The organism is Phormidesmis sp. 146-20 (assembly GCF_052939475.1).
On sequence record NZ_JBJPHT010000003.1, the window covers coordinates 154,126 to 269,194 of the forward strand.

Here is a 115,069-nt window from a genome sequence, read left to right on the forward strand (position 1 = left end):
AAACTTACGCCAAAGACCTCTCCTTGATGCCCTTTCAGCGTGGCGATCAACTTTCCGTCTCGTTGCCAAAGCCGGATTGTGCGATCGTCGCCAGCAGAGGCAACCTGGGTTCCATCGGGACTGAAGCTAATCGCTCTCACTTTCCCTGCGTGTCCTTTCAGGGTGGCAATCTGGGTTCCATCTAATTTCCAGAGTTTGACGGTGTGATCGAGACTGGCAGAGGCAAGAATTTCTCCATCGGGGCTAAAACTCAGGTCAAAAACGCCGTCGGTATGTCCTTTTAGGGTTTGCAGCAAGCGACCGTCCGTTTGCCAAAGTTTAATAGTGTTGTCCCCACTGGCAGAGGCAATCACCGTGCCATCGGGACTAAATCGGACGCGCCGCACCCAGCGAGTATGCCCTTCTAAACGATTACGCTCTTTGATGTGGTAGACAGCCTTTCCCAGCATAGACATGACATCCAGTTGGGTATCGAGATCGATCCAGTTGGCTTGTTTCAGCAGTCTCGCCGCTCTCAGACCATCAATCAACGCCTGAAACTCTTGGTGAATGGTGAACTGAGCATTGGAGGAAGCACTCAGCGCTCTAATCTCACCTGTGACGGCCAGTTTGCGGTTTTTCTCGGCGGTGCGATATTGCTGAAAGGCAAACAATCCTAACGCAGAAATGCCGACCAGTGCGACTGAAACTCCAGTCAGCAAGCTACGCTGACGATTTTTTTCAGCCAGCCGACTTGCCGCTACATATTCCAATTGCAGTTGCGAAGGTCGAGGCGTTTTGTCGGCACCCTGTACCAGCCACTGTTCAATAGCTTCGAGGCTTTTGCCAGACAGCAACAGGCTGCGATCGCAATGGTGTTGCTGCCAGTCATTGGCGCGAATCAGCAGGCGAGTGTGTGCCTGAATGTAGTCTAAGTCAGCGTCGAGCGCTTGCAGCAGCGTTTTCAGGGAGCGATCGAAGTCATCTTGTTCTCGAAAAAAAATCCAGTTGAGCGCAGCAAGCGCAGGATGCACCTGATCATCTTTGACGGTTTGACAAACGATCGGCATCAGGCGTTTGTGCTGCTGAATCGCGTATTCAAGCTCTTTCTGACATTCGACTGAGGCGATCGCGTCCGGGCTAAGAATAAACAAAAACGTGTGAGCGTTGACAATGCCCGTGCGAATTTCCCGTCGCCAGTCTGCATTCGGTGGAATATCTTGCCAATCGACCCACAGCGATCGCTGGTGTTGTTTGAGCGCATCACACAGGCGAGAAACAAATTCTAGATTGCGACGCGAATAGGAGACGAAAACATCTAGATTCGCTGCGTGATCAGAATCAGGAACGATCGCGGTAATGGTAGTCATGCAACCCTGGGGATTCTACTAAAATTCAAGACTTGCGCTTAGGCAGAGGCGGAGGCGGAGGTACAGGATTGCTCCGAATTAAATCGGCATCAGATCCTCCTCTTGGCTCGTTTTCAAAAAACTCATCACCGCCCCTCGGATCAGGACTGTCGATTATGACATCCGCCCAATTCACATACCAGATCAGATGCTCACCAAACGGGTTAGGTTGACTGAGACGATCGCGATCTAGCGTCAGTTGAAGCCACTCTCCTTCAAACTCATAGCTCGATAAAGCAAAGCTTTCACCTGCCAAAACGTGATGTTTTTGATTATCAGGCAGATCTGTACTTTGTGATTGAGTAAGTGTGAGCCAGGTATCTTGAACGATCGTTAATGTAGCAGTCATGAATAGGCACCCGTTTTTCAAAAAATATGTGTGAACACTCTAGTGGTTGGTCAGTCTGCCAGAATAGAAGCCAACCTTTCTAACCAGGTTCGGGGCTAGATACCTCTCAGCGATCGTTGATTACTGAAAATTCTACGATGATTTCTCAAATGACTGATCACTTTTTAGCTGCAACCTGTGACACGGTACATCTCGGTGGCTTTTCTGCAACGCTCAAGCCTGCGCTGGTCGTCAAATCGGGCGATCGCATTCAGGTCGAAACGTTTTCTGGCTTTAATGTGGCTGACAAAGCGCCGCCTGAGTTTGTACCGCCTGCCTTTCGAGAAATTTGTGAGAACTTGGGGAGCGATCGCAAAGTCGGTGTTGGCCCACATCTATTAACTGGCCCGATTTATGTCGAGGAGGCTGAACCGGGAGACGTGCTAGAGGTGAAGTTGGAGGCGATCGCGCCCAGTTTGCCTGTGGGGTTTAATGCGATTCGTCCGGGTTGGGGTGCTTTGCCAAAGCGGTTTACAGAAGCGGCCTTACGGTTTATTCCATTGGATTTAGAGAAGGGTGTGACGGAGTTTCCTGCAAATAGTGGGGTGACGATTCCGCTCCGGCCGTTTTTTGGAATTCTCGGTGTGGCGACAGATGAAGAGCAGCGATCGTCGATTCCGCCCGGTGTCTATGGTGGCAATCTGGATAATCGGCAGTTGCAAGCAGGTTCTCGCGTCTTTTTGCCTGTGTTTCTCAAAGGGGCGTTGTTTTCGATCGGCGATGGTCACTCAGTCCAGGGAGATGGCGAAGTCAATGTAACGGCGATCGAAACCTCAATGAATGGCACCATCCAACTCACGGTTCGCAAAGATTTGACGCTGACGGTGCCGATCGCCCAAACGCCAACGGATTGGATCACAATGGGCTTTGGCTCCACGCTAGATAGTGCCTTCGAGATGGCGCTGCACCAGATGATTGACTTTATCGAACGCTTTGTCGGCATCAGTGCAGAAGAGGCTTATGTGTTGTGTAGTTTGGCGGTCAATTTTCAGATTACTCAGGTGGTTAACAGTCCTCAAAAAGGCGTGCATGGAATGTTGCCCAAGGCCATCTTAGCGAATGCGATCGGACTGGATAAGTTGATATAGATTTGACAAAATCTTTCACTACGTTGTCTGGTGCTTCTGCCCCCCAACCCCAATTCTGGGTGACTTCTGGACAAGATCAAAATCTTTAGTTCAGAGTTCTCCATTTACAGGGAATTCAAGAGCGACAACCCATGCAAGATCATTGAATGTTATGTATGCAATTAAGCGATGAAGGCAACTTCATCCACTCGTAAACTTTTCTAGTCCACCTAACATGACTAACCAGACTACAACAATTAACCAATGCAAAATGACTGGAATCCAGAGTGAGCCGCTGCGAAGATAAGAAGAGGTGCAAATCATGCCCAACAGCCCTGCCCCAAGTAGAAAAATTGGACTGCTGAAGAACGGTCGCCCCCCTGGATTGAGCGGATGATAAATCACAAATGCCAGCCAGCTTAAAATTGTCCAAACCCAACGCATGTAGGGCAACACAGGTTCAGACCGATGGGGAATCAGCAACACTCGAAACACAGATTCCTCGGTCAAGCCAGGAGAGATAAAAGCGCCGATCGTCACCCCCAACAGAGCATCCCACCTCGGCTCAATCTTGAGAAATCCACTGGCAAAACCGATTGGTAAGTAGACCAGACCATACAATCCCAACAACAACAGCGCATAGAGCCAGTCGCTTTGATGAAGCCGGGTGTAGACTGCGAATCGGAAGCGATCGCTGATCTTTCTTACAAATCTTAAAATCACTGAAAAAATTGCGGAGTTCTCTATACTAAGCTGAGAGTATCGCAATCCTTTACTTCTGGCTATGACTTCCCAAGTTGCTTCGGCTTCTCTCGCTGACCTCGCACAACAGACCCGCACCGCCGCCCGTGATCTGGGAACGCGATCGACGGAGGTCAAAAATCGAGCGATCGCCGCCATTGCAGATGCCCTAGAAGCGAACCAGACTGAAATTTTGGCTGCCAACGCGGCCGACTGTGAAGCGGCCAAAACTGCGGGAATTGCTCCAGCTTTGTATGCGCGATTGAAGTTAGATGAGGCGAAACTGCGGGGAGCGATCGCGGGCGTTCGAGATGTGGGCAAGTTGCCTGATCCGGTTGGTGAGGTGCAGATTCACCGTGAGCTAGATGAGGGGCTAATTCTCAAGCGGGTCACCTGTCCGTTGGGGGTGTTGGGCGTGATTTTTGAGGCGCGGCCGGATGCAGTGATGCAAATTTCGAGTCTGGCGATCAAGTCTGGAAATGGTGTGATTCTCAAGGGCGGCAAAGAAGCAGTCCGATCGTGCGAAGCATTGGTCAAAGCGATTCATCAGGGATTGGCGCAGACAGAGATTGATCCATCCGTTGTTCAACTTCTCACTACACGAGAAGAAACGCTGGCGTTACTCAAACTCGATCAGTTTGTAGACTTGATTATTCCTAGAGGATCGAATGCGTTTGTGCAGTTTGTGCAAGATAATACAAGAATTCCCGTTTTGGGACACGCTGACGGAATCTGTCATTTATACGTCGATCGCTCTGCCAATATCGAGAACGCGATCAAGATTATGATTGATTCTAAAACACACTATCCCGCAGCCTGCAACGCCATTGAGACTCTATTAATTCATCAGACGATCGCTTCAGAATTTCTGTTGACAGCAGTTTCGACACTGCAAGCAAAAAACGTCGAACTACGAGGAGACGAACGAACTCGCGAAATTCTCAACATCGCCCCGACAACAGAAGCCGATTGGATAACGGAATACAGTGATTTAGCTTTAGCCATCAAAATTGTAGACTCATTGGAACAAGCGATCGATCACATCAATACCTACGGCTCACGGCATACCGAAGCGATCGCTACCGAAGATCCCATATCTGCCCAAACCTTTTTGGCTCAGGTAGATGCGGCGGGGGTTTATCACAACTGTTCGACGCGCTTTGCGGATGGGTTTCGCTATGGATTTGGGGCAGAAGTGGGCATCAGTACCCAAAAAATGCCGCCTCGTGGCCCCGTCGGGCTAGAAGGACTCGTCACCTACAAATATCAACTTGTGGGCAATGGTCAAATCGCCGCCACCTATACGGGAGCCAACGCCAAACCTTTCACCCACCGGGATTTATAGAACAAAGTTTCTACTTTTAGCTCCCGATCGCCCAATTAAGTCCTCCAAGCATCCTCCCTAAGACGCTTATAAAATTGCGGTTGAAATGCTCGATCGCGCTCCAATTCGCTCTAATTGAAGTTATACCAAATTGATCTTTGAGTGCTACAGATCTGGGAGAGCAACCTAAATCTCCCACTGGTGAAGGACTTCAAGCCAAAGAAGTCTCGGATTCTCAAAGTCCCCCAGACTGGGGGATTTAGGGGGCGAAGGGTCAATAACATTAACAAATTGATTTGGTATTAGAAATCCTTAAAACACAAGACGATCAGATTTTTTTCAAATTCGTTTGATCTCCGTAACTTCTAGGGACTATATTTAAGTGCCTAACTGCCGGAAAATTGTAGGCATCGTTACTCAGAGGAATCAGGTCATGACGTTTGTGATTGCAACTGCAAATATGAAAGGTGGAGTGGGCAAAACAACGCTCACCGTCAATCTGGCAACTTGCCTTGCAAAAAATCACGGCAAACGAGTTTTGATCGTCGATCTCGATACGCAAATCAGCGCGACTTTGAGCTTGATGACACCCGCCGATTTTGCAAAGATTCGCAACGAAAAACGGACATTGAGACAACTGATTAAGCGATCGATTCTCTCTGATCCTCAGCTAACGACCACGGTTTCTGAAGCCGTTCGCTCTTATGTCTGCAATGTCAAAGGGTTGGACTTGTTGCCGGGAGATATTGATCTCTATGATGAATATTTGGTGTCAGAAATGCTTCACCGCAAAGCAATGCACCAGGGACAAGTCAACTTTGAAACGACCTGGAATACTTTTGAGAAGACGTTAATTCAGAGTATTTTGCAGCCGATCGCCAAAAACTACGATCTGATTATTTTAGACTGTGCGCCTGGATATAATTTGATGACTCGTAGCGCCTTGTTAGCCAGTAATTTTTATCTAATTCCTGCAAAACCAGAGCCATTGTCGCTGATTGGCATTCAACTTCTAGAAAGACGCATCGCCAAACTCAAGGAAACTCATAAAGAAGACACACCCGGCGGCCCAAATCTGTTAGGAATTGCCTTTTCACTCTCTGGAAACGTGTTTTCGAGTCGCTATTATGGACAAGTTATGAAGCGACTAAACGAGGACTTTAGCGAAGCAAAATTGTTCAAAACGCGCATTCCACCTGATGTCAATGTGTCAAAAGCGGTAGATACATTTACGCCTGTCGTCCTATCCAATCCTGGCACAGCAGGTTCTAAAGCCTTTGTCTCACTCGCCCAAGAGTTTATGCAAAAGTTAGCCACCTCTGCCCGCATCGACCAGCCGCCTTCCAAATTTGCGCTGACTTCGCTGGATGATTAAATGGATTCCTTAATCTCTATCCAAAGTTGATACAAAGGACAGATCAGCGTGAATGAATTTCAAATCCTCAAGCACTATCAAGCCGGAATGTTAGCCTACGATTTGTGTCATCCTCCAACCTTACAATCTCAAGGTCAAGCACTGAAAGCAGAGTTAAGTGAGCTAGTTGCAAAACCTAGTTTAGAAGAAGCTTGGGATGTCCTACATGCTTTGGGTCGGCTGACCTGGAAACTAACTGGAATTCCCCTACAACTGTTGGCTTATCCTACTGTACGCAAGCATGGACAGCGCTACGCAAAAACAGGTTGTATTCGCAGCCAAAACAACTGTCAGAGAAGTTGCTGCCTGCAATAGAAGGATGGCTTAAGCAAGGAAAGTAGATGAGAGCGATCTCTTCGAGTTACCCGCAAGGGGTCGCCCACTTATTCTCAAAGCAATCCCCCAAACAACAAATCCGGGACAGACTGTAATCCATCCCGGATAAAGATTTCCCAGTGAGTAGGCATTCTCTCTGGATATAAGACCAAGCTAAACAAGGGTTTCAAGATTACTTATTCAAGAACCCCTATGTTCATAGGCAAGTTTATATGCAGATAATGAAGTCGTACTCACTAACCCTGAGAAATTCTATTCTCTATTTACCAAAGGCATCCTTGATATTGTCAACGGCACCTTTGACAGCATTCATCGACTTATCAACGGCTGTCTCAGTGCGCTCTGCATCTTCACTCGCTCTTTTTTCGATTCGAGACTTGTCGCGCTTTGCTTTCGTTTCGGCAGCACCCCCATCTTCATCCGCGCGATCGACTTTAGCAGCGTTCTTGTTAGCAGTTTTCTTAACTTTACCTTCGGTGTCTCTGATCAGATCCTTAGAGCCGGCCCGAACGTCATCGGCTGCCCCTTTGATCTGGTCGCCTAGATCTGCTGCAATCAAGCTCGTGGTTGGACTGGCGATCGCTGGAACACTCAAAGAAAAGCCACCCAGCCATACAAAAGCGACAGTAGCCACACAAAACAGACTCGTCGCCAGCCAGCGTCCCGCAGTAAGAACTTGGTTCCCAAAATAATTCAGTTTCACTAGATACAATCTCCGTAAGATTTAACTCTCTATCTCTACTGCATTTTCTTGCCTAGTTGAATCTTGCTCCAGGTAGACGTTGGACTATCTTAAGTAGTAGAAAAGGTACACCTCAAAGCGTGATCCTCAGCAGAACTTGAAACCAAAGCACTGAAGGACTTTTACTCCCTAGGCAAGGGTCAGTTTTGTTAAATCCACAATCCGCAGACACCCTATCCTGTAGAAAGGCTTCAAGCCGTAATCAGTTTACGAATTTGATCAGCCATCCCTCGTCCAGCACTGTCAGCCGTGATAATCTCAATCTGTTCGGCGCGGGTGGCTCCCAATCCTAACTCGACCGCTCGGCGAATCTGTTCGAGTTGCCAAATCGAGCCACGAGAAACGGCTTCAGTCGTGCCCAACGATCGTAAGATTGCAATGCCAACCACATCCACCGCAACGCGATCGGTTCCCGCTAAGATCACATTTGATTTCACTTGCTTTCCAGCTTCTGGCCCGCCATTCACCAAAGCTTCAACGCCATCTAACAACACGAGTGCAGGCTGATAGACTTTATTGATTTCAGCAATCATCAACCGTTGGTGTGGCGAAGCATGTAGCTCACTCATGTAGTTGTACGAGTTTCCTGGAACGTATTTGGCCACCATGCCGACACTGTTTTTGAGCGACAGGGTAAAGTGTCCGCCAAAACGATGGGTTTTTAGACAGCAGGTATTGATGATTGCGCCTGCATTGAGAATCGGACGGGCAACAGCAAATCCTCGACTCCAATGGGTGTCTTGAGCCGGAAAAGATTGCCAATCCGCAGCGCCCAATTCATCCAACACGATCGCTTTCACCCCATAGCGGTCAGCCAACCGAAACACGCCTTTGCTGGTCATTGCTTGCCGAGTGTCAGCCATCCCACTGCGGTCTCCGATCGTAATTTGCCCCACTTTGGCGGCCTGCAATTCTTGAATTAACGCTTCGAGCAGGCGAGTATCTGTGGCAGCAGGTGCCGGATCAGCGGTGTTGTAGTTCGGTTTGAGAAAGACTGTTTTGCCCGCGATGTGATCCGGCTGTAGAAGGTCGATCGCTTTGCGAATTCCAGCGACGCGATCGGTCGTTTTGATCAAGACAACTCGGCTAGTTTGACCTGTACTAGAAGGAATAGGATTTGCTGCCTGAGCGTCTGCCACAAGATCATCAGACTGAGAATTTGCGGTGAGCGATCGACAAGCAGTCGGAAAAGTCGCAGCCCCCGCCGCTAACCCCGCTAAATGAAGAATTTTGCGTCGGCTCAAATGGGGTGCGGACTCATCTGGAAGTACCATTGCTGCATCCTTGAATGATCTCTACAGCTTTGGTGTAGCAAAATTTGACAGACTTTGGCAGAGAGAAAACGATTCGGATGGGTTCTTGGCGATTAAGGCTAACGTTAGTTCGATAACGTTTTTTTGCTTTGATGTTCTGCGCTTCTGCCCCCCAAGCTGCCAATTCTGAGGGACTTTTAAGACCAGATTTGTGGTTTAAAGCTGGTTGACTGACAAAACTTTTTGCCTGGCGGTTCAAACCGCAGCTAAGAGAACAAAATCCGCCTTCGCGGATTAACAAAGCCTGAATACGTCTAGTCTGCGAAGGCAGACTTTGTTCTTTTAGGCGCGAATTCTATTCGCCAGCCTGGACTTTTGTCAGTCAATCAGGGTTCAAACTCCTTCGCGTGATTGGTTGCTTTCGAGAGTTGCTCTGGCATTTCGGCGCATCATGGCAGGCTTAATTCTGCGTAGGGCAGAGGCGGGAAAGCGTCGATCGTACTCCTCGTCCGACAAATTTGCGATCTCATTCAGCGTCGGGGCAATGTTCCACGGATAAGGTTGAAAGTCAGGAACGTCGGTTTCTTGGGCAAAGCGCTGATTCCAGGGGCAGACATCCTGACAAATATCACAGCCTGCGACCCATCCTTGAAGCTGATCAGCAACGGGAGCCGGAATCTCAGAACGATTCTCGATCGTATGGTAAGCAATACACCGATTAGCATCCACAACAAATGGCTGAGTGATTGCCTGCGTGGGACAAGCTTGAATACAACGGGTACAAGTTCCACAATGCTGGGTGTGAGGTCGATCGCTCACTAATTCTGCATTCGTCAACACCTCACCGAGAAACACCCAGGAACCATAGTCTCGCGTGATCACGTTGCCATTTTTGGCGATCCAGCCAAGTCCTGCCTGTTGCGCCCAGACTTTATCTTGAACCGGGCCCGTGTCTGCATAAAATCGGGACTGAATTCCGTCTCCTTGAGCTTCGAGCCACAGAGAAAGCGCCTTCAATTTTTTATGGAGAACTTTGTGATAGTCGCGTCCCCAACCATAGCGAGAAATTTTGGCATATTCCTCACCATTGGGTCGATCGTGCCCCGTGTAATAATTGAGCGCCACACAGACCAACGATCGCACTTCCGGCATCACGAGTTGAATATTTTGCCGTTTGGGATTAGCCATCCACGCCATTTCTGCCTGATAGCCCTGCTCTAACCAGGATTGCAGCGATTCTACAGACTGCTGATTTGTGACTTCATCAATACGCACAATTCCAACTTTGTGAAATCCCAATTCCAAGGCTTTTTGCTTAATTTTTTGAGTTAATTCTTGGCTCATTTTTCTTCCCAAAATATCTCTTGAGAGTCAGGACAACGCTTACTTTTTTGCATAAGGTGAAGCGAATTGATACTTTTGCCATGAATGTCACTGACTCGACAACGCTCAAGATAGAAGGCATTGCCAACCCTACGATCGTGGCCTATTTTGAGACGTTAAACTCAGGTGACTTTGAGCAAACGAGTGGTTTGTTTGCGATCAATGGAGCCATGAAACCGCCATTTGAGTCGCCCATTGAGGGGCGGGAAGCGATCGCTCAATATCTGCAAACCGAGGCTAAAGGAATGGTTCTTCAACCCCAGCAAGGGACTACGCTGAGTTTAGAAGATGGCTGTACAGAGGTTCAAGTCAGGGGCAAGGTGCAAACGCCGTTATTTGGGGTAAATGTGGGCTGGCAATTTGTATTGAATGCTGATCAAGAAATTCTTCTTGCCAAGATCAAGCTATTAGCTTCGCCCCAAGAATTATTGAAGCTGCGCCGTTAGAAATCGAACAGAACATTGCACTTTTCAATCAATTTTCACACTAAATTTCCAACCTTTGAAGATGTCCGGCAGTCCCTCAGAATCGGCAGGGCAAAAGCGCTCAAAAACGAAGCAAAACACGTTGATCAAATCCGCGCTGGAATTAGGGCGATCGCTAATTATTGTAAATTTTGTTACAAAAAATCAGCCTTATCGGGATTGTTTGCTCACTAATTGAAGAGTCTAATGGACGGAATTTCAAAATTTACAACGGTGTCATCCTCCCTGAGTAAGATTTTGTGAACAACCGTTAAATCTTTTTAATAGACTTCGAGCGATTAAAGAAGCAAGGCATGATCAACAGAGCGTTTCAGAAAGCGTTAATGCTGAGTCGAATCAAATCCGATCGTAGACGACGAGCCGTTCAATGGCTATCCACTTTCTTGGGCAGTGTGTCGATCGCAACGGGGTCTACCCTTTTGTTAAGTTCGCTGCTTCCTGCCAACATCCTGATTCTCCCAGCGCCGCCGCTCAAAACCACCGAAGAACCTGCTCCCGCTCCCCCCATTGCTCGACCGATTTCTGTCGTTCAGCGCAAGATTGCTGGCGTTCCGCTTTATATTACGATCGTAGATCTGACTGATCCCAAAACCTTTATCAGCGTGGGTTTAGCCAATCGTGCCAAACAAGCCAACAGTGCGCGATCGACCCAGGGTGATGAACCGTTTATCGGACTGGTGCGTCGTCAGCAAGCCGCAATCACCGCCAGCGGCACCTTTTTTAGCACCGACGCTCAAAAGCGAGTCATGGGCAATTTAGTATCTGGCGGCAAGTTTCTCAAGTACAGCCCCTGGGAAAATTATGGAACGACCCTCGGACTGCGATCGGGCAATCGACCTGAAATGATCACCGCCAGAGTCGAAGGCAAACCAACCTGGGGTCAGCACTGGTTTTCGCTAACAGCAGGGCCGAGACTGCTCAAAAAAGGCAAAATCTCGGTCAACCCCAAACGAGAAGGATTTACCGACCCAAATGTGATGGGAGTCGCTGTACGATCGGCGATCGGCTTCCCAGAACGAGGCAAACGGCTTTTTTTAGTCACCTTCCTGACTCCAGTTTCGCTCAAAAAAGAAGCGGCAATTATGCAAGCGATCGGCTGTCACGAAGCGATGAATCTAGACGGTGGCTCCTCGGTAGGGTTAGCCCACGGCGGTCGAATTTTGCGTCCCGCAGGTCGTGAACTCACCAATGTAATCGCGATTTACGATACAAGACACCCGGCTCCCGATGATCTGACAAGCTCTTGGACAGAGTTTCAGCAGAGAGAGCGGGGGAAGGGATGAGGGAGGAGGGAGGAGGGAGGAGGGAGGAGGGAGGAGGGATGAGACGGAAGAAGTTTTAATCTGTGCTTCAAAGCATCCGCAGATTGGGGGGTAGAAGTGCTGAACCCGAAGCAAAAGAACTTCAGAATTCCCTCCTCACTCCTCACTCCTCACTCACAGCGGCGTTTGCGTCGGAATGCCCGTAGCACGAGGGAACATGGCGGAAGTAGGGGCGACTTTTCGGAGATAGAGACAGTGACGGACACTCTGAGTCAACGGCGTGAGCAGCTTTTCGGAAGGCTCGATCGCTCCTCCTAACTGTTCCACGGCGACCTGCAAATTTTCAGCCTCTTCTTCTGTCCACTGACCGCGATAGAGAACGGCTAGTCCTCCCATTTTTAGCAGCGGCAACGTATATTCTGCACACACCGAAGCGGAAGCCACCGCCCGAATCAAGGCTAAGTCGTAGTGTTCTCGATGTTGGCGAAGTTGTCCGACCTGTTCAGCTCGATCGACCCACACATTTACATTCTCCAATCCCAAGGTTTTGACACTCTCCTGGACAAACGTCATTTTTTTGCGCGTCGAGTCAAGCAGCGTCAGATGCCAATCAGGACGAACGATCGCGATCGGCACCCCCGGAAACCCGGCCCCCGTGCCAACATCGATCACGTCAAACCCTGTAGAAGTCCCACCCAGAAACTGAGCAACACCCACCAGCGAGTCCCACAAATGTTTTTCCCAAAATTCTGAAGGCGCTGTAATCCGTGTCAAATTAAACTGCTGATTCGCCGTCAAAATCAACTCATAAAAGCGCTGAAACTGCTCTTGTTGGCTTACATCAGGCTGCCACCCCAACGTTTCACGCCACAAATCAGACATCTCCGGCAACTTAGATGTCTCCACGTCATCCCTCATCCCTCATCCCTCATCCCTCATCCCTCATCCCTCATCCCTGCTAAGAAATCAACTGCGGCTCATTTGCCTTTAACTTTTCGGGGTCGATTTCATTTAACTCGCCCTGTTGAAGTGTCCAGCAGCGATCGGCGATCGCCAACATATCTCCTGCATCATGAGACACCACAAGGAGGCTCCACTGTTGTTTGAGTTTGGACAGCAGATTGACCAACTGTTGTCGCATTGACCAATCAAGCCCGGCGGTCGGTTCGTCAAGCAGCAAGAGGTTGGGCTGACGGATCAATTGTACGGCGAGGGCGAGTCGTCTTTGTTGTCCACCACTGAGAGAATGAGGCGCTGTTTTTAGGGGCAAGTGGTCGAGCGAAACGGATGCTAACGCTTCATGAATCCGTTCTGAGCCAAGTTCGGGATGACCAAGCCGCAGTTCTTCTAGCAGGGTGCCGCCGCAAAAATGACGTTCTGGAAACTGAAAGACGAGGCCGCTTAACTGTTGAAGGTGGAGAAAGTTGAGTTCTTGTTCTCGCCAAAAAATGCTGCCGCTGGTGGGTTCTGCCAGTCCTGACAAAATCTCTAGGAGGGTGCTTTTTCCTGATCCGCTGGGCCCGATAATTAGCCCTAACTGCTGAGGAGCGATTTCAAGGTTGATCGATTTGAGAATCGCCGTTTGACTGGCAGGCGGATGATAGGAGAGGTCACGAAGATAGAGCATTCAGGACGGTACTCAAGAGGGTGAAAAGTCTGGTCGGACTAAAGAATTTGTACTCAGCATTCTGGCATATCGATCGCTAGTTTACCCAAATCCCTCACATCTGACATGATCACAAGGGATGAACCCGCTTTTGAGAGACATTGGACGAAAGACAAGAGACATTGGACGAAAGACAAGAGACAGTAGACGGCATATTCAAAAGACAGCAGATTCAAAGTCCAGAGTCCAAAGTCCAGAGTCCAAACTCTAGAGTCCGGAGTGCAAACTTCAAAGTGGAACTTGAAATTAGGAAGTTCGTCAAGCAACTATTACATTTTCTGGATGGCAAAATTAAATTGTCGTCGCAAACTGACTTCCTCACCGTCCTTTAGAGAACAGAACTTATGATTGATTTTCCCTGTGGGCCGATTTATTCCTGGGTTAATCCCAAACGACTGGGGCGGGTAATGGGCGCGACGGCGATCGCCATGAGCCTTTGGATTACGCCATCTTTTGCCAAAGATCCGTTTAGAACGACGAACCCCCGTCCGATCGGAGACAAGACCGAAGCTGCCTTTAAAGCCGTTTTTGAGCAGGGCAACTATAAAGCAGCCGAAACCTTTCTCAGACAAGCTGAACCCGATGAACCGTTAGCCTATGCGCTACAGGCAGCGATGGCCTACAACAATTTTCAGGGTGAAACCGATCCGCAGAAAAAACAAGCGGCGATCGATCTACTCAAAACCAGTGCTGGTAAAACGCGGGAAGCCGCCGATCGTTTGCTCAAAACCGATCCGCTTCGGGGCAATCTCTACCTCGCCGTTAGCAACTTCATCGAACTGGGCTACGTGATCGGCACTCAGGGCTTAGTGCGCGGCACCCCCCAGGCGTTAGGAAGAATTCAGCAGGCATTCAAAAATCTGGACGATGCTGAAAAAATTGCTCCCCAAGACCCAGAACTCAACCTCATCAAAGGCTATATCGAGTTGCTGCTGGCTGTAAATGTGAGTTTGCCGCTGTCTAATCCGGGTCAGGCGATCGAGCGACTAGAAAGATACGCCAGTCCCCGATATTTAGCCGATCGCGGATTGGCAATAGGCTATCGAGATATGAACCAACTAGATAAGGCTTTGGTTGCCATCAATCGAGCGATCGCTGCCGCCCCAACTAATCCCGAACTCAGCTATCTCAAAGCTCAAATTCTCGTGCGTCAAGGCAACAACAAAGACAGCGTGGCGTTCTTTCAAAAGGCACTCAATCAAAAAGAACAGCTTCCTCAAGGAGTTGTCAAACAGATTCAACGCGAATTCGATCGCACCCAGCAGCGTTTACAAAACAAAGGGCGGTGAGAAAAGCGCTGAGGTTAGGGTTTGTGCAGAATGGATAATGAAGAACTGAAGTTCATGTTTTACATTGCCCCTTACCGACAGCAATCCGAAGTCATGCAAATACAATTTCGAGAATTTGATCCCTTTAACGTTTGGATTTGGGTTGAGTTCAGTACGGTGCCCTCTGAGATGGAGAAGCAGTACGTTGAAGAACTTTTTACATCCTGGTTCTTTTTAGGAAAGCTGGGCGGCTTTAATGCCGAAAGTCTGCAAGTTCAAGATGTGGGGCTAGAAATCAGCTACATGACCTACGACGAAGATGCTTCTACAAATACGCTGGTCGCCTTGATGCACAACATGGGCGAGTTTGAGTATGAAGGCTATTGGGGGCGCTGCTGGTTTGACTTGGGGACGAGTGATGCGATCGCGCTCGACATTCTCATCAACTCAATTCGACAGCTTAGTCAGGATTATGTGACGATCGAGCAACTGATTATTGGCGGTGAAAACGAGGACTGGCGGGCACCAGGCAGCAACCAGCCCGACTTTGTAATGGACAATCAGCAAAACTAGTCAGGCAAAGTCTTGAAACTGGACAATTTTGATCAGGAAAGACATCCTCAAGCATTGAAGATGTCTTTATCGGTAGGAACAACGACAACCCAAACGTAAGCCTACAGAACAAATTTAAGAGACATCTCCTCCTGCGGGGTGGGCCAAGTGTCCGCCCCTTTTTTTGTGAGGAAAGTACTAATGCACTGTTATAAAGAAATTTCTGTTACTTCCGCTACAGACCTGTCTCAAGACATAAGATGGGGCTGAAGAGTTCAGTCTCTTGGTAGCGGTTTCGCCTGTTTTCTCGACCGACGATCGATCAACCCAAACCACTAATTTCTACAAGAGTAAAGTAATGCAGTCTTCCACCTGTCCTTCAGATCTCCCTAACCCCAATCCAGCGTCTCAAACCGGACAAGTCGGCCCCTCGACAACCTTGTTGGGAATGCTGGCTCTAGTTTTGCCGCTCGGTTTTGCCTTGGGATTTTCCTGGTATCGAAAACGTCGCGCTTACCAACGTACTGTTCTTTTGCTGCAACAAATTGCTATGTTGGAGTCTCAGTGGCGCAGCCATTCTTGACGAGATTTTTAACAGTATTTATTTGAATTACAGCTTATTTGTTTTAGCGATCGTGCCCAGAGAAGGGTCAATCAGGCAGGTTTTTAGAAGATGAATTTGATCTGCTGGGGGTGCAGTTTGTGAGTGTGGCAGCGATCGCCTGATTTCTCTCATCCCTTCCAAATCTTCTCAAATCCGGTCGTCAAGGCCGGTTTTTTATTGGGAAGAGTGATGCAACTGACCTCAAAGCGGTTGATAATGTGCGTGAGTCGATCGCAGTGGGTAGCGTTATGCAATTTCGAGCTTTGGTTGTTGTCGTTCTTTCGGCCTTTCTGTGGATTTTGGGAGGGTCGCCGGATGCGTTTGCCCTGACTCAAATCAAACTATTTGACCTGTCTTATCACGAGTGCCCAACTGAGGTCGGAGCCGGAACCGTCAGCAGCGGAGGCACTTCACGTGCGGCAAACTGCTTCATCGTCACGGGCAAAGCCGAAAACTCTACCAACAAACCTGTGGTCAATGCAGACATTTTTGGGCGCATCTACGACGCAAACAACGACTCAGTGATGCAAAATCGGACTCGTCTGGGGTCGATCGAAGAAGTGCCTCCCGGAGTCAGCGATTTTGAACTGAGAATCACCGTCGCCGCCAATCAGCCAACCCCGCTCAAGCTCACTCAATTTAAGGCAGCCGGGTTTACGGGCAAAGTTCGGCGTTGATTGACCGTTAGTGCTTCCAAAAATTAGGGAATCCAGGACTTGTGCCATGCTCCCACTTCCTAGCAAACTGCCGTCCACCGATTCCATGTAATGAGTTTAGAAAAACGCCGCTGGTTGCAGCTTGCCTTGCAGCTAAAAGGCTCGATTATTTTGTCTGTTTTGCCCCGGTCTATCTTTTGCGGGCTGTTTGGGCTAGTGATCACCGTATTTCACCACTACAAATATCCTGTTTCACTGCCATTTTTGGCTAGTTTGATCCCTAATATTGTACTGGGGTTGCTGTTAGTATTTCGCACCAATACTGCCTACGATCGCTACTGGGAAGGTCGAAAATGTTGGGGCAAAATCATTAACTGTGTGCGAAACCTGGCACGACGCATCTGGATTGTGGTAGAAGAAAAAGAGACGGGCGATCGTACTGCAAAACTGGCGGCTTTGAATTTAATTGTGGCGTTTGCGGTGGTGACAAAATTGCATTTGCGTCAGGAAGCAATCAATCATGAAGTTGAGCAATTAGTTTCCCCTGAGCAATTTGAGAAACTAAAAAGAATGAATAACCCACCGCTCAAAGTTGCCTTCTGGTTGGGCGACTATTTGCAATTGCAGCATGAGTGCGATCGTCTCAACATTCATCAACTGACCGCGATGCACGAACTGTTAGATAGTTTGGTGGATCAATTGGGCGGTTGTGAACGCATTCTCAAAACCCCCATGCCTTTAGCCTACGCAATTCATCTCAAACAATTACTTTTGCTTTATTGTCTGTCTCTACCCTTTCAAATGGTGGGCAATTTGGTGTGGTGGACTTGCCCCGTTGTGGTGCTGATTAGTTTTACGCTATTTGGGATTGAGGAAATTGGCATCGAAATCGAAAATCCGTTTGGGCGCGATCCCAACGATTTGCCGCTGGATACGATTTGTGAAACGATGCTGCGAAATATTGGCGACTTAACCAGTCTCAGACCCAGTGTTCAGGTAGACAAATGGTAGATACTGGGAGGAGTGTCTAATCTCGCATCATGGGTGCAGTGCCGAAATTCCTCAAAAAACCAGACCCAGACGGGCAGCAGAGAATTCGTCGCGCGACTCTCACTGGGGTGACGACGCTGGCGGTGCGAGGGGTTTCGATGGGGGCTAATTTGCTCTCGATTCCGCTGACTGCTCATTATTTGGGAACAGAGCGATTTGGGTTGTGGCTGACGTTGAGCATGTTGCTCAGTTGGGTCAGTCTGACTGATCTGGGATTAGCTAATAGCTTGACTAACGTTTTGTCAGCCGATCGTCCCGACTCCCCGCAGGCAAAGCAGGCCGTTTCTAGCGCATTTTGGCTAATGGTTGGGATGGCGATCGCTCTGACGCTAATCTTCTTTATGGTTCACCCCTGGGTACAGTGGGATCGGCTGTTTAACGTCACGTCTGCTCAAGCAAAATCTGAAGTGGGTTGGGCGGCGATCGCGTTTTTTATTGGCTTTATTTTGCGGTTGCCCCTCGCGGTCGCTGGACGAATCTACATAGCTTATCAGGAAGGCTATTTTTATCAAGCTTGGGGCGGGTTGGGTAGTCTGGCTTCGGTGATGGCTCTCGTGGTGGCGATTCAGTTTCAAGTCGGGCTACCGCAGCTTGTGATTGTATTCTTTGGAACATCCTTGCTGGGTGATTTGTTAGCGACGGTGCATGTTTTTGGTTGGAGATGGCGATCGCTGCGTCCTCAACTGTCTGCTTTTAGTCAGAAACAAGCTCAATGGTTGCTCAAAACAGGCCTGCAATTTTGGGTGATTCAAATCAGTTCAATTATCTTTTTTCAGACCGATCTGATCATTGTTGCCCAATTGTTTGGAGCAGAAAAAGTTGCGACTTATGGAACCATTCTTAAGCTATTTGGCTTATTAGGAACGATTCAAACAGCTTTCTTATTTCCGTTGTGGCCCGCCTACAGCGAAGCGTTTTCTAGAAGAGACATTTCCTGGATTATTCAAACGTTTAGAAAAACGATCGTTTTATCATTGCTCTGGTCAATTTCGATGGGACTAATGCTTGCCGCATTTACAAACAATATTATTTTTATTTGGCTTAATGAAACAGTGACGATCGATACTTCATTAGTCGCGGCAATGGTCGTCACAAGCGTGCTATTGGCAGTCGGTCACTGCATCGGAACAGTGCTTAATGGAATGGGTATCATAAAGTCTCAAGTCATTTTTGGACTGGCAGGAGGCGTGACTAATATTGTTTTGTCGATCGCGCTCGGACATCTGCTTGGCGTTGCCGGAGTTTGTTGGGCAACAGCGATTTGTTTGCTAGTATTTCCAATCGGAATTATTGGAACTCATACGCTAAAAATTCTTCAAAAGCTGAGATCTGACTTTAAACTAATAGACAATCATTAGGAGACGGTGCATTGGACGCTTATTCGCTTGAGAACGCTCGAAGATTTCAGTGGTCTTCAATCACAGGTGAACTAAACTCAGAAAGAGTTGCTCATCTCGATCGCTATCTTTTGGGCAATCTGTTTCTAGATGCTGGATGTGCAGGTGGTGCTTACTCAAAATATCTAAGAGCCAAGGGATTTGATGTGACGGGAGTGGATAAAATGCTTGAATTTTTAGAAACGATTCCGGTCGATCAACGGCATTTTTATAAGCAGGCAGACATCACAGACTTGCCTTTTGAAGACAATTATTTTGACTCTACTTACTGTTTTGACGTGCTGGAACATGTTGATGATCTGACTGCGCTTAAAGAGTTAGTTCGAGTCACAAAACGACGTTTAATTATTACAGTTCCCCATGAGAATTACTCGCTTTTTCAGAAGTGTAATTTGACTTTACTTACGTATCAAGATTCTACTCATTTGAGGTACTATAACGCAGAGTCTCTGGAGAAGCTTATTAGAACTGTGACCAATTCACCATTCAAAATCTCTGGTGAAATTCGAGTTCCAATTCGGTATTTGTGTTCTGAACTAATCAAAGGAGAAAGGAGGTTTTCTTTTAGCTATGCTGTTAGAAGTCTTGTTGCATTTTTAATCAAGGCTCTCTTATTGACTATGAAGCAATCTGATTTAGAGTTTCATTCTTCTCTGGTTGCGATCGTTGATCTTTAATTATCTTCTTATAAAAGTCGAAGTTTAATATGAAATATCGGGTCGCTTACGACATTTCTGTGTTAGGAATTAGTCATTTTAATCAGCGTTCTCGCACAGGTATTTTTCGAGTAATTGATGAGAACCTCAAATATCTTTTGCAGATTGGCAATCTTGACCTCACCCTAACTTCTTGTAGAGCCTATTGGGAAATGGCAGCCGCCTTACAATTTGTACAACACCTTTACCCAAAGCATACTGAACAATTTAGCCTTCCCTTTCCTCCAAAGTCTTATACTTCTCTAATCTACAAGGCAGAAAAAAAGCTAGTTGATTTTAACTGGAAGCGAACCACGAGCCGAACTTTAATTAACAAAGTTGCAAGAAAGTTTTCAACGTTTCCGATCGAGCGCTTATTCCCCCCCCAACTTCAGTTCACAGACATTGATTTATTCCACTTTCCATTCTTCAAAGTTGGCAATTTAGAATTTACTCAATCAAAGCCCTGCATTTTTACAATGTATGATTTGATTCCGATTAAATTTCCTCAATATTTTAAGTATCGAGAATCTAGACATTTAAGTAATGCAATTGCTCGAATTAGAAAGGATCGGGATTATGTAATCTGTATTTCAGAAGCGACTAAACAAGATTTCTGTGAGATTTCTTCAATGAATCCCGATCGCGTTTTTGTAGTTCCATTAGCTGCATCTGAGGCATTTTACCCAGTTGTGGATGATGCGACGATCGCTCTCACAACCCAAAAATATCAGATTCCCAAAAGTCCCTATATTTTAAGTTTAGCGACCCTTGAACCGCGCAAAAATTTGGATTTCCTGGTGAGAGGATTTCTCAGATATATTCAGGAAACTCACAATCAAGACACTTGTTTGGTTCTAGTCGGAACGCTAGGTTGGAAGTACGATCGCATCTTTGAATCACTGCCTGACGTTGATCCAAAACTGCGATCGCGAATTATTCTTACAGGCTACATTCCTGATGAAGATTTGAGCGCGATTTATAGCGGTGCGTCTGTTTTTGCTTACCCTTCTCTCTACGAGGGATTTGGCTTGCCGCCGCTTGAAGCCATGCAGTGTGGAACGCCTGTGATTACTTCCAATACAAGCTCTTTACCTGAAGTTGTAGGCGAGGCTGGAATCATGATCGATCCCCATCAAGAGGACGAGCTTTGTCAGGCGCTTTCAAAAGTTCTCAACAGCACAGAACTGAGAATCGAAATGTCACAAAAATCTCTACAAAGAGCCAGTCAGTTTAGCTGGAAAAAATGTGCAGAACAAACTGCTGAAGTCTATCAAATTGCGATAAATAATTCCTCAAAATAGATAGAATTATGCGATTGCTTTATACGTTGACTGCCTATCCTCCTTACATCGGAGGGGCCCAACTTCATCAACACAAAGTAGCCCAACAGTTGAGCGATCGCCACACCATTCAAGTGGTCAGCCATTGGGATCAAAATCGCACCGATTGGCTATTAGGAACAACTCTGAATGCACCCCGAAATAGCCGTGATTACGTGATAGATAACATTCCAGTACATCGATTGGGGTTATCGAATTGGGAAAAGCTAAAACTGGCTCCGATCGTACCAATTTATTATCCTTTAATGAGTCTTGCACTACCAAACATTTCTACTTGTTTAGAGCAGCATTTAACTCGATACGCAGATGTCGATCTGATTCACAACGTTCGGATTGGACGAGAAGGATTAAGCTATGCATCATTTCAGACAGCAAAACACAGAAACTTACCGTTTGTCTTGACTCCAGTTCATCATCCTCGCTGGATTGGATGGCGATATAAAGCCTACTTAAAACTCTATAAATTGGCGGATATCGTGATTGCTCTGACTCAGGCAGAAAAACAGATCTTAATGGAATTAGGAGTTCAAGAGAACCGAATTGCAGTAACTGGAATGGGGTCAGTTTTAGCCCCTGATGCCGATGCGATCGCCTTCCAAAAAAAGCATTCCTTAAAAGCACCGATCGTTCTTTTTCTCGGACAGCACTATGCCTACAAAGGTTATCGTCAGGTATTAGAATCTGCAAAGCTCGTTTGGCAAAAAATCCCCGAAGCGCAGTTTGTTTTTGTCGGGCCGGCAGTCAAACAGTCTGAGCAAGTTTTTCGAGAATTCGATGACCCTAGAATCCATCGTTTGGGCAAGGTTGATTTGCAGGAAAAAACCAACGCGATCGCAGCCTGCACGTTACTTTGTGTTCCTTCTACTCAAGAGAGTTTTGGGGGCGTTTATACCGAAGCCTGGAGTTTTGGAAAACCCGTGATTGGGTGTCCGATCCCGGCGGTTTCAGAAGTGATTTCAGATGGTGTGGATGGCTATCTTGTAGATCAGGAAGCTCACCAAATTGCCGATCACATCTGTCACCTTTTATCTAACCCAACTCAAGCTCAAAAAATGGGAGAAGCTGGACAACGTAAAGTCACAGAACGTTATACCTGGCAGCGCATTGCCCAACTGACAGAGCAAGCTTATCAAATGGTTTCATGACCAAAATCTTAGGAACTCGCCTCGACTGTGTAGATTATTCAGAAGCGTGCGATCGCATTCAAAAGTGGGCGATTCAAAGGACTTCCTGCTACGTTGTGGCGGCAAATGTGCATGTAGTTATGACAGCCTATTGGCGCAGATCTTATCAACAAATTGTGAATAAAGCGGCTCTCATTACACCCGATGGAATGCCTTTAGTGTGGGGCTTACGACTCTTACAAAATTCTCAACAAACCAGAGTTTATGGCCCCGACTTAATGTTGAAATGGTGCGATCGCGCCGCTCAAGCTAATCTATCTATCTACCTCTACGGCACTACAGAAACCACTTTAGATAAACTTAAATGCAACTTACAGCAGCAGTTTCCCACCTTACAAATTGCTGGAAGCTATGCGCCTCCCTTTCGCACCCTGACTCCTGCCGAAGAAATGGCAGATCGCGATCGCATTCATGCGTCTGGCGCTTCGGTCGTATTCGTCGCGCTCGGTTGCCCCAAACAAGAAGAATGGATGGCGAGACAACAAGGTCAACTGCAAGCCGTCATGATTGGAGTTGGGGCCGCCTTTAGTTTTCACAGTAGCGAAGTGTCGCAGGCTCCCCGCTGGATGATGCGCCTCGGCTTAGAGTGGCTCTATCGCTTAGTTACAGAACCTCGCCGCCTCTGGAAGCGCTACCTGATCAACAATCCTGCTTTTGTTGTCTTGTTTGGGTTGCAGTTGGTCAGACGATCGCTCAAAGGTCATCATTCAGATTCTTGCTAACCTGTAGAATTTAAGCAGCGGAATTGACAATCTAAAGCTGAACGCCTTTGAGATTTGCACGCGGGTCATAGCTACGACCATCCCGAATTTTCTCGTAATATTCGCGCTCAACAGGACTCAACTCTTTGGGCGGTACGATCGTAATCTTGACCATCTGATCACTACGATCGCCCTTAGGACTTTTCCAGCCTTTCCCTCTCAGCCGCAGCGATTGACCCGATCGAATCCCCGCCGGAACGTTCACCTTCACCAGTCCATCGGGCGTTGGCACTTCAATCTGTGCGCCTAAGACGGCCTCATCAGGAGCGATCGCCACTTCACAGGTCAAGTTGTCGCCGTCAAACTGAAAGAATGGATGGGGCGTGAGTTCGACGGTCAGATACAAGTCGCCGCGCTGACTCGTATAGTGAGGACTAAAGCGACCTTTGCCCCGTACCCGAATTCTCGTCCCCGCTTTGGCACCAGGAGGAATGCGTACCTCGATCGTTTCGTTGCCAATCGCAAATCGTTTCTGAGTGCCGTTGAAAGCTTCTCCCAAAGTCAATTTTACAGAGGCCTCGGTGTCGAGATTTGCCCCCATGTCGGCAGTCGAACCTGCGCCCGAAGGAGCCGTACGATAGCCGCTAAAAGGATCTGCCGTGCGCCCATATCCGGACGTGCCGTTGTTGCCCATCCGCCCCAGCAGATCGTTGATAAATTCGTCAAAACTGCCATAGCGGCCAAACTCAAATTCATCAAATCCAGGCGTTGTGTTGAAGGGCGATCGTCCTCTTCCAGGGCTGGCTCCGGCTCGATCGGCTTGCTGCCAATATTGTCCAAACTGATCATATTTTTTGCGCTTGTCGCCGTCTGACAGCACCTCATAAGCCTCGTTGACTTCTTTAAAGCGAGCCTCTGCCACCTTGTCGCCAGGATTCAAATCAGGGTGGTACTGTCGCGCCAGCTTGCGAAATGCCTTCTTGATGTCATCTGCACTGGCAGTCTTGCTCACGCCCAAAATCGTGTAATAGTCTTTGAAGTCGGTTGCTGCCACCAGTCTCTACCCCTTTAACGATTAATGTACTTCACTATAGTTTTGTCGAGATTTTATCTCCAGTTGCACTACTAACATATCAAAAACGACCTTCTTCCAGGTTCGGTCGAGCTACCGATTTGGGTTGAAATCTCCGTACAAGAAGGGATGAGGGATGAGGGATGAAAGAATTGCTTTGATAGATTCGTGGAGATTGGTTTTTGAAGTTTTTTCTCAAACTCGCTCGGCTCGGCGTTCATCGACTCCTTGTTCTTCGTAGACAAAATCTTGGACGCGCAGACGGTATTCTCGAAGGGTTTCATCGACCCAGCCGCGATCGTGGCTATTGGCATAAATGTGAATCAATGGCTCACCCGCATCGGGGAGAATCAGCACCCAACTATCATGCTGATGATTGAAAATCTTTACGCCGTCGATCAGTTCTAGATTTTCAACGGGATGGCTTTCGACCAAATGCCGCATCAGCGAGCCTTTCACCGTCCACGGGCAGCGCACAGAATAGGTTTTGTGAGAAATGCGGGGACACTCAGCGCGAATCTGAGCCAGAGTTCGCTCTTGGAGAGACAGCATCTCAATCAGTTTGGCAATGCAAAACATCGCGTCAAAGCCAGGATGCAGTTGAGGAAAGATGAATCCCATCTCGCCACTGCCACCCACAACCGTGTTGGAATTGGTGTGGCAGGTCTCCATCAAAGCGGTCGGGTTGGCTTTGGTTCTCAGCACTTTACCATCGTGGCGACGGGCAATCAGTTCCACCGCGCTGGACGCATGAACTGGAACGACCACCGTCCCTCTCGGATGCGCCGTCAACACCATATCGACCATCAAAGCCGTCAGCGTTTCACCCCGAATCGGATTGCCCGTCTCATCAACCAAAACAAGCTGCTCACCATTGGCTGAAACCTGCACTCCAAAAGTCGCTTTTAGCGCTTCGACCACATGCCCTAGCTGATTGAGCAAGCCTTCACGATCGGCTGCTGTCGGGGCGGTTTGTGTCAAACTTGCATTCAATACGACGGCATCACAGCCATATTTCGCTAACAGTTGGGGCAACACTGCACCAGACACCGCATAAGCATAATCGATCACGACTTTAGAACTGCTGTGCTGAATGGCTTGAGTATTCAGATGCTTCTCAAACCCTCGGCTGTAGAGGTCGATCGCTTGATTGACATTCACCACATTGCCAATTTCTTGAATTTGCGCCCGTCGAAAATCTTCTTTGAAGAATGCGCCTTCGATCTTCTTCTCGGCTCCTTTAGAAATATTGATACCTTTGCGATCGAAGAATTCAATCAATAAGTGATCCGAGCGATCGGGATGCACCCGCACATGAATGCCACCCACCACTTCCAGCGTCGGGACAATTGATCGCGCTACAGGAATCGAAGTCGCTTCCAGATTTTGCACACTCACGCCCACCGACATCAACCCGGCAATCAGCGATCGCGACACCATTCTCGAAATCGGACGCTGATCGCGAGAAACGGTCACCTGTAACCCTGGTTTCAAGGTCGAACCATACGCCGCCCCCAATTTCACCGCAAATTCTGGAATAATATCGACGTTTGCCAACCCCGAAACACCTCGCTGACCAAAGAGATTGCGATGAGCCGCATAGCCCCAAATTAAATTACTGTTGAGCGTGGCACCCGGTTCGACATGCTTGCTGGGCCAGATTCTCACATTGGGACTCACTTGAGACTCCTCACCTACACTCGACAGCGGGCCGACGACGGCTCCTTCCAAAACATGGGCGCGACGATCGACCCGTGACCCGCGCGCGATCACACAGGCCCGCAAATGCACTTCTTCGCCAATCATCACGCCATTCCAGATGATCGGACGCTTGAGGTCTGCGTCGGCTCCGATCGTCACATTGTCTCCGATCGCCGTTCCCGCTTCAATCTGAACTCTTTGCCCAATGCGGCAGTTGTTGCCAATAATGGCAGGCGTTTCGATATGGGCAGTTGGATCGATAAACGTGTTTTCTCCCACCCAGAGACCGGGCGATCGTTCTGGATACGGAAAGTTGAGCGTCACTTTTTGCCGCAGCCCGTCATATTGCGCTTCTCGATAAGCATCCAGATGACCCACATCGCACCAATATCCCTCGGCAATGTAGCCATACATAGGCTCATCTTTTTCGAGCATCAGGGGAAACAGATCTTTAGAAAAATCGGCTTCCTCATTGAAGGGCAGATAATCGAGAACTTCAGGTTCCAGAATGTAAATGCCCGTGTTGACCGTATCTGAGAAGATTTCGCTGGTCGAGGGCTTTTCTAAAAACCGCCGAATGCGATCGTTTTCGTCTGTGATTACGACCCCAAAGTCGATCGGATTGTGCACCCGCGTCAAAACCAATGTGGCTTTGGAGTGGTTGCGATGATGAAACTCAATGGCGGCCGTCAGATCAAAGTCTGTAATGCTGTCGCCACTGATCACCAAAAACGTCCCGTCTAGCAATTCTGCGACATTTTTGACACAGCCTGCCGTACCTAGGGGTTGGTCTTCTTCGACGGCGTAGGTCATCTGCACCCCAAACTCACTGCCATCTTGAAAATAGTCGCGCATCACATCCGGCAAATAGTGCAGCGTCGCGATAATTTCTCGAATCCGATGGCGCTTCAGTAAATTGATAATATGTTCTGCGATCGGGCGATTGAGAATCGGCACCATCGGTTTGGGCAGGTCACAGGTAAGGGGGCGGAGTCGCGTTCCTGATCCACCTGCCATCAACACTGCACGCATACGGTCTCCTTGCTGTTTGCTGTGGTTGCTCTCATCTGTGGGGGCACCCGCGACGATGTAATTAGACGAAATCGGGGGCATCAGGAAACGGGGAGCAATTCTCCTGACACTTGCCACACTAGCACTTTCCACGGTTGAGGGTCGGTGTCCTACGGATGCATCGTGTCAATTTTTCTCGATCAGCGTGTGTGAGAATTGTAAGAAGATTTCTTAATTTCCTTAATCTAATTTGAACGTGCGATCGTTTTCTCAGACAGTTCCGCTAACAATTCTTTAATCACGCCCCTGGATTGCTTCAATGAAATTGATTTGACCACCCATCGCCCGATCGATTGCTAGAATCTTGAGTAATCGCATCATTGCGGTGTTGTTTGTACGATCGAGGCTCAGGAAATGAAACTTTTACTGCTGGTTGCGTTGGTAGGCTATGCGTATGGCGCTTGGAAGTTTTGGAAAGGATTTCGGCGGACAAACTTTAACGAAGGTAAGCTATACCTATCGTTGTTGTGGCCGGTGTTGCTGATCAGCAAGTCCTATCGCCAAAACTTCACCAAAGCACTGAAAGGTTAGGCATTTGAAACAAGATCGATTTCAAGATTGGCAAACTCAAATTACGGCGGTTGCCGATCGCTTTAATCAAGACTACCGGGGAGAACCGTTTGATCTGCCAGATGAAGTCAAGGCGATGCCCATCTTTCTCGAACGGACTTCGGGCATTTTGCAGTCAAAAACGACTTCTCCCTTTTGGCAACTGGCAAAGCCGCAAAAAAATCAGCGCTGCCTGGATATTGGCTGTGGGGTGAGTTTTTTGATTTACCCCTGGCGAGACTGGGAGGCGTTTTTTTATGGGCAAGAAATCAGCACGATCGCCCGTGATCTTCTGGTTGCTAGAGGGCCACAGTTAAACTCCAAACTCTTCAAAGGTGTGACGCTGGGAGCCGCCCACGAACTGCACTACGAAGCAAATCAGTTTGATCTGGCGATCGCCACAGGATTTAGTTGTTACTACTCGATCGACTACTGGGAAACCGTCTTAACCGAAGTCAAGCGTGTTCTCAAACCCGGCGGCTCGTTTGTTTTTGACGTGCTAGATCCTGACATGCCCCTGGCTGAGAACTGGGCAATTTTGGAAACCTATCTCGGTACAGAAGTGTTTTTAGAACCGCTCACCGACTGGCGAAAAGCGATCCAATCCGTGGGCGGCAAAATCTCCAGAACGCTACCCGGCGAACTGTTTCAGCTTTACAAAGTGACCTTCTGAGTTTGGGAATGTGGACTTGATTGGAGTGGCGATCGCAGAACGTTCTGATTCCCCCTCAACTAAATTTTTCTCACACTGGGAAATGGCATTGATTCGGTAGTCAGACCTTTGGCAGTACACAATCTATCGAATCGTTATACCTTTAACGCACAACCCTGATTTCTGGATGGGTAGAAATGGTAATGCGACTATGACTAATCGATGTTAATTTGGTGGTTGAGCCAGAGAAAGCAGATACTTTCAAGTGGGCCATCCAATTACAGCATCTTTTGGATTAACTTGCGGTTAGGTCACCGCTAGAAGCAGCTATTTTTGAGCGGTGTAGAGCGGCTTTGAAATGTTTGGAGGGTCTAAAGTCGCTGTCACGGATCAAAAGTTAAAGACGAGATAACGAGAGTAATATGCCTGATTTGAACATTCCAGAAGAATACCTTCGAGGAGCTAAATCCCTGATTGACGTTGAGGATGAAGTCTTTAGGGCGATCCTGAATGCTATCAGTAAAGTTTCCCCCGCATCCAGCGTAGAGGCAGCGGCGATCGCGTTGGCGGCTGAAGTTAAGGAAATCGACCTCGAAAACTTGGAAGAGATTACTCAAATGGTTGTTTCCCTCCAAATGCATTTGAATGGAAGGGGGGGTGCGTTCATAGACAACCTTGTTATGACGCTAGAAACTGATCTTTTCGATTGTGAAGAGACTTCTGACTATTCCGATGATCAAGTAGCTCGGTTCAGAAGACGAATTCATGAACTACTGAGAGCAGGTGGGATCTTTAGAACCATTGCTAAGACATTGGAGTTACGTATTGAGAGTGAGCGAATTCTCGCGGATGCCCGTATCGTGACTGATGCTCGTCCGATTTTTCAGGATGAAGTAGAGCGGGGGATAGTTGCTATGTTTGCGACGCACACACTGAGAATTACGTATCGCGATGCGACAGGACAGAAAGAATTTTATACAGCGCTGGATCAATCCGGCTTAGATGTTCTTCTTGAGCAGATTCTGAGAGCTAAAGAGAAAACACAAGCGATCCGGTCTATGCTGGAAAAAGCAAGTATCCCTTATCTAGAGCCATACACAGACTGAGGATAAAGCTATGGTAACGAACAGAAACGCAAAGTATCCTCAAGTAAAAGGCGCGTCTAGAGGCGATCAATTTTTGTTCTGTGGGAAGGAAGAGGTCTTGCTGGCTGCAAGGAAGATCCCTAAATCTAGCGAGGCTGGCATTAGAGCGCTGTCAAAGCTGACAAACATAGGAGTTAGTCTAATTTCGATAGCTGAGAAAAGTTTGGCACTTCAGCAAGTCCCGCGCTCAAGGCTCAATCTTGCCAGTATTCTTGACAAATATTGGTTAGAAGACCGTAAAACTGTACTGGCATTCTTGAAAGAGCATCAGGATGTAGCTAATTTTTTAATTGAAGCTCATAAAAAGATTAGGGAGTACTTCTCTAGTAATCTTCTCAAATTGCGCGTTTCTCAAGATCCAGAAGATTCTCAGCTTAAACTGCTTGTTCTATCTGTTGTAGCGAAATCAGGTGAGGTCGAGCAGATTTACGAGAAATTTACCGCTTTAGAAGATGCAGTGTTTCTGAATGACTCTTTTGAGGTGAGTACTCACTTATGCATCAAATTGGATTTTGAATGAGCTTCGATTGGACAAGTTACTTAATCGTTGCAGAAGCGTCGTTTAGTGAGGCCGAATTATGTAGGGATGATCCAGCAAAATTGTTGCTTTGTGAAGCACAATATCGTTGCTGCGTTAGCAGATCCTACTACTCGGCTTTTTGCAGTGCAAGGAATTATCTAATCAATATTGAGAAGAATGTTGAACTTACTGAATGTAAGGATTCCAGCGTTCACGCAACAGTGATTCGTGTTTTTCAGGAAAAAGGAAAACGGAATGGAAATTGTCTGACGATTGCGAACATTCTCAAGCGGTTAAGGCTTGATCGCAATAGTGCAGACTACAACGATGAATGGAAGGAACTGAAGCCACTCTCGTCGCAGGCAAAAATCGTTCTCAAGGATGCGTTATGTGTATTGAAATTGTTGCAAAAGTTGTCAGAACTCATTTAGCAGAAGCCTTTTTGTAGCTGTTTTTAAAAAGCCAAAACAGCCATTTCTTTAACGTGAATTCGATGAGGTTTTTTTGCTTCGTTCTTCAGCGCTTCTGCCCCCCAACCCCCCAAAATTGGGGGACTTTTAGACAAGATTTTGGGTTCAAAGTCCCTCACTCGTGGGGGATTTAGGGGGCTGCCTGGATTCACAACCGCAGCGAAAGATTTCATCGAATTCACGTTTCTTTAGGCTTAGATCGCTTGAATCCATTCTTTTACGTCGTATTCTGTCCAGATGCCGTTTTGCCAGTAGGGGTCAGACTCGACTAACTGACGCACTGTTGCTTCATCGTTAGCTTCGTAGAGCGCAAAAACTTTGGTGACATCTTTGGTAGGCCCGATCGTCATCAACACTCCAGTTTCCTTTTGCTTCGCCAAGCCATCTAAATGAGCCTGACGGTAAGGCGATCGCTTTTCGAGAACATCCTCACAGTAGCTTCCCCACATCACATACTTGGGCATGGCTCTAATTCCTAACTTGATTCCTAACTTGATTCCTAACTTCTCAGTTCTACGCGAAATTTTTCGACTAGTGCTTCTCGGACTTTTTGATGCACTGGCTCGATATCTTCATCAGTGAGGGTGCGATCGTCCGATCGATACACCAACCGAAACGCCAAACTACGCTGTCCTTCTGGAACCCGATCGCCCCGATATTCATCAAACAGGGTCACCGATTCGAGCAGTTTGCCGCTGGCTTTGACCATTGATCGCTCCAGGTCAGCCACCAACACATCGGTAGACACGTAGAAAGCCAGATCGCGATCGGACGGCGGATAAGTCGAGTAAGGCTGAAAAATGGGAATTAGCGCTTCGTCTTGATCTAACTGGTCGATCGCCACATTCAAATCTAGCTGAAAGACGTAAACTTCATCGGGCAGATCGCGTTCTTGACGCAGTTGAGGATGGAGTTGTCCAAAGGTTCCCAATCGATTGCCCCGCACCCACAGAGAAGCTGTCCGACCCGGATGCAGGCGGGGATCACGGCGATCTGGCTGATATTCCACCGCCAATCCGACTCGCTTAAAGACCGCATCCAGCAAGCCTTTTGCCTCAAACCACGTCAAAGGCTGCTCGCGTCCACCTCGAACCCATTTGCCCTCCGTTGGGTCGCCCCCCAAAATCCCGGCGATGAATTCGGCTTCGGTCAATCCGTCTTCTTCACAAAAGAACACATGCCCCACTTCAAAACCATTCAGCGCCCCGTTGCCCTGCTCTAAGTTGTACTGAAAAGCGGTGATCAAGCCAGCAATCAAATCAGTCCGTAGAGCAGAATATTCGGTAAACAAGGGATTTGCCAGCACGACTTCTCGATCGGCTCCCGGCTTGCCCAGCGAGTAGTGAATTAGCTCCGTCAACCCTGCTCCTCTCAAAGCTTCGCGAAGTTTGCGGGTGATCACCTGTTCGATCGACAAAAATCCCGGTTCACTTTTGGCAGGCAACGTGTCACAAAAATTGTCGTAGCCATACAGCCGCGCAATCTCCTCGATCAGGTCAATCTCCCGCTCCAAATCTCGACTGCGGTAGGGCGGAACGGTGACATTCCAGACTTCCGGCTTATTTGTGGGAGCCAGTTGACAGCCCAGCGCCGTCAGGGTTTTCTCAATATCTTTGACCTGAAGATCGCCCAGCTCCTCTCCTAAATCCACCATGCCCAATACTTGATTGACGCGCTCTAGCCGCAGGGCGATCGTCCGAGTTTCATCCTGACGCGCATCGGCCTTTTCTTGAGCGACCACCGCTCCACCCGCGAGTTGTGTAATTAGCTGTAAAGCTCGACGACAGGCAGTTTCTAGCTCTGCCACATTGACTCCCCGTTCATACCGCGCCGATGCTTCCGTCCGCATCCCTTGAGAACGCGCCGATCGCCGAACGATCGCCGAATCAAACAAAGCCGCCTCCAGCATCAAATTCTGCGTTCCTTCGCCTACTTCGGTGTCGGCACCTCCCATCACACCCGCGAGGGCCACAGGGTGATTGTTTGCGGTGATTACCAGCGTTTGTTCTTGAAGCGTTCTGGTTTGTCCATCTAGCGTCTTCAGCGATTCACCCGACTGAGCAAACCGGACTCCAATTGCCAGCTTCTCACTTACTGCAACCGACATTAATCGATCGCCATCAAAGGCATGAAGCGGCTGTCCCCATTCCAACAGAATGTAGTTGGTCGCATCGACAACGTTACTGATCGGACGAATGCCTGCCGATTGAAGGCGCTGTTGTAGCCATAGAGGAGAAGGGGCAATTTTTACGCCCTCGATCGCCGTCCCAATATAAGTCGGGCAAGCCTGAGAATCTGAAACCTTGACCGCTAAATTGCCCCCAGATCGAATCGTCGGCTCCGCCGCTTCTGGAAGTCTCAGCGTGGCTCCCGTCAAAGCGGCCACTTCTCGCGCCACCCCAACCATACTCAACGCATCCGCCCGATTAGCAGTCGAAGTCAGATCGAGAATGACATCATCCAAACCTAATAAAGGACGCACATCGCTGCCAACGCTCAGGCTTTCTGCACCAGAGGTGTTCGCGTCCTCAAAAATGTGAATTCCCTCAGATTCCTTAGTCAGCCCCAACTCTGACAGCGAACAGATCATGCCCTCCGAGGCAACGCCCCGCAGCTTGGCTGGCTTGATCTTGAGATCAACTTTGGGTAAATAAGTGCCCAACGTCGCCACCGGGACATAAACGCCAGCCCGCACATTAGCCGCACCACAGACGATCGTAGACGGCGTTCCCGCTCCAATATCAACCTGACACACACTCAAGCGATCGGCATTGGGATGAGGATCTCGCTCCAGCACTTTACCGACGACGACCCCATTTGCCCAGGTGCGTCGGTCTTCAATCTCTTCGACCTCAAACCCCGCCATCGTCAGCCGATCCGCCAACGCCTCCGGAGTCAGAGAAATATCCACGAGTTCGCGCAGCCAGTTCAAAGAAATACGCATGTAGCTTGCTTTTGATGTGCCAATTTGACCGATGTCAATCTGAATCATTCTACCGCTCAAGGAGGGAGCAAAGCGGAATTTTGCAGACTCGTCCCGATCGATCTATTCATCCTCAGTCAGTTCTAAAGTGACGTTACTTTGTGAACTGTCAAGCCTCGATTATTTAAAGCGGAGCAAAATAAAAAGACCTCATTAAATTTGCTGACATCCTTCCAAAATAGACCTCTGCTTTTGAGCCAGCCCTATTGAAAATAAAGTCAACTTTCTCTAACCGTGCGGAAATTCGCTTGAGTGGAAGTATTCATTAATAGATGACGGAAGCAAGTGATCGAATGAGGAGCACGATCGTCGCCCAGACTGCCAGAACGACACAACTTTAACCTGTGTTATCTAGGTGACTTTCTGCTCCTAGCGATTGCCTTTAAGATCTCTAATTACCAAAAACCAGCCAATCACTGGAGGAAAGTTCGCGGTATGGTTGTTTGCAGACCCTAAATTTCTGGGTATTCTCTATGATTAGGAGTCTTCCTAAAGATGGAAATCTGAATATCGTCAAATCCTCACGACCTAAATCACCAGCAAGCAACTTTAGCAATTCTTCAAAGATTTGCGGCACAATTCACACTACTTTATATCGTCCATGCCCAGATAATAAGGGTAGGGTAGCAATATCCCAGTAGTCACCACCAACACGGGTAATGCCGAATGAGCTACTGCCTGAATCCACTCTGTTCCCATCCTGAAAATCTACTCCACGCTGAACTGTGTCAGGCTTGTGGTTCAAAGCTATTGCTCCGCGATCGCTATCGAATTCTACATGCATTGGGTCAGGGCGGCTTTGGGGCTACTTTTTTGGCGCGGGACGAATCTTTGCCCGGACAGCCTAACTGCGTGATCAAGCAATTGCGCCCGACGGCGACGGCTCCCCATGTGTTGGAAATGGCACGAGAACTCTTTCAGCGAGAAGCCGAAACCCTGGGTAGAATTGGCAATCATCCCCAGATCCCTCGCCTGCTTGACTATTTTGATGCCAGCCAAGAATTTTATCTAGTTCAAGAATATATTAGTGGGGCAACCCTTCAGCAAGAGATTAAGCGATCGGGACAGCCTTTTAGTGAAGCTGGGGTCAAGCAGTTTCTCAGCGAACTTTTGCCTGTTCTGCAATATATTCATAGCCATCAAGTCATTCACCGTGACATCAAGCCTGCCAATCTGATTCGGCGATCGCACGATTGTAAACTTGTCCTCATCGACTTTGGAGCCGTCAAAAATCAGGTCAACGCCGCCTCTGCAAGTCTCTCTGAACAGACTGCTTTGACTTCTTACGCGATCGGCACTCCTGGTTTTGCCCCACCGGAGCAGATGGCGATGCGTCCGGTCTATGCCAGTGATATCTACGCGCTTGGTGTTACCTGCATTTATCTACTCACCGGAAAGTCGCCCAAGGATTTGGATTACGACCCCGCAACGGGTGAACTCGTCTGGCAAAAGCAAGTGCAAGTCAGCGATCACTTTGCCAGTGTCTTAAAGAAAATGCTGGAAGTCTCGGTGCGTCACCGCTATCAAAACGCCAATGATATCTTTCGGGCGCTGGATTTGGAGCCGTATCTCGACAGCCTCGCCAACAGCATGAATAGCGTCAATCCCAGACCCGGACACCGGGGGATTGAGCGATCGGAGCCTGACTCCCAGCCTTCTTCCTCGCCGGCCGCTCGTGCTGCGATGGCCATCCGCGCTCGACAAAGCCGCACTGAATCGACTAGTTTGCAGTCGGGTGCTGCTCGCAATCGGGTCATGGCCGCCAAGCCTTCGGGCATGGGCACCAAAAATCGCGACTCTAGCGGGCGGACGGGCACCTCTGGAGAACAGACAAAAGCGCCTCAAAAGCTGGATTCTCAGAGCCTACAAAGCTACTACAGCAAGGGCAAGCGCGATTTTGCCTCCTATGATCTGGCAGCGCTGATTTTGCCACGGGTCAACTTATCAGGAGCGGTCTTTCATCAGGGAAACTTGAGCCGGGTCAACCTGCAAGGGGCAAACCTGTTGGGCACAGACTTTGGGCGGGCAAACCTCGGTCGAGCCAATTTGCGAGATGCCAATATGATTAAGGCTTATCTTAATAATGCTGATTTAGAAGGAGCCGATCTGCGGGGGGCCGATCTCAGTGGTGCCTATCTGCTCAATGCCAACCTGCGGGGAGCCAATCTTTGTGGGGCTAATCTGACTGGGGCAAAGCTCACCCCCGAACAGTTGGCGATGGCTCGAACGAATTGGATGACGGTCAGACCGTCTGGAAAGCGGGGGATTTGGTAGGGATGAGGGCGAACTTTGTTCTGTTGCACGAGGAAGTATCCCTCTTGAATCACTTTGGAGCAGGGTGGTTTCGTACACCAAAAGGAAACCCGGAAGCCTGATTGTTCAGTCTCTGCGAACACTTTGTGGCGCGTAGCGTTCGCAACTTTGAGCGAACCTCAACGAAGGAATCAAAAATCCTCACTATTTTTTCCTTGTATGAAACCACCCTGGGGAGAAGGGTTGGGATGAGGGCGAATTAGTTGCACATCGCAAAGGCATCCTAAAAAAGAAGGTCTGATCTTCTGCAAATTTATGCGGAACGATCGCCCCTTTTCTGGTTGCTATCAACAGTCGTGATCAGTGCAAGCGATCGGGGCACACTGACGACAAAATAACCTTCATCGCAGGGAAATCGCTGTGAGATACGATATCCGCTACAAGCCCGCTTTTGCTGCTGTCTTTGTCACGCTCAACCCTGGAGAAAGCCTGACCGCAGAATCAGGAGCCATGGCCAGTATGGCAGCCCAATTGTCAATGCAAACTGAGTTTTCGGGTGGCTTGATTCCAGCCCTGGTCAGAAAGTTTTTTGGGGGCGAGTCTTTGTTTGTCAACAAGTTTACCAATCCCACTCAAAAGCCTCTGGAATTGGTGCTAACGCAGTCGATGATCGGCGACATGCTGGCTTTAGAACTGAAAGGCCGCGAAATTTGCTTTCAACCCGGTGCCTATATTGCCCATGCCGGAGGCGTAAAAATGAGCGTACATTGGGCAGGGTTTTCAAGTTGGCTGGCGGGTGAGGGATTGTTCAAACTCAAGTTGAGCGGCAACGGACTCGTTTTCTTTGGAGCCTACGGCGGTCTGACCAAACAGCAGGTCAAAGGTGATTTTATTGTCGATTCGGGGCATCTCGTGGCATACAACCCTGGCATTCAAATGAAAGTCGGCTTATCAGGTGGTCTGATTGGCTCCGTCACCTCTGGAGAAGGGCTGGTGAATCGGCTCTCTGGACAAGGAGAAATCTACCTTCAATCTCGCAGTATTGGCGGGCTGGTGCGGTTTTTGCGAACTAAAGTGCGTTAGCAATTCGTGTCTGATCGACCCACACATTTAAGGAAACCCATGCAAGTCGAAGTTTTACATCAACCCGATAGTTCGATCGCCAAAATTGATCTCGACCCTCAAGAAGAACTGGTCGCCGAAGCCGGATCAATGGTTGCCATGAGCGGATTTCTCAACGTCAGCACCACGCTCAGAAAGGGCAAAGGCGGCGGACTGTTGGGCGGACTCAAACGGATGGTGGCCGGCGAGTCGCTATTTTTGAGCGTGTTTCGATCAGGCACCAGCACAGGTGAAGTTTATCTAGCCCCCAAGCTAATTGGCGACATTCTCCCCTACCAACTCACCTCCACCGGATTGATCGTGCAATCAACAGGCTACCTCGCCAGCACACCTGGAGTCGATATAGAACTGGGATTCCAAGGCTTCAAGTCCGTCTTTTCGGGCGAGTCAATTTTCTGGCTCAACGTCACAGGTCAGGGGTTAATTCTCCTCAGCTCGTTTGGCGGCATCTACGAAATCGAAGTCGATGGCGAATACATTGTCGATACCGGTCACATCGTCGCCTTTGAGCAAAGCCTAAACTTCTCCATTACCAGAGTCAACAAAAGCTGGCTAGGCACCCTGATGGGCGGAGAAGGTCTAGTCTGTCGCTTTCAAGGCAAAGGTCGCCTCTTCTGCCAAACCCACAACCCCGGCGCATTTGGACGCACGATCGGCAGTCAGCTACCCGCCCGCTAATCAACCTACGTTCTTCCTCATCCCTCATCCCTCATCCCTCATCCCTCATCCCTCATCCCTCATCCCTCATCCCTCTATGTCCAACCCAATCGCCTACGATATCCAACACGCTCCCGCATATGCCTCTTTGAAACTCAAACTTCGACCTGATCAAACCGTCCTCGTCGAGTCAGGTGCCCTGGCCGCAATGGATAGCTGCATTCAGATGAAGTCCAAAATGCAAGGCGGACTGATGAAAAGCCTGGGTCGCATGATAGGCGGCGAGTCCTTGTTTGTCAGCGAATTTACTGCCAAGCAGCGATCGGGTGATCTCTTGGTTTCCCCTGGCGTACCGGGCGATCTAAAACACTATGCTCTCAACGGCAATGCTCTGATGGTGCAGTCATCTGGATTTGTGGCTTGTAGCCCAACCGTCACGCTCGACACAAAATTTCAGGGGATGAAAGGCTTTTTTAGTGGCGAATCGCTCTTTTTGATTAAAGCCAGCGGCACGGGTGATCTCTGGTTCAGTTCCTATGGGGCAGTTCTCGAAATTCCGGTAGACGGCTCTTATGTCGTGGACACGGGCTATGTTGCCGCCTTTGAAGACACGTTGAGCTATCAGGTTGAAATGATGGGTGGCTTATCCTTTAGGGGACTGAGAACCGGACTCTTTGGCGGGGAGGGGTTAGTCTGTCGCTTTAGTGGCAAAGGTCGCTTGTGGGTTCAGTCGCGTCACCTGCATCAGTTGCTCAACTTTTTGCAGCCTTTTCGACCTGTCAAGAGCAATAACTAACCTGACGTGCTATGCCTCCAATCAAACTTGCCCCTGGTACGGCCGCTTACAGCGATCGCAATCCTCCCCCATCAAGCCCCCAACTGCTCAAACTGGCGGCTTTGATGTTCAGCGTTATTTTGGTTGGCTTTTGGTCAATGTCAGCGCTGGTGAATGCGATCGTTTGGTGGATTCCGCCTAGTGTCGAGCAGAGACTCGGAGCGCTGATTGTCCCAACTTACGAGAAACTATCTCAACCTTCGCCCACTCAAGACACCCTCAACCAACTGCTCGATCGCCTCAAAGCAAAACAGTCCAGCGATCAAAAACGCGATTATCAAGTTTTATACATTCCAGAACCAACGATCAATGCAGCAGCTATCCCTGGCGATCGTGTTCTTATCTATCAGGGGTTACTCAAAGAAGTCAGATCTGAGAATGAGTTGATGATGATTTTGGGACATGAATTGGGACACTTTGCCCATCGTGATCACCTTCGGGGAATTGGACAGGGATTACTGCTACAGTTAGCATTCTCTGTCTTTGTGGGAGATGCCGGATCGTTGCAGTCGATCGCCACTTCTAGCGCAGTTGCACTCAGTCAAGCCAGATTTTCTCAACGCCAAGAAACGCAAGCCGACGAATTAGGTCTGACCCTGCTGCAAGCTACCTATGGACAGGTCGCCGGAGCCACCGACTTTTTTGAGCGAATGGGGCAAAAAGAACGATCGGACTTAACCGCAATTTTGGCCACCCATCCCCCCTCCAAACATCGAGTCGCAGATTTACAGAAACTGATCCGATCGCGAGGCTACACCATAGGAGAACGATCGCCCTTACCTGCCTCCCTTGTCTTCAATGGAAACAATTCAACCCCTAGCCGTTAGGGTAAAAAACGTTGCTGAATCAGGGAATGAATTGCCCCAAAGCGGCGGAAAACCCAAGGTTCAAAGTTCCCCAATTTTGGGGATTTAGGGGGCGAAAAGATGGACACTTCCCACGCATTCATCCCTCCAATCAGCAACGCCGTGTAAAAAATCTCCGGGCTTTCTAAATTTACAACTGCAACCTATCAGGTCGAGGAAACTTTAGACATGGAACTGAAGACGTTGGACATAGGAAGAATGCTCCATAAGTTCCCCCGCTTATGAAAGACATTGAACCAGAAGTCTCCTCTGAAAGTCTCTAGAATTGGGAGGTTGGCGGGTAGAAGTCTTAGACAGCGAAGTGAGGAAACTTTATCCAAGTGAGGTTCCGTTTAGCGTTCAATTTAGCGTCCTCCGTCCAATGTTCAATGTCAAACGTCAAACGTCTTTAGTCCGATGTTCTTTGCCGATTGTATGGCGATTGTTTAGAGAGAATCTGGATGTCGTTTGAGCAGTCCGCATTTGAGCAGTGCTGTGATTTTTCCGGTGAGATAGTGTCGATCGTTTTGTCTTCTCCGACTGAGAAACCATTGAGAATATCTGACTAGACTTTTGACTAGCGTTACCAGACATTCCCACAAATTGCTGTTGGTTTTGGTCTGCATAAACACATAGGTTGCCCCTTCTGAAATCAGCCGCTTTTCTAAAAAGTTTTGGGTTTGTCTACTGAGAGGAACAGGATGGTGAACAATGCAGTTTGGGTTATATACAATGTCGAACCCGTTTTGTTGTAATCGTAAAGCAAACTCAGCATCCTCTCCATAAATTTGAATGCCTCGACTTACATTTGGCCCCAGACTTTCATCAAAACCAGAGAACTTTTCTAGCACCGATCGATAGACCGAGTAATTGACCCCTGCTGGCAAATTTTCGGCTTGATACAGGCTCAACTGATCGCCCTGATCGTAGGCAGGCAGAAGATATTCCCACTTTTTAGGAATGCTCCAGTTAGCGTTTTTTTGCTCATAGGATGGAATAATTTTGCCCCCCAAAACACCAATTTTGAGATGCGTTTGAGAAAAAGTGCGCTGAATGGTTTCTAACCACTGTGAATCGACTTGAGCATCATCATCAGTGAAGGCAATAATTTCGCCGGATGCATTTCTCCAACCAATATTTCGACTTCTAGAAGCGCCCGACCCTTCATCTTTGAGATAGCGTACTTTGCCAGACTGAATGAACTTTGATAGAGCGTTGCAGGTCAAATCATTCTTACTTTGATCGACCACAATGATTTCAAAAGGCTGAACCGTTCCTGCAAAAATTCGTTTGATCGCTTCACCGATCGTTTCTGATCGATCAACTGTAGGAATCACTACTGAAACTTTAGTATAAATACTGAGCTTCTCCTGGCTGAGACCTTGACTCACTCCCGTTTCCTCACCCATCATGACTTTTCAGACGTATACCTTCATTCCACTTTATAAGGAGAAGCCTGAAGACACGGAGGGAAGATAGTGATTTCACGCAAATTATATAAAGATTAAGTTCTTGATTTCAGGGGAACTTCGTAGATGGCGATCGTATCGCGCAATTTTATACCTTCAGGATTACTTAGCATAGATAGTGAATAGCCATCCTGTTTGAGTTGTGAGAATTCGGTCGTTAGGGGTTAGCCGTCAATCAAAGGCTAAGAACCTGCCCTTTGAAGACTTTCACGTTTGAACCTTGGGTTTCCCGCCGCTTTAGGGCAATTCATCCCACGATTTAGCAATGCCGAAGAATTGATATCTTGACGGCAATATCATCTTTGCAGAAAGTTTTCTAAGTCGCCGATCGGCAGTCCTTACCTCAAACTTATGAAGTGTCTAATGGACAGGCAAAATGACCGTCAGGCTATTGGCATTGATGGCGATCGTAGGCACCGTTTCGGCTATCGCCCTAGTGCCATCGTTTCAGCCAACGGTTCCAAGAATTGACTCAGTGGCTCCTTTGCGCCTCGCTGGGGCTAGAGATTATCAAAACTGGCGGCAAGTGAATTAATTCTCAATTCTAAGCGTCCAGTGTGACTTGAATTTTGAGAATGCCAGAACTGCCGTCTTTGCCGTCTTTGTCTTCTAAGGGCTGCTGTTGGCGATCGGAGGTTGCCCGTGCGAGTAGCGTATATTTTCCAGGCTGGTTTGGTTGCCAGAGATAGCGCCACAGCGTCCATTCGTGAGGAGAATCGGGACGGTTTTGATCGGTGGGTTGCCAGGTTTTGCCCTCATCAAGACTGAGTTCGATCGACTGAATGGGCGCAGATTTGTCTAACGCGACTCCGGCGATCAAAACGCCTTTTTGCCAACCTGTTTCACCGTCTCGGCTGAGATTGACCTGATGGTGACGATTCCAGACCCGCGTGTTTTGCACCTGACGCATCAGCGAATGGGTCGGAATTTCTGCGGTATTTGACCAGCCTTGATGCTCCCAAAAGCCTCGCTTTGAGGTCGTCAACGCCTCGATTTCGACCAGCCATTTTGGTTGTTTTTGCCCAAAGTGTCCCGGAATCAAAATGCGAACCGGATAGCCATGTGCAGCGGTCAGAGATTGACCATTCATCTGATGGACGAGTCGCACATCGGGACGGAGCACCTCTGAAGCTGGCAACGTGGTTTCATAAAAATCGGCTCCCTTTAAGGCAAACTCGATCGCTGCCTGATCAATTCCAGCTTTTTGCAAAAAGGGTAAGAGCGGCGTTCCTGTCCATTGGGCGTTGCCGATCAGATTGCCGCCTGCGGGATTGCCAATACATTCCATCGTCAGATAAAACGATTCCTGCGGAGCCTCAAGAATTTCCTGAAAATTGAGGACGATCGGCTGTTTGACGGCTCCGGTCAGTTTGAGTTGCCAGGTTTCAGCGTCTACCCTTGATGCCAGCGCGTAGGACTGCACATAAAATTCACTCAATGGCGTGATGATGTGATCAGGTAGGCGATCGTTAGGATTGAGCAGATTGAGGAGAAACAACGGGTCGATCGCTTTCGACTGACAACCGCCCAAAAAGCTGGCAGCGATCAGTCCTCCCGAAGTTTGTAGAAGCTGTTTGAGAAGTTGGCGGCGTTTCACGGGCAGGCTTGTTTCTTAAGGTCTCTTCATTGATTGTCCAACATTCCTGAGACGACATCGAAGCCGAGTGCAAAAAGCGCCCCTTTCTGCTGACGCTACTCAAAAACCAATGGTAAATTTGGAAAGCGTTATTCTAATTAGACGTGAATTTGATGAAATTCCTCGCTTCGGTACTTAAATTTTCTGCCCCCCAAGCTGCCAATTTTATGGGACTTCAAGACACATTCTAAAGCTGCAACCCCTCGTGCATATCTCGAACAGCAGGAAGTAAACAATTTCATCGAATTCACCTTAAATTAGACCAAATCCTAACTGTCAAAAATCCGCCAGCCGTTTCATCCCTCATCCCTCATCCCTTCTTATGCAGTCACCGCTTCCCACAGGCACTCTGATTCAAAATCGATACCGCGTCGATCGCATCCTGGGACAGGGCGGATTTGGCAGGACTTATCTGGTGCAAGACACTAATCGGTTTAATGAACCCTGCGTTCTCAAAGAGTTTGCGCCTCAAGATCAGGGAGTGGCGGCGCTGCAAAAAGCCAAGGATTTGTTTACGCGAGAGGCAGGGGTGTTGTATCAGCTTCGTCATCCTCAGATTCCCCGTTTTCGAGAATTGTTTGAGGTACACACGGTCGATCGTGACTTGTTGTTTTTGGCTCAAGATTATGTCGAGGGCGAAACCTATGAGACGCTATTGGACGATCGTCAGCGAGGCGGGTTTACCTTTAGCGAGGCCGAAGTGGTCACCCTGTTGCAGCAGATTTTGCCCGTGTTGACCTACATTCACACGATTGGGATTATTCATCGAGACATTGCGCCTGACAATATTATTTTGCGATCGCACGATCAGCAGCCTGTTCTCATTGATTTTGGGGTTGTCAGAGCCATTGCCAACCAGCTTTCTCAACCCGTTGCGTCCCAGACGCTCGTTGGTAAGCCCGGTTACGCCGCCCCCGAACAACTCCAGACAGGTAAAGCCAATCCCAGCAGCGATTTGTATTCTCTGGCGGTGACCTGCATTGTGTTGCTGACGGGACGCGACCCCAAAGACTTGTTTGATCCCGTCACTTTGAATTGGACTTGGCAGCGCTATGTCAGCGTTTCGCCTCAGTTTGCCGACGTGATGAATCGTTTGTTGAATTATAGACCCGGCGATCGCTACCAATCCGCCCAGGAGGTTTTACAGGTCCTTCAGCCACACCTGGCGCGGCCCGTTCAGTCTCAAGTGTCTTCTCTGACACAGCAATCTTCTCTGACGCAGCAAAATACGATCGCATTGGTGGGCCGCAGACGACAAACCACGGTTGTGAATACTCATCCGTCTAGAGATGCTGGAATCAATATTTTTCGATTTCCAATGTGGGTTCTTAGCAGTACCGCTTATGTGACGGGCGCAATCTTCAAAGGAATTTTTGGCGTTTTCAGATTTACTGTTTTTGGCGTTCTCAAAATTGTTTATCGAGTCGTTGTGTTTGGGGCGGTGATTGGGGTTCTCGTGTGGGCGGTGCCGCGATTGTTGAATGCGGTGCCTAAACTAGCGTCTTCGTCCAGTCCGGCTAAAATTCCGTCAGCAGAGCAGCGTCGAGGCGACTATCTAGAAACCCGCTGCCGAGAACTGGGGCTGGATTACAGTGAGTTTGTGCGATCGGTCAACGAAAAGTTTTACGACAAATATCCCGATCGTCGGGGCAAGCTGTTGAGTGACGACCAAAAAGACAAAGCGCTGCGAGACGAATGGTACGCGATCGCTCAAGAACTTCTAGAAAAATCAGCGAAGCCGGGCGGCGGAAATCTACTTAAAAAAGTAGCCGAATCGTCATAGTTTTGAATCACTTAAGGCAACGTGAATTCGATGCAAGTTTTTGGCTTCGATAGGCAGCGCTTCTGCCTCAAACCCCACAATTCTGAGGAACTTTTGAGCAAGATTCTCGGTTCAAAGTCCCCCACTCGTGGGGGATTTAGGGGGCTGCCCGCATTAATCACCGTAGCGAAAAATTTCGTCGAATTTCTATCACAACAGTTTTTCGCCCAAAGCAACCTCTGGGTCAACCTTGTCCTGTCCAAATTACCAGATTCTAGAAGCTATGACATACCGAGATCAGCTTTCGCCGTGGTGCATTATTCAAGAACTGGCCAATTTGCAAAACATTGCCGTTGTCCGGTTGCGTCGTCGTGGAGAAGCCGAAGACTATCTCAAAGCGCTGACTTGACTGAATCCTCAAGGTGATTATGAGATTATTTTTGACCCGATGGATCGATCGCAGCCTACGCTTCCTCCTCCTCATCCGCAGACTGAACGACGACGGGAGCGCGTCCATTCAAATGAGTCAGCTTTTTGAGCTTGTAACTCACTTCAGAATTGAGCGCCTCGCCTCGATAGCGCCAGCCCCAATTTCCCGTTGCCGTACTTGGGAAATTCATTCGCGCATTGGTGCCCAGACCGAGCAAATCTTGAAGCGGGATGAGTGCTTGATTGGCGATCGATTGCAGTGCCAGACGAATTAAATCCCAATGCACCCCATCTGGACTGATACAGCCGAGATAATCATAAAGCTGCTCTTTTTCCCAATCGGATGCTGAGTCATACCAACCAGCCGTTGTGTCATTGTCGTGCGTTCCGGTATAGACCACACAGTTGCGAACAAAATTGAACGGCAAAAAGGGATTTCCAGGATCAGACCCGAAGGCAAATTGCAGAATCTTCATGCCAGGAAAATCAAAGCGATCGCGCAGTGCATCCACTTCTGGGGTAATCACGCCCAAATCTTCGGCCAAAATCGGCAACCTGCCCAACTTCTGATTGAGCGTCTCAAAAAAGTATTCGCCTGGAGCTTTGATCCACTCGCCATTCATCGCAGTCTCTTCGCCCTGGGGCACCGCCCAATACGCCTCAAAGCCGCGAAAGTGATCAATCCGAATCAGATCCACATAGTCGAGCATGGCTTCAAAGCGCCGAATCCACCAGGAAAAGCCCGTTGCCTGTAGATGCTCCCAGTTGTAAACCGGATTGCCCCACAGTTGCCCCGTCTCACTAAAATAATCGGGAGGAACGCCCGCCATCATCGCCGCTTCGCCCGTCTTTTCATCCAGGCTAAAATTCTCAGGATTGGCCCACACATCAGAACTATCGTGAGCCACATAGATGGGGATGTCACCAATGATTTGAATATTGCGATCGTTCGCACACTTCTTGACCTCAGCCCACTGTTGAAAAAACTCAAACTGAACATACTTGTAGAAGTAAACTTCAGCATTCAGCCGTTCGCGAGCCTCGACCATTTCATCGGGTTGGCGTTTGGCTAATTCAGGCTTCCAGGTGTGCCAGCTTGTACCGCCGTGGTCATCTTTCAACGCCATAAACAGCGCATAGTCTTCTAGCCAATAAGCTCGACTGTGACAAAAATCGGCAAACTTTTGCTGCTGTTCGGCTGTCGCCTGAGTTTTGAACTGATTGCAGGCTTTGTGTAATAGAGGCAGCTTGAAGGCAGTGACGCGATCGAAATCTACCCAGTCGATCGGGAAATCGGGCACGTTCCACAGATCCGATTCTTCGAGCCAGCCTTGATCTTGCAGCACTTCGAGACTAATCAGAAAAGGATTTCCAGCCATCGCCGAGTAAGACGAGTAGGGAGAATTGCCATACCCTGTCGGCCCCAACGGCAACACCTGCCAAAACTGCTGCCCACTATCGACCATAAAGTCTACAAATTTCTGAGCTTCTGAACCCAACTCGCCGATGCCAAACCGTCCAGGAAAACAAGTGGGGTGCAAGAGGATGCCGCTAGATCGAGGGAAAGGCATAAAAGATGAAGGATGACAATAACCTCAGAACTCTAGCATGAGACGTTTCTTTGCGAATCGGTCGGGTGAGAGAGAATTTGGAGGGGATGAGGGATGAGGGAATTGTTTCTGGTGGTTTTGGGAATTGTTAATAGTTCTCGTTGTTCTTGGCAGACTCAGTAGATTGCAAATTGAGGTTATTTTGTCGATCGCTTAATTTCAATTCCCATTTGTGTATTGATTTTCCCTTCTTTTCAGGCCTACCGTGTATACACAAGTCGATTGATCTGTACTTGCCGTAATCCTTCGCCCCCTAAATCCCCCAAATTTGGGGGACTTTGAACGCTGATCAGGGTTCTAAATTCTGGAAGCCTTTTTTGCTTAAAGTCCCCCAGAATGGGGGATTTAGGGGGCTGAAGCCGACTAGAACGAAGTGAGTGTAGACTTGTGTATACACCGTAGCTTTTTAAGGGGGGCTAGGGGGGATCGAATCGCGAGTACTTTACTAGAAGATGTTTATTTGCAATCGACTAAGACGATTAGACCTCTCACCAGAAAATTCCTGATGTGGCGGTAATGAAGTATTTGAAAGCATTCAATATACCTGCCACCTTTTCTAAACTACAAGGCAGACTTCGTTCTAATAGGTGCGGTTTTAACCGCCAGCCTTCGTGCAAAATAGAAGTCATCGCCCTGTCGTTTGCCGCCTTATGCATCCCTTCGTCTTTCAACCTGATCCGCCCTTGTCGCCCAGAGAGACCCTGCCGACGATGTATGATCTGCCCAGTGAAGACCCAGAGGAACCCGGATTGCCCGACGAATTTCATGACCTCCAGCCCCAGCTTTTGAGTCGCACTTTGCGGTTGGTTGATTATGCCAGCGATCGCACTTTTACAGGCACCAACCTCAATCTTTACTACGATGCTCGTCACCTCCAATGGCACAAGCGCCCCGACTGGTTTTTAGTGCTAGACGTGCCGCGTCTGTATGATGGCAATGATATGCGCTCTAGTTATGTCGTATGGCAAGAAGCTGTCCATCCTTTTGTCATCGTTGAGCTACTATCACCCGGCACCGAAAAAGAAGACCTGGGTGAAAATGCTCCCCCTGAACCGTCCGATTCAGTCGTTTTGGAATCTGCCAACGGGCAACCCATCTCAGAAAAGCCACCTCGCAAATGGGATGTGTACGAGAAGATTTTGCGCGTTCCTTATTACATTGTTTTTAGCCGCTACACCAATCAACTGCGCTTCTTTCAACTGACAGGCGGACGTTACCAGGAGCAGCCCGTAGACCCCGATCGTCCTCGCCTCTGGATTCCCGCCCTTAAACTGGGATTAGGACTCTGGCAAGGCAGCTTTGAAGGCATCAATCGCTTGTGGCTGCGCTGGTACGACGAGCAAGACAATTGGGCTTTAACGGACACCGAATACGAACGCCAACAAGCCGAACAGCAACGACAGCAAGCCGAATATGAGCAACAACAAGCTGAACAGGAACGACAACGTGCCGAGCAGGAACGACAACGCGCCATTCAAGCGGAGACACAGCTAAAACAAGTGGTGTTGAACCTGATACAGTCTGGCATGACGATCGCTCAAGTCGCCCAACTGACGGGACTCTCTGAGGGTGCGATCAAGCGATTAACCAGTGAAGAGTTGTAGAAAGGAGCGTCTGGTTTCAGGGATGAAACGATCGGGCGTGGTGTTCGCAGAGCCAGAGGTAATCGCCTTCTGGGGTGAGGACTTTTTTGAGGTTGCCCCATTGTTTGCTGGGATCTTTTTGTTCTAGCAGTTGGCGTAGGGCACGCAGGGCAGACCCGTCTAGAATTTCCAGGGGACGAGGTGAGGCTGTTCCCCTTTCGGGGTAATCGCTTCCTAGTGCGGTGTCGATGTCGTCGAGATCGCCTGTTTTGAGGGTTGGGAGTTTGCCGGATAGTTCTTTTGCCAGGTCAATGTCGCTTTTGAACATGGCTTCGTAGTCTTTGGCTTCCATCACGCCCAGCCAAGGGCCGATGAGTGGGGTGGCAAATTTGAGAACTCCGACCATGCGACGGTAGTAGGGGGCGATCGCTTTGAGCCATTTTTGGGGTTCGTCGATGGGGTAGAGTCCGCAGGGCTTTTGGGGGTCGTCGGGGTCAAGGGTGGGGTGCATACATCCGGGCATCTGGCAGTACAGTTGCAGGTTGATGCGTTGGGTACCAAGTTCTTGTTCCCAGGCTTTTTTGAGGCGAGAGCGATCGTCGGGGCGCAGGACAAACACATTAGGACAGTGGGATTCGATCAGTTTTTGTTGTTGTCGAAACTGCCGCAGGAATTGACTTTGCACCAGTTCTCGTAACTCGGATTGTCCCTCCTGGATTTTGTCTAATCTCGCTAGAACGGCATCCTGAGTTGTCCAGTGCAAGCCAAATAGCAGTCGGTTAACGGAAATGTCTTCTAGACAGGACGGACATTCGATCGCTTCTTTGGGTGGGGTGCGTTCCAGTCGCTTAACCAGGTTGGCGTAGTCAAATTCGTGGGTGCAATGGATGTGAGTGGGGTCGGGGCAGGGAATGAGGCGAGTGATTTGTAAACCGGGGTAGCGGCGCAGGGTGAGTTCGATGCCTTCTTTTAGGAGATCAAAGAAACTGTGGGGCATGGCACCGCGCACGGTGAGTTGTAGATATTCGGCGTTGGTGCGATCGTCCCGTCCAATCTTGGTCAATGCTAGATGCTTTTGATCTGTGTCCCGAAACAAGACTCCGGTACGCCAATGGATGCCGCGTCGTTCGCTCTGGTCGATCGTGAAGCGGTGTTGACGGGCGATAAACCAGGTGGGAATGCCGGGTAAGACTTCACTGAGTTGAAACTTCATCGAGATTTCTTTGCAGTTGGGTTCTTGGTGTTTGGCGTTCCACATCGATTCGTAGTCGGGTGGCTCAAAGGGTAGCCGTTCGACAATCAGGCTGATGTCTTTGTTTTCGAGGGTGCGGTAGGAGAGGTCAAAGCGTTCCATGAGCCGTAGAAAGTGGTCGCGGATCGGAGCGTCCAGATCTTTCCAGAGTTGATTCATGCAGGGGCGGGTGAAGATGCCATTGCGACGAATCACTTCGTCTGATTCCAACACTCGGCTGATGTGTTCTGTGACCCATTGGGGTTTGAAGATGACAAAATCGTTGAGGTCGTCGTTGTCTTGAAAGAAGAGAATATCTCCGAGTTCGTGGAGCCATCGCACTAAGACTTGCTGGCTGAAGGCTTCTACCTGATGGTGGGTCATCAATTTCCACAACTTTTGAGGAGTCGTGTATTTTTGGCTAACGGCGCGAATGGCATTGGCAGTGTTGAGCCAGGTAGAGGGCCAGAGTTCGCCCATTAATGGAAGTTGTGCGGCTGCGGTTGTAATGGTCTGTCGCAACTGGTCAAAGCCTGTGCGATCGCGGTTACTGATTTCACACTGTCCGATAATTTGGGGAAACTGTTGTCGCAGTTCGCTGAGGGGTAAATCGGCATCTCGTCCTTCTTCGACGTGGGTGGCGACAAGCAAAATGGGGGAGTCGGGAGCATTGGCGCGAATGGTTTTGAGCCAGTAGATTAGCCTGCAAGGTTCCCATCCGGCGCGGGCGCTCCAGACTAGCAGAAACAGGGAACGGTTGGTGAGAAAAAACTGATGGGTGGCGTGGTAGATGTCTTGACCGCCAAAATCCCAGGTATTCAACGTCATCGTGACATTGGTTTTGACGGGATGAGCCAACGTGAGCGGACGGATGGCAATGCCGTGGGTGGTGTTGAGTTGAGGATCAAAGGGTTCACCTTGCAGCCCTCTCAACAGTTCTGTTTTACCGATTTGTCCTTGTCCGACGACCAGCAATTTAGAAATCCATTGTTCGGTCAAATCTTCCTGTAGATACGCCAAAATTGCGTCGGTGCCCTGCTCCACAATCTCTGGCGGCGGAAACGTTAGGGGATTGTCATCAAGGTAAAGCCAAGTTAGATTGGACAGCTGCCCCAACTCTTTTGGCACTGCTGTTAGTTGATTGCTGAAGAGATAAAGCTCTGCGAGATTGGACAGTTGCCCCAACTCCTTTGGCACTGCTGTTAGTTGATTTCGGTCAAGGAAAAGCTCTGCGAGATTGGACAGTTGCCCCAACTCCTTTGGCACTGCTGTTAGTTGATTTTGGTCGAGGGAAAGCCAAGTCAGATTGGACAGTTGCCCCAACTCCTTTGGCACTGCTGTTAGTTGATTTTGGTCGAGGGAAAGCCGAGTCAGATTGGACAGTTGCCCCAACTCCTTCGGCACCGCAGTTAGTTGATTTTGAAAGAGGAAAAGCCCAGACAGATTGGACAGTTGCCCCAACTCCTTCGGCACCGCAGTTAGTTGATTCTCGTGGAGGAAAAGCTCTGTCAGATTGAGCAGTTGCCCCAATTCCTTTGGCACTGCTGTCAGTTGATTGCTGTAGAGGTAAAGCACTGTGAGATTGGATAGTTGCCCCAATTCCCTTGGCACTGCTGTCAGTTGATTTTGGGAGAGGAAAAGCACTGTGAGATTGGATAGTTGCCCTAACTCCTTTGGCACAGTAGTCAGTTGATTTTCGCTGAGGTCAAGCTCTGTCAGATGGGTGAGTTGCCAGAGTTCAGCAGGGAGTTCTGTTAAATCGTTGCCAGAGAGATCCAACGATGTCTGTTTGGTTTGGGCAGCATGGTCAATGATTTTGAGTAGTTCCGCCTGATCCATCGGGCACCTGCTCCCAGCAATTAAATTAGTTTGAGTTGTGACTTCCCGCCACTCAATTGTCACCGCTCAACATTAAATTGTCACGGCTCACAACTCTAATGCGTCAACCCTCTTTGGCTTTGTGCTTGCTTACAATGGCATTGTCACCCCACACCCATCAATTGTTTCTGCTGACAAAGCGATCGTGTTCACTCACATTGACAGTGTTTCTGCCCACAACATCATTGCACCCTGCACCATTAACACTGCCACAAAAAACCCGTAGTCACGTTAACAAAATAGTTCTATTGGGCACAATGCATTTATCATTTACTACGGAGATGACCCATGTCACCCCAAAACACCAGTCGCCGTCTAGCCACCCAATCACTCAGTCAAGATGTTGACTCACTCAACGGCTTCAACACCATTCGTGACTACAGCACCAAACGCCCAGAAGCCACCCCCCAGGCCCTACAGCAAACCTATCAAGCAATGCTGGCATCCCAGCAAGCCGAAACCGAACAACTTGCCCTTTATCGCGCCGCCGCCGATGCTGCTCGTCTCGCAGAATGGGAATTTCACAACGCAGTGTTGGCTATGAAAGATGTGGTGCGAGGACAATTTGGTGCAGACAGCAACGAAGCGCAAGCTGTTGGGTTGAAAAAGAAATCAGACCGCAAACGGCCCACCCGCCAAAAAGTAGCCGCTGCCAACTAGCAGATTGGGCTTATCTGATATCAAAGTCAGTTCAACAGATTTTTTCGCTTCGTTGCTGAGGGAGTCGCCCCTAAATCCCCCATTCTGGAGGACTTTGAATCAGCGTAATTTCTTTGAACTCTGAAACTTTTTCTTGGTCAAAGTCCCCCCAATTTTGGGGGATTTAGGGGGCTGAAGCCGATCGAAACGAAGCGAGTTACTCTCATCGAACTGACCTGATATTAAGGTGAATTCGATAAATCCTGGCGAACCGCCCCCCAACCCCCAATTCTGGGGGAGCCGAAGTTCAAAGTTCCCTCGCTCTCACCCATCCAAGCCCCAACGGGAAAGCAATTCTCTTCTAGAAACCCTTCACGATCGCAGCAGTTCTTTAACCACAATCAGACAGTCTGGAAACGCTAGAGGTGCAATAGTCAACGCTTCCGACAAAATCGTTTCGCTTTGATAGCCCGTTGCATTGGGCATCCGAAACACATGCAGCTTGCGATCGTTCACATCCAACACCCAATAGTCCGCAATGCCTGATCGACCATACGCCAGAGCCTTCGTCTCGTAGTCAAACTTCAGGCTCGTATATGCCACCTCAATTAGCAGAAAAACTTCAGCAGGTGTGGGATGGTGATCTTCGTAATACAGCGGATCAGGACGCACCACCGCTACATCGGGTTCTGGTTCAGAATAATCGTCAAGCCGGATCGGATCTTGCAGACAAATCAAAACGCGATCGCCCAAACGCTCCTTCAACAGATGGTTAACTCGGCTAACTGCGGCACGATGAGCGGTTCTTTTCGCTGCCATCTTAATAATTTGACCTTCTAACAACTCAACGCGCTCATCTGGGTGCAAAATTCCAGCTTCTGACATGCGGTGATAATCTTGCACCGAAATTTGCCGAAGGGCGATCGCAGGATTCATAAGCAGTTAGCCTTCAAAATCAACACTGTTTAATCGACACCATTCAATCAACACTACTCAACCGTAACGCTCTTAGCCAGGTTGCGAGGTTGATCGACATCCAAGCCGCGTCGCGCTGCAATGTGATAAGCCAGCAGTTGAAGTGGAATCACCGTCAGAATGGGAGACAGCACCTCATCCACATGGGGCACCGGAATCAACGTATCAAACGTGTCAGCCGCTTCTTGCTCATCCATCGGAGTCACCCCAATCAATCGAGCATCTCGCGCCCTGGCTTCTTGGGCATTAGAGAGAACCTTTTCGTAAACCGTTCCGGGCATCGCGATCGTCACCACGGGCACTTTGGCATCCAATAGAGCGATCGGGCCGTGTTTCATTTCACCCGCTGGATAGCCTTCGGCGTGGATGTAGCTGATTTCTTTGAGCTTGAGGGCCCCTTCGAGGGCGATCGGAAAGTTGATGCCTCGTCCCAAGAAAATAAAGTCTTGAGTCTCTGCAAAGTCGTGGGCTAACTGTTCGATGTAGCGCTCCTGGCTTTCGAGAACGATCTCCATCTGAGCAGGAAGCTGACGCAATCCGACGAGCAGGGTTTCCAGTTCTGCGGGTGATTTGGCTTGACGGCGATAGGTGAGATCCAATGCCAGCGCATAAAATGCCATCACTTGAGCCACGAATGTTTTAGTAGCCGCAACGCCGATCTCGATGCCTGCATGGGTGTCAATGATATTGGGGATCAAGTGACCCAGCGAACTTTCGGGACGGTTGGTGATGCCGAGTAGACGAGCTTCTAGACCCGAATCGGGAGCAAAGGTCGATCGCCGCTTCTTCTCCATTTCTAGCGCGGCTAAGGTGTCAGCAGTTTCGCCAGATTGGGTGACTCCGATCGTCAGGGTGTTGGGCACGATCGGGGCGGGCGCATAGCGACATTCTGAAGCGTAATGAACGGTTGTAGACACGCCAGCCAGTTGTTCGAGCAGATATTTCCCGACCAGTCCTGCGTGCCAGCTTGTGCCACAGGCGACGATTTGAATGTGTCCCAGGTTATCGAGCAAGCGATCGGCTAATCCCAGAGTGACGGGTGGTTTATTAATAGCGGCATCGGCGGCTGTCCAATCTCCATCAAAGTAGGCTTCTAGACAGGCTCTCACGACTCCCGGCTGCTCGTAGATTTCTTTGAGCATGAAGTGTTTGAAGCCCTGTTTCTCGACCATGACCGGGTTCCAGTTGAGCGTACGGGGATTTTTTTTGAGTCTGTGCCCGTCAAAGCTGTAGATCTCAACGCCGAGCGGAGTCATACGGGCGATTTCACCATTCTCAAGCGGCAAAACGGCACGGGTGTAAGGCACCAAAGCAGGCGTATCGGACGCGCAGTAAAATTCTCCTTGCCCAAATCCCAGAACGACGGGAGCCTGTTGACGGGCGACGATTAATTCGTCGGGATGGTCGGCAGAAATGACGGCGATCGCAAACGCCCCGTGCAGTTGATTCACCACTAGGCGGACGGCTTCGAGGAGCGAGGAGTGAGGAGCGAGGAGTGAGGAGTCCTGTTTAGAGAGGGCGAGTTGTTCGGCGATCAGGTGGGGAATGACTTCGGTGTCCGTGTCAGAGCGAAATTGGCAGCCTCGGCTTTTGAGATCTTCGCGCAGGTCTCGATAGTTTTCGATGATGCCGTTTTGGATGACTGCGATGCGCTGATCGGTATCCATGTGGGGGTGAGCGTTATATTCTTCGGGCTTGCCGTGGGTCGCCCATCGAGTGTGAGCGATGCCGATGCGAGCGGGGTTGTCTTCGCCAGCCAGTTTTTCTTCGAGATTAATCAGCTTGCCCTTGGCGCGGACACAGTGAATTTCACCCTCCAAAACGGTCGCAATCCCGGCAGAGTCATAGCCTCGATACTCTAGTTTGCGTAACCCTTCGAGCAAAATGCCGCTGGCTGCCTGGGTTCCGATGTAGCCGACAATTCCGCACATATGAGTTCACTCCTTAAAGAATCGGATCGTGACGTTCTCCGCTAATTTAGCCTGAGTTTGTGCAAGATACCAGACTGAAGGACAGATTATTTGCAATGGAGCTTCTAGCGGGTGGCTGCTTAAAGGAATTAGAAACATCCCACTCACTCTCAGCTTCTTTACACTTTTGTTTCACACATAGCTAACGATTAGTAAGTTTGATCATTTTGATCACTAGTCCAGGTTGAGGTGAGAACACAAAAATCTACTAAGGAATGAGACTTGAATAAAACCGACCCTTGTGTAGGGTGTGTTAGAACAGAGCGATCGCGCATAGCTCCACATCCTTAATGTAAAAATCCTAATGTAAAACTCAAAGTAATCATGAATAGATTTGTCATCTTATGGAGTTTAATTAGTCCTGGATGTGTGAGCCTGATCGCAAGTATGCTTTGGTTTTATCGACTGTCTTGGTATCCGGGATATCCTGATATTTGGATCTCGATCGCTGTCTATCTAGCTTATTGGCTCCCACTGGGACTACTACAAGGAGTCTTGTTATTCTGGAAATTTCGAGATCAGCAATTTGCATATCGATGGTTCTTGACAACCACTACAACTGGGGTTCTCGTGATGCTATCGCATGATCTCTCTCTAGCCTTGATGGGTGTTGATACGAGAGGGCAAGGCGCACTAATTCTAATCCTTAGCCTGCCGTGTTTAGCAGCTTTGGGTGGGCCAATCTTAGGATTAGCTCAGTTTTTGCTGATCCGAAATCGCTATCAAACCTATCTGAGACCAAATCACCTGACCAGCAATTGGTTTGCGAGAAGCTTTTTGTCATGGGCGATCGGTTTTACTGGAATTTTAATTGCAATGAGCACTGACATGCTGCCTGCGTTGCTTCTTTTAGTTGCGTTTGGCAGTGCCTTAAAAGGGTGGTTTATTCAAAAGCATTTAAGAGTGTAAATGCAACCTCGTGATTGACTGACAAAAGTTCTAAACCCCAATTTACTAGAGGTCAAGGCTGGCACGCCTAAAAGAACGAAGTCTGCCTCGTAGCTAGATTTATGCAGAGTTTTATTAATTCGCGAAGGCGGATTTTGTTCTTGTGGCGGCGGCTTGAACTGCCAAGCTGGGAAAACGCCAGTTTTGTAAGGCACTCTAAAGCTTTGAAAATGAGCCAAACTTCCGAAAATTCTTCCTTCTGATGTGAAGCATAACCTGAGTTCTCTACAGCAATTTGCGGGTTTAGGTATGGCATCTACACGTTTATGAAGTCGTTCACAGCAGTTCCAATTCGACAGTCAGTCTATGACTAAAGTTATCTCTTTAATGCACGCAGTTTTAATTATTGTAGGGTTGATAGCTGGAAGTGGAGGTATCTTGCGATCGCTCAGTCAGCAAAAAAGTCATCGTCAAGTTTTTAGAAACGCATTTAACAACCACTGGCAAGATGTGAGTGACTTACAGGTAGATAGTTCTGGAGTCTTTGAATTCAATACCGCTAACACAGTTATTCAATTTCGCAGCAGCAAAGAAATTCGTCTCAACCGCCCCGAACCAATGCAAACGCTCACGCCTGAACTGGCCTTAAAGATTTGGACTCCATCCCCCACTTGCCACAACTTTATTCGTCAGGGCGGCAACTTAAAAATTCTTTTTCGTCCTGTTAGCAGGAGTGATAAACCTAATGGACTGTTGTTTATAAATCGGCCCAATACCAACGAGTACTGCTACCAAAACTGGAACTTTAGTTAACTAAGGAAAATACAATGTCAGAGAGCATAAACAGGTTGCAGTATGAAGACGATGACTTTGACAATGAACCTAGCACAGTACAAATATTTGAGCGTAGCGTGCACCACAACATGAGTTTGCATGACTATGAGGCATGGATTGATTGGGCAGAGCGCAGCCTTAAAGCAGGCAGTTGGGTGAGAACTAAAGTTAAACTTCGGCGGAGAGAACTGCACTCGATCGAACTCGGTCAAAAGCTTCTCAAACGAATAATTCACGACTTGCAGGAGGTGGCAGACATCGAACAGAACATTCAAGAAGAGGGATCTAACCTAACACTTGTCTTAAAGCCCCGTATCTCCCAAAGTCTGCCGCGGGAATGATCTCTCTAAGGATCGTGGATTAAATAACTCCGAGATTTCACCCTCACCCTAGCCCTCTCCTCAAAGAGCTACCGGGTACACACAAGTCCGGAATCGCTTCGTTTCAATCGGCTTCAGCCCCCTAAATCCCCCAGTCTGGGGGACTTTGACAAAGGAAAGATTTCCAAAGTTCAAAGCCATGACGACAGCTCAAAGTCCCCCAATTTTGGGGGATTTAGGGGGCGAAGGGTCTCGGCAATGACGGATCAATCAACTTGTGTGTACACGGTAGCCCCAAAGAGAGGGAACCAGACTTTAGCCTCCTTTTTAGGAAGAAGGGTTGGCGAGGGCTTTGCCCCACTTTGTGAGGAGGGCGACCCGAGACTCTACAATTGTCGAAGTTATTTAATTCTCATTCCTAAGTCGCTTCTGCTCAAATCATTCTCTAATGCTAGAAATAAGGTGGCGGCTAGAAGATTTTAGGAGACTGCAATGCGCCTAGATGCTGGATGTGAGCTAGTTTATACGGCAAGTGCGCCAACCCCTCTGATTTTGATGTTGAGACCTCGCAGCGGGCTGAGTCAGTGGGTGTTTCGAGAAGACTATTTGTTAGAGCCGAGCGTTCTGATTACCGAGTACACCGATAGCTATGGCAACTTGTGTCAACGATTAGTCGCGCCACCCGGACGATTTCACATCCGCACCGTTTCGAGTGTTGAGACGGCAGATACGATCGACGTTGCCCCCGGCGCGCCCTATGTCCCGGCAGAGAATTTGCCCGATGAGGTGATTCGGTTTCTATTACCCAGTCGCTATTGTGAATCAGATAAGTTAGGCAGTTTGGCACTCAAAATTGTTGGAGATCAAACCCCTGGATATGATCAAGTAGAAGCGATTCGGCGGTGGATACAAGAGAATGTTGAATATCGCTATGGCACCAGTGATGCATCCACTTCAGCTAGTGAAACCGCAGAAAAACAAGTGGGGGTCTGTCGAGACTTTACCCATTTAGGAATGAGCCTTTGTCGCAGTTTGAATATTCCCGCTCGTATGGTGGTGGGCTATTTATATCAACTTGACCCAATGGATCTACACGCCTGGTTTGAAGCCTTTGTGGGCGATCGCTGGTACACCTTTGACGCAACCCAAAAAGAAGCACGGGGAAATCGCATTGCGATCGCTTATGGTCGAGATGCCGCAGATGTCGCACTGGCTACCCAGTTTGGAGCGATCGAGCTAAACGAGATGAAAGTTTGGGTGAGTGAATCTACTTCAAGTTAGACCCGTCTATTTAACCTTGGGGAGATGATTGTTTGTAGAGCTTAATGGTAAGAATAATCAGAACGCTATTTTTATTTCCTTAAGTGCCTTCCAGGAGAAGCTGAAAATGCATATTCCAGTCTCAACTTACAGGCTTCAGTTTACAGGTGCTTTTGGGTTTAACTCAGCCAGCCAGATTATTGAATATCTAGTCGAATTAGGGATTTCTGATCTTTATGCTTCGCCAATCTTTGCAGCCAATCAGGGCAGTACTCATGGATATGATGTCATTGACCCCAATCAGATCAATCCTGAACTAGGTACTGTCGAAGAATTTGAGGCGTTAGTTAATAGGGTTCAGTCTCATCAGTTGGGTTGGCTACAGGATATTGTCCCCAATCATATGGCCTATAGCAGTCACAATCGGCTGCTGATGGATGTTTTTGAGCATGGCTCTACTTCGGAATATTTTGAGTATTTTGATATTGCCTGGAATGCTCCTTTTGCAGATGATGGCGATCGCGTTCTCGCCCCACTGTTGGGAGATTTTTATGGAGATTGTTTAGAGCGAGGTGACCTTCAGCTTGAGTATGAACAGGGCAGTCTCAAGGTTGTCTATGGAAGTTTGAAGTTACCAATTCGGTTGGAGTCTTATCGTCATTTTATTCGACCTGATCTTGACAGCTTGACTCAAAAGTTAGGTAAAGAAAATGCATCTCTGATCAAGCTGATAGGAGTGCTTTATATCATTGAAAATGTCTCATCAGTCGCAGAACAACGCCAAGAACAAAGCAGTTTTGCTAAAGGAATTCTTTGGGAGTTATATCAAAGTGATTCAGACATCCAGGAGTTTTTGGATCGAAATCTTGAAGTTCTCAATGGTGAAAAAGGCAATTCTGAAAGCTTTGACGATTTAGACGAGTTACTTCACGAACAGTTTTTTCGACTTGCTTATTGGAAGACGGCCTCTGAGAGCATTAACTATCGAAGGTTTTTTGCGGTTAACGAACTCATTTCAGTTAAAGTAGAAAACCTGCAAACTTTTGAGAAGAGCCATGCTGCTATTAGTAAGTTAGTTCAAGAACAGAAGTTCACAGGTTTGAGAATCGATCACATTGATGGACTCTCTGATCCGGCTCAATATTTGGAGCGACTGAGGGAGAAGATGGGAGATGTCTACATTACGATCGAGAAGATCTTAGAACTCAAAGAAACCCTACCCGATTGGCAGATTCAAGGCACTTCTGGTTACGACTTCTTGAATTATGTAAACGGCATCTTTTGCAAACAAGATAATCAAGACGCGCTGACCAAAATCTATGCTGACATCGTAGGTTTAGAGTTTGATTATTCGCAACTGGTGCGTGAAAAGAAGCGACTCATTTTGGATAAAGATCTGCGGGGCGACTTAGCGAATCTTGCTCATCTGTTGAAGAACATTTCTAATCACTATCGCTTTAGCAACGATTTTACAATCTATGGATTAGAAACCGCGATCGCTGAGATTCTCATTCTCTTTCCCATTTACAGAACCTACGTCAATCAACAGGGAATTGGTGAGGTCGATCGCGCCTACATTCAAGATGTCATTCAAGGAGCGCGAACAAACCTTCCGCTGCTGGTTCATGAATTGAACTTTATTGAAAAACTCTTATTACTGAACTACGACAATTCACTCACGCCAGCCCAAAAAGAGCAGTGGCTTTACTTTGTAATGCGAATACAGCAATACACGGGGCCATTGATGGCAAAAGGCGTTGAGGACACCGTTTTATATGTCTACAACCGTCTGATTTCATTGAACGAAGTGGGTGGAAATCCCAGTCATTTTGGCGTTGCGATCGCTGACTTTCATACCTTCAATCAAGCGCATCAGGCAAGATGGATTCATACCATGAATGCAACTGCGACTCACGACACCAAGCGCGGAGAAGATATGCGAGCCAGAATTAATGTTCTCTCTGAGATTCCGGAGGAATGGGCGCAGCAGGTTAACGTCTGGATGACACTCAATCAGTCTCAAAAAACAAAGCTTGACGGATTAGAGATGCCCGATCGCAATGACGAATATTTCTTTTATCAAACGCTGGTAGGTGCCTTTCCTTTTGATCAAACTGGACAAACTGATTTAGTCGATCGCCTCAAAGAATATATTGTCAAAGCGATTCGAGAGGCAAAGGTTAATACCACCTGGTTAACCAATAATACTGAATACGAAACTGCCTTCACTCGTTTTGTAGAATCGGTTTTAGAGCCTTCTGAACAGAATGAGTTTCTACAAAAGTTCATTCCTTTTCAGCAAAAGGTGGCTGACTATGGAATCTTCAATTCTCTGTCACAAACTTTATTAAAGATTACGGCTCCTGGTGTTCCCGATTTTTATCAGGGTGTTGAACTTTGGGAATTGAGTTTAGTTGACCCAGATAACCGTCGTCCGGTGGATTTTGAGCAGCGACGATCGCTCTTAAAAGATCTCAAATCACGCGCCACAAAAGACCTTCCAGCCTTGCTTTCTGACCTACTCGATACTCGTCAAGATGGCAGAATTAAGTTATTTCTCACCTTCCAAGCACTACAAGCTAGAAAGGATTATTTAGAGCTTTTTCAACAAGGTGATTATTTGCCGTTGGAAGTGACAGGAAGATTCAAAGATCATGTTATTGCATTTGCTAGAAGGTTTGCAGATCGCTATGCAGTGACGATCGTGCCTCGCTTTTTGACGGATGTGACTGAGCCAGGAAAGCCCCCGATCGGGTCTGTTTGGCAAGATACTTATATTCAACTTCCCGCATCAACTAATTGGAAAGATGTTATTTCTGGACAGTCCTTAGAATCTGGAAAAAACATAGAAATTACACAAGTTCTACAACACTTCCCAGTTGCACTTTTGGTAAACGAAGACTGATTCTGGGTTAAAACGCCTTCTTAAGACTTCGCTCTTGTAGGCGCGGTTTGAACCGCCAGCCAAGCTAAAACGATCGCGCTTCAGACTCCAGTTTTGCTGTTTTAACGTGAATTCGATGGAGTTTTTCCGCTTCGTTATTGAGCGCTTCTGCCCCCCCACCCCCCAATTTTGGGGGACTTTCGGACAAGATTTCTCGTTCAAAGTCCCCCAAAATTGGGGGATTTAGGGGGCTGCTCGGATTTGTAACCGCAGCGAGAGATCTCATCGAATTCACGTTGTTTTAAGCGAGAACTTTCCAGGTTCAAACAGGAACGGACACGTCGTGAAGCGAAGCTACCGCACTTTACGCTGCAACGGTGATGTTCTCGATCGCGCTACTCGGAGTTTTCCTAAAAGTTTTGCTGGTTAGGATATAAAAGTACAGAGTAAGGTGTCAATTGTCCTATGTTAGACCCAGCATCTTTTACGGCAGCGGCGATCGCCAAGTTAGCCTTCGACGAATTTATCAAGTCTGGTGCGGGAGAACTTGCCAAAAAATCTTTGAGTGGTGCAATTGATCAAGTTAAACATCTGCGCGATCGCATTCAAGCTAAATTCAAGGGCAACGATCGGGCCATTACCGCTTTGAGTGAGGTTGAGCAACAGGGGACAGCGGCAGCGATCGAGAAAGCTGCGAAATATTTGGATCTTGAGATGACCGAAGATCCGGCATTTGCAACCGAAATTCAGCAACTCGCGCAACAGATCACGAACATTCAGAATCAGTCCAACTCCAGCCGCAAATATAACAACTACGGACGCGATCAAATCAATATCGAAACGATTCAAGGCGATCCTAAAATTGGCGGTTCATAGAATGGGACGACAATACGACAATCGAGGGCGCGATCAAATTAACTTCGAGACTGTTCAGGGGAATGTGATTCTTCCTGGAGATCGACGGGTGGAGCGATCGCGCAGTGAATCCATATTGCTCAGGGCAATGGCGGATGAGGTAACTTCTCGGTTGAGTCAATCGCTGCATAATGCGGTGCTGATCAATCTAGACAAGCAGATCCAACCCCAACAGGTGAGGAATCCGCTCAGTGCCGAAATCAAAATTGGCGCGTTGCCGAGTCAGCCGTTGCCACCGGGGACAGAAATTTTGGAGGTGTTTGAGCGAAGTGACATTTCAGGCAGACTTTTGATCTTGGGCGATCCAGGTGCGGGGAAAACGACGACGCTGCTGGATTTGGCAAAGGGATTGGTGGAGAGAGCGATCGCGGATTCTGCGGCTCCGATTCCGGTGATTTTTGCGCTGTCGGCGTGGAAAGACCCAAAACAGGAGATGAAAGACTGGCTGATTGCCGAACTCAAGTCAAAGTATGGGGTGCGAATCGACATCAGCAAAAAATGGATCGAAGACAAGCAGCTTTTACCGCTATTGGATGGATTGGATGAGGTGAAGCCAGAGCATCAAGCGTCTTGTGTGACTGCGATTAATCGATTGTTGCAGTCAGACGATCGCCCGTCGGATCTAATTGTCTGTAGTCGGCGGGAGGAATATGAAACCCATCAAACTCAACTGCAACTGAATGGCGCAATTTGTCTGCAAGACTTGACCACCGAGCAGATTCAGAATCATTTGAGGAAAGTGAATCAAGCTGAAGTCTGGCAACTGCTGCAAGATGATGCAGCCTTGTTGGAATTAGTCAGAAAACCGCTATTTTTGAGCATCACCATCCTGGCTTATCGAGCGATCTCATTAGAGCAATGGCAAAAGACGACCTCAACGGGGGTGCGTCTGGCGCTTTTGTTGGATGCCTATGTGATCCGAATGCTACACACCGACCTAGAAAGTAGCGCCTATCGAAAACGCAAACCTCCGACGGCTCAACAAACGCAACGATGGTTAACTTGTTTAGCGCGGCAGTTGCAAAAAGATTCAGAAACGGAGTTTTTGATTGAGAAGATGCAGCCTTTTTGGTTGCAGGGCAAGCGTCAGAAATGGGCTTATCGGCTGAGTGTTGGGCTGATTTTTGGGCTGATTTTTGGGCTGAGTGGTGGGCTGAGTGTTGGGCTGATTTTTGGGCTGGAGAATATTAAAACTGTAGAAACTATTGCATGGTCTTGGAAGAAAGTAGCTAGGGAGCTGATTTTCTGGCTGATTTTTGGGCTGATTTTTGGGCTGATTTTTGGGCTGATTTTTGGGCTGAGTGGTGGGGTGAGTATTGGGGTGAATGTTGGGGTGAATGTTGGGCTGATTTTTGGGCTGATTTTTGGGCTGAGTGGTGGGCTGATAGGTGGGCTGTCTCCTGGATTAGAAATCGAGAATAAGCAATTTCCAAATCAAGGAGTTTTCCGATCAGCAATAAACTTTGTGATTTTTGGGCTGATTTTTGGGCTGATTTTTGGACTAGGTGTTGGGCTGATTTTTGGACTAGGTGTTGGGCTGATTTTTGGACTAGGTGTTGGGCTGATTTTTGGACTAAGTGCTAGTGGAAAAGTCTGCATTCAACATCTTGTCCTCCGCCTTGTCCTCTACCGCAACAACCGCATCCCCTGGAACTATGCCCGCTTTCTCAACTACGCCACAGAACGCCTCTTCCTTCAGCGAGTCGGCGGTCGCTATCGGTTTATTCACAAGCTCTTGCAAGAACACTTTGCGGGGATGAGGGATGAGTAGAATGGAGCTATTGACTTTGAAGGATTGATTATGGCTACTGTCGAATTTCAAGCCAGAGTTGAGAATGGGGTGATTGTCGTTCCTGAAGAATACAAGCAAGACTTAAGCGAGGGAAGCACTATCAAAGTCACCGTAACAAAGCAGCCCAAAAAACGCATTTCAGAAGATGGAATCCTTGCAGAACTGATGCGTCATCCCATTTCAGTGCCCGGAGTTCGATCGATCAGCCGTGAAGAAATGCACGATCGAACTTCATGACCCGATCGCCTTGCTTCATTGACTCAAACGTTTGGCTTTACAGCCTCATGACTGACCCAAATTCCACCGATCTAGAGAACGATCGAAACCATTCTCTTGCGACTCAACTAATCTACTCAGTCGATTTAGTGATTAGTACTCAAGTCATTAACGAAGTTTGCTCAGTCTTAATCAGGAAGGCTGCCTTTACAGAAACTCAAATTCAGCAAGTGATTCACGAACTCTATGACAGTTGCACCGTAGTCGAACTGAACGCAGAAATCCTGCTAAACGCATCAAATTTACGGGTTCAGTATGGCTTCTCGTTCTGGGATGTTTTAGCCATCAGACGCATAGCCCTCTGGCAAAATTGTTCTGCCCACACGGGCACCACTCAAATCGATATTCGACGGTGTAGCATTTGTTAAAGCGGCCCATCGCAGATCGGCAGAGTCAAACTTTGCGCCTGTTAAGTTTGCATTCAACAAGAGTGCGCCCCTCAAATCAGCACCCGTCAAATCAGCATGACTCAAGTTTGCATAACAAAGGTCTGCCCCATGTAGATTGGCTCGACGCAAATTAGCTCCCTCTAGACACGATCGACTTAGATTACTGTGTGACAGATCAACCCCAGCAAAGTCCACCCCACTCAGTCTTGCTTTAGAAAAGTCCGATCGACTCAAGTCTCTTTTACCTACTGCACAGTCTTGAATAAGCTCGTTTAAGTTCATATCTACTCACCACACACTAAGATAGTAGCCTGCACGGGTTATAGGATTGCCGTCATTCAACCGTCAGGTCAGCAGTTACGATTGTTTAGACCCAGTTGTTCTTAACTAAACTAACCCCTGTCCTTCCAGAACGCCTCTACCTCAAAAGAGGGATACTACTAGTTCAAAAGATGATATTCGATTAAGTAGCTGTGTAGTTTAAACATCCATTGCTCTTGATATCTCCGTACAATAGACCCGCTAAGACACTGAGGGATAGCGAACTGTCAACACAGTAGAATCCGCTTCAGCCAGCCAGGAATGAGCAACCCCCGGCAACCACAAAACATAAGCCCCCGGCACCGACAGCAAAACCTCTTGATCTGGAAATAGCACCCAAAACTTTCCACAAATCAGGATAGAAATCGTAGTGACTTTAGCAGCAGGTGCCCACTGCGATCGCCCCTCTCCAGCGAGATGCACCCCCCACTTCACCTCTAAAGCAGTCGTCGATCGCGGGTCGGCCGATTCTATAAAGTGACCAACAAACCAACCACGATGCTTTTCGCCCTCTGTATGAGCATTACCAACAATAATTTTGGGCTGCATAGATCACGCCTTCTCAACCCCAAAATCTTAGCGACAAATTCAATCAACACAACAACGACTCATCATTAGCCCATCACTAGCCCATCACTAACCATTGAATTCTCACAACTCAAATAGGATTGCTATATTCGTTTGTGATCGACTGGGATTAGGATCACGGTTCTAATGACCTGAGTTAGATTCAGAAGTGCGATTTGATAAAACTAGATGCTTGCGAAGTTTCGTCACGGCGGCGATCGCTCGTTGATGTTTCTCTGGTTCTCCTTGAGCCGAAAACAGCCACGCAGCTTCCTTAAAGTCTCGAATTGCACCAGTTTTGTCACCCAGTTTGCTCCGGGCAACCCCCCGATGAAAGTGGGCAACCGCATTTTGGGCATCCCGTTGAATTAATGCATTAAACTCCTCAACTGCTTTTAAGTTGTTGCCCAGTTTGAGATTGGCCAAACCGCGTTGCAAGTAAGCGATCGTACAGTTTGCATTTACCTGAATTGCATAGCCAAAATCTTCGATCGCGCCCCCACAATCGCCTGCTTCTAACCGGATCACGCCGCGATTACAGTAGGCAATATCATTGCGAGGATTGCTTAACAACGCCCGATTTAGGTCAGCGATCGCGCCTTCTTTGTGGCCCAACTCATAGCGAGTCAGTGCTCGATTGTTATAAGCCGCCGAATGGTCAGGATCAATGCGAATGACTTCACTGTAGTCGGCGATCGCGCCCTGCTTGTCTCCCAACTCATGACGGGTCAGCGCTCGATTGTAGTAAGCCGCCCCATCGTCCGCATTCAGATCAGGATGGTCAAAGCGATCGATCAGTCCGTTAATCACGTTAGCATTGGTCGTTCGCAGTCCAACCGCCACTTCTGGAAAAGGCTTGCAGGCGGTTGCTACAGGATGAATCCCCAAGATTCCATAGGTTTCACGGGTCGAAACACACACCAAAAAGTTTTCATCTGTGCCCAACACCTTAAAGCGAAACTGGTTAGGATAGCTGCGCTTGAGTTGAGTAAACTGACTGAGAATAGGCTGCAAAAAGTTTTTGTCTACTGACCGAGCCTCCTGAATCAGCCGAGACTGCGACGAGTCGGACAACTGCCCCAAATGTCCCCAACCAAGGTCTAGACTGCCGCCACGATCGAGCAGTTCTCGAAACTTAGCGATCAGAGCCGCGTCAAGCAAAGCACGATCGGGGCAAGGAAACACCACAATCAGCCGCGAGGGTGCAGTCTCTAGGGCAGCTTCCAACAGGGCGCGACTGTCAGAAAGACCCGCGATCGGACGGTGCGATCGAGATGCTTTGAGATTGAAAACTAATTCATGTTCAGGTCGTTCGCGCTGCACTTCACCAGACGCTTTCAACTCCGAAAGGTTGGTTTCTGTCCATTCCAGTCGGGTTGTCAAATATCTGATCTGACTTTGCAAAGCGCTGGAGTCGAGAATTTGAGGCAGACGATTGATCCAGGCACCGAGATCTTTTTGTTGGCGATCGAGTTGAGCAACCTGCTGCACACTTGCAAACTGCTGTTGAAGTTTTCCGAGATGTAGCGTAACGATCGCCTGCATTTCGGTTTGAATTTGGGCGCGATCGAGGGCGTTGGGCAGATGATTGAGGCGGTGTTCGAGGGCGGCGATCGTGCTTCTCATTTCATCAAACACGGCCTGCTCTGGCACTCTCACAATCCTCGACAGTGGCTCCCCGTTTTCTGCTTTAAAGCTCACCCACGAAGCCAGCGTATCTACTTGCTTTCTGAGAATGTTGTTGACTGACTTCATCGGCACGACGGACTGTTCGAGCGTCTGATTTTGCTGACGAATCTTCTCGACTTCGGCCATGAGCCGCGCCAATTCTCGCCGAGAAACCAGGTCACCGACGACTTTGACCAATCCATCTACATCTTGTCTGAGACTGCTGGCATCAAAGGGCTGGGGCAAATTATTGATGCGGCGATTGATCTGATTGATTTGATCCTGGACGGCTCTAGGGACGGCGGTTTGAGCTTTGGGCAGGTGGTTGAGTTGGGTTTGCAGGTGGTCAAGTTGAGTTTTGAGGTGAGCGATCGTCGCTTCTGCACTTTCGACTCGATTGTTGGTTGCGAGACGGTTGAGGCTATTGGATAGGGAAGTGACCGATTCGTTGAGCTGATTGTGGCGACTCCGCAAATCAGAAATTTCTTGCCGCATCTTGCCCAGATCGTGCATTTCGAGGGGGGCGATCCGGTGGGATAAGTTTTGTTGGAGTTGAGCGATCGTGCCGTCGTTGTGTTGAAGTACGGTCTTTCTCAAGCTGGCGAGATCTTGAAAGCTGGGTAAGGTTTGCACCTGTTGGTCGATCGCTTTCAAATCTTCTGCAACGCGCTGATCGAGCTGTTGAATGCTGGCATTGGCATTGTCTTGCACTTCTTGAGTCAGACGGCGACGATTGACCAGATTGAGCAGCAGCAAAAAAGACATTGGGGCGGCTGTAAACGCAATTTGCTGAGACGCGATCGCCGCCAATGAGCCAACGCCCGACCCCGCCCAGAGCAAATATTCTGAAACATCCAGCCATTTTGCATTTTTCATCGCCGCCCCTGATGGTTGAGAGTATGTCGCTGAGTAGTTATTTATACGTAGACTACTGAGATTGCTACTCCCTACTACAGGAGCGATCGACCCAAATCAGGAAAGCCAGCATTTTGAGTGAATCGCAATTCGATAAAATTCTTCACTACGGTTGTTTTCACTACGGTTGTCAAGGAGGACGTTGCTGAATCATGGGATGAATTGCCCCAATGCGAAGGGGAACCAAATGTTCAAAGTCCCCCAGAATGGGGGATTTAGGGGGGCGAAAAGCTTGACGCTTCTCACAGATTCATCCCTCCAATCAGCAATGCCTCAAGGAGATGGTGTCGTATCGACGGGCGATTCATTTGCAGGTTTTGCGCTATCGTCGGCTGTTGTTGTCGAATGTGCCTTATGAGGCGTTTTTGAAGATTAATTGATAAAGAGGTTTTGAATGCTGGTGTTGGTGGTGTATGACATTGCGGACGATCGACGACGACAAAAGCTGGCGACGTTTTTGGAGGGGTATGGGCGGCGGGTGCAGGAGAGTGTGTTTGAGTGTTTTTTGAATTTGGATGAGATGAAGGGGTTGCATGAGAAGGTGAGGGGTCGGGTAAAGCCGGAGGATAATGTGCGGTTTTATTGGGTTCCCAAGGAGGCGGTGTCGAGGGCGTTGACGCTAGGAAGCCCACCACCAGAGCCGCCGCCAGAGGTTTATATTGTCTAGGGCGGCGATTTAGGTTAGGATGTCGCCAGATCACCTCCACAGGTCGCCCGATCTCTGAAACCCGCATTCTTGCGTTACCCTGTGGCGGTTCATTGCCCCGTATAGCTTTCAGCCTCTGATTATGTCTGATTTTGGGCTGTGGGTGAGGTAATGACAGTCTCAAAAGAGACCTCTGGCGGTTTAGCGTCTGGAAGTGGCTCTGGGTAAGGGTTCCTGGAAGGTAGGTTTACCGATTACCTCAAATCGGATTAGTTGGAAACTTGATGATAATAAGAACGGAGTTGTCACTAGCTGGCAAGGTTTACCGATTACCTCAAATCGGATTAGTTGGAAACAAAAATCAAAATTGCGCCTATTATGGCTATTAAAAATGTTTACCGATTACCTCAAATCGGATTAGTTGGAAACTCTCCGAGATCATCCGCTTGGATTTCCTCTATGGGGGGTTTACCGATTACCTCAAATCGGATTAGTTGGAAACCTACTGGAGGACGGAAGAACGAGGACGGAGGGCGGAGGACAAGAAAGTAAGAAAGAGAGTTGTAGAGCGACTTGCTTATCTTTTTCCGTCCTCCCTCTTCCGCCTTCCGTCCTCCTTCTTCCCCCGGTTACCGATTACTTCAAATCGGATTAGTTGGAAACGTGCCTCCACGATTATCCTTGATAACTCAACATCGAAATATCAGTTAGGGACTTGCGATTTGATATTATCCCAGTCCATTCAGTCCAATTTCTTGTAGAGACTCTCACCTCCCTGCCTACGGCATCCCCCCTTATCAAGGTAGGGCCGATTCATTGTGACCAGAGAAAGCTTAGAAGCCTTGAGCCTTCGTTTTACCTCAGAGCAACGTGAATTCGATGGAGTTTTTTCGCTTCGTTATTGAGCGCTTCGCCCCCTAAATCCCCCATTCTGAGGGACTTTGAATCAGCATAATTTCTTTGAACTCTGGAATTTTTTCTTGGTCAAAGTCCCCCAATTTGGGGGATTTAGGGGGCTGAAGCCGATTCAAACGAAGCGAGTCCCTCTCATCGAACTGACCTCAGATCAGGCTTGAACGAACTCATCAAAGTTACAAGTTTTCTCTCACGACCATGAATCGGCCCTACCAAAATTGGGGGTTGGGGGCAGAAGGACAGAAATCGAAGCGAAATGTTTTTACGCTCTAAATCGACTCACTTGTTGCAGCACGAGTTCTAACAATTCTTGGGCCGTAAATGGTTTGGGCAAAAAAGCCTGAACACCCGCACTCGATGCTTTGACTTTCATTTCGGTTGTAGAAAGCCCACTCATCGCTACTATTCGAGCCGTGGGATTGAGCTTTCGTAATGTGTAGACGGTCGAAGCGCCATCTAGAGCAGGCATCATCAGATCAAGCAGGACTAATCGAATCTCATCCTTGTGCTCGGCGTAGAGGGCGATCGCTTCCACTCCATCCTGAGCCGTCAACACGCGATAACGACAATCTTCGAGCGTCACCTTCACGATCTCTCGGATAAAGGCTTCATCGTCCACCACGAGAATTAACTCACCATCACCCGCCGGAAGTTCGGGATCTTCGGTTTGGAGAAATTCTGTCACCTGGACGGCTGGCAAGAAAATTTGAAACTGAGTGCCTTCTCCAAGCTGACTTGAAACGGTGACAAATCCACGATGGCTTTTGACAATTCCGGCGACGCTAGAGAGGCCGAGTCCTGACCCTTTGCCGATCGCTTTGGTCGTAAAAAACGGCTCAAACATTCGATCCAACACTTCAGGGGGAATGCCCGTCCCGGTATCTGAAATGGTCACCACCACATAAGGGCCGCCCTGCGCGTCAAGGTGCTGTTGAGCTTCGTGATCGGCCAACCGTTGGTTACGAGCCGTGATTTTCAGCGTTCCGCCCTCTGGCATTGCGTCGCGGGCATTGACACAGAGATTCATCAACACCTGATGGAGTTGGGTGCCGTCTCCCGAAATCATCCACAAATCTTGAGGCACATCGAGACGAATATTAATCGACTTAGGAAAGCTGGCATACAGCATGGTTTTGAGTTCGGCGATCACATGGCGAATTTGCAGCGTGATAAACTTGCCCTCTGCCCCGCGCGTAAAGGACAGCATTTGATTGATCACACCACTGCCGCGTTTTGCACTCTCAACCAGCATGTCTAAAAACTCCTGGGTACGATCGTCGCAGTCCGTCAATTTAAGCTGCAACAGTTGAGCAGCCGCCAGGATCGGCGTGAGAATATTATTCAAATCGTGGGCAATCCCACTGGCCAGGGTGCCGATACTTTCGAGCCGTTGAGCACGAAGCAGTTGGCCTTCGAGATGTTTTTGCTCGGTGATATCGGTATCGACAATCAGAATGGATTTGGGATGGCCGACTTCGTTTCGCATCAGCGTCCAACGGCTCGCGACGACCACCCTTTTTTCGTCTTTGGTGAGCGTATGCAGTTCGCCTTGCCACTTTCCCGTCTCGATTACGGTTTGCAGGGCTGTTTCAAGCTGAGGGGAGCCATCTGGGTAGAGTAATACGTCGGCATTTTGCCCGATCGCTTCCTCACCTTTCCAGCCATAGAGCCGCTCTGCCCCCTGATTCCAGAATGAAACAAGACTGTCTAACCCGCGCACACAAATCGCATCCGTGGTCACTTCTAGCAGCGCCGCCTGTTCTCTAATTTTGCGATCGGCTTGAGTGCGTTCGATCGCGTAGCGCATTGATCTCAGCAAAAAACTGCCGTTGACTTCCCCTTTGGGCAGATAGTCCTGTGCGCCCTGCTGCATCGCTTGAGTCGCCAACCCCTCATCATCTAGACCCGTCAAGACAATGATCGGCGTGGCAGGCGTTTCTTGATGCAGACGAATAAAGGTTTCTAGCCCTTCGCTATCTTTGAGCGACAGATCCAAAAGAATCACATCGACACTTTGCTGGGCCAGACTGCTCAATGCGTCTCGCAGGGTTTCAACGTGGGTCAGCGTAATTTGACTAAAGGCGTTTGCCTGCCTGAGATGCACTTTGAGAATTTGGACATCACCGGGATTGTCTTCGACCAGCAAGACCTTGATCAGGGGAGGGGTCATAGGCTCCTTTCTGGCGGCAGTTTGACGATCGTAAACCAAAAGTCCTCGATCGATTGCACCGTCTTTACAAACTGATCGAAGTCAACAGGCTTAGTGATAAAACAGTTGGCAAACTTTTGATAAGCGCTGAGAATATCTTCTTCTGCTTGAGACGTGGTTAAGACGACGACAGGAATGCTGCGGAGGGTGCGATCGGCTTTGATTTCGGTCAGGACTTCCCAACCATCTTTGCGCGGCAGATTCAAATCGAGCAAGATCAGATCGACCCGTGGGGTCTCAGTGTAAGGGGGGCGCTGATGCAGAAATTCTAACGCCTCGACTCCATCGCCCACGACATTGAGATTGATCAACAGCTTGCTGCGGGCCACCGCCATCTGAGTCAGCCGCACGTCACCAGGGTTGTCTTCGACTAACAGGACTTGCAGAGGTTGATGATGGGGTCTAAACGTCATGATCGAGCGATTTCCTGATCAGCAATGGTGAAATAAAAACTTGATCCTTGACCGGGCTGTGATTCTACCCAGAGCCGCCCACCGTGACGCTCTACAATTTTTTTGCAGACGGCCAATCCGATGCCTGTTCCGGGGTAGTCGGCTCGATGGTGTAATCGCTGAAAAAGTAGGAAGATACGATCGCGGTATTGTGACTCAATGCCAATTCCATTATCACGCACTTCAAACACCCATTCTCGTTCTTGACGGGTGGCGTGGATTTGAATCTCAAGGGGACGAGTGCGATCGCGAAACTTAATCGCATTGCTGACCAGATTTTGAAACAGTTGGGTGAGTTGAGAGGCATCGCCTTTGACTTCGGGGAGCGGTTCGCCTGTGATCGTGGCTCCACTTTCTTCGATGGCCATTTGTAGATTGGCGATCGCTCGACCCAACAAAACGCTGCAATCAACGGATTCAAAAACTTGCTCTCTGGTGTTGACTCGCGAATAGGATAAGAGATCTTGAATCAGCGATCGCATTCGAGTCGCGCCATCGACCGCAAAATGAATAAACTCATTGGCTTCGGCATCCAGTTTGTCAGCATACAGTTGTTTTAAAAGCTGCAAGTAGCTGGTAACCATGCGTAACGGTTCTTGCAGATCGTGAGAGGCGACGTAGGCAAAGCGTTCTAATTCGGCATTCGATCGGGCGAGTTCTTCGCGTTGGCGAGTTTCTGTTTCCAACAGTTCGGCTTGAGAAAGGGCAATCCCGATCTGGTTGGCGAGTTGCTGCAACAAATCGGTTTCAGAATCGACCCACTGGCGCGGACTAGAGCATTGATGAGCAATCAGCAGCCCCCAAAGATGATCGCGCATCAGCACCGGGACGACGAGATTGGCTTTGACCTCAAACTGCCGCAAAAACTCTAGGTGGCAGAGGTTAATGTTTGCCGTTTCGACGTTGGCGATCGCGTTGACTCGACCTTGCCGATAGCGTTCTCGATAGTCTGGAAAGCACGGATCATAGATATCTCGCCCCAAAACCACCGTGTAGCCTGGAACGACCGATTCTTGCACCACTTTCCCCGATCCATCGGCCCATAGGCGAAAGATTAAGACGCGATCAGCCTTTAAAAGCTGTTGAACTTCGGTCACAGCCGTTTGCAAAATCTCGTCAGATTGCAGCGATCGCCGCAGTTTGAGCGTAATTTCTGCGAAGAGTTGCGATCGTTCTTGCTGCTGTTGTAATTCGGTTTGGGCGCGATTGAGGTCGGTGATCGGGCGCATCCGTTCGACCGCATTGTGAACCGCGAGACAAAGGCTCTGAGGAGTCATTTCACTCTTGAGCAGATAATCTTGTGCGCCCTGTTTCATCACTTGAATGGCAGTCGCAGCGTCTCCCCGGCGAGTCAGCACCACGATCGGCAGCAACACTTGACCCGTTTGAGCCTTCAATCGATCAAGAAACTTTAGCCCCAGACCATCATCAAGCAATACGACATCGGGCGATCGTTGACCACACAGCGCCAATCCGGTTGACCCATCCTCTGCTTCTAAAATCTGGTAGGCGTAGCGATCGTCTTGCAGCAATGCCCGCCGATAGGTTTCCCGATCTTCAGCGCACTCATCGACAATCAAAACGGTCTGCTGGAGTTGAGCATTCATAAACGGCCCAGCTTTACTTTTCTAAAGGGCTTTTAAAAAAGGTAGAAGCATCAAGCCACGAAACCAGCTTGCGACTTCTCCACTCTTTAAAGCTCGGAATAACTACTTATATCATTTCAAGTTTGACACCCTGTCTTTTGACAAAACCCGATCGCCCCTTCATTCTGATAGTCTGCTTTCTTAGCGTTGACGTGAGAAATGATAGACCTGTTTTTGGTCATGATGTTGGGATTTTTGGGCAGCTTTGGGCACTGTGTCGGCATGTGTGGGCCATTGGCGGTTGCCTTCTCGCTGTCTAAAGAACAAACTTCTGACTGGCGATCGTCTCTGCTGTTTCACGGCTTGCTGAACCTGGGGCGAATTTTGAGTTACGTGCTGGTGGGGGCTGGGATTGGGGCGATCGGTTCTGTTTTATTAGCAGGCGGACAGCTTGCAGGTATCGAAAGTGACTTGCGGCAAGGCTTGGCGATTTTTACAGGGCTGCTCTTGATCTGGATGGGTCTGTCTCAAATCAATCCCCAATTTGCCAAACTGCCGATTCCTCACCCCTTTCGACAACACAGCCTGCATCAAACCCTCAACGCTGGCATGATCAAACTGTCGCTGCATTCCCATTGGTGGACACCCTTCATGCTGGGACTGATGTGGGGGCTGATTCCCTGTGGGTTTCTGTATACCGCTCAACTCAAAGCTGCCGAAACCGGAAGCCTCTGGAAAGGAAGCGAAACCATGCTGGCCTTTGGATTGGGGACACTGCCTTCGATGGTGGGGGTGGGACTGTCTGCCGCTTTGCTGAGTGGCGATCGCCGCAGTCAACTATTCCGAATGGGCGGTTGGGTAACGCTGACGATCGGGCTGCTGACGTTGCTGCGATCGAGCGATATGCAAGACTTTACAGGTCACGCAGCGTTGTTGTTTTTAATGTTGGCGCTGGTGGCTCGTCCGATTAGTCGGCTGTGGGCGGCTCCTTTCAAGTATCGGCGTGCTTTGGGCGTGGGCGCGTTTATTTGTGCCGTGGCTCACACCTTGCACATGGTGCAGCATACGTTGAATTGGAACTTGGACGCGATCGCTTTCATGCTTCCAGAACAGCAAGCGGCACTATGGGCAGGCGTTTTGGCGCTCACGTTGATGGTTCCTGCGGCGGTTACGAGTTTCGATCGCATGGTGACGGCTCTCGGCCCGCTTTGGCGACGCATTCATTTACTCAATTTGCCTGCTCTGATGTTGGCCGTGGGCCATACGTTGTGGCTCGGTTCGCATTACTTTGGGGCGTTAGAAGCGTCGGCTCATCGTTGGCTGTGGGTAGGGTTGTTGGTGGGGGCAGCGATCGTCGTTTTCCTGATTCGTCTGCGTTGGGTTTGGTCACTCTTTTCATTACAAAAATATTATGCGTCGGTTCTCAAATCTAAATAAGTCGATCGTGGGTTTCCTGCTTCCCTGGCTGCTGTTGGCTCCCGTTGTGGCACACGAAATCGAAACCTCTAGTGATGTTGCGGCTACGTTTCACATTGAGCCAGGTCACAATCCCAAGGCGGGCGTTCCGTCTAAGGCGTGGTTTGCGCTGACTCGTCGAGGTGGACAAATGATTCCGCTGTCTCAGTGCAATTGTCAGTTAGCGGTCTATCCCATTCCTCACCAAAAAGGAAAAACGCCCCCCCTATTAAAGCCCGCTCTCACTTCGCTCAATGTTGAACGGTATAAGGGAATTCCGAGTGCAGCGATCGTCTTCCCCAGAGCCGGACGATATGAATTAGAGCTAACCGGAAAACCCAAGTCAGGTGCCAACTTTCAGCCCTTCAGCTTGTCTTATACCGTAACGGTAAGTCGATAGGGGAGGGAGGAGGGAGGAGGGAGGAGGGAGGAGGGAGGAGGGAAACCCCAATGTAGAGATTGAGATCTGTATCTGTGCCTACCCTAAACCTTTTGCAGATCTGGAGGAGATTGTCCTGACCGTCTATCCCAAATTCAGCGTCCCCTCCCTCCTCCCTCCTCCCCCCTCACCCTTCAAACCTCACACCTCAACTTCGTCTGCAACAACAAGCCATACTCCAAACTTTCGACGACAGCTAGATAAGAGGCTTCGAGAATGTTGCCGGATACGCCTACGGTCGTCCAGCGTTGATAGCCGTTACTCGACTCGACCAGGACACGAGTTTTGGCAGACGTTCCTGCGGTGCCGTCGAGAATCCGCACTTTGTAGTCAGTCAGATAGCAACGATCGATTTCTGGGTAAAAGTTCACCAACGCTTTTCGCAGAGCAGCATCCAATGCAGAAACGGGCCCATTTCCCTCGGCCGCTTCAAGAATGTCTTGCCCATTCACAGACAGTTTGACGGTTGCCAACGATTTTGTATTGGGCATCTCACCCTGCACCATGTCGTAATGCACCTGAAAACCTTTGATTTGGAAGGGGTGCGATCGCTGCCCCAAGGCTTCTCTCATCAACAATTCAAAACTCGCCTCGGCTGACTCAAACTGATAGCCCTCACTTTCGAGATCTTTGAGGTGTTGGAGAATTTGCCGACAGGTGGGATCTTGGCGATCCAGATCGATGCCCAGACTGCGTGCTTTTGCCAACACATTACTCAATCCCGCCTGGTCAGAAATTACAATTCGCCGCCGATTGCCAATCAGTTCTGGCGGCATGTGTTCGTAGGTGATCGGATTTCGCTCGACGGCGCTGACATGAAGCCCGCCTTTATGAGCAAAGGCCGACAGTCCCACAAAGGGCGCGTGATCATCTGGGGCAAGATTGACGACTTCACTCACATAGCGGCTCATCTGGGTCAATTTCGCCAGGGCTTCGGGTTGAATGCAGTCATAGCCTAACTTCAGTTGCAAATTGGGAATCAGCGAACACAGATTGGCATTACCGCAGCGCTCCCCATAGCCATTGATCGTTCCCTGCACCATCCGCACGCCCGACATCACAGCCACGATCGCATTCGCCGCCGCCATATCCGAGTCATTGTGTGTATGAATGCCAAACTGAGGCAGTTGATTGAAGTTCTCTGCACCCCTCACGCCGCTCTCCTCTCTCCTCACTTCTTTCACCACTTCTTCAACAATCCGGCTAATTTCATGAGGCAATGTGCCGCCGTTGGTGTCGCAAAACGTGATCCATTCGGCTCCGGCTTCGATCGCCGCTCTCACAGTCTTCAACGCATAAGCCGGATTGTGTTTGTAACCATCGAACCAATGCTCTGCATCATAAATAATTCGGCGATCGTGGCTGCGAAGATAGGCGATCGTGTCCTGAATCATCGCTAGATTTTCTTCAAGACTTGTTTGTAGTCCTTCGGTCACATGCAGATCCCAGGATTTGCCAACGATCGTGATCCATTGAGTTCCCGCGCTCAGAATGGGTTGCAGCATCGGGTCAGTCGCAGCCGTTTTGCCCGGACGACGGGTATAGCAGAACGCAACGACCTGCGATCGCTTCAACGGTTCTTCTTTAAGCTGCCAAAAAAACTGCACATCTTTGGGATTGGCACCCGGCCAGCCGCCTTCGATAAAAGGAATTCCTAAGTCGTCCAGTTTGCGCGCAATTTGCAACTTGTCAGCAACCGAGAGCGACAATCCTTCTCTTTGGGCACCATCTCGCAGCGTTGTATCATAAATCCAAATTTGATTTGCAGCATCTAAAGTCATGGAAGCAGCCTGAAACGATGAGAGACCTATTGTAAAAAACTTTCCGGTGCCCTTTGTGAGCAGACTTTGACCATTTTGAAGGAATCTTGCGATCGTCCTCTCGATCACCACAGGAAACGTAACAGTCAAGAAGGTTCCAAAAAGCTAGAACTTTGATGTGCGAAGAGGTAAGGTACGATCGAACCTATTCGTCACTCCAAGCTAGAACCCGATGCCGAGCGTCTTCATCAACCCCAAAACTGATTTCGCCTTCAAGAAGATCTTTGGCTCCAAACACAGCAAAGACATCTTGATCAGTTTTCTTAATGCGCTGGTGTATGACGAGCAAGACATGATTCAAGACTTGATTATTCTTGACCCTTATCAAGCACCTCGCATCAAAGGCATCAAGGATTCTTATCTAGATGTCAAAGCCACCCTTGCCGATGGCAAAACGGTGATCATTGAGATGCAGGTGTTGAATGTGTTGGGATTTGAAAAGCGCGTGCTATACAACGCTGCCAAAGCCTTCTCGATTCAGCTTGGCGTGGGAGAAGACTATACGTTGCTCAATCCAGTGATAGCTTTAACCATTACAGACTTTGAGATGTTTGCGGGCAATGACCGCATTCTCTCGCGCTATCGGCTCAAAGAAAAAGACGACCTGACCGACTACAGCGATGATATTGAACTAATCTTTGTCGAGTTGCCCAAGTTTAAGAAAACACTCGATGAACTCGAAACGCTGGTAGACAAGTGGCTATATTTCCTCAAGTCAGCCAATCAGTTGGAGTCGATTCCCCCCCAGATGGGTAAAGTGTCAGCCATCAATCACGCTTTCACGGTAGCAAAACAAAGTAAGTTGAGCCGCAAAGAGTTAGAAGTGCTGGAGAAACGAGAGATGTTTTTACACGACAACCGCAACGCCATTCTCAAAGCCAGACAAGAGGGCGAAACCAAAGGACGACAGGAAGGACGACAGGAAGGACGACAGGAAGAGCGGCTAGAAATTGCCCGATCGCTCCTCGATCTTCTAGATGCAGAAACGATCGCTCAAAAAACAGGACTGACGATCGCGCAAGTCCAGCAACTCAGATAATTTAGAATAGCCATCAAAATCCTTTCGAGTGGAAAAGACCAGAACTCTGGCTTGTCGATCGCGGGACTGTACGATAACCGAGGGCAAGTCTACCGTCACCTTGGAAACTCAGCAGAAAGACGAAACCCTGCTGAAGCCCAGAAAAACTACAGACTTGCAATTAGCGACTACCAAAAATCAGCCGAACTCTGCAAACTTGAAGGCGGCTCGGTATGTTCGATGATTTTGGATGATGTTGAGTGGGTAAAAAAATCACTTTCAGAGGTCGATTCTCAAAACTAGCGTCATCCACATTACAGAGTTTTAAGTTTTGCAACTGCTCAAATGAGTGCGGCTACCCTGTGAAGTACACTAAGCAATGATTCTAGAGGTTTGACTGTAATCTTTACCGTCAGGCTGACAGACTACAGATATTGCAAAACCATAAAGCACTCATCTGGAGCCTTCAATAACATGTCTCACGCTGTCAAAATTTATGACACCTGCATTGGTTGTACCCAGTGCGTCCGCGCTTGCCCTACTGACGTTCTAGAAATGGTTCCTTGGGACGGCTGCCGCGCAGGTCAGATTGCGTCTTCTCCTCGTACAGAAGACTGTGTGGGATGCAAGCGGTGCGAAACTGCCTGCCCCACCGATTTTCTCAGCATCCGGGTTTACCTGGGCGCAGAAACTACCCGCAGTATGGGCTTGGCTTACTAAAGCAACTCTCATACAGCCATTTTCAATTCATGTGGGTTCAAACAACAGGGGGCGATTTTGCCTCCTTTTTTTGTGAGATAGAGGGATGAGGGATGAGGGCGGAAGCATCCCAATTGTGCAAACTCTCGGATTGCCCTCCTCACGAAGTGGGGCGAGAGCTTTGCCAGCCCGTCTAGTAAGAAGGGAGTCAGATCTCTTGTTCCCTCTCCTGCGGGAGAGAGTGAGGGCAGAAAGACTGTGCTACACAATTGGGATGCTCCCGATGAGGGCAGCAAAATCTGAACCCAAACTCTTGTCTAATACCAAATCTACTAGTTACTGATACAGATCCTCGCCCCCTAAATCCCCCATTTTGGGGGACTTTGAAACGGCTTCCCTGATAGGTTCTTTTCAAATCTGAGAGATAGAAATCGGTTAATTAACTGATTTTTTATGAGTATCATTTGTTGGTTGATTTGGTATAAAGTCCCCCCGAATTGGAAGGTTAGGGGCAGAAGGACTGATCATCGAAGTGAAAAAGCCCAGGGCAAACGCATGAAAATTCTTGATCCTTTCAGATTGAGGATTTCAGCCTCTAAGCATTTTTGCCCATGAGGTCTGGAAGCGTTGCAGGGTAGTCACCCAATTTTTTTATGCGTTTGCCCTGTGAAAAAGCCTCATCAAGTAGACATTCAAATTGATATTCAAGTAGAATCGATTGCTTCAAAAAATTCTCACTAATTCTACAAAACAAACTTTACGATCGAATTTTATAAATAAATTCACAAAGCTTTCAATGCAAATATTCAATTAAAACAATTTAATTCAACTCAACGATAGAAGGTTAAGGAGTTGTCACCTGTTTGAAAAGTTGCAAAACGACCCCTTGATAGTCAGTCGAAGAGGTCGTTCACACGGCAATTTAGCCCATTACAACTTCCTGATCACTTTGCGACAAATGGTGTGAACTTTCCCCCTAACCCTTCCACGATCGATTGAGTATTCGCCATCAACATCTTTTGATAAGTGTCCGCCGGACTGCCCGCCTCGCCTAGCCCATCTGTGTAGAGTTCGCGATCGGAGAGTTTGACATTTGCCTCTTTCGCCACCGCTTCAATTAATTGAGGATTGATCGACAGTTCAGCAAAAATGGTCGGAACTTTAGCACCTTCAATATCCTTTACCAGATCTTTGACCCTGGATGCGGTGGGTTTTTCCTCGGTACTCACTCCTTCTAGCGCCCCTTGCACCGGAATGTCATAGGCCTTAGAGAAATAGCCGAGCGCATCGTGAGTGGTGACTAACTTGCGAGACTCTGTAGGAATGGTGGCAATTTGTGATTTGATCCACGTATCAATTTGTGACAGTTCACCTGTAATTGTCTGGGCATTTTTGGCATATAAAGCAGCATTCGCAGGGGCAACTTTTGCCAAATTGCTTTGAATCACCTCTACCATCCGCACCCCATTTTGAGCATTGTGAAAAGCGTGAGGATCAGGCACCGTTTGCCCATCTTCTTCAAACATGAGAGGAGTGGGAACCGCAACTTCAAAAACTGCAACTTTAGAACCAGAACTAGAAGACGCTTGAATCAACTTCACTAGACTATGTTCAAAGCTATAGCCGCCATATAAAACCAATTTGGCATCTTCTATCGCCTTGCGATCGACGGGAGTTGGTTCATACACATGAGGATCACTTCCAGGTTGAATCAAACAAGTCAGGTCGATCGTTTCAGCCGCGATTTGTTTGGTTAAATCACACAGCACTGTGTTAGCTGCCACAACTTTGACTCCCGTTTTGGTCGCCGCTGGAGTCTCCGGAGTCGCCGCAGGGCTGGTCGTGGGGCTGGTTTGGCTGACGGGCGGAGTCGAGGTACCGCAGGCAAAAAGACTCATCGTTAGCGACAAAACCGCCGCTTTCCAGGTTGGACGCAATGCAGACTGCATAATTTTAAGGCCCTCGTAATACTTTGGATGAGCAAGATTGGCTTATAATGAGAATCATTTTCACTCAGGCTTTTCATGTTAGAGGTTCAACACCTGGCTGTCAATTACCGGGGCGTTTTGGGATTAGATCACGTCAGCTTTGCCATCAAACCAGGGCAACTAGTCGGCATTATTGGCCCCAACGGAGCGGGCAAAAGTACAATGCTCAAAGCCATGCTGGGCTTGATTCCGGCTGATCATGGAGTCGTTCGATATTGCACCTGTCCGCTTCACCAGCAGCTTGAAAAAGTCGCCTATGTGCCGCAGCGATCGCAGATTGATTGGGACTATCCGATTAGCGTCTGGAATGTGGTGATGATGGCCAGAACTCGTCAGCTAGGCTGGTTTCGCAGTCCCGGACGAGCAGCCCAAGAAATCGTAAAAGCGGCCCTCGAACGGGTGGAAATGTATCCCCTCAAACATCGCCGTATCGGAGAATTATCAGGCGGACAACAGCAGCGAGTTTTTTTGGCACGGGCCTTAGCTCAACAAGCCGATTTATTTCTGTTTGACGAACCGTTTACTGGAGTCGATAAAAAAACCGAAGCAGTGATTTTAGAAATTTTTGGAGAGTTGCGATCGCAGGGCAAAATTCTCTTAGTCAGCAGCCACGATTGGGGACAAGCTTTGATGGAACTCGATCGCTTGTTACTGCTCAATCAGCGACTCATTGCTGACGGCACTCCTCAACAAGTCATGACCCCCGAAAACCTGCATCAAGCCTACGGAACGTCTCTACAAACGCCCTTACGTCAGGATTTAGAAACCACCTTTTTTTGCTAAAAACTCGCTGATTTTTCCACACACTAAATTCTCCAGACACCCATGCTAACTTGGCTTCTCGAACCTTTGAGCTACGAATTTATGCGGAATGCGATCGCGATTGGCATTCTCGTGGGCATTCTTTGTCCCGTTGTGGGTAGCTATCTAATCGTGCAGCGGATGGCTTTGTTAGGAGATGTGATTGCTCACTGTGTGTTGCCAGGGATTTCAGTTTCGTTTTTCTTTGGGGTTGATATTTTGCTTGGCGCATTTGGCTCAGGATTGCTTGGAGCGTTTCTAATTGCGTGGATTCGGTCTCAATCTCGTATTAAAGTTGATGCAGCAATGGCGTTGACGTTTTCCAGCTTTTTTGCGTTGGGCGTGACGTTAATTACGGTGTTAAAAAACAAAATTGATCTCGATAGTTTTTTGTTTGGTGACATTCTCGGAGTCACGATCGCCGACATTCATCGGACTTTGATCATTACAGGCTTAATTCTGATCATAATTAAATTATTTTATAAAGAACTTTTGTTTTATACGTTTGATCAGACAGGTGCAAAAGCGATCGGGTTGCCGATCAACGCTATTTACTGTGGCTTTATGGCTACCATTACCCTAACTATCATCGCCAGTATGAAAGCAGTAGGCGTAATCTTAGTCATTTCTATGCTGATTGGCCCTGCTCTGACTGCTTATCTTTTGGTTAAAGAACTAGAGCAAATGATGGGAATAGGTGCAATCATTGGGGTTCTCGCCAGCGTTACCGGAATTTATATTAGCTACTATCACAACGTTCCATCGGGGCCCGCGATCGTATTAGTTTCATCCAGTTTATTTTTATTGGCGCTCCTGCTTAGCCCATCACAGGGCATTTTGACGCGATCGAACTTAGCCCCTACCGCAATTTTGCGCCATTTGGTCGGGAGTCGAGAAGGCCGTCGTTAGTCTCACAGGTGTAGGTTGTCAATCAACATGTTGCAAACCTGTGTTGCAAAACACCAAACTGTGAACCTTTAGAAGCTCATTCCTTTTCAATTGTTAATTTTTCTTGTACTAAGTTAAACCTTAGATGAAGTTGGAGCAATACCCTGGAAATTTCTCCGTAGATTTAACTACCCTTTTATCAAGTTTAAGCGGATTCCTCAATCCGTTTGTTTAAGCTGGTGCGCTCCTGAGTCTTTGGCTTCGATCGTGGATTTTGCTCTAAGTGTTGCGGGAGTCTATCATGAGTCAAAAAGAGTATTACGATACGAATGGTTACGTCATCTTTCCTCAACTGATTTCGGCTGAGTTAATTGATAAATTTCTGGAGCAATATCAAACAAAAATTGTTCCTTCTCGCTATCCTTTTTTTCGACAAGATACTAATCGCTACGAAGCAAATTGTTTAGATGAGTTTGGCTATGTCAAACAAGCATTTCTAGACATTCACGACTATGAAAAGTTTGCAGAATTTAGCACACTCGCCAAAGAGATTTACTGTGGTGATGCAATCCAACAAGCACTGCGGGATGTCACGGGTTCCGAAGCCTGTAATCTGATGCAAACAATGCTGTTTGATGCCAACACTGCAACGACTCCTCACCAGGATTGGTGGTACTTAGACTCCGTGCCCAATGGACATTTGCTGGCTGCCTGGATTGCGCTAGAGGATATCGACGAGAGAGCAGGTCGGTTCTACGTTCTTCCCAAAACCACGATCGTTGATCTGCACAGCGATACGCCTGATCTTCCTCACTCTGAATGGCTAGAGCTGATGAAGGATTATGTGGAAGAACATGGCGACCAAATCCACGCGCCAGCACTCAAAAAAGGAGATGTTTTATTCTGGAATTCTCGAACGATTCATGGGGCATTGCCGACGAGCGATCGTCAATTTTCTAGAAAGTCTCTAACCGCTCATTATTTACCTGCTGACTATGCATTTGGCAACCTATTTGTCCGCAAAGACTTCATCAAATATCAAGAATACAAAGGTGTGAAATTCTATCGAAATCAACCCGATTACTCTCTAGTTAATGAGCTAAAGTTTAGGGTCAAAACAGCGCTGTATGATTCTCCAATTTTGTTGAAGGCCGTACGAAAAATTCAGACAAAGCTTTAGAAAATTGCAAGCGTCTTCTAAAGGAGAAGGGGGACTCCTGATCGTCGGAGAAACTCGGCAGTCTGTTGTTCTCGTTGAAGGTTGAATTTCGCCGAAAATACAAGCTACCGAACTTTCTCCTATGATCTTGAATTAAGCCCTGAAGATCGATCGCCGCCTAAACCTGAATCAGCAGCGTGATGCTATCTTCTAGACCGACGATCGTCACAAACTGTCCAGGAAATACAATGGCGGGTTGACTATTCGCGTCATAGATTCGGGCGGGCCAGGTTGTGCCGCCGTATTCGACACGCAACTCGTGCAGGTCGGCCGTCTCAATCATCCCAAGAACGGGTTGAGAAAGCAGCCGAGTAGTCGGAAGTGTAAAGTTCATGGGATTTTCTCCATTCAAGAATAGCTGTGAATAATCCAAACCGTGGCATCGTCGGATTGAGAACAGTCCCTTGATCAATCTCTCATGCGATCGCGGGCTGCTTATGCGTCTAGAGAAACTAACTTTTCACACTTCTCACAAAAATCTCACATATGATACAGATTGCCAGACTTCTCTCCTAAAGGCATCTGCTTGCTGGGAGATACAAACTCCGTTAAGGAGGTCAACCGAATCGATTTCTCTGAGTGTCTTGCAGCTTGTGAACTTCTCGTTCATCGAAAGCCGTCGATTTTGAATTGGCCTCTTTTAAATTGATCCCGCTTCTCCTGGGTAGATCAAGGGTGCGATCGAACGTCTCGCCTGTTGTCGTATGTTAGTCTGTTAGTCAGCTATAGCCCCTCTTCAGAAAGCCACCATCTCACAATTTCTCGATGCAGATCTTGGATTTTTTCTACTTCGGTTCGGTCAATTTGAAATCGCTGGCTGACGTGTCCTCCTAGCTCTAGTAAGGTTTCATACTTGCCCTTCTTGCTGCGTGTGAGAAATTCACCGTGTTGAGCCGATAGGGTCTGAATTAACCGAACGTTGAATCCGCTAAAGGCATCGGGTAGTTGAATCGCCAAAGGCTGGCTGGGAAGCTTTAGATAAGTCTTGATGCCACCGGGAGTCTGAAGCGGCAGTTCGTGAAATTGAGGTGAGGTGGGGGGCATAGCAGTCTCTCTAGATAACGGTTAAATGAGGGGCTGGCTGGGAGCGTTCCCCCGATCGAGGCTTGGCTCCAGACTCTAGCCATCAGGAAGGTTATATCACTCTCTCACACGTCTGTAGTTTAACTGTAATATACAGGTAATTCAAGCAACTAGCAAGGGGTTCTATAATATTCTTGCTACAGGGTGAACTCTCAATCAAGGATTGTGAATCTCTCCTCTACTATTGTTCTCACTCTCCTATAATTTAAGGTGTACCTGAAGATACAAATTCTCCACTCAATCATTCGGTCAAAGACTATTGCTCCACGCCAAGGCCTCATTACTTTGGAAGTGTAACGAAGTTTATCAAATGACTGTTTTGTGTGCAGAGTGTCAGAATGGGTTGGTGACGCAAGCTATAACGAAGTGTCTCACAACACCTCACACTGACTCTAATTATGTAGTTTGTGTGAAGAACCAAAAGTTCATAAAGCAGGAGTGGGCAGCTATGGTATCACCCTAGATCTCACTTACGGATATGTCGTGTGTAACTGAATTGTGGAATGGAGAGAATTGCCCCGATGCCTCAGGTTCTTGAAAACTTTGTTCGGGAAATCGCGCCGAAGTATGGCATCACCAAAGCTGAGTTAGAAGCCATTCTGCTCGCGCTAAAGGATCACTCAGGTGTGGAGATCGCCCAGAAGCTGAATATCAGTGAGGCGGCGGTGAGAAAACGATTGGGAGAGGGCTACCGCAAGTTTGAGATTGACGGCAAAAGTAACAAAAAGCTGGGTTCTCTCAAGCAAAGAATTTTGCAAGAATTTCAGTCGATCCAGCCTCAAGCCGCAAAATCTGACCCTGATTGGGGAGAAGCGATCGACGTGGAAGATTTTCGAGGTCGAGTCGCCCAAATCGAGGAGCTAGAGGGCTGGATCTTGGGACAGGCTAAATCTTCCGATCGCGCTCGTCTGGTGGCGATTTTGGGTCTGGGGGGCATCGGAAAAACAGCGCTGGCGGCTCGTCTTGCTCGGAGTATTGCGTCACAGTTTGAGTTTGTGATTTGGCGATCGCTGCGAAATGCTCCTCCGTTAGTAGACATTTTGGCTGAACTGCTGCGATTTCTCCCTGGTGAGCAAGAGATCGATCTGCCGGATAACCAGAATACAAAGCTGTTGCGGTTAATCAATGTGCTACAAGAACATCGTTGTCTGGTAATTTTGGACAACGTGGAGTCAATTCTTCGTAGTGGTGAAAACAAGTCCTATCATCAGGCAGGCGACTATAAAGAGAGCTTTGAAGGGTATGGAGATTTGTTCAAAAAAGTGGGGGAAACGCCGCACAAAAGTTGTTTGTTATTAACCAGTCGCGAAAAGCCTAAAGAAGTCGCAGCCCTAGAAGGGAAAAAGCTTGCGGTCAAAGTATTGCAGCTTTCGGGTGTAAATCAAGAAGAAGCTAAAAGTATTCTCGAAGATAAAGGATTAATCTGTGACGATGAACAGCTAAAGAAACTCATTACGCGCTATTCGGGAAACACTTTAGCACTCAAGTTTGTTTCAACAACGATATACGATCTGTTTGGCAACAATGTCAACGAATTTCTCAGCCAAATCGAGCAAGATACTGCGGTTTATGGTGATATTCGCACGCTTTTAGATGGACAATTTCAACGTTTGTCAAAACTAGAACAACAGGTGATGTACTGGTTGGCGATCAATCGTGAGTACGTGCTGTTGTCAGAATTAAAAGAAGATATTATCACAACTGAATCACCAATGCGATTGCTAGAGTCAGTAGAGTCGTTATCACGGCGATCGCTGATTGAGCGAGATTTTTCTTCTGGCAAGATAAGACAGCCTTTTGTCGTGATGGAATATGTGACAGAACAATTAATCGAACAGTTTTGTGATGAAATTGTCAACGGTCAAGCGCTAGAGTTTTTTGATGCATATCCTTTGATCAAAGCTCAATCGCTGGACTATCTGCGTAAAATGCAAGAAGAGCAGATCTTAGAACCTGTCAAAAACAAACTTCTTAACGCTTACGATCGAGACCTAGAATCTCATTTGAGACGAACCCTTGATCGCCTCCGAGACGCTTCCCCACCTAAAAAAGGATACGCTGCTGGAAATCTGATTAACTTAATGCGACAACTTCAAATTGAGCGATCGCAGATTGACTTAAGTGGACGTGATTTTTCTGATTTGACGATTCGGCAGGCGTATTTCAAAGATGTCAAGCTAACGAATACGAAGTTTATCAATACTGATCTCACCGATTCTGTTTTTTCGGAAACGCTGGCGAGTCTGATTTCTGTGCGGTTTAGTCCCGATGGAAAACTCTTTGCGACGGGCGTTGGGGATGGTGAGATTCGGCTCTGGCAGGTGTCTGACAATAAGCAAATTCGCCTTTATAAGGGACACACAGCCTGGGTCTGGACGGTCGTTTTTAGCCCTGATGGACAACTTTTGGCGAGTGGTGGCAGCGATCATACGGTTAAACTTTGGCGAGTCGATACGGGCGAGTGTGTGCATTCTCTGACCGATCACACTCATGCGGTTTACTCGGTTTCGTTTAGCGAAGACGGACGCATTGTAGCCAGTGCCAGCGAAGATCAAACAATCAAACTCTGGGATGTCGAAACGGGCGACTGTTTGCAGACTCTTAAGGGACATGACGGCTGGGTTTGGGCGGTTAATTTTAGCCCGATCGCGCCTCATTTTTTGGCAAGCGGTGGGGCAGACGGAACTGTAAAACTTTGGGATTGCAACACAGGCGATTGTGTAAAAACGCTCAAAGATCACACGGATCAGGTGTATTCAGTGGCGTTTAGTCCCAAAGGCGATAGTCTAGCCAGCAGCGGTGAAGATCAAACGATTAAACTCTGGGATGTACAGACAGGCGAATGCTACAGGACACTGATTGGACATAGTAAAAAGATTCATTCTGTACGCTTTAGTCCCAATGGGCGAATCTTGGCGAGTAGCGGAGAAGATCGCACCGTCAAAATTTGGGATGTCGAGACGGGAAAACGTTTGCATAACCTGAAGGGGCACATGAGTCAGGTGTGGTCGATCGCATTCAGTCCCGATGGACAAACGCTTTTGAGCAGCAGTGACGATCAGACCATTTGTTTGTGGGAAGTCAAAAAAGGTAAGTTGCTCAACGTTCTCAAAGGCAGTACTCGTGGCGTTTATGCCGTTGCTTTTGCGCCCGCTTATCTCGATCACCCAGACTGTCCCATTCTTGCTAGTGGAAACGATGATCACGTCGTGCGGCTGTGGGATTTGCAGACTCGCGATTGTCACGATTTGAGAGGACACACAGGCAGGATTCGATCGGTGTCTTTTAGCCCCTGTGAGCCGATTTTGGCCAGCAGCAGTGCCGACTACACGATCAAGCTCTGGGATGTTCGTCAGCGCACCTGTTTGCAAACGTTGAGTGGACATAGCAACTGGGTCTGGACGGTGCAATTTAGTCCCGATGGGCAGCGATTGGTGAGCAGCAGTGAAGACCGGACGCTGCGACTGTGGGATCGCATGACAGGGGAGTGTCTGCGGGTCTTTAAGGGGCATACGCACTGGGTCTGGAGTGTGGCGTTTAACCCGACGGGAGACACCTTAGCGAGTGGCAGCGCCGATAGTAAAGTCATGCTGTGGGATGTGGAAACGGGCGACTGTCTGCGGGTTTTGGAGGAACATCAGGATCTCGTCTGGTCGGTGGCTTTTAGTCCAGTTCAGCCGATTTTAGCCAGTGGCAGTGAAGATCACACCGTTAAGCTGTGGAATGTCAAAACGGGTCAATGTCTTCGGACTCTAAAGGGGCACCAGCAGCAGGTTTATTGTGTAAGTTTTAGTCCTGATGGTCAAACGTTAGTGAGCGGCAGTGGTGACGAGACGATCAAACTTTGGAGTGTCGAAACGGGCGCGTGTTTGGATACCCTACGACGTGGGCATACGGCTCCGATTCGATCGGTTACTTTCAGCCCTGACGGACAAGCCATCACCAGTGGCAGCGAGGACGAAACGATTCAGATATGGGACGTTCAGAAAGGAATTCGTCGCGAAAGTTTGAAGTCCGATCGCCTCTATGAAGGCATGGAAATCACCGGAATTGTGGGTCTAACCGACGCTCAACGGGCTTCACTCAAGGCACTGGGGGCAATCGACCCCTTGCGGGTAACTCAAAGAGATCGCGTTCACCCAGGAGGTCGATAAGTGCAGCCTAAAATTGTGCCCAAAATTGTGCTAGTGGGTGAAGCTCTCAGATACCGAAGTTTTAACGGTGCCAATAAAGCGCTCCCTGTGTTGGCTTCTAGTTTGCATCAAGCTGGATTTACTCGTGTGGTGCAGTTGGATCTGGAGCGATCGGATCTCACCATTCAAGATGTTTTGCAAGAAGCCGTGAATGCTGATCTGATTGTTTTTGCAGGCTGTATGACTCCTCAATGGCAGGACATCGACCGCGAGACCAAGCAGGTCTTCGATTATCTGCGAGAGAACGATCGTAGCCACGTTCCAATTCTGGTCGGAGGGTACGCGACGAAAGGAATTGCCGACATCGCTCAGGTGACTCCCTGGATCACGGCTTACTGTGATGGTGAGGGTGAAACCATGATTGTAGAGATTGCTGAATCGATTGCCAAAGGTACATTTGAGCAAGACAAATTCCAAATTTCAGGATTAGTTTTTGTAGATGAACGGGGATTGCACCACTCGATCGCCACGCGAGTCAGCCAGTTCGATCACATTGATCAAAACTTTGGGTTAGTCCATATTCCTGACGTTCACGATATGGAGATCTTTCAAAGAAATCATCAAAGACTCAAGACGGCTCAACTCTATACTCAAAAGGGTTGTCCCTGGCGTTGTAGTTTCTGTAATAAAAGTACTGAAATCAGCAATGTTTTTCGATTAAGTGAAGTATCTTTTCGACGACAGCTTCAGCAATTACGTCAAAAGGGTTATCAAGCTGTTTATCTGGATGTCGATACCTTCACAGTGCATGAAAAAGCCTCCAGACGAGAAGCCGAAATCCTCAAGCAGGAAGGCTTTGTGTGGGGTTCTAACACGCGAATTGATCAAATCGGCTATGACCAGATGCAATACCTGGTAGAACACAACTGCGTCTATCTATTTTTTGGTGTGGAGCATACGATGATTGAGGTGGCTTTGGCGATCGGGAAGTTCAACGGATCTTTCAAAAGTCAGCTAAAACAAGCCGTTGATTATCCCAAGAAAGTGCAGCAAGTTTTCCAAGATATGCAGCGAGCCAATTTGCCCAGTAGCTACTTTGTAATTTTGGGTCTGCCTAAAGCAAAACTGAGTGACAATTTGACGGCGATCTCTTCGAGTTACCCGCAAGGGGTCGCTTCGAGTTACCCGCAAGGGGTCAACGGCTATGAGCCAACCACTTTTGACGACGATATGGCAACAATTCGTTTTGGGTTAGACCAGTGCGATCCTGATTTTCTCAATTTCAACACGCTGCGATTCATGCCCGGAAGTGTTGCCGCAGATGTTGCCAATCATCCCGCTTATGTTTGCGTTCGTCCGTCTGGAGCCAGCCCAATCACCGCAGGCTACTTTTTGCCACGAGTCGCAAACCACTTTGGCTACAAGGTTTCTAAAAATCACGGAGTTTACCGCCTGTGCGAATCTGTCGATCAGCATCAACCCACTTCAACCGCAATGAATGCTGTCAGAATCTACGAAACAATTCACGATACGATGAAAATTATCAACACAAAAGTCAACGCTGGCGGTAAAGCAACCACGTTATTTATAGACCGCGAACTACTCACTCAACAACTTGTTAAACGAGATGAAAAAGGACGCTATACGATCGCGCCTCTAAAATCATTTGAGAGACTATAAAATTTCAGATAAATCAACAAAATTCTATTCATCAAAAACAAACTAAACAGAACGCAGGTGATTCAGGTTTGAAGATGCTAACGTTCCGCTTCACCCACCGCAAACAACCTCTCGAACTAAACGAAAAGACTTTAAACGGTCGGGTGCAAGCGGATTGTTATGCGGCGATCTTGATCTCTTTGCACATAGACACCTCTCAAGCTCTGCAATTAGCCAATTTGGAAACGAGAAGACCAGGATAAGTTTCATCTTCATTATTTGAGCCTAAAAGAAGTAGCCCGACACCTATAGAAGGCGTAATGTCATAGTTAATGAAAAAGATGCCAGCAGCCTCTAACAGAGTGATCAATCCTCTGAACAATCTTCTATTATTATTAGGTTCAATAGCTACAAATGGCAGATGACCAGATGGCGCAGATGCATCAAAAGTAGCATTACCTCGGCTAATCCATTCGTTATTAACTCGCCATCCAATTCGGTCGCCAAAACAATTTACCCCGTTAGCCAAAAAGCTTGAGAAGGCTTTGCACTCTAAGTAAATTCCTCGCTGAACACTGAAACCAAACCTTCCACTACTATGTTTAATCCACAACGTATCAATTTCATTAAAAACATCACAGGGGAATTCTCGAAAATACTCAATAAAACTCGTCCTCTCTACGCTTAGTTGTTGTTTCAAAAATGGGTCAAAAATCAGAAAATTAGTTTCCGAATTAGCTGCTTCCCATTTTCTTTCTTTTAGTAACTCCTCCAATTTTGAATATTTAGTAATTTTCTGAGGTAAATCTAGATTTGGAATTGGTTTAGGACTGGTAACTGAGGTAGGTACAGGCATAGCAGTTGCTGTACCTGACCGCTCAGGCAGGCTTCTAAGAAATTGAGCGGCAGTAACCGTTCCAATCACTCCAAAGCTCCCAACTCCAAGAATTTTAAGGAACTGTTGTCGTGTTAAGAGTTGAAGAGTTTCTGGATTCTGTCCCGTTGTAGAAGAACCACAATCTAACGAGGGTGAGTTTTCAGAAACATCAGGAGTAGCTTGACCCGACAAATTACTTGAGGGCACAGATACAGCTATATCAATATTTTTATCCTGCCTTGTATAAAGCGTAGGAATTAAGTGACCAGGAGTACCTGCAAACTGAATCTCCACGCAAGCAAACCTATAAGCATTTTCAAAGGAACGACCTGATCCCAACGCCCTGTAAAAACCAACAGCGAATGCAATCGCAGCCTTGTCGCCAATAGCTTGATTCATTCCAATAACAAAGGAGATATGTTGAGCAATGCTTTTTGCTTGAGCTTCTGAGTAACAGGCATTCAAAACAACACAGTTAACTTGCTCTGATAGCAACTCAAATAAGCTTGCTAGTGCATCAATCTGAACTGGATGTGTCTTCCCGTGAATGTCCTCGAAGCAAAGTTCACCCGTACTTATACCGTGTCCAGAAAAATGAACGATTTGAGGGTCAACATCAAAAATTGCTTGAGTTATGTCTCCTGGACGTACTGATTCGCGTGACTCAAGCGAAAAATTATCCCTCTGCTTCGCAAGTTGTAGCTTTTCACGAATATCTCGTAGCTCCTGCCCTAACCGGAGGCGGGCAGCATCACTTGGATCAGCCGCTAGAAACAGAATTTTAACCTTACTCATTCAAAGCATTTATACAGAGTTTTCTCTCCTCATAATACAAGTCTCACATAACTCCAGTGTGCTTGTAGCGGAGAACTGAGCCGCATAACGATTAAGTTGAGGGCAACACATACAGCAGATTTCAGGCTTATGAAGCACAGTAGCGACGGTGTTGCTATTGGTTTACCGACTTACAGCACATTTCAGGTTTATGGAGTACAGTAACAACAGTCAGCAAACCAGTTGCGTAGATGCTCAGGATTCACCAAATGCAGAGCCGTTGCAATCAAGGTGTCTACCATCTTGGTTGTAGTCGGAGAGAATTGTCGTAAGAACGCTTTGAGTTGTGACCACCACCGTTCAATCGGATTAAACTCCGGGGAATAGGGCGACAAATTCAGGACGCTGGCTCCGGCTGACTCAATCAACGGCTTGATGGACGCGATCTGATGAGCAGGTAAGTTATCCATGACCACGATCGCGCCTGCCCAAAGCTGAGGAACTAAGCAATGTTGGATGAAGACTTCAAACGCCCTGCCGTCCATTGAATCATTTAAGGTCATGACCGCTAACACTCGGTTGAGCGAAATCGCCCCAATCACCGTGACTTTTGCCCCTCGGTAAAACGGCTTGAGGTCATAGACTCTGGTGCCCTCACGGCTGCGCGCATGGGTTCGCGTTAACCCGAGTAAAACCCCCATCTCATCGAGAAACACCAGATGCTCAGGGGCAACTTGACTCACGTGTTCCCAGTACTCGCTCCGTAACTTCTGGACTCGCTCAGTGGCGGCTTGTGTGCTGCGTAAAGTCTTTTTTTTCGCGTCAACGCTGCCTTTTGCAATGCTCGGCACATCGTACTAGCGCTGACCCACTGCTGGTAGGTGTCTCCCCAGTATTCACAGTATTCTACCAGCGTCGCATCGGGGTGTTGCTCGACCATCTCAACTAACTGAGCCTCACGCCCGGCTAGCTCACCCTTCATGCCGCCGCCCTGTTTGCCTGGCTTAAGATGTCCTGCGACTTCCTGTTGCTTTAGCATCTTTTGCACGAAGGCTTTGCTCACATCAAACCGAGCCGCTACCTTCCGAATTGAGGTGTTCCCGGCTTGATAGGCTTGCACGACTTTTTCTCGAAAGCTAGTGGGGTATGGCTGCATTTTTTCTACTGACACTGACTAGTTAATCGTACTACATCTACTTGAAAAATGCTGTATACCGTACTCGACTTACTTGAAATCTGCTGTATGGCTGAAACGAAGCAGAAAATCTTCAAATTGCCGCTCCAACGACTTGTTAGCTGGTTTGCCCCACCCATCACCTTCAAATACCTCTGGATGGATTACCCCAATATTTTTTGACCTACACTTTTCTCGTAGTGAGACTCAAGGCTGAAAGTGAGGACGTTGAAACCGTCGCACTTGGGCAATAGTTTCAAAGTCGCGATAACCCGATAGACAACCTGTCCATTTCTAGATACGTTGTTAGCCAGTGCTTCTCAGCGATCGCCTACCACTTAGTCCTCACATCAAGGTTCAGCTTCAGCAACATCCTCAAACAAACGATCGCCGCGATGCAGTCTATAAGCCATTTGATAGGTTTGCTCTTGCGATCGCATCGTGGGTGTATGAGCCGCTAGATACCGCGATGCGGCAACCAAAACGTTAATCCCAGCAGGGGCGTTACCCAATTGGGAGTATTGACGAAAAGCAGCTTCAATCTCCTGGATCACATGAAATTGTCGGTCTTCACGCAACAGCAATTTGCCTAAGAGGGCTAAGAGCAGTTCTGGGTTGCCCCCACTGTAAAGATAGCTCCCGACTAACTCCCCAACTTGATTCACTTGCTGCTGTCGATCCATCAACTCTGGCAGTTTGTGTAACAACTCTGCTGGATTTTCTACTGTTTTATCTGGTTTAGGAAGGTGAGCCGCAGGGACGTTGAGAAAGCGATCGAGATACACACTCATTGCTGCATCAAACACACCTCTCAACAACTCCGGCGATGCAACTCGTCTCATGCCCTGATGAACCGCATTGGCAAAGGTGAAAGTATGATGGGCGATATCCCAATCGTTAAAATCATTGTTCGTGCTGAATTGAGCAATCCGCAGAGCAGCAGCATAGGTTACAATTTCAGCCAGTTCGACCTCAGAACAGCCTTGCCGCAGGACGGTCAGTAGAGCATCTGCGATCGCTTGGGCATTGTCACCTAGCAAGATGGGCATGAGTTGGTCGCGATGGTTCCAAGTTCTCCGTTGATTTTTTCCCTCTGCTAAAGCTTGCGGCAACGCTTCAAACGCCTGTTGCAAAATTGCCACTAAATCAATCGGGGAGCGCCAGGATCTAGATTCTTCCATTCGAGAGGCGCTAGTATATCCAGACACTAAACTGGTTAAGACGAGTTCTGCATTTTGCCAATTCGCAGCATCTAAAGCCTCTAATGCTTTATTGGTAAAGTCTAGAGGGTGTCCAACACTCATATATCGATGGTCAGTCACCACGGTAAAGAGCATGTGAGCTAGTTGGGTTTGAGAGGCTCCTGCCTCGATCGCTGAGGCTAAACAACGCTCTGCGCCTTCTGCATCCCTGACTTCCACAAACTGACGAAACCAGCTTTGTAGAATCGGAATCTTGTCGGGATCGTTGGAGCTAGGTAGGGGTTGAATCGGAAATCGGGGCGGTTGATTGCTAGTATCCTCGGCGACGGCGGCTAGACCATGATAAATTGCACGAGGTTTGTCTTCCTCATCAAGATAGGGCAATAGGTTCATCATACAAGTGTGGATGGTTAAACCTGTGTCCCAACCGCTCTGTCGATAGCTAACCCCAAAATCTAATCCCATCTGAAAGGCTTGAGTGATGTGTTTCTCGTGCTTCAACAGCGCAATGACCGATTTGCCAATCACTAAGGGAATGCCCTGTTCTAAACCGTCTTGAAGACGCTGGCGATGATGGGATAATGGATCGGCATGAGCCGCAAGATCGATCCAGACTTCACGATCGCGGATTTGCACTGGAAAAGCAGGCAGATCATCCGCCCAGGAATCAAACGTGCCGCCGCTCATCACATCAAATCGGGCATAGTGCCAATCACAAGTGAGAATACAATCTTTTACCGTTCCCCGATGGAGGGGAAAACCCATGTGGGGACAGCGGTTATCTACGGCATAGATTTTGTCATGCTCGTGAATCAGTAATATCGTGTGTCTGGCGTTTACCCCAGAGGGGGAACTGCTTCGCAACGTCACTACTAATCGCCCCGCTTTACGCACATCCTCTAAATCGGCAGCACGAACATAATTTTCTGTTCTAATATACATTTGCTATCTCCCCTGACGGTTAGAACAATGTGAGATTGGGTGAGATTGGCTTGAATTTGGATATTGCTTCAAGAGTACTCTTATCCGCGTCAATCAAAGTATCTCTAAAATAGATTCAACTCAATTCGCTGTCACTGAATGACTAGATCTTGCCAACCGATCGGTGAGTTCTTGATCTTCTTGGTTGTAAATTGCCTTCTCTTTTTGAATAAAGATATCTGCTAAAGCATCATAGGCTTCGGCCCACGCCGCAATTACTTCATCCGTTGCAGCATCTTGCAAAACATCTTTCATGGCTTGCAACAGCTTTTCGCCAATCAGGGAGTACTGCTCAGGCAGAATGCGAGTTTCTACGTGGCGATGGGCAATGTGATCGACTGCCGTAGCCAGTTCGTCTAGCCGATCGATATGAGTCGCATAGGCATAAACAGCGGCAGCTAACTTGTGTGCTTGTCCACCCCCATCGAGATGCTGCATCCAGGTGGTTTCAAAGCTACGTTTATAGTCAGGTCGCTCTGCAAAGGCAATTTGATACATCCGTCGGGTAATCTCTTCACCCTTTTCCTTCACAACAGGTGCAGTTGCTTTGACAATCTCGATCGTTTTTTGACTAACCATAATTCAAAGTTTTCCTCCTACTGTCAGACTTCACTGATTTAGTTCTACAATGTCTCCAAATGACAAGGCGCTACTACCATTACGGGTATTGTAAGCACTGATCATGGCGGCTTTTAGGATATTCGTGTCAATATCACCGTTGGGCGAGTCAGCATTAATTTGACCTCCTAATTCTTCGGTGTAGTTCCAAAAAATGACATCAAAATAGGCTCTTTTCTTCAAGCGCTTATTTTTCAGGAGATTGAGACAACTTGTAGCAAATTGTGGATATTTAGAAAATGGGTTGTTTAACTGAGCAAGTTCTTTTGAATCGCTGAAATCGATGTTAGCAGCCTCTAGATCTTGAGCTAACGTTTGGGCAGCCGCAGGAGCAGTTGGAACCACAGTTGGAGTAGAACTGGGTGCTAAAGAAGGGCGGGGTGATGTGACTGATTTCTCAGAAGGACTGACAGAGGGAGAGCTTGGCGATGCGATCGATCCTGATGGAGAACCGGAGGGTGAGGTATTTTGCGGGGCTGAATCTTTCCATATCGTCGGGAAGATAGCCATAGCGCCAATGAATGCGACTGCAATCGCGCTAATGGCTGTCCAAGCTTCCTTGCTTAAACCTTTCTGCTTCTCAGATTCTTTTTCTGAATCAGTCATGAGCCACCTTCGATTTGAAAAATAACTAGTATGTAGCTGCTAGTCAATGCAAAATTAATAGGCGTGCCAAAAAGTTAAAGTCCAACGCGGGTGATTTGCAGATAGCTCTGACCGTCATTGTAAACTTACAGAATTGCATATTCCTAGCTGGAAGCTAATTCAATTTGTACATCATTTCCATCACCATCATTTCTGATAGACAGCATACCGCCAACCAGGACAATTCCTGGTTAGGCTTGATTGATATAGGGTGAAGCGAGTTGAGCTACAGTTTCATTCTCAGCGTCCAGCGACGCGACGGATCGCTGTCGCAGTTGAATTGAAGGGCTGTTACGTTGTTTTCGGTACTTCTTCCCCCGGCAATGGTCAGACACTTGTTGGTTTGCACATTCCTAATCTGATAAATACCGGCACCAGTTACATCACTTATCCGCCAACGGCGCGACGGATCGCTGTCGCAGTTGAATTGAAGGGCTGTTACATTGTTTTCGGTGCTTCTTCCCCCGGCAATGGTCAGACACTTACCAGTTTGCACGTTCCTAATTTGATAGACACCCGTGCCACCTACGTCGGTTATCCGCCAACGGCGCGATGGGTCGCTATCGCAGTCAAACTGAACCGCCTCGACATTGTTTTCGGTGCTTCTTCCCCCAGCAATAGTGAGGCACTTATTGGTTTGCACGTTAATCAGCATCAGTTCGTTGGCAGGAGTTGCAGCAAGTGAGACAGAGAAAGGAACAGTAGCTAACAGCCCTGCTGCAAATAAGCCGAACAGACCCAATCGTCGGGTTCGTGACAAAATATCCATCATGATGTGTCTCCTTTTGGGGGCGTGTCTCGAATGCAGTCAGTAACACTCGTTCTAGTGGCATCCTTTGATTAACATCTAGGAGCCTAATAATTTGTTAGCAGCGATCGACTCTAAAAAACCATAAGAACCAAAGAAATAATGCTTCAGTATTTAGTTCGTCTAACTATTGAGATCACTTTAGCCAACAGCTTAAACGAAGTCGCACCTTTTCTTGCGAACTTAGAACATAATCTTGCTATGACTTGCGAAACTGATTCGGATTCATCCCAGTGGATTGACGAAAACATCGGGCAAAATGGCTCTGATTGGCAAAACCACACTCCATTGCTACAGATGTAACAGTTTGTTCTGGCTGCTTGAGCAAATGCTTTGCTCGTTCTACTCTCTGGAGAATTAAGAATTGATGGGGTGAGATACCTGTCGATCGCTTAAACAAATGACAAAAATAGTACAGACTCATCCCCAGTTCATTCGCAATATCAGTTAAGGATATATCTTCACCCAAATGCGCCTGGATATACTCGATCGCTTGCCTAAGCTTTTGCTTCGACAACCCATCCTCGTATTCCCGAAAGTGATGCTTGCGGGTAGAGTAACGGTGCAGTAGGTGAGCCGCCATTGCTGTTGCCATTGAATCGGCATAGAAACGACTTCTCGCGCCATCCACTTCTAAACTTGATCTGAGTGCTAAACCCATCTGGTGGAGCAGTACATCAACTGTTTTCAATGTCAATAACAGTTCAACGCGATCGGGAGTGACTGATTCATGTGCGATTTGAGCTAGAAAGGTAGGCTCCATATAGCAGTTAATTGATTCCATTGCTTTAACAGTAGGATGAGAATGGAAGCTAATCGGTAGATCAGCGGGGTAGATTTCAATACATCCACTTGCATAGTCTTTTTCCCGATACGAGACTGTTTGCGAATGCCCCTCAGCGACAAATTCAAAATCAACTGGCGAATGCCCTAATGGAATAACGACAACATGTTGAAGATTAGATACTTCAGGCAAATCCATAAAGGGTAGGCGGTAATGCTCAAGCTGAATGCTATTCCAACTCGATTGAAAACTGGTTAGCAGTGGCGGCTTTGGCAGCAATTTTGGCCAATCCACATAGTCAATCACCAGAGGTTGCTTTACAGACATCACCGCCTCCAAATCTTGGTTTATATAACGACCTCACCCTCAGTTTTATAGATATCGCGTTTATAAATATCGCGTCTCGCCAATGCGATTTTATTTCACCCCCACCTCCAAACCTTGCCCCTAAACCTTTACCGTCATCTTACTCAACCTTCGCTGACGACAAAAAATTGTTTCGGAACTTGTAACTTTGATTCAAAGTTGATCATCTCAACCTTCGCCACTCAACCACTGCCCCGACCTCTGGGTTCTTTCGGACAGCACAGATAACCTTAAACGACTGTCACCAAACAACTCTCACCACCGATCGCCTTCTGGTGTTTTCGCACTCACTAACAACCGAAAAGAACAAGTGCAAGAACTTGGACTGGAGGCAGCTAACAAGATCTTGAGACAACCTGAACATCAAAAGAAGTCAAAAAAGAAATGGCATAATTTCAATTTAGCGACGCTCAACAAAACAAATATTTCCACTAACGAGGGCATCATGCAAAACATCACGGGAAAACAAGCGCATTACCCAATGGTGATCGGCGATCGCTTCGTCACAACAGGCAGCCAGGATCTAATCAACCCCGCGACCGAAGAGGTGTTTGCCACCGTTGCGATCGGCACTCCCCAGAATGTTGATGCCGCCGTCCAACAAGCCCAAAGAGCACAGATCGAATGGAGTCAGCTTTCTTATGGCGAGAGAAGTTTAGCCCTGCTCAAGTTTGCCGATGCGGTTGAACAGCAATCCGACACCCTCGCTCAACTAGAAAGCCAACATACAGGCAAGCCGATCAAACTGAGTCAAAATGGCGATGTTCCGTTCTCGATCGACAACCTTCGCTACTTTGCCTCCGTCGTACGACATCAAGAAGGCGTTGCGGCAGGCAGCTATGTAGGTGGCTATACGAGTATGCTGCGACGAGAACCGATCGGTGTGGTAGCCGCGATTACTCCCTGGAATTACCCCTTGATGATGGCCGTCTGGAAACTCGCGCCTGCTCTCGCTGCTGGGAATGCGATCGTCATCAAACCCGCCCCCAACACGCCGATTACGACTATTGAACTCGCTAAAATTGCCCTTCAATCAGGTCTACCCGCCGGACTGATCAACGTCGTCACGGGAGGAGCCGATGTCGGAGAAGCGCTCTGCACCCATCCCATCGTCAGAATGGTGAGTTTCACAGGCAGCACCCCAACGGGAAAGCGCGTCATGGAGTTGGCCAGCCAAACCGTCAAACGAGTCACGCTAGAACTGGGCGGAAAAGCCCCCTTTATCGTGTTTGCTGATGCCGATATCGAAGCTTGTGTGCAGGGTGCTGTCGTCGCAGGCTATATGAACACAGGTCAAGACTGCACCGCCGCTACCCGCATCTATGTTCAAAATGAAGTGTTTGATGCCTTTCTCGATCGCTTCATCACCGTCAGCAAACAAGTCAAAATGGGCGACCCAACTCAGCCCGATACCGACATGGGCCCACTCGTCAGTCAGGTACAACAAAACAAAGTACACGGCTATGTCGAAGAAGCTCGTCAGCAAGGAATTCGTGTCGCGCTAGGGGGCGAACTGCCCACAGACAAAGGCTTTTTCTATCCGCCAACCATTTTGGTCGATGCGCCTCAGACAGCAAACTGTGTGCAAGAAGAGATTTTTGGCCCGGTTCTCGTCGTCAATCGGTTTAGTGACGAATCTGAAGCGATCGCTCTCGCCAATGACATTCCCTACGGATTGGCCGCCAGCGTGTGGACGAGCAATGTTCAGCGATCGATGCGTGTCACAGCAGCTTTAGAATTTGGCACCGTTTGGGTCAACGACCACATCCCGATCGCCAGCGAGTTGCCCCACGGTGGATTCAAACAAAGTGGCTTTGGCAAAGACATGTCGCACTATGCCCTGGAGGAATACACGATCGTCAAGCATGTCATGTTTGACAATTCTGGCTTACAGCGCAAACCTTGGCACTTCTCCGTCTTTGGCGAAGCGTAGAGGTTGGACATTGGACATTGGACGTTAGACATGAAATGCTGTTCTGTCCAGAGTCCAGAGTCCATCTAAGATTCGTCTACCTGCAACGTTGTTTTTGAGACGAGGCGAGTTTTCTTTTTATCGGCCTCAGACAGATCTTGTCCGGCTTGAAGTTGGGTAGCACTGGTTTGCAAAACGGTTGCAGCTCCCTGATCGCCCATTTGTAGTGCAGTTTTGGCCGCAGTTTGAAGCATCGTAGCGGCTCCCACGCGATCGCCCTGCTGCAATTTTGCCTCTGCGATCTGGGTCTGCCGATATTTTGCCAACGCCAGAATGTGATTTTGCACTTCAGGATTAATCGCAGGCTCAAACGCCGTCACTGCCGAGATTTCAATCGGGAAGACTTCAGACAGCAAGCCTTCTTGACCCAAAGCCGGATCGTCATAGCGAATTTGCACCGAGGCGATCGTTTGTTTCCCCTGGGGAAGTTGTCCGACATACAAATTGGCCAACACGATTCGAGGCGCGTCCACCATCAGATCCCCTAACCGAACGATCGTTAGATCCCCTTCCTGCTGGACAGTGAGTTCGATCGCATCGGGCACCACTTGAGCGATCGGCTTCAATTCTGCTAATCGAATTCCAGGAGTCAGCGACAACATCAAATGAGCATTCGTCAAGCCAACCGATTGAATGCGATCGAACAATCGACTAAATTCCACAACGGCTTGATCGGGCTGCTCAATAAAAGAGAGCGCTCCACCGCCCGCATCAGCAATTTTTTCTAAAACATTCTGATTCCACGCATCCCCAAAGCCCAGCGTGTTCAGCGTCATGTTGTATCCTGTCGCCAGTTGAGCGAGTTTGAGACAGCGATCGTTATCTCCATGCTCGTTTTCTCCATCCGTCAGCAAAAACGCCTGAGAAACCGCATCTTTCTTCCCCTTCGCCAACTCCTCAATGCCCAACCGCAACCCTTCATCGATCGACGTACCCCCCGCTGCCTCAAGCTGATGAAGGGGAATTCTCAACTTATCCAGGTCTTCGATCACCTGATTAGGCACCAGCACTTTAGCTCTGTGATTAAAGGTGACGATCGCGATCCGATCCCCCGGCGACAGTTTCTCAATCAATCTCTGAGCAGCCTGCTTAACAGTAACCAGCGATCGCCCTTCCATCGAGCCACTCTGATCGAGAATCAAGCAAAGATTAAGCGGAATACTACGCCCGATCGCTTCAGGGATCGCTGAAATCGAAATCGCAACTTGACGCTGACTATTAATTTGAGTCACGTCTACTTGAGCATCACTGAGAGCACACTTCAGTCCGACTTGCATAGGAGATGGGGGAATGTAGAGATAATACGGAGCTTCGATCAGATATCTACACCGTACCTCAGCTTGATTCCGCATCTCAAAATAAAATTCTCCCTCCTCCCTCATCCCTCATCCCTCCTCGCGAAGCGGAACGAAGTTCTCCCTCCTCCCTCCTCCCCCCAGTTCGGTTCTCCCCAATCCCTGTATCGTTCCGTCCGTCTCACGCCACGTTACTATAAGGAGATAGTGCCACTCTTGAGGCAGACCGCACGCTATGAACTCACCCATCAAGGCTATTCAATCTACAAATTACGGCGACGCTTACTATCGGACACCTCCCCCCGATCTGGCTTCGCTGCTCCTCAAAGAACGGATCGTTTACCTGGGCGGGCCGCTTCACTCGATCGACGAATACCGCCGCAACCCTGGTCAAGATGTGACTCGGCTGATCATCGCTCAGTTGCTTTACCTTCAGTTTGACGATCCCGAAAAGCCAATTTTCTTCTACATCAACTCGACGGGCACCTCCTGGCAGGGTGAAACGATCGGCTTTGAAACCGAAGCATTTGCCGTGGCTGACACCTTGAGCTATATCAAGCCACCCGTTCACACGATTTGTATCGGTCAGGCCGTCGGCACGGCTGCGATGATCTTGTCTGCGGGGACTAAAGGCTGTCGCGCCAGTTTGCCCAATGCGACGATCGTGCTAAACCAGCCCAAGTCTGGCACCAGAGGACAGGCAACGGATATTCAAATTCGTGCCAAAGAAGTGTTAGAAAATCGAGCGGCGATTCTAGACATCCTCTCTAAGAACACTGGACAGTCCATTGAGAAGATTGTTAAGGATACCGATCGCACCTTCTATCTCACGCCTCATGAAGCGAAGGAATATGGACTGATCGATCGCGTCCTTGAAAGCACGAAACAGCTTCCTGTCCCGCTTCCTGCTCTGGCTTCATCATAGGCTTCTGGATTATGCAAGTTCCTTATCGCATCCCTGGTAGCCAATATGTTCAGTGGGTTGACCTCTACACCCGCATGGCATTTGAGCGCATCGTTTTTCTCGACGAAGAGATCGACGACAACTTTGCTAACTTTGTGGTGGCCTTGCTGCTGTCTCTCGCCTCCGAAGATGCGACCAAGCCGATCTACGTCTACATCAACTCTCCGGGCGAACGGCTCTCAGGGGGCACTTCTTCTCTAGTGGCGAGTATGGCGATCTACGACACCATGCAGTACATCAAAGCGCCCATTCAGACGATTTGTTTGGGGCAAGCAGTTGGGACGGCGGCAATGATTTTATCATCGGGCACGAAGGGATCTCGCTTCTGTCTCCCAAATGCAGAAATTGTATTGTCTCAACAGTTTGGGCAGAGTCGTGGACAGGCCACCGATATTCAAATCGATGCCAAAAAAATCGTGGACGATCGCACCAAGTTCCTTGAAATCTTGTCTAGCAACACGGGGCAACCCGCCGAAAAAATCGAGAAAGACATCGATCGCCGTCGCTATTTCACCCCGCAAACTGCTAAAGAATACGGTCTGATCGATCGCGTTCTCGAAAGCACCAAAGAACTGCCTAAACAAATTCCCGCTTCTGTCTAATCCCCTTACCCCTCACTGTTACTATGCCAATCGGTACTCCCAAAGTTCCCTATCGCCTGCCTGGTAGCTCCTACGAACAGTGGATCGACATCTACCAGCGCCTCAGCCTAGAGCGCATTATTTTCCTTAGCCAGGAAGTTGATGATGGGATTGCAAATGCGATCGTCGCCTCCATGCTCTATCTCGACTCCGAAGATCCCGGTAAGCCCATTTCTCTCTACATCAACTCCCCCGGTGGGTCTGTGACTGCGGGAATGGCGATCTACGACACCATGCAGCACATCAAATCAGATGTCGTAACGATCTGCGTCGGTCTTGCCGCATCAATGGGTGCCTTTCTGCTGGCCGCTGGAACCAAAGGCAAACGGTTTGCACTTCCCCACGCTCGGATTATGATTCACCAACCCCTCGGCGGGACGGGACGCAGCCAAGCCAGTGATATCGAAATCGAGGCCAAAGAAATCCTTAGAATTCGGCACCACCTGAACACAATCCTGTCAGATCGCAGTGGACAGCCCCTCTCTAAAATCGAAAAAGACACCGATCGTGACTACTTCCTCTCAGCCGCAGACGCTAAAGAGTATGGTCTGATTGACAAAGTGATTGAATCGGTCAGCTAAAGGGCAAACTGAGCAGGTGTCATGCTTGATTGACACAGGGACGCAATGGGCGTAGATGCATTCCGGTTAATACTGCGTCCCTCTTCCTCTTTTGGCATTATTTTTGACTTCGTGGCAGAATTCTAAGTGATTCTGCTTTTTTCATATCTAATGAATATTGCAGACTGCTATCGATTATTAGGACTGAGAACGGGAGCCTCTTACGAGGACATCAAAGCCGCTTATCGTCGCTTGGCCCGGCAGCTTCATCCAGATATCAACCCTGGCGATCAGCGATCGGAAGAAAAGTTCATTCAAGTCAACGAGGCTTACCGATTTTTGTTGGGCGTAGTCAGTCCACCTGGAATTGAGAATGACTCACCCGAAACGTCTCCGCCTTCGGAATCGACTAAACCCAAAATCAAAGTCACTCGCAAAGCAGAGAAGCCTAGTCCCGTCCAGTCCAACCCCAATCATTCATTAATAGACCAGCAGCTTAAGCAAACTTCTTATGAGCAGTTGCAGCAGTTTTTGAGAAGTCGGCGATTTCCACGAGCGATCGCCCTTGTCGAAGGACTGGCCCAGCGGCTCCCCTCTGATCCCGAAATTCGTCAATGGCAAGCCATCACCTACCAGCGCTGGGGACATCACCTGATCCAAGACAAACAGTTTGACAAAGCTCGGCTTTACTTAAAGAAAGCACTGCGAACTGACCCTCACAATCGATCGCTCTGGGGTGAAGTTGAACGAGACTTTCGCCGAATCGAGCAGCTTCTCTATCAGAAAAAATAGACATTAGGCTGTTCTGTAGCCCTTGTTACCTGCGGATTTGTAAGACAATTACTCCCGCAAATTGCAGTCAGGGGGATGCTTTTCTAGTAGCACTTTGGTATAGTTGAGATACAAATAAACCGCTACTCAGGGATAGCTGACAGCTTTAGGGGTGTCAAACATTTTCGTGAGTGGGACTGCTCAGACCTTGAGCGTCACAGCCTTTTAATACTTCCCTAGATCACAAACTCTTCTGTGAAGAACATTGATAGTTGGAATTAAGTCGGATGTAGCCGTGCGTTTTAAAACCACGCTTGCTTAACAAGAGTACGCTTATCCACTTGAAAGCTACGGGGTTTTCCGAGTGATTGCTATTTCACCTCGTCCTACTGGACGCAACTGGAACACAGTTAGCTTTGCCTCCACTCTCTACCTGATTCCAATTCTGGATCTTTTGCTCTCAAAGGTGCCCAGTCAATGGCAGGCTGAGATCAGGCTAGGGTTACAAGAAGCGTTGGTAAATGCTGCCAAGCACGGGAATAATCTTGACCCTGGCAAAAAGGTTTTGGTTCATTTCTCGGCAGTTTCGGATCATTATTGGTGGGTAATTTCGGATCAGGGAACTGGCTTTATGCCGCCTGAAAGTCAGGAAGATACAAGTTCTAAATTGCCCTGTGAAGAAGGGGATTGTGGTCGAGGACTCTATATTCTTCACCAGGTTTTCGATGAAGTCCAATGGAACCACCAGGGAACTGAATTAAGGCTTTGTAAACAGGTTAAGAAAACTGTCAGACAACCTTTGGTACTTTAGTACTGTTTTTTGCGTCTGTCAAGCGTCAACTCTATCGAGTGATTTCTCTCGAAAGCAACTTTGTACATCCTATTTTCGTCAAGATAGCAGCGCGACAACGTATCTGAAGGTTGTGACCACTCTGATCCCCGCTTCAGGTGTTAGATACGCTCAATTTTTTGCTATCTTGGCAAAGCGTCAGGCTCCCTGACAAATGGGATCACTCATCTGAATTAAACAATGGAAACGAAAAAATTAGAGCTACTCCTTCTAGCGGGTTGCTCTTGCCTGTTAACGCTGCTATGTCAGCCGATCGCCTCTGCGGTTACTTCTTCCTCCCCGGCTCCCAGTCCAGTAGTACAGTCCTCTGTCCAGTTAGAAAGTGCCTACTGTAAAGTGAGCTTTCAAGACAAGTTGAAAGCGAGACGTAATCAAAATTAACTTTAGGACTCGTGTTTGTGGCTCTCGCAGGGGGGGGCAGAAATCGATCGATCCAGCCACCCACTGGCCTGCTGCACTCTTAATAGAGCTTCTTCTGGCTGATCTTTGAGAAGAAACACCAGGGCCACTGCAATTTGTTCACGAGATCTGGCTTTGCGATCGTTCTTAAGTCGATGCCAGTCGCGATCAGTAATGGTTAGCTTTTCGGAAAGTGCCTGTGCCAACTCTAAAGGACTGAACTCAGCTAGCTTGCTCGATGCAGCCGTTTGAAGCGTAGAATCTGTCATAAGCGCGTTGGGGATGGGTAAAATGAATCCACTCTCACTTTACTACGCTGGCATGGAGCCGTCTCAAGATCCCGATCGTTTGTCGCCTTCTAATCTGGAATCTGACCTGGAATTTGAGCAGTCTCTCCAGTCAGTGGAGCGATCGCTGCAAGAACTCAAAGACCGTCATCTTCAAATCCAGCGAGATCAAAAGCTTCAAGCAGCCCTACAGACGCAGCGACCCCTTGTGGGCAACTCGAAGAGATCGCAGCTAGATCAAGGCAAATCGCCTGAGCTTCAAGTAGAATTACGGAAGATCGAGCAGCAGCTAGAAGAACTCGAAGTCAGTCTGGAGAGCCGTTTATTTTCTTGGGCGGGCTTTAAAGAAGTCTTTTGGCAAGCCGTTCGATTTTGTGGACTGGGCATCCTTGTTGGTTGGTCACTCGCCTTCTACACCCTAAAGAACCCCACTCCCTCCCACGCGCCACCCCCTACACCCCCAGTTGCTCCATGACACGACGGATTGCAGAAATTTTACGCAGTGGTCAACCCGATGAGTCAGTTACGATTCAAGGCTGGGTTCGGACGAAGCGGGAGCAAAAAGGCTTTTCATTTATCGAAGTGAATGATGGCTCGTCGATGGCTGGGCTGCAAGTGGTGATCAACGAGAGTGTGCCGGACTATGGCGCGATCGTCAAACGGCTCAGTACGGGCGCATCGGTTGAGGTGTCTGGCGTGTTGGTGCCGTCTCCGGGCAAGGGGCAGCGCATTGAGGTGAAAGCCGATTCGGTAGCCGTATTTGGTGAGGCAGATCCCGAAACCTATCCATTGCAAAAGAAGCGCCATTCGTTTGAGTTTTTGCGAGACATTGGACACTTACGATCGCGCACCAACACCTTTGGAGCCGTTTTTCGCGTTCGGAATGCCTGCGCGGCAGCGATTCACCAGTTTTTTCAGGAAAGAGGATTTCTTTGGGTTCATACGCCGATCATTTCTGCCAGCGATTGTGAAGGGGCGGGTGAGATGTTTGCGGTAACGAGTCTGGACTTGAAGAAAATTCCGACAACGCCCGACCAAAAGATTGACTACAGCAAAGACTTCTTTGGCAAGCCTGCTTATCTGACGGTCAGCGGACAGTTAGAAGCTGAGATTATGGCCATGGCCTTTAGCAACGTTTATACGTTTGGGCCAACGTTTCGGGCAGAAAACTCAAATACCTCTCGTCACCTGGCAGAGTTTTGGATGGTCGAGCCTGAAATGGCTTTCTGCGATCTAGATGGCGATATGGATCTAGCAGAAGCATTTCTCAAATACATTTTTTCCTATGTGCTGGAGCATTGTCCTGATGACATGCAGTTCTTTAACGATCGCATTGACAATTCTGTTTTACAAACGGCCGAAAATATCACCAACAATCAGTTTGAGCGATTAACCTACACGGATGCGGTGGCGCTATTAGCGAAGAGCGATCGTCCCTTTGAGTATCCGGTTGAATGGGGTCTGGATCTGCAATCTGAACACGAACGCTATCTAGCAGAAGAGTTATTCAAAAAGCCCGTGATTGTGACAGACTATCCCACACAGATTAAAGCGTTTTATATGCGCCTGAGCGACGACGAAAAGACCGTCCGGGCGATGGATATTCTCGCTCCCAAAATTGGCGAAATCATCGGTGGCTCTCAGCGCGAGGAGCGACTGGATGTTTTAGAGCGACGCATCAAGGCGCAGGGGCTAAACGTCGAGGATTACTGGTGGTATCTGGATCTGCGGCGATATGGCACTGTTCCTCATGCGGGGTTTGGGCTGGGATTTGAGCGCTTAGTACAATTTATGACGGGCATGGGCAATATTCGCGATGTCATTCCCTTTCCCAGAGCGCCCTTGAGCGTTGAGTTTTAAGGCAAGATTTTCGCTTCAGTGATCAATCCAGAATGCCCTCTAAATCCCCACGAGTGAGGGACTTTGAATTGGCAACCTTGTCTGAAAGTCCCTCAGATTGGGGAGTTGGAGGGCAGAAGCTCCAAAAACGAAGCGAAGGAACTCTGTTAAACCCACGCAACGCTAGTTGAACGTTAAATAAAAAAAGCCTGGAGCGTAAAGATTACCCCCAGGACGTTCACTCTGATGAAAACGTTGTTTTACGTGCGAATGCTACGTCAAATTCTTACATCAAACCCAGTTGCTCTAGAATTCCCTTTCCTGTCATAAACTCGGTCGCGAAACCGATCGCAAGTCCCAACATTGCTAAACGACCGTTCCAGGTTTCAGCAAACGGGACAAATCCGAATTTAGGCTTTTGTTCTTCCATTTTGACCTCATTCTGGGGATAGACTTCTTAAGATAACTTAACGCTATTTGCAACATCCCGCAATAATCTATTAATTGAAAATTTGCGATCGCCCCATCGAGTGAGACACTAGATCAACGAGATCAAACGCTGTTTTTGTGCCATGTCAGATCCTCAATCAATTAGCGCTGCCGTCGCCGCACTCTATAACACTTATCCTTTTCCGCCTGAGCCGCTGTTAGATGAGCCGCCGCCTGGCTATAACTGGCGCTGGAATTGGTCAGCCGCCTACAACTTTTGTACCGGGAGAAAGCCCCAGCGACAAGACATTCGCATTCTCGATGCAGGCTGTGGGACGGGCGTGGGAACTGAATATCTGGTTCACTTAAATCCGCAGGCACAGGTCACGGGGATCGATTTGAGTTCGGGGACGTTGGCCGTTGCGAGAGAACGCTGTCAACGATCGGGAGCCAATCGCGTCAAATTTCATCACCTCAGCCTCTACGAGGCCAACCAGCTTCCAGGAAAGTTTGATCTGATCAACTGCGTGGGCGTGTTGCATCATTTGCCTGACCCGATTCGCGGCATTCAGTCTTTGGCGACCAAACTGGCTCCGGGCGGACTGATGCACATTTTTGTCTACGCCGAATTGGGGCGCTGGGAAATTAACCTGATGCAGCAAGCGATCGCGCTTCTTCAGGGCAACCAGCGAGGTGACTATCGAGACGGTGTGCAGGTTGGTCGTCAAATTTTTGAGACGCTGCCCGAAAACAATCGCCTGGTGCAGCGAGAACAAGAACGCTGGTCAATGGAAAACCGACGCGACGAATGTTTTGCCGATATGTATGTCCATCCCCAGGAAATTGACTACAACATTGAGACGCTGTTTCAACTAATTGATGCGTCTGGGCTAAAATTTCTGGGCTTCTCTAATCCGCGCCAGTGGACGCTCGATCGCCTACTCGCCAAAAACCCTGACTTAATGCGACGGGCAGAAGGACTGAGCGATCGCCAACGATACCGCCTAATCGAACTGCTCGACCCCTCCTCGGTGACTCATTACGAATTCTTTTTAGCCAGAGGCGAACTTCCGCTTGTCGATTGGTCTGCCGATGAAGCGCTGCTCAAAGCCATTCCCGAACGCAGCCCCTGTATGGAAGGTTGGGAGAGCAAGTGTTTGTTTAACTACGACTACCAGATTTTGAATTTGTCAGACGAAGCGTTTAAATTTATGCAGGCTTGTGATGCTAACCAAGATCAGCGATCGGTTGCAGACCTTCTCACCGATGCGCCATTGGAATTAGCAGGCGTGCGATCACTTCAACAACAACAGCTAATTTTACTCACTCCTCAATGGTGTGAACTTTGAACCGAAACTCTTCTCTTAAAGTCGCCCAAAATTGGCAGCTTGGGGGCAGAAGCGTCGAACAACGAAGCGATCGAATCCAGTTATTCCGTTGACATCCCATTCAGGCAAACAACACTTCAAAAGCGATTACTTCTCAGCTTTCCAGGTGCCGCCGTAAACATAGAAAGGATTGTTGTGGCTGACCCGCTCCCAGCAGTTGCGACAAACAAAAACCCACTCGGCTGACTCGTCATGTCGAACACGGTAGAGGACAGGAGCCGATTGTATGCAGAAATGACAACCCTTTTGACGTACCCGCTTCATTAACTAAGCGAGCGCGGAGGCTTTGGGTCGAGCAAAAATCATTCGTCCTGCCGAAGTTTGTAGCGCACTGGTGACAATGACTTGCAGTTCTCCACCCACATAAGCGCGACCTTCTTCGACGACGACCATCGTCCCATCATCCAGATAGCCAATACCTTGAGCAGGTTCTTTGCCTTCTCGAAGAATTTTGAGATCCAGGCTGTCTCCCGGCAGATAAGAAGGGCGAACGGCTTGAGTTAAATCGTTCACATTCAACACAGAGACGCTCTGGACGCTGGCCACCTTATTCAGGTTGTAATCTGTAGTGAGCAGCGTTCCATTGATGTCTTGCACCAGACGCACCAGTTTTGCATCAACGGTCGAAATCTCTTCATAGTCGGCAGAGTGAATGATCACGCGATCGGGATAAGCCTCGCGCAGACGGTTGAGAATATCTAACCCACGCCGCCCCCGAACCCGCTTTTGATCGCTAGAAGCATCCGCGACCTGCTGCAATTCTTGAAGCACAAACTGAGGAACGAGTAATTGCCCTTCTAAGAAGCCAGTATCGAGTAGAGAAGCAATCCGACCGTCAATGATGCAGCTTGTATCTAAAACTTTGGTACTCGAAGGTCTGAGGCTACCTTCTGAGAACAAGAGCGTTTCGACACTGTTGGGATTAATTAATCGAAGCAGCGATCGTCCATGCACATCCGCCAATGACACGCCAGAGACCGCAAACATCAGACTTCCTACCACGGCCGCCAGAGGCTTGATAAATGAGAACTCTTGAGGAATGGGCAGCAGAAATATCGGAGCCAGCAAGAGATTGGCTACCAGCAAGCCCAGCACCAAGCCAACCGATCGACTCAACAAAACATGGGCAGGCATTTCGCGAATTTGTCGAGTAACGCGCCGATAGCCAGTCTGAGCGACCAACCCAACCGCAATTCCGATCATGGCTCCAAAGCCCGCCAAAACGACTCGAAGGGCATCTGGGTTGGTTGCCTGCTGCAAGACACTACCAGGTAGCGCTTCAATGCCGTGGTAGCCGATCCCCGCTCCTGCTAGGATGAATGAAATAAGAATGATGGCATCAATCATAATCTTGAAAGGTGGGGGACTGAATTTATTTTGAATGAGTGATTTTGAATAAATACTATTTGAAAAGCAGTTTTTGAGACTCTTCTGAAATGAGGATTGTGAAGGAGTTCTGAACGCTAAAATCTAGTTAGATTGCTATGAGAATAGTATATCTTATACGCTTATAGAATTTTTCTCTTAATCCCTTTCTGTGTGGGCGGTTAACCCTACAAAGCGAGAATCCTTAGCGACACAAAAATCAATATTTTGGCTTAGTGTAAGCGCTAATTTTTTAAGATTAAAATTTTCGTTTATAGAGATAATCGTCAAGAAAGGATCGAAAGCGGAGCTAATCAAAAAGCTTATGGAGTTGATGATCCCCAGGTCTGCTTACCTGCATATTCCTTTTTGTCGGCGGCGGTGTTTCTACTGCGATTTTCCAATCTCGGTAGTTGGAGATACGCTAAATGGCAACAATTCAGGCACGATCGCTCACTATGTTAACGTTTTGTGTCAAGAGATTCGGCTGACTTCTGGCTTTGGGCAATCCTTAAACACTGTTTTCTTTGGCGGCGGCACTCCTTCACTGCTGTCTGTGAGCCAGTTGAGCCAGATTCTTGAGACGCTTGATGAGCAGTTTGGGCTGGCCACCGACGCTGAAATTTCAATGGAAGTTGATCCGGGTACGTTTGATTTTGAGCAAATTGTGGGCTATCGATCGTCCGGCGTAAATCGAGTCAGTTTGGGTGTGCAGGCCTTTCAGTCAGAACTTTTGAGCGTTTGTGGGCGCACCCATTCTGTTGAGGATGTCTATGCTGCGATCGATCGCATTCATCAAGCAAACATTGAGAATTTCAGCCTTGATTTAATTTCAGGATTGCCGCATCAAACGATGGCTCAATGGCAAAATTCTCTAGAGAAAGCGATCGCTCTCAGTCCCAACCATCTCTCAGTCTATGATTTGACGATCGAACCAATCACTCCTTTTGGCAAGCATTATCATCCCGGTGCCACGCCGTTACCCACGGATGAAACAGCCGCTGAAATGTATCGGGTCGCTCAACACATTCTCACCGCTCATGGCTACGAGCATTATGAAATTTCTAACTATGCTCAAGCGGGCTATCAGTGTCAACACAATCGAGTTTATTGGGAGAATCGATCGTTTTATGGCTTTGGAATGGGGGCAACAAGTTATTTGCAGGGCGATCGAGTTTCTCGTCCCCGTAAGACTCGTGAATATTTTGAATGGGTGAGTAAAAAAGGTGAGCGCGATCGTTTAGCTCCAATTGTGCCAAGCTCTTTAGAGGTTTTACTAGATACGTTGATGGTTGGTCTACGCCTGGCTGAGGGCTTGAGTATTACAAGTTTGATTCAACAGTTTGGTGAGTCTCAATTCAACAAAATTTGGACTTGTTTACAGCCTTATCAAAAGATGGGATGGGTAGAGATATTAGGAAGTCAAAATCAGCCTGTAGTAGCTAATCATCAAGAGAGCGATCGAGGACGATTGCGGTTTACTGATCCTGAAGGTTTTTTGTTTTCTAATGTGATGTTGGTAAAGCTGTTTGAAACATTTGGTGAATAGGACTAATGGGTGATTTATAGATAGAAACTTTGAAAGGAATTTATGTACTCACTCAAAGAGAGAATCGTTGGCTAACCTTACTTGAATGTTATTAATTTAGGAATTGTGAACCGTATTCACCCTACGAATTCTTAGGTTTTCAGCAATTAATTGACGCTTATTTGAGAGTTGTTCAACTTTACTTAAATATTCTCTACGAAAAACTATAGCAATCCTAAATCACTCGTGAAATGCAGAATTGATCGTGCCCCCTAAATCCCCCAACTTTGGGGGACTTTGAGCCGAGAGACTTCCTAGATTTCAAGACCCATTCCCCAGTTTCAAAGTCCCCAGAATGGAGGATTTAGGGGGGCGAAGCGGACTGGAACGGAGCGACAAAAATCTGTTTATGACTCATTTAAGGATTGCTATAGAGACAGCTATTCAAAAAGCTGGTGATGCAGACTAATGAGAAGCCAAACTAAATTTTACTAGGAGCGTAGTGCTTTTGAGATAGAGTGGATGGCGCGGTTGTCCAAGTTTTGTGGTGCCGAGACAGTAAAGCGTTGGGTGTGAATCGAGCAATTTTATTACCGTACGATCGCGCCCTCCCAGCATCCCCCAATTTCCCCACGCCAAGACGATCGTTTCCACTCGTTTCGTCAATCTGAGAATAGAGCGATCGTTCTCTTTGCCAATCGGATCGTCTGCTTGCTTGAGTAAGTCAGGCGTTTTTGCCCGATAAGCAAACAGATTCGCGACTTCCAGCCCTCCATAGCCCCAAGACTTCGCAAACCCAATACAGCGTCGAATTGTAGGATCATCGCTCACTTCATCCGCCCGATTGGGATTGAGCATAACAAACCCGACACGAGGCGCATCACTCCACGATCGCTCCAACGAATACCGATAAGTCGTCAGAAGCAATGAAGAAGTCAACGCCTGAGTTTTGAATTCTTGAGCTTTGAATTCTTGAGCGTTGAACTGAACAATTTTTGCTCTCTCTTCATCCCTCATCCCTCATCCCTCATCCCTACCCGATCGGCACTCTCCCCACTCGCACCGCATGAATCGACTCACTCCCCGACTCAGGAAAGCCTCGACGATAAAGAGCTTCTTCAGGTCTGCCCCAGCCAAGCTGCAAAATCACTTCTAAAGCGTCCGATCGCCCTTGATGGCTGAGAGTCGCCCACTCCGATCGCTGCAAAATTCGCTCAATATCATCGTGGATGACAGGTTGATAAAACTTTCCGGTGTTCATGCTCAAGTAGAAATCCATCCCAACCGTGGTTTCTCGCCAAAAATCGACGATTGAGGACTTAGCAGCTTTGAGCGTCTGCAAATCTTCACTCAAGCTGATCAACTGATCGTCAATCTTGGGATAGTGGAAAGCTTTTCCCTCAATCAAAAGATGTTGCCAGACGATGCCAGAGACTTGATGATCTCGTTGATAGCGATGAACCGTCTTGCGAAAGTCGTTGTAAGCCGTAAACTTTTGAATGCCGTCGGCTTTAACAAAGCGATCAATTAAAGGATTCATGCCCGAAGGGGTGACAGCCAAATTTAAGCGCTGCCCATTGATACAGGCTCGTCGCTCTTCTGCCAGGATTTTGATTAACTCCTCGGTGCTGTAGACTTTTGACATCTCAAAATCCTCTAGCTGGAGTGGTCACGAATTCATCAAACGTTTCTACGTGAATCGTAGCTTGCGATCGCGGATCAGTCTGTATTCATCGCGGTCTTTTTAACAATTCATAGACGCACCATCAACAGGTCACAAGCGCGGACGAATGCCATAGTGACGGTACTGCAAATATTCATTGAGAATGCGATCGTGATCAAAACAAAGATTGGTAGGAATTTCCCAAATCTCGGTAATTTTAGAATTTTTGGCATCATCGCCTGCTTTAGGTTCACCCGTCGCCGTCGCAAGGTAAACTACACTCAACGTATGCTGACGGGCATCTCGACTCGGATCAGAATAAACGTGAAACTGTTCGACGAGGGTAATCTCCAGTCCGACTTCTTCTAGCGCTTCTCGACGAGCGGCCGTTTCTGCGGATTCGCCATAGTCAATAAATCCTCCCGGAAGTGACCAACCGTAGGGGATGTTGAGACGTTCGATCAAAACGATCGGGCGATGGGGGCGATCGACCATCTCAATAATCATGTCAACCGCCGGGGAAGGATTGCGATAAGCCACAGCATCTTGCTCCACAAAAACCTAAGCAACGACTACAGTAGCGCGGGCTTTGAATAAATGTCACTGACTTAAGGACAGTAGGTAATTCTTGAAGTTTTCAGAACTTTGGAGACTGATGTCTACCAACGTCTACTAAGGATCGCGAATTAAATAAGGTCGTTTATTGCCAAGCGACTTCGCCCCCTAAATCCCCCATTCTGGGGGACTTTGAGAAAGCAGAAATTCTAGAATTTAAGGCAGTTTCGCGGTTCAAAGTCCCCCAAATTTGGGGGATTTAGGGGGCAGAAGCCGAATCAAACGAAGCGAAACCGCGAGAATTACAGGTTGTTTAATTCACGATCCTAAATATGTCTA

109 protein-coding genes (1 of these 109 cut by a window edge) are annotated in these 115,069 nt (G+C 48.3%); 62 read left to right on the top strand and 47 right to left on the bottom strand.

The window, feature by feature from the left end; translation table 11 throughout:
• On the bottom strand, positions 1-1,349 hold a 1,349-nt coding region (locus ACKFKH_RS04170; RefSeq protein WP_446856976.1), incomplete at its 3' end, for a toll/interleukin-1 receptor domain-containing protein.
• Positions 1,350-1,374: 25 nt separating this feature from the next.
• Positions 1,375-1,737 carry a hypothetical protein gene (locus tag ACKFKH_RS04175; protein WP_446856977.1) on the bottom strand — a complete coding sequence of 121 codons (363 nt, stop codon included), beginning with the start codon at positions 1,735-1,737 and terminating at the stop codon, positions 1,375-1,377.
• A gap of 149 nt (positions 1,738-1,886) precedes the next feature.
• Between ACKFKH_RS04175 and ACKFKH_RS04180 the strand changes: the two genes are divergently transcribed.
• Positions 1,887-2,864 carry an acetamidase/formamidase family protein gene (locus tag ACKFKH_RS04180; protein WP_446856978.1) on the top strand — a complete coding sequence of 326 codons (978 nt, stop codon included), beginning with the start codon at positions 1,887-1,889 and terminating at the stop codon, positions 2,862-2,864.
• Positions 2,865-3,044: 180 nt separating this feature from the next.
• Here the strand turns inward: ACKFKH_RS04180 and ACKFKH_RS04185 are convergent, their stop codons facing one another.
• A complete protein-coding gene (locus ACKFKH_RS04185) occupies positions 3,045-3,566 on the bottom strand; it encodes a CPBP family glutamic-type intramembrane protease (protein ID WP_446856979.1) in 522 nt (173 codons plus the stop codon).
• A 61-nt stretch (positions 3,567-3,627) separates the two neighbouring features.
• Between ACKFKH_RS04185 and ACKFKH_RS04190 the strand changes: the two genes are divergently transcribed.
• From ACKFKH_RS04190 to ACKFKH_RS04200, 3 genes are all read left to right on the top strand, one after another.
• A complete protein-coding gene (locus ACKFKH_RS04190) occupies positions 3,628-4,929 on the top strand; it encodes a glutamate-5-semialdehyde dehydrogenase (RefSeq protein WP_446856980.1) in 1,302 nt (433 codons plus the stop codon).
• A 412-nt stretch (positions 4,930-5,341) separates the two neighbouring features.
• A complete protein-coding gene (locus tag ACKFKH_RS04195; RefSeq protein WP_446856981.1) occupies positions 5,342-6,283 on the top strand; it encodes a ParA family protein in 942 nt (313 codons plus the stop codon).
• Positions 6,284-6,331: 48 nt separating this feature from the next.
• Positions 6,332-6,637, top strand: a complete 306-nt coding sequence (locus ACKFKH_RS04200) for a hypothetical protein (protein WP_446856982.1) — start codon at positions 6,332-6,334, stop codon at positions 6,635-6,637.
• A gap of 280 nt (positions 6,638-6,917) precedes the next feature.
• On the opposite strand, the gene ACKFKH_RS04205 is transcribed toward ACKFKH_RS04200, so the two are convergent.
• From ACKFKH_RS04205 to queG, 3 genes are all read right to left on the bottom strand, one after another.
• Positions 6,918-7,361, bottom strand: a complete 444-nt coding sequence (locus ACKFKH_RS04205; RefSeq protein ID WP_446856983.1) for a hypothetical protein — start codon at positions 7,359-7,361, stop codon at positions 6,918-6,920.
• Positions 7,362-7,591: 230 nt separating this feature from the next.
• Positions 7,592-8,674 (bottom strand): DUF362 domain-containing protein, encoded by a 1,083-nt coding sequence (locus tag ACKFKH_RS04210; protein ID WP_446856984.1) that lies wholly within the window; start codon positions 8,672-8,674, stop codon positions 7,592-7,594.
• 372 nt (positions 8,675-9,046) lie between these two features.
• The gene (queG, locus tag ACKFKH_RS04215; RefSeq protein WP_446856985.1) at positions 9,047-9,997 is read right to left on the bottom strand and encodes a tRNA epoxyqueuosine(34) reductase QueG; all 951 of its coding nucleotides are present in this window, start codon (positions 9,995-9,997) and stop codon (positions 9,047-9,049) included.
• A gap of 80 nt (positions 9,998-10,077) precedes the next feature.
• Between queG and ACKFKH_RS04220 the strand changes: the two genes are divergently transcribed.
• Both ACKFKH_RS04220 and ACKFKH_RS04225 read left to right on the top strand, forming a co-directional pair.
• The gene (locus ACKFKH_RS04220) at positions 10,078-10,482 is read left to right on the top strand and encodes a ketosteroid isomerase family protein (RefSeq protein ID WP_446856986.1); all 405 of its coding nucleotides are present in this window, start codon (positions 10,078-10,080) and stop codon (positions 10,480-10,482) included.
• Positions 10,483-10,844: 362 nt separating this feature from the next.
• Positions 10,845-11,804, top strand: a complete 960-nt coding sequence (locus ACKFKH_RS04225) for a phosphodiester glycosidase family protein (RefSeq protein ID WP_446856987.1) — start codon at positions 10,845-10,847, stop codon at positions 11,802-11,804.
• Between the two features lie 153 nt (positions 11,805-11,957).
• Here ACKFKH_RS04225 and rsmG read toward each other — a convergent pair whose 3' ends face one another.
• Entirely contained in the window at positions 11,958-12,701 is a 744-nt protein-coding gene (rsmG, locus tag ACKFKH_RS04230) for a 16S rRNA (guanine(527)-N(7))-methyltransferase RsmG (protein ID WP_446856988.1), read from the bottom strand.
• Positions 12,702-12,741: 40 nt separating this feature from the next.
• Positions 12,742-13,410, bottom strand: coding sequence for an ABC transporter ATP-binding protein (locus ACKFKH_RS04235; RefSeq protein ID WP_446856989.1), 669 nt, complete (start codon positions 13,408-13,410; stop codon positions 12,742-12,744).
• Positions 13,411-13,793: 383 nt separating this feature from the next.
• Here ACKFKH_RS04235 and ACKFKH_RS04240 point away from each other — a divergent pair, with 383 nt between their 5' ends.
• The 10 genes from ACKFKH_RS04240 (at position 13,794) to ACKFKH_RS04285 (ending at position 22,920) form a co-directional block, all read left to right on the top strand.
• Positions 13,794-14,738 (top strand): Sll0314/Alr1548 family TPR repeat-containing protein, encoded by a 945-nt coding sequence (locus tag ACKFKH_RS04240; protein ID WP_446856990.1) that lies wholly within the window; start codon positions 13,794-13,796, stop codon positions 14,736-14,738.
• Positions 14,739-14,768: 30 nt separating this feature from the next.
• The gene (locus ACKFKH_RS04245) at positions 14,769-15,290 is read left to right on the top strand and encodes a DUF3531 family protein (protein WP_446856991.1); all 522 of its coding nucleotides are present in this window, start codon (positions 14,769-14,771) and stop codon (positions 15,288-15,290) included.
• 337 nt (positions 15,291-15,627) lie between these two features.
• Positions 15,628-15,852, top strand: a complete 225-nt coding sequence (locus ACKFKH_RS04250; RefSeq protein ID WP_446856992.1) for a hypothetical protein — start codon at positions 15,628-15,630, stop codon at positions 15,850-15,852.
• A 269-nt stretch (positions 15,853-16,121) separates the two neighbouring features.
• On the top strand, positions 16,122-16,550 hold the full coding sequence (locus ACKFKH_RS04255; protein WP_446856993.1) for a hypothetical protein: 429 nt from the start codon (positions 16,122-16,124) through the stop codon (positions 16,548-16,550).
• A gap of 90 nt (positions 16,551-16,640) precedes the next feature.
• Positions 16,641-17,540 carry a bestrophin family protein gene (locus ACKFKH_RS04260; RefSeq protein WP_446856994.1) on the top strand — a complete coding sequence of 300 codons (900 nt, stop codon included), beginning with the start codon at positions 16,641-16,643 and terminating at the stop codon, positions 17,538-17,540.
• A gap of 29 nt (positions 17,541-17,569) precedes the next feature.
• Positions 17,570-18,937: a lipopolysaccharide biosynthesis protein gene (locus ACKFKH_RS04265; RefSeq protein ID WP_446856995.1), complete on the top strand. Its 1,368-nt coding sequence runs from the start codon at positions 17,570-17,572 to the stop codon at positions 18,935-18,937.
• 11 nt (positions 18,938-18,948) lie between these two features.
• Positions 18,949-19,653 carry a class I SAM-dependent methyltransferase gene (locus tag ACKFKH_RS04270; protein WP_446856996.1) on the top strand — a complete coding sequence of 235 codons (705 nt, stop codon included), beginning with the start codon at positions 18,949-18,951 and terminating at the stop codon, positions 19,651-19,653.
• 29 nt (positions 19,654-19,682) lie between these two features.
• On the top strand, positions 19,683-20,975 hold the full coding sequence (locus tag ACKFKH_RS04275; protein ID WP_446856997.1) for a glycosyltransferase family 4 protein: 1,293 nt from the start codon (positions 19,683-19,685) through the stop codon (positions 20,973-20,975).
• Between the two features lie 8 nt (positions 20,976-20,983).
• On the top strand, positions 20,984-22,159 hold the full coding sequence (locus ACKFKH_RS04280; RefSeq protein WP_446856998.1) for a glycosyltransferase family 4 protein: 1,176 nt from the start codon (positions 20,984-20,986) through the stop codon (positions 22,157-22,159).
• Positions 22,156-22,920, top strand: coding sequence for a WecB/TagA/CpsF family glycosyltransferase (locus tag ACKFKH_RS04285; RefSeq protein WP_446856999.1), 765 nt, complete (start codon positions 22,156-22,158; stop codon positions 22,918-22,920). The genes ACKFKH_RS04280 and ACKFKH_RS04285 overlap by 4 nt, the downstream gene beginning before the upstream one ends.
• A 31-nt stretch (positions 22,921-22,951) precedes the next feature.
• Here the strand turns inward: ACKFKH_RS04285 and ACKFKH_RS04290 are convergent, their stop codons facing one another.
• Complete coding sequence (locus tag ACKFKH_RS04290) at positions 22,952-23,953, bottom strand: DnaJ C-terminal domain-containing protein (protein WP_446857000.1); 1,002 nt, start codon at positions 23,951-23,953, stop codon at positions 22,952-22,954.
• Positions 23,954-24,166: 213 nt separating this feature from the next.
• Positions 24,167-26,785 carry a sugar phosphate nucleotidyltransferase gene (locus tag ACKFKH_RS04295; RefSeq protein WP_446857001.1) on the bottom strand — a complete coding sequence of 873 codons (2,619 nt, stop codon included), beginning with the start codon at positions 26,783-26,785 and terminating at the stop codon, positions 24,167-24,169.
• Between the two features lie 312 nt (positions 26,786-27,097).
• Here ACKFKH_RS04295 and ACKFKH_RS04300 point away from each other — a divergent pair, with 312 nt between their 5' ends.
• The 5 genes from ACKFKH_RS04300 to ACKFKH_RS04320 all read left to right on the top strand — a co-directional run bounded on the left by ACKFKH_RS04300 (position 27,098) and on the right by ACKFKH_RS04320 (position 30,040).
• A complete protein-coding gene (locus ACKFKH_RS04300; protein WP_446857002.1) occupies positions 27,098-27,274 on the top strand; it encodes a hypothetical protein in 177 nt (58 codons plus the stop codon).
• A gap of 4 nt (positions 27,275-27,278) precedes the next feature.
• Positions 27,279-27,965: a class I SAM-dependent methyltransferase gene (locus ACKFKH_RS04305; RefSeq protein ID WP_446857003.1), complete on the top strand. Its 687-nt coding sequence runs from the start codon at positions 27,279-27,281 to the stop codon at positions 27,963-27,965.
• A gap of 401 nt (positions 27,966-28,366) precedes the next feature.
• Positions 28,367-29,050, top strand: coding sequence for a hypothetical protein (locus ACKFKH_RS04310; protein WP_446857004.1), 684 nt, complete (start codon positions 28,367-28,369; stop codon positions 29,048-29,050).
• Between the two features lie 10 nt (positions 29,051-29,060).
• Positions 29,061-29,609 carry a hypothetical protein gene (locus tag ACKFKH_RS04315; protein WP_446857005.1) on the top strand — a complete coding sequence of 183 codons (549 nt, stop codon included), beginning with the start codon at positions 29,061-29,063 and terminating at the stop codon, positions 29,607-29,609.
• The gene (locus ACKFKH_RS04320) at positions 29,606-30,040 is read left to right on the top strand and encodes a HEPN domain-containing protein (protein WP_446857006.1); all 435 of its coding nucleotides are present in this window, start codon (positions 29,606-29,608) and stop codon (positions 30,038-30,040) included. The genes ACKFKH_RS04315 and ACKFKH_RS04320 overlap by 4 nt, the downstream gene beginning before the upstream one ends.
• Before the next feature lie 23 nt (positions 30,041-30,063).
• Here the strand turns inward: ACKFKH_RS04320 and ACKFKH_RS04325 are convergent, their stop codons facing one another.
• The 3 genes from ACKFKH_RS04325 to pheT are packed head-to-tail and all read right to left on the bottom strand — an operon-like array spanning position 30,064 to position 33,071.
• Positions 30,064-30,252 (bottom strand): hypothetical protein, encoded by a 189-nt coding sequence (locus tag ACKFKH_RS04325; protein WP_446857007.1) that lies wholly within the window; start codon positions 30,250-30,252, stop codon positions 30,064-30,066.
• A 21-nt stretch (positions 30,253-30,273) separates the two neighbouring features.
• Positions 30,274-30,543 carry a YciI family protein gene (locus tag ACKFKH_RS04330; protein WP_446857008.1) on the bottom strand — a complete coding sequence of 90 codons (270 nt, stop codon included), beginning with the start codon at positions 30,541-30,543 and terminating at the stop codon, positions 30,274-30,276.
• A gap of 35 nt (positions 30,544-30,578) precedes the next feature.
• Positions 30,579-33,071, bottom strand: a complete 2,493-nt coding sequence (pheT, locus tag ACKFKH_RS04335; RefSeq protein ID WP_446857009.1) for a phenylalanine--tRNA ligase subunit beta — start codon at positions 33,069-33,071, stop codon at positions 30,579-30,581.
• Positions 33,072-33,728: 657 nt separating this feature from the next.
• On the opposite strand from pheT, the gene ACKFKH_RS04340 reads away from it, so the two are divergent.
• From ACKFKH_RS04340 to ACKFKH_RS04360, 5 genes are all read left to right on the top strand, one after another.
• The gene (locus ACKFKH_RS04340; protein ID WP_446857010.1) at positions 33,729-35,336 is read left to right on the top strand and encodes a protein kinase domain-containing protein; all 1,608 of its coding nucleotides are present in this window, start codon (positions 33,729-33,731) and stop codon (positions 35,334-35,336) included.
• 399 nt (positions 35,337-35,735) lie between these two features.
• Complete coding sequence (locus tag ACKFKH_RS04345; protein ID WP_446857011.1) at positions 35,736-36,398, top strand: TIGR00266 family protein; 663 nt, start codon at positions 35,736-35,738, stop codon at positions 36,396-36,398.
• Between the two features lie 39 nt (positions 36,399-36,437).
• Positions 36,438-37,115: a TIGR00266 family protein gene (locus tag ACKFKH_RS04350; RefSeq protein ID WP_446857012.1), complete on the top strand. Its 678-nt coding sequence runs from the start codon at positions 36,438-36,440 to the stop codon at positions 37,113-37,115.
• A 76-nt stretch (positions 37,116-37,191) separates the two neighbouring features.
• Complete coding sequence (locus ACKFKH_RS04355) at positions 37,192-37,890, top strand: TIGR00266 family protein (protein ID WP_446857013.1); 699 nt, start codon at positions 37,192-37,194, stop codon at positions 37,888-37,890.
• A gap of 11 nt (positions 37,891-37,901) precedes the next feature.
• On the top strand, positions 37,902-38,756 hold the full coding sequence (locus ACKFKH_RS04360) for a M48 family metallopeptidase (RefSeq protein WP_446857014.1): 855 nt from the start codon (positions 37,902-37,904) through the stop codon (positions 38,754-38,756).
• Positions 38,757-39,220: 464 nt separating this feature from the next.
• Here the strand turns inward: ACKFKH_RS04360 and ACKFKH_RS04365 are convergent, their stop codons facing one another.
• Positions 39,221-40,111: a glycosyltransferase family 2 protein gene (locus ACKFKH_RS04365; RefSeq protein WP_446857015.1), complete on the bottom strand. Its 891-nt coding sequence runs from the start codon at positions 40,109-40,111 to the stop codon at positions 39,221-39,223.
• A 508-nt stretch (positions 40,112-40,619) separates the two neighbouring features.
• Between ACKFKH_RS04365 and ACKFKH_RS04370 the strand changes: the two genes are divergently transcribed.
• Positions 40,620-40,778, top strand: coding sequence for a hypothetical protein (locus ACKFKH_RS04370; RefSeq protein ID WP_446857016.1), 159 nt, complete (start codon positions 40,620-40,622; stop codon positions 40,776-40,778).
• Between the two features lie 9 nt (positions 40,779-40,787).
• On the opposite strand, the gene ACKFKH_RS04375 is transcribed toward ACKFKH_RS04370, so the two are convergent.
• Entirely contained in the window at positions 40,788-41,840 is a 1,053-nt protein-coding gene (locus tag ACKFKH_RS04375) for a molybdopterin-dependent oxidoreductase (RefSeq protein WP_446857017.1), read from the bottom strand.
• A gap of 361 nt (positions 41,841-42,201) precedes the next feature.
• Here ACKFKH_RS04375 and ACKFKH_RS04380 point away from each other — a divergent pair, with 361 nt between their 5' ends.
• Positions 42,202-43,662: a protein kinase domain-containing protein gene (locus ACKFKH_RS04380; RefSeq protein WP_446857018.1), complete on the top strand. Its 1,461-nt coding sequence runs from the start codon at positions 42,202-42,204 to the stop codon at positions 43,660-43,662.
• Positions 43,663-43,924: 262 nt separating this feature from the next.
• Positions 43,925-44,050 (top strand): hypothetical protein, encoded by a 126-nt coding sequence (locus tag ACKFKH_RS04385; protein WP_446857019.1) that lies wholly within the window; start codon positions 43,925-43,927, stop codon positions 44,048-44,050.
• Positions 44,051-44,105: 55 nt separating this feature from the next.
• Here ACKFKH_RS04385 and malQ read toward each other — a convergent pair whose 3' ends face one another.
• Both malQ and ACKFKH_RS04395 read right to left on the bottom strand, forming a co-directional pair.
• The gene (malQ, locus tag ACKFKH_RS04390) at positions 44,106-45,641 is read right to left on the bottom strand and encodes a 4-alpha-glucanotransferase (RefSeq protein ID WP_446857020.1); all 1,536 of its coding nucleotides are present in this window, start codon (positions 45,639-45,641) and stop codon (positions 44,106-44,108) included.
• A gap of 527 nt (positions 45,642-46,168) precedes the next feature.
• Positions 46,169-46,309, bottom strand: coding sequence for a hypothetical protein (locus ACKFKH_RS04395; RefSeq protein WP_446857021.1), 141 nt, complete (start codon positions 46,307-46,309; stop codon positions 46,169-46,171).
• A gap of 21 nt (positions 46,310-46,330) precedes the next feature.
• On the opposite strand from ACKFKH_RS04395, the gene ACKFKH_RS04400 reads away from it, so the two are divergent.
• A complete protein-coding gene (locus ACKFKH_RS04400) occupies positions 46,331-47,284 on the top strand; it encodes a Uma2 family endonuclease (RefSeq protein ID WP_446857022.1) in 954 nt (317 codons plus the stop codon).
• Positions 47,285-47,300: 16 nt separating this feature from the next.
• On the opposite strand, the gene ACKFKH_RS04405 is transcribed toward ACKFKH_RS04400, so the two are convergent.
• Entirely contained in the window at positions 47,301-50,333 is a 3,033-nt protein-coding gene (locus ACKFKH_RS04405) for a COR domain-containing protein (protein WP_446857023.1), read from the bottom strand.
• A gap of 327 nt (positions 50,334-50,660) precedes the next feature.
• Between ACKFKH_RS04405 and ACKFKH_RS04410 the strand changes: the two genes are divergently transcribed.
• Complete coding sequence (locus tag ACKFKH_RS04410; RefSeq protein ID WP_446857024.1) at positions 50,661-51,032, top strand: hypothetical protein; 372 nt, start codon at positions 50,661-50,663, stop codon at positions 51,030-51,032.
• A gap of 351 nt (positions 51,033-51,383) precedes the next feature.
• Here ACKFKH_RS04410 and ACKFKH_RS04415 read toward each other — a convergent pair whose 3' ends face one another.
• Positions 51,384-51,947 (bottom strand): Uma2 family endonuclease, encoded by a 564-nt coding sequence (locus ACKFKH_RS04415; RefSeq protein ID WP_446857025.1) that lies wholly within the window; start codon positions 51,945-51,947, stop codon positions 51,384-51,386.
• A gap of 53 nt (positions 51,948-52,000) precedes the next feature.
• Positions 52,001-53,917, bottom strand: a complete 1,917-nt coding sequence (gene glmS, locus ACKFKH_RS04420; protein WP_446857026.1) for a glutamine--fructose-6-phosphate transaminase (isomerizing) — start codon at positions 53,915-53,917, stop codon at positions 52,001-52,003.
• A gap of 363 nt (positions 53,918-54,280) precedes the next feature.
• On the opposite strand from glmS, the gene ACKFKH_RS04425 reads away from it, so the two are divergent.
• The 5 genes from ACKFKH_RS04425 (at position 54,281) to treY (ending at position 60,163) form a co-directional block, all read left to right on the top strand.
• The gene (locus ACKFKH_RS04425; protein WP_446857027.1) at positions 54,281-54,865 is read left to right on the top strand and encodes a hypothetical protein; all 585 of its coding nucleotides are present in this window, start codon (positions 54,281-54,283) and stop codon (positions 54,863-54,865) included.
• A 345-nt stretch (positions 54,866-55,210) separates the two neighbouring features.
• On the top strand, positions 55,211-55,657 hold the full coding sequence (locus ACKFKH_RS04430) for a hypothetical protein (protein ID WP_446857028.1): 447 nt from the start codon (positions 55,211-55,213) through the stop codon (positions 55,655-55,657).
• 14 nt (positions 55,658-55,671) lie between these two features.
• A complete protein-coding gene (locus ACKFKH_RS04435) occupies positions 55,672-56,019 on the top strand; it encodes a hypothetical protein (protein ID WP_446857029.1) in 348 nt (115 codons plus the stop codon).
• A 471-nt stretch (positions 56,020-56,490) separates the two neighbouring features.
• On the top strand, positions 56,491-57,279 hold the full coding sequence (locus ACKFKH_RS04440) for a transglutaminase domain-containing protein (RefSeq protein ID WP_446857030.1): 789 nt from the start codon (positions 56,491-56,493) through the stop codon (positions 57,277-57,279).
• Positions 57,280-57,385: 106 nt separating this feature from the next.
• Complete coding sequence (gene treY / locus ACKFKH_RS04445; protein ID WP_446857031.1) at positions 57,386-60,163, top strand: malto-oligosyltrehalose synthase; 2,778 nt, start codon at positions 57,386-57,388, stop codon at positions 60,161-60,163.
• Between the two features lie 64 nt (positions 60,164-60,227).
• On the opposite strand, the gene ACKFKH_RS04450 is transcribed toward treY, so the two are convergent.
• Positions 60,228-60,428, bottom strand: a complete 201-nt coding sequence (locus tag ACKFKH_RS04450; protein ID WP_446857032.1) for a hypothetical protein — start codon at positions 60,426-60,428, stop codon at positions 60,228-60,230.
• A 179-nt stretch (positions 60,429-60,607) separates the two neighbouring features.
• On the opposite strand from ACKFKH_RS04450, the gene ACKFKH_RS04455 reads away from it, so the two are divergent.
• The 4 genes from ACKFKH_RS04455 to ACKFKH_RS04470 are packed head-to-tail and all read left to right on the top strand — an operon-like array spanning position 60,608 to position 63,493.
• A complete protein-coding gene (locus ACKFKH_RS04455; protein WP_446857033.1) occupies positions 60,608-61,018 on the top strand; it encodes a hypothetical protein in 411 nt (136 codons plus the stop codon).
• Between the two features lies 1 nt (position 61,019).
• A complete protein-coding gene (locus ACKFKH_RS04460) occupies positions 61,020-62,828 on the top strand; it encodes an NACHT domain-containing protein (protein ID WP_446857034.1) in 1,809 nt (602 codons plus the stop codon).
• Between the two features lie 30 nt (positions 62,829-62,858).
• Positions 62,859-63,086 carry a hypothetical protein gene (locus ACKFKH_RS04465; protein ID WP_446857035.1) on the top strand — a complete coding sequence of 76 codons (228 nt, stop codon included), beginning with the start codon at positions 62,859-62,861 and terminating at the stop codon, positions 63,084-63,086.
• Between the two features lie 47 nt (positions 63,087-63,133).
• Positions 63,134-63,493 carry a hypothetical protein gene (locus ACKFKH_RS04470; protein WP_446857036.1) on the top strand — a complete coding sequence of 120 codons (360 nt, stop codon included), beginning with the start codon at positions 63,134-63,136 and terminating at the stop codon, positions 63,491-63,493.
• Here ACKFKH_RS04470 and ACKFKH_RS04475 read toward each other — a convergent pair.
• The 3 genes from ACKFKH_RS04475 to ACKFKH_RS04485 form a co-directional block, all read right to left on the bottom strand.
• Positions 63,404-63,796 carry a pentapeptide repeat-containing protein gene (locus tag ACKFKH_RS04475; protein WP_446857037.1) on the bottom strand — a complete coding sequence of 131 codons (393 nt, stop codon included), beginning with the start codon at positions 63,794-63,796 and terminating at the stop codon, positions 63,404-63,406. The two genes, ACKFKH_RS04470 and ACKFKH_RS04475, sit on opposite strands and share 90 nt — an antisense overlap.
• 240 nt (positions 63,797-64,036) lie before the next feature.
• The gene (locus tag ACKFKH_RS04480; protein ID WP_446857038.1) at positions 64,037-64,384 is read right to left on the bottom strand and encodes a hypothetical protein; all 348 of its coding nucleotides are present in this window, start codon (positions 64,382-64,384) and stop codon (positions 64,037-64,039) included.
• Between the two features lie 162 nt (positions 64,385-64,546).
• A complete protein-coding gene (locus tag ACKFKH_RS04485) occupies positions 64,547-66,946 on the bottom strand; it encodes a tetratricopeptide repeat protein (RefSeq protein ID WP_446857039.1) in 2,400 nt (799 codons plus the stop codon).
• A gap of 433 nt (positions 66,947-67,379) precedes the next feature.
• On the opposite strand from ACKFKH_RS04485, the gene cas2 reads away from it, so the two are divergent.
• A complete protein-coding gene (cas2, locus tag ACKFKH_RS04490) occupies positions 67,380-67,652 on the top strand; it encodes a CRISPR-associated endonuclease Cas2 (RefSeq protein WP_446857040.1) in 273 nt (90 codons plus the stop codon).
• Between the two features lie 1,156 nt (positions 67,653-68,808).
• Here cas2 and ACKFKH_RS04495 read toward each other — a convergent pair.
• Genes ACKFKH_RS04495 through ACKFKH_RS04505 form a run of 3 tightly spaced genes read right to left on the bottom strand, consistent with a single transcriptional unit; the run spans position 68,809 to position 72,814 of the window.
• Positions 68,809-70,716: a response regulator gene (locus ACKFKH_RS04495; protein ID WP_446857041.1), complete on the bottom strand. Its 1,908-nt coding sequence runs from the start codon at positions 70,714-70,716 to the stop codon at positions 68,809-68,811.
• The gene (locus ACKFKH_RS04500; protein ID WP_446857042.1) at positions 70,713-71,168 is read right to left on the bottom strand and encodes a response regulator; all 456 of its coding nucleotides are present in this window, start codon (positions 71,166-71,168) and stop codon (positions 70,713-70,715) included. Before ACKFKH_RS04500 ends, ACKFKH_RS04495 begins: the two co-directional genes overlap by 4 nt.
• Positions 71,165-72,814: an ATP-binding protein gene (locus tag ACKFKH_RS04505; RefSeq protein WP_446857043.1), complete on the bottom strand. Its 1,650-nt coding sequence runs from the start codon at positions 72,812-72,814 to the stop codon at positions 71,165-71,167. Before ACKFKH_RS04505 ends, ACKFKH_RS04500 begins: the two co-directional genes overlap by 4 nt.
• Before the next feature lie 198 nt (positions 72,815-73,012).
• Here ACKFKH_RS04505 and ACKFKH_RS04510 point away from each other — a divergent pair, with 198 nt between their 5' ends.
• Together ACKFKH_RS04510 and ACKFKH_RS04515 are read left to right on the top strand one after the other, a co-directional pair.
• Entirely contained in the window at positions 73,013-74,230 is a 1,218-nt protein-coding gene (locus ACKFKH_RS04510) for an urease accessory protein UreH domain-containing protein (protein WP_446857044.1), read from the top strand.
• Complete coding sequence (locus ACKFKH_RS04515) at positions 74,205-74,648, top strand: hypothetical protein (RefSeq protein ID WP_446857045.1); 444 nt, start codon at positions 74,205-74,207, stop codon at positions 74,646-74,648. Before ACKFKH_RS04510 ends, ACKFKH_RS04515 begins: the two co-directional genes overlap by 26 nt.
• Before the next feature lie 173 nt (positions 74,649-74,821).
• Here ACKFKH_RS04515 and cimA read toward each other — a convergent pair whose 3' ends face one another.
• Positions 74,822-76,468 carry a citramalate synthase gene (gene cimA, locus ACKFKH_RS04520; RefSeq protein ID WP_446857046.1) on the bottom strand — a complete coding sequence of 549 codons (1,647 nt, stop codon included), beginning with the start codon at positions 76,466-76,468 and terminating at the stop codon, positions 74,822-74,824.
• A gap of 211 nt (positions 76,469-76,679) precedes the next feature.
• On the opposite strand from cimA, the gene ACKFKH_RS04525 reads away from it, so the two are divergent.
• Complete coding sequence (locus ACKFKH_RS04525; protein WP_446857047.1) at positions 76,680-77,546, top strand: Rpn family recombination-promoting nuclease/putative transposase; 867 nt, start codon at positions 76,680-76,682, stop codon at positions 77,544-77,546.
• 453 nt (positions 77,547-77,999) lie between these two features.
• The gene (gene psaC / locus ACKFKH_RS04530) at positions 78,000-78,245 is read left to right on the top strand and encodes a photosystem I iron-sulfur center protein PsaC (protein ID WP_446857048.1); all 246 of its coding nucleotides are present in this window, start codon (positions 78,000-78,002) and stop codon (positions 78,243-78,245) included.
• Positions 78,246-79,168: 923 nt separating this feature from the next.
• Here psaC and ACKFKH_RS04535 read toward each other — a convergent pair.
• Positions 79,169-80,173, bottom strand: coding sequence for a metal ABC transporter solute-binding protein, Zn/Mn family (locus ACKFKH_RS04535; RefSeq protein ID WP_446857049.1), 1,005 nt, complete (start codon positions 80,171-80,173; stop codon positions 79,169-79,171).
• Positions 80,174-80,248: 75 nt separating this feature from the next.
• Here ACKFKH_RS04535 and ACKFKH_RS04540 point away from each other — a divergent pair, with 75 nt between their 5' ends.
• From ACKFKH_RS04540 to ACKFKH_RS04550, 3 genes are all read left to right on the top strand, one after another.
• Entirely contained in the window at positions 80,249-80,995 is a 747-nt protein-coding gene (locus ACKFKH_RS04540) for a metal ABC transporter ATP-binding protein (protein WP_446857050.1), read from the top strand.
• A gap of 42 nt (positions 80,996-81,037) precedes the next feature.
• Positions 81,038-81,922: a metal ABC transporter permease gene (locus ACKFKH_RS04545; RefSeq protein WP_446857051.1), complete on the top strand. Its 885-nt coding sequence runs from the start codon at positions 81,038-81,040 to the stop codon at positions 81,920-81,922.
• A gap of 280 nt (positions 81,923-82,202) precedes the next feature.
• Positions 82,203-83,081 carry a phytanoyl-CoA dioxygenase family protein gene (locus ACKFKH_RS04550; RefSeq protein ID WP_446857052.1) on the top strand — a complete coding sequence of 293 codons (879 nt, stop codon included), beginning with the start codon at positions 82,203-82,205 and terminating at the stop codon, positions 83,079-83,081.
• 157 nt (positions 83,082-83,238) lie between these two features.
• Here the strand turns inward: ACKFKH_RS04550 and ACKFKH_RS04555 are convergent, their stop codons facing one another.
• Together ACKFKH_RS04555 and ACKFKH_RS04560 are read right to left on the bottom strand one after the other, a co-directional pair.
• Positions 83,239-83,454: a hypothetical protein gene (locus ACKFKH_RS04555; RefSeq protein ID WP_446857053.1), complete on the bottom strand. Its 216-nt coding sequence runs from the start codon at positions 83,452-83,454 to the stop codon at positions 83,239-83,241.
• A 389-nt stretch (positions 83,455-83,843) separates the two neighbouring features.
• Positions 83,844-84,164, bottom strand: a complete 321-nt coding sequence (locus ACKFKH_RS04560; RefSeq protein ID WP_446857054.1) for a hypothetical protein — start codon at positions 84,162-84,164, stop codon at positions 83,844-83,846.
• 560 nt (positions 84,165-84,724) lie between these two features.
• On the opposite strand from ACKFKH_RS04560, the gene ACKFKH_RS04565 reads away from it, so the two are divergent.
• Entirely contained in the window at positions 84,725-88,357 is a 3,633-nt protein-coding gene (locus ACKFKH_RS04565; protein WP_446857055.1) for a WD40 domain-containing protein, read from the top strand.
• Positions 88,358-90,016, top strand: a complete 1,659-nt coding sequence (locus ACKFKH_RS04570) for a B12-binding domain-containing radical SAM protein (RefSeq protein WP_446857056.1) — start codon at positions 88,358-88,360, stop codon at positions 90,014-90,016.
• Positions 90,017-90,212: 196 nt separating this feature from the next.
• On the opposite strand, the gene ACKFKH_RS04575 is transcribed toward ACKFKH_RS04570, so the two are convergent.
• The 3 genes from ACKFKH_RS04575 to ACKFKH_RS04585 form a co-directional block, all read right to left on the bottom strand.
• Positions 90,213-91,667 (bottom strand): GUN4 domain-containing protein, encoded by a 1,455-nt coding sequence (locus ACKFKH_RS04575; RefSeq protein WP_446857057.1) that lies wholly within the window; start codon positions 91,665-91,667, stop codon positions 90,213-90,215.
• Between the two features lie 188 nt (positions 91,668-91,855).
• A complete protein-coding gene (locus ACKFKH_RS04580) occupies positions 91,856-92,497 on the bottom strand; it encodes an IS630 family transposase (protein WP_446857058.1) in 642 nt (213 codons plus the stop codon).
• On the bottom strand, positions 92,386-92,802 hold the full coding sequence (locus ACKFKH_RS04585) for a helix-turn-helix domain-containing protein (protein ID WP_446857059.1): 417 nt from the start codon (positions 92,800-92,802) through the stop codon (positions 92,386-92,388). The genes ACKFKH_RS04580 and ACKFKH_RS04585 overlap by 112 nt, the downstream gene beginning before the upstream one ends.
• A 48-nt stretch (positions 92,803-92,850) precedes the next feature.
• Between ACKFKH_RS04585 and ACKFKH_RS04590 the strand changes: the two genes are divergently transcribed.
• Positions 92,851-93,003, top strand: coding sequence for a hypothetical protein (locus ACKFKH_RS04590; protein WP_446857060.1), 153 nt, complete (start codon positions 92,851-92,853; stop codon positions 93,001-93,003).
• A gap of 167 nt (positions 93,004-93,170) precedes the next feature.
• Here the strand turns inward: ACKFKH_RS04590 and ACKFKH_RS04595 are convergent, their stop codons facing one another.
• From ACKFKH_RS04595 to ACKFKH_RS04615, 5 genes are all read right to left on the bottom strand, one after another.
• Entirely contained in the window at positions 93,171-94,964 is a 1,794-nt protein-coding gene (locus ACKFKH_RS04595; RefSeq protein ID WP_446857061.1) for a Rieske (2Fe-2S) protein, read from the bottom strand.
• A 120-nt stretch (positions 94,965-95,084) separates the two neighbouring features.
• Entirely contained in the window at positions 95,085-95,582 is a 498-nt protein-coding gene (locus tag ACKFKH_RS04600; RefSeq protein WP_446857062.1) for a globin domain-containing protein, read from the bottom strand.
• Between the two features lie 30 nt (positions 95,583-95,612).
• Positions 95,613-96,227 (bottom strand): hypothetical protein, encoded by a 615-nt coding sequence (locus ACKFKH_RS04605; protein WP_446857063.1) that lies wholly within the window; start codon positions 96,225-96,227, stop codon positions 95,613-95,615.
• 265 nt (positions 96,228-96,492) lie between these two features.
• Complete coding sequence (locus ACKFKH_RS04610; protein WP_446857064.1) at positions 96,493-97,038, bottom strand: RICIN domain-containing protein; 546 nt, start codon at positions 97,036-97,038, stop codon at positions 96,493-96,495.
• 235 nt (positions 97,039-97,273) lie between these two features.
• Complete coding sequence (locus tag ACKFKH_RS04615; protein WP_446857065.1) at positions 97,274-98,185, bottom strand: helix-turn-helix domain-containing protein; 912 nt, start codon at positions 98,183-98,185, stop codon at positions 97,274-97,276.
• Positions 98,186-98,669: 484 nt separating this feature from the next.
• Between ACKFKH_RS04615 and ACKFKH_RS04620 the strand changes: the two genes are divergently transcribed.
• Complete coding sequence (locus ACKFKH_RS04620) at positions 98,670-100,157, top strand: aminobutyraldehyde dehydrogenase (RefSeq protein WP_446857066.1); 1,488 nt, start codon at positions 98,670-98,672, stop codon at positions 100,155-100,157.
• A gap of 65 nt (positions 100,158-100,222) precedes the next feature.
• On the opposite strand, the gene ACKFKH_RS04625 is transcribed toward ACKFKH_RS04620, so the two are convergent.
• The gene (locus ACKFKH_RS04625) at positions 100,223-101,578 is read right to left on the bottom strand and encodes a vWA domain-containing protein (RefSeq protein ID WP_446857067.1); all 1,356 of its coding nucleotides are present in this window, start codon (positions 101,576-101,578) and stop codon (positions 100,223-100,225) included.
• A 148-nt stretch (positions 101,579-101,726) separates the two neighbouring features.
• On the opposite strand from ACKFKH_RS04625, the gene ACKFKH_RS04630 reads away from it, so the two are divergent.
• From ACKFKH_RS04630 to ACKFKH_RS04655, 6 genes are all read left to right on the top strand, one after another.
• Positions 101,727-102,416 (top strand): ATP-dependent Clp protease proteolytic subunit, encoded by a 690-nt coding sequence (locus ACKFKH_RS04630; protein ID WP_446857068.1) that lies wholly within the window; start codon positions 101,727-101,729, stop codon positions 102,414-102,416.
• An 11-nt stretch (positions 102,417-102,427) separates the two neighbouring features.
• On the top strand, positions 102,428-103,057 hold the full coding sequence (locus ACKFKH_RS04635) for an ATP-dependent Clp protease proteolytic subunit (protein ID WP_446857069.1): 630 nt from the start codon (positions 102,428-102,430) through the stop codon (positions 103,055-103,057).
• A gap of 23 nt (positions 103,058-103,080) precedes the next feature.
• The gene (locus tag ACKFKH_RS04640; RefSeq protein ID WP_446857070.1) at positions 103,081-103,677 is read left to right on the top strand and encodes an ATP-dependent Clp protease proteolytic subunit; all 597 of its coding nucleotides are present in this window, start codon (positions 103,081-103,083) and stop codon (positions 103,675-103,677) included.
• A 150-nt stretch (positions 103,678-103,827) separates the two neighbouring features.
• Complete coding sequence (locus ACKFKH_RS04645; protein ID WP_446857071.1) at positions 103,828-104,448, top strand: J domain-containing protein; 621 nt, start codon at positions 103,828-103,830, stop codon at positions 104,446-104,448.
• Positions 104,449-104,791: 343 nt separating this feature from the next.
• Positions 104,792-105,238: an ATP-binding protein gene (locus ACKFKH_RS04650; RefSeq protein ID WP_446857072.1), complete on the top strand. Its 447-nt coding sequence runs from the start codon at positions 104,792-104,794 to the stop codon at positions 105,236-105,238.
• A 219-nt stretch (positions 105,239-105,457) separates the two neighbouring features.
• Complete coding sequence (locus ACKFKH_RS04655) at positions 105,458-105,658, top strand: hypothetical protein (RefSeq protein ID WP_446857073.1); 201 nt, start codon at positions 105,458-105,460, stop codon at positions 105,656-105,658.
• Between the two features lie 2 nt (positions 105,659-105,660).
• On the opposite strand, the gene ACKFKH_RS04660 is transcribed toward ACKFKH_RS04655, so the two are convergent.
• A complete protein-coding gene (locus tag ACKFKH_RS04660; RefSeq protein WP_446857074.1) occupies positions 105,661-105,945 on the bottom strand; it encodes a DUF6439 family protein in 285 nt (94 codons plus the stop codon).
• Between the two features lie 22 nt (positions 105,946-105,967).
• Between ACKFKH_RS04660 and ACKFKH_RS04665 the strand changes: the two genes are divergently transcribed.
• Entirely contained in the window at positions 105,968-106,438 is a 471-nt protein-coding gene (locus tag ACKFKH_RS04665; RefSeq protein WP_446857075.1) for a hypothetical protein, read from the top strand.
• Complete coding sequence (gene asnS, locus ACKFKH_RS04670; protein WP_446857076.1) at positions 106,435-107,823, top strand: asparagine--tRNA ligase; 1,389 nt, start codon at positions 106,435-106,437, stop codon at positions 107,821-107,823. The genes ACKFKH_RS04665 and asnS overlap by 4 nt, the downstream gene beginning before the upstream one ends.
• Before the next feature lie 265 nt (positions 107,824-108,088).
• On the opposite strand, the gene ACKFKH_RS04675 is transcribed toward asnS, so the two are convergent.
• Entirely contained in the window at positions 108,089-108,232 is a 144-nt protein-coding gene (locus tag ACKFKH_RS04675; protein ID WP_446857077.1) for a high light inducible protein, read from the bottom strand.
• A gap of 142 nt (positions 108,233-108,374) precedes the next feature.
• Between ACKFKH_RS04675 and ACKFKH_RS04680 the strand changes: the two genes are divergently transcribed.
• Positions 108,375-109,580 carry a class I SAM-dependent methyltransferase gene (locus tag ACKFKH_RS04680; protein ID WP_446857078.1) on the top strand — a complete coding sequence of 402 codons (1,206 nt, stop codon included), beginning with the start codon at positions 108,375-108,377 and terminating at the stop codon, positions 109,578-109,580.
• Positions 109,581-109,886: 306 nt separating this feature from the next.
• Here the strand turns inward: ACKFKH_RS04680 and ACKFKH_RS04685 are convergent, their stop codons facing one another.
• Entirely contained in the window at positions 109,887-110,966 is a 1,080-nt protein-coding gene (locus ACKFKH_RS04685) for a PIN domain-containing protein (RefSeq protein WP_446857079.1), read from the bottom strand.
• Between the two features lie 343 nt (positions 110,967-111,309).
• On the opposite strand from ACKFKH_RS04685, the gene hemW reads away from it, so the two are divergent.
• Positions 111,310-112,533: a radical SAM family heme chaperone HemW gene (hemW, locus tag ACKFKH_RS04690; protein WP_446857080.1), complete on the top strand. Its 1,224-nt coding sequence runs from the start codon at positions 111,310-111,312 to the stop codon at positions 112,531-112,533.
• A 444-nt stretch (positions 112,534-112,977) separates the two neighbouring features.
• Here the strand turns inward: hemW and ACKFKH_RS04695 are convergent, their stop codons facing one another.
• The 4 genes from ACKFKH_RS04695 to thiO form a co-directional block, all read right to left on the bottom strand.
• On the bottom strand, positions 112,978-113,529 hold the full coding sequence (locus ACKFKH_RS04695; RefSeq protein ID WP_446857081.1) for a DUF1643 domain-containing protein: 552 nt from the start codon (positions 113,527-113,529) through the stop codon (positions 112,978-112,980).
• A 16-nt stretch (positions 113,530-113,545) separates the two neighbouring features.
• Positions 113,546-114,157: a hypothetical protein gene (locus ACKFKH_RS04700; RefSeq protein ID WP_446857082.1), complete on the bottom strand. Its 612-nt coding sequence runs from the start codon at positions 114,155-114,157 to the stop codon at positions 113,546-113,548.
• Positions 114,158-114,286: 129 nt separating this feature from the next.
• Positions 114,287-114,730 carry an NUDIX domain-containing protein gene (locus ACKFKH_RS04705; RefSeq protein ID WP_446857083.1) on the bottom strand — a complete coding sequence of 148 codons (444 nt, stop codon included), beginning with the start codon at positions 114,728-114,730 and terminating at the stop codon, positions 114,287-114,289.
• A gap of 326 nt (positions 114,731-115,056) precedes the next feature.
• Positions 115,057-115,069, bottom strand: the 3' end of a protein-coding gene (gene thiO / locus ACKFKH_RS04710) for a glycine oxidase ThiO (protein WP_446857084.1). It continues 1,046 nt past the right edge of the window; the window shows 13 of its 1,059 coding nt (coding positions 1,047-1,059); its start codon lies beyond the right edge, outside the window — the gene reads right to left on this strand; the stop codon is at positions 115,057-115,059.

Excerpts from the sequence above, each read along its gene's own strand:
- hemW (WP_446857080.1), top strand. The coding sequence starts at position 111,310 with ATGGAGTTGATGATCCCCAGGTCTGCTTACCTGCATATTCCTTTTTGT.
- ACKFKH_RS04585 (WP_446857059.1), bottom strand. The coding sequence starts at position 92,802 with ATGCAGCCATACCCCACTAGCTTTCGAGAAAAAGTCGTGCAAGCCTAT.
- ACKFKH_RS04400 (WP_446857022.1), top strand. The coding sequence starts at position 46,331 with ATGCATCCCTTCGTCTTTCAACCTGATCCGCCCTTGTCGCCCAGAGAG.
- ACKFKH_RS04695 (WP_446857081.1), bottom strand. The coding sequence starts at position 113,529 with ATGAGGGATGAAGAGAGAGCAAAAATTGTTCAGTTCAACGCTCAAGAA.
- ACKFKH_RS04535 (WP_446857049.1), bottom strand. The coding sequence starts at position 80,173 with ATGCAGTCTGCATTGCGTCCAACCTGGAAAGCGGCGGTTTTGTCGCTA.
- ACKFKH_RS04440 (WP_446857030.1), top strand. The coding sequence starts at position 56,491 with ATGCGCCTAGATGCTGGATGTGAGCTAGTTTATACGGCAAGTGCGCCA.
- ACKFKH_RS04355 (WP_446857013.1), top strand. The coding sequence starts at position 37,192 with ATGTCCAACCCAATCGCCTACGATATCCAACACGCTCCCGCATATGCC.
- ACKFKH_RS04475 (WP_446857037.1), bottom strand. The coding sequence starts at position 63,796 with ATGAACTTAAACGAGCTTATTCAAGACTGTGCAGTAGGTAAAAGAGAC.
- ACKFKH_RS04630 (WP_446857068.1), top strand. The coding sequence starts at position 101,727 with ATGAACTCACCCATCAAGGCTATTCAATCTACAAATTACGGCGACGCT.
- ACKFKH_RS04410 (WP_446857024.1), top strand. The coding sequence starts at position 50,661 with ATGTCACCCCAAAACACCAGTCGCCGTCTAGCCACCCAATCACTCAGT.
- ACKFKH_RS04330 (WP_446857008.1), bottom strand. The coding sequence starts at position 30,543 with ATGCCCAAGTATGTGATGTGGGGAAGCTACTGTGAGGATGTTCTCGAA.
- ACKFKH_RS04455 (WP_446857033.1), top strand. The coding sequence starts at position 60,608 with ATGTTAGACCCAGCATCTTTTACGGCAGCGGCGATCGCCAAGTTAGCC.
- ACKFKH_RS04565 (WP_446857055.1), top strand. The coding sequence starts at position 84,725 with ATGCCTCAGGTTCTTGAAAACTTTGTTCGGGAAATCGCGCCGAAGTAT.
- ACKFKH_RS04685 (WP_446857079.1), bottom strand. The coding sequence starts at position 110,966 with ATGATTGATGCCATCATTCTTATTTCATTCATCCTAGCAGGAGCGGGG.
- ACKFKH_RS04510 (WP_446857044.1), top strand. The coding sequence starts at position 73,013 with ATGATAGACCTGTTTTTGGTCATGATGTTGGGATTTTTGGGCAGCTTT.
- ACKFKH_RS04480 (WP_446857038.1), bottom strand. The coding sequence starts at position 64,384 with ATGCAGCCCAAAATTATTGTTGGTAATGCTCATACAGAGGGCGAAAAG.
- ACKFKH_RS04385 (WP_446857019.1), top strand. The coding sequence starts at position 43,925 with ATGACATACCGAGATCAGCTTTCGCCGTGGTGCATTATTCAAGAACTG.
- ACKFKH_RS04640 (WP_446857070.1), top strand. The coding sequence starts at position 103,081 with ATGCCAATCGGTACTCCCAAAGTTCCCTATCGCCTGCCTGGTAGCTCC.
- glmS (WP_446857026.1), bottom strand. The coding sequence starts at position 53,917 with ATGTGCGGAATTGTCGGCTACATCGGAACCCAGGCAGCCAGCGGCATT.
- ACKFKH_RS04655 (WP_446857073.1), top strand. The coding sequence starts at position 105,458 with ATGGAAACGAAAAAATTAGAGCTACTCCTTCTAGCGGGTTGCTCTTGC.
- ACKFKH_RS04235 (WP_446856989.1), bottom strand. The coding sequence starts at position 13,410 with ATGCTCTATCTTCGTGACCTCTCCTATCATCCGCCTGCCAGTCAAACG.
- ACKFKH_RS04500 (WP_446857042.1), bottom strand. The coding sequence starts at position 71,168 with ATGACGTTTAGACCCCATCATCAACCTCTGCAAGTCCTGTTAGTCGAA.
- ACKFKH_RS04350 (WP_446857012.1), top strand. The coding sequence starts at position 36,438 with ATGCAAGTCGAAGTTTTACATCAACCCGATAGTTCGATCGCCAAAATT.
- ACKFKH_RS04450 (WP_446857032.1), bottom strand. The coding sequence starts at position 60,428 with ATGAGATCTCTCGCTGCGGTTACAAATCCGAGCAGCCCCCTAAATCCC.
- ACKFKH_RS04635 (WP_446857069.1), top strand. The coding sequence starts at position 102,428 with ATGCAAGTTCCTTATCGCATCCCTGGTAGCCAATATGTTCAGTGGGTT.
- ACKFKH_RS04485 (WP_446857039.1), bottom strand. The coding sequence starts at position 66,946 with ATGAAAAATGCAAAATGGCTGGATGTTTCAGAATATTTGCTCTGGGCG.
- ACKFKH_RS04610 (WP_446857064.1), bottom strand. The coding sequence starts at position 97,038 with ATGATGGATATTTTGTCACGAACCCGACGATTGGGTCTGTTCGGCTTA.
- psaC (WP_446857048.1), top strand. The coding sequence starts at position 78,000 with ATGTCTCACGCTGTCAAAATTTATGACACCTGCATTGGTTGTACCCAG.
- ACKFKH_RS04415 (WP_446857025.1), bottom strand. The coding sequence starts at position 51,947 with ATGAATCCTGCGATCGCCCTTCGGCAAATTTCGGTGCAAGATTATCAC.
- ACKFKH_RS04425 (WP_446857027.1), top strand. The coding sequence starts at position 54,281 with ATGAATAGATTTGTCATCTTATGGAGTTTAATTAGTCCTGGATGTGTG.
- ACKFKH_RS04680 (WP_446857078.1), top strand. The coding sequence starts at position 108,375 with ATGTCAGATCCTCAATCAATTAGCGCTGCCGTCGCCGCACTCTATAAC.
- ACKFKH_RS04340 (WP_446857010.1), top strand. The coding sequence starts at position 33,729 with ATGAGCTACTGCCTGAATCCACTCTGTTCCCATCCTGAAAATCTACTC.
- ACKFKH_RS04225 (WP_446856987.1), top strand. The coding sequence starts at position 10,845 with ATGCTGAGTCGAATCAAATCCGATCGTAGACGACGAGCCGTTCAATGG.
- ACKFKH_RS04435 (WP_446857029.1), top strand. The coding sequence starts at position 55,672 with ATGTCAGAGAGCATAAACAGGTTGCAGTATGAAGACGATGACTTTGAC.
- ACKFKH_RS04645 (WP_446857071.1), top strand. The coding sequence starts at position 103,828 with ATGAATATTGCAGACTGCTATCGATTATTAGGACTGAGAACGGGAGCC.
- ACKFKH_RS04545 (WP_446857051.1), top strand. The coding sequence starts at position 81,038 with ATGCTAACTTGGCTTCTCGAACCTTTGAGCTACGAATTTATGCGGAAT.
- ACKFKH_RS04555 (WP_446857053.1), bottom strand. The coding sequence starts at position 83,454 with ATGAACTTTACACTTCCGACTACTCGGCTGCTTTCTCAACCCGTTCTT.
- ACKFKH_RS04405 (WP_446857023.1), bottom strand. The coding sequence starts at position 50,333 with ATGGATCAGGCGGAACTACTCAAAATCATTGACCATGCTGCCCAAACC.
- ACKFKH_RS04260 (WP_446856994.1), top strand. The coding sequence starts at position 16,641 with ATGAGTTTAGAAAAACGCCGCTGGTTGCAGCTTGCCTTGCAGCTAAAA.
- ACKFKH_RS04700 (WP_446857082.1), bottom strand. The coding sequence starts at position 114,157 with ATGTCAAAAGTCTACAGCACCGAGGAGTTAATCAAAATCCTGGCAGAA.
- ACKFKH_RS04180 (WP_446856978.1), top strand. The coding sequence starts at position 1,887 with ATGACTGATCACTTTTTAGCTGCAACCTGTGACACGGTACATCTCGGT.
- queG (WP_446856985.1), bottom strand. The coding sequence starts at position 9,997 with ATGAGCCAAGAATTAACTCAAAAAATTAAGCAAAAAGCCTTGGAATTG.
- ACKFKH_RS04325 (WP_446857007.1), bottom strand. The coding sequence starts at position 30,252 with ATGAAATCTTTCGCTGCGGTTGTGAATCCAGGCAGCCCCCTAAATCCC.
- cas2 (WP_446857040.1), top strand. The coding sequence starts at position 67,380 with ATGCTGGTGTTGGTGGTGTATGACATTGCGGACGATCGACGACGACAA.
- ACKFKH_RS04250 (WP_446856992.1), top strand. The coding sequence starts at position 15,628 with ATGCAGTCTTCCACCTGTCCTTCAGATCTCCCTAACCCCAATCCAGCG.
- ACKFKH_RS04380 (WP_446857018.1), top strand. The coding sequence starts at position 42,202 with ATGCAGTCACCGCTTCCCACAGGCACTCTGATTCAAAATCGATACCGC.
- ACKFKH_RS04195 (WP_446856981.1), top strand. The coding sequence starts at position 5,342 with ATGACGTTTGTGATTGCAACTGCAAATATGAAAGGTGGAGTGGGCAAA.
- malQ (WP_446857020.1), bottom strand. The coding sequence starts at position 45,641 with ATGCCTTTCCCTCGATCTAGCGGCATCCTCTTGCACCCCACTTGTTTT.
- ACKFKH_RS04575 (WP_446857057.1), bottom strand. The coding sequence starts at position 91,667 with ATGAGTAAGGTTAAAATTCTGTTTCTAGCGGCTGATCCAAGTGATGCT.
- treY (WP_446857031.1), top strand. The coding sequence starts at position 57,386 with ATGCATATTCCAGTCTCAACTTACAGGCTTCAGTTTACAGGTGCTTTT.
- ACKFKH_RS04190 (WP_446856980.1), top strand. The coding sequence starts at position 3,628 with ATGACTTCCCAAGTTGCTTCGGCTTCTCTCGCTGACCTCGCACAACAG.
- ACKFKH_RS04620 (WP_446857066.1), top strand. The coding sequence starts at position 98,670 with ATGCAAAACATCACGGGAAAACAAGCGCATTACCCAATGGTGATCGGC.
- cimA (WP_446857046.1), bottom strand. The coding sequence starts at position 76,468 with ATGACTTTAGATGCTGCAAATCAAATTTGGATTTATGATACAACGCTG.
- ACKFKH_RS04590 (WP_446857060.1), top strand. The coding sequence starts at position 92,851 with ATGCTGTATACCGTACTCGACTTACTTGAAATCTGCTGTATGGCTGAA.
- ACKFKH_RS04495 (WP_446857041.1), bottom strand. The coding sequence starts at position 70,716 with ATGACCCCTCCCCTGATCAAGGTCTTGCTGGTCGAAGACAATCCCGGT.
- ACKFKH_RS04295 (WP_446857001.1), bottom strand. The coding sequence starts at position 26,785 with ATGCCCCCGATTTCGTCTAATTACATCGTCGCGGGTGCCCCCACAGAT.
- ACKFKH_RS04395 (WP_446857021.1), bottom strand. The coding sequence starts at position 46,309 with ATGACTTCTATTTTGCACGAAGGCTGGCGGTTAAAACCGCACCTATTA.
- ACKFKH_RS04430 (WP_446857028.1), top strand. The coding sequence starts at position 55,211 with ATGACTAAAGTTATCTCTTTAATGCACGCAGTTTTAATTATTGTAGGG.
- ACKFKH_RS04285 (WP_446856999.1), top strand. The coding sequence starts at position 22,156 with ATGACCAAAATCTTAGGAACTCGCCTCGACTGTGTAGATTATTCAGAA.
- ACKFKH_RS04595 (WP_446857061.1), bottom strand. The coding sequence starts at position 94,964 with ATGTATATTAGAACAGAAAATTATGTTCGTGCTGCCGATTTAGAGGAT.
- ACKFKH_RS04600 (WP_446857062.1), bottom strand. The coding sequence starts at position 95,582 with ATGGTTAGTCAAAAAACGATCGAGATTGTCAAAGCAACTGCACCTGTT.
- ACKFKH_RS04360 (WP_446857014.1), top strand. The coding sequence starts at position 37,902 with ATGCCTCCAATCAAACTTGCCCCTGGTACGGCCGCTTACAGCGATCGC.
- ACKFKH_RS04605 (WP_446857063.1), bottom strand. The coding sequence starts at position 96,227 with ATGACTGATTCAGAAAAAGAATCTGAGAAGCAGAAAGGTTTAAGCAAG.
- ACKFKH_RS04470 (WP_446857036.1), top strand. The coding sequence starts at position 63,134 with ATGACTGACCCAAATTCCACCGATCTAGAGAACGATCGAAACCATTCT.
- ACKFKH_RS04310 (WP_446857004.1), top strand. The coding sequence starts at position 28,367 with ATGCCTGATTTGAACATTCCAGAAGAATACCTTCGAGGAGCTAAATCC.
- ACKFKH_RS04525 (WP_446857047.1), top strand. The coding sequence starts at position 76,680 with ATGCCGAGCGTCTTCATCAACCCCAAAACTGATTTCGCCTTCAAGAAG.
- asnS (WP_446857076.1), top strand. The coding sequence starts at position 106,435 with ATGACACGACGGATTGCAGAAATTTTACGCAGTGGTCAACCCGATGAG.
- ACKFKH_RS04220 (WP_446856986.1), top strand. The coding sequence starts at position 10,078 with ATGAATGTCACTGACTCGACAACGCTCAAGATAGAAGGCATTGCCAAC.
- ACKFKH_RS04300 (WP_446857002.1), top strand. The coding sequence starts at position 27,098 with ATGAAACTTTTACTGCTGGTTGCGTTGGTAGGCTATGCGTATGGCGCT.
- ACKFKH_RS04665 (WP_446857075.1), top strand. The coding sequence starts at position 105,968 with ATGAATCCACTCTCACTTTACTACGCTGGCATGGAGCCGTCTCAAGAT.
- ACKFKH_RS04175 (WP_446856977.1), bottom strand. The coding sequence starts at position 1,737 with ATGACTGCTACATTAACGATCGTTCAAGATACCTGGCTCACACTTACT.
- ACKFKH_RS04265 (WP_446856995.1), top strand. The coding sequence starts at position 17,570 with ATGGGTGCAGTGCCGAAATTCCTCAAAAAACCAGACCCAGACGGGCAG.
- ACKFKH_RS04615 (WP_446857065.1), bottom strand. The coding sequence starts at position 98,185 with ATGTCTGTAAAGCAACCTCTGGTGATTGACTATGTGGATTGGCCAAAA.
- ACKFKH_RS04550 (WP_446857052.1), top strand. The coding sequence starts at position 82,203 with ATGAGTCAAAAAGAGTATTACGATACGAATGGTTACGTCATCTTTCCT.
- ACKFKH_RS04675 (WP_446857077.1), bottom strand. The coding sequence starts at position 108,232 with ATGGAAGAACAAAAGCCTAAATTCGGATTTGTCCCGTTTGCTGAAACC.
- pheT (WP_446857009.1), bottom strand. The coding sequence starts at position 33,071 with ATGATTCAGATTGACATCGGTCAAATTGGCACATCAAAAGCAAGCTAC.
- ACKFKH_RS04315 (WP_446857005.1), top strand. The coding sequence starts at position 29,061 with ATGGTAACGAACAGAAACGCAAAGTATCCTCAAGTAAAAGGCGCGTCT.
- ACKFKH_RS04370 (WP_446857016.1), top strand. The coding sequence starts at position 40,620 with ATGACCGTCAGGCTATTGGCATTGATGGCGATCGTAGGCACCGTTTCG.
- ACKFKH_RS04660 (WP_446857074.1), bottom strand. The coding sequence starts at position 105,945 with ATGACAGATTCTACGCTTCAAACGGCTGCATCGAGCAAGCTAGCTGAG.
- ACKFKH_RS04280 (WP_446856998.1), top strand. The coding sequence starts at position 20,984 with ATGCGATTGCTTTATACGTTGACTGCCTATCCTCCTTACATCGGAGGG.
- ACKFKH_RS04625 (WP_446857067.1), bottom strand. The coding sequence starts at position 101,578 with ATGAGGGAGGAGGGAGAATTTTATTTTGAGATGCGGAATCAAGCTGAG.
- ACKFKH_RS04540 (WP_446857050.1), top strand. The coding sequence starts at position 80,249 with ATGTTAGAGGTTCAACACCTGGCTGTCAATTACCGGGGCGTTTTGGGA.
- ACKFKH_RS04515 (WP_446857045.1), top strand. The coding sequence starts at position 74,205 with ATGCGTCGGTTCTCAAATCTAAATAAGTCGATCGTGGGTTTCCTGCTT.
- ACKFKH_RS04240 (WP_446856990.1), top strand. The coding sequence starts at position 13,794 with ATGATTGATTTTCCCTGTGGGCCGATTTATTCCTGGGTTAATCCCAAA.
- rsmG (WP_446856988.1), bottom strand. The coding sequence starts at position 12,701 with ATGAGGGATGACGTGGAGACATCTAAGTTGCCGGAGATGTCTGATTTG.
- ACKFKH_RS04460 (WP_446857034.1), top strand. The coding sequence starts at position 61,020 with ATGGGACGACAATACGACAATCGAGGGCGCGATCAAATTAACTTCGAG.
- ACKFKH_RS04275 (WP_446856997.1), top strand. The coding sequence starts at position 19,683 with ATGAAATATCGGGTCGCTTACGACATTTCTGTGTTAGGAATTAGTCAT.
- ACKFKH_RS04505 (WP_446857043.1), bottom strand. The coding sequence starts at position 72,814 with ATGAATGCTCAACTCCAGCAGACCGTTTTGATTGTCGATGAGTGCGCT.
- ACKFKH_RS04245 (WP_446856991.1), top strand. The coding sequence starts at position 14,769 with ATGGATAATGAAGAACTGAAGTTCATGTTTTACATTGCCCCTTACCGA.
- ACKFKH_RS04255 (WP_446856993.1), top strand. The coding sequence starts at position 16,122 with ATGCAATTTCGAGCTTTGGTTGTTGTCGTTCTTTCGGCCTTTCTGTGG.
- ACKFKH_RS04465 (WP_446857035.1), top strand. The coding sequence starts at position 62,859 with ATGGCTACTGTCGAATTTCAAGCCAGAGTTGAGAATGGGGTGATTGTC.
- ACKFKH_RS04210 (WP_446856984.1), bottom strand. The coding sequence starts at position 8,674 with ATGGTACTTCCAGATGAGTCCGCACCCCATTTGAGCCGACGCAAAATT.
- ACKFKH_RS04560 (WP_446857054.1), bottom strand. The coding sequence starts at position 84,164 with ATGCCCCCCACCTCACCTCAATTTCACGAACTGCCGCTTCAGACTCCC.
- ACKFKH_RS04320 (WP_446857006.1), top strand. The coding sequence starts at position 29,606 with ATGAGCTTCGATTGGACAAGTTACTTAATCGTTGCAGAAGCGTCGTTT.